The organism is Rhodopirellula bahusiensis (genome assembly GCF_002727185.1).
Classification (GTDB): Bacteria; Planctomycetota; Planctomycetia; order Pirellulales; family Pirellulaceae; genus Rhodopirellula; species Rhodopirellula bahusiensis.
In genome coordinates this window covers 346,028-444,749 of sequence record NZ_NIZW01000006.1, presented here as the reverse complement: position 1 = coordinate 444,749, position 98,722 = coordinate 346,028, and the positions used below count along the sequence as shown (strand labels likewise).

At 55.6% G+C, this 98,722-nt stretch carries 70 protein-coding genes and 1 tRNA gene (1 of these 71 only partly in view); 41 read left to right on the top strand and 30 right to left on the bottom strand.

The genetic code is table 11. From position 1 onward, the window contains the following. Nucleotides 1-179: 179 nt before the first annotated feature. From CEE69_RS09605 to xerC, 9 genes are all read left to right on the top strand, one after another. Nucleotides 180-2,510, top strand: coding sequence for a phage tail tape measure protein (locus CEE69_RS09605; protein WP_099260443.1), 2,331 nt, complete (start codon nucleotides 180-182; stop codon nucleotides 2,508-2,510). Next, nucleotides 2,510-2,746: a hypothetical protein gene (locus tag CEE69_RS09600; RefSeq protein WP_099260442.1), complete on the top strand. Its 237-nt coding sequence runs from the start codon at nucleotides 2,510-2,512 to the stop codon at nucleotides 2,744-2,746. The genes CEE69_RS09605 and CEE69_RS09600 overlap by 1 nt, the downstream gene beginning before the upstream one ends. Beyond that, nucleotides 2,743-3,021: a hypothetical protein gene (locus CEE69_RS09595; RefSeq protein WP_099260441.1), complete on the top strand. Its 279-nt coding sequence runs from the start codon at nucleotides 2,743-2,745 to the stop codon at nucleotides 3,019-3,021. Before CEE69_RS09600 ends, CEE69_RS09595 begins: the two co-directional genes overlap by 4 nt. Before the next feature lie 525 nt (nucleotides 3,022-3,546). Further along, complete coding sequence (locus CEE69_RS09590) at nucleotides 3,547-5,028, top strand: tyrosine-type recombinase/integrase (protein ID WP_143549188.1); 1,482 nt, start codon at nucleotides 3,547-3,549, stop codon at nucleotides 5,026-5,028. Next, nucleotides 5,025-5,942 carry a hypothetical protein gene (locus CEE69_RS09585; protein ID WP_099260439.1) on the top strand — a complete coding sequence of 306 codons (918 nt, stop codon included), beginning with the start codon at nucleotides 5,025-5,027 and terminating at the stop codon, nucleotides 5,940-5,942. Before CEE69_RS09590 ends, CEE69_RS09585 begins: the two co-directional genes overlap by 4 nt. Then, nucleotides 5,939-7,144: a helix-turn-helix domain-containing protein gene (locus CEE69_RS09580; RefSeq protein ID WP_099260438.1), complete on the top strand. Its 1,206-nt coding sequence runs from the start codon at nucleotides 5,939-5,941 to the stop codon at nucleotides 7,142-7,144. Before CEE69_RS09585 ends, CEE69_RS09580 begins: the two co-directional genes overlap by 4 nt. Nucleotides 7,145-7,575: 431 nt before the next feature. Then, nucleotides 7,576-8,877, top strand: coding sequence for a hypothetical protein (locus CEE69_RS09575; protein ID WP_099260437.1), 1,302 nt, complete (start codon nucleotides 7,576-7,578; stop codon nucleotides 8,875-8,877). A 71-nt stretch (nucleotides 8,878-8,948) separates the two neighbouring features. Next, on the top strand, nucleotides 8,949-9,194 hold the full coding sequence (locus CEE69_RS09570) for a hypothetical protein (RefSeq protein ID WP_233215081.1): 246 nt from the start codon (nucleotides 8,949-8,951) through the stop codon (nucleotides 9,192-9,194). 28 nt (nucleotides 9,195-9,222) lie between these two features. Next, a complete protein-coding gene (gene xerC / locus CEE69_RS09565) occupies nucleotides 9,223-10,125 on the top strand; it encodes a tyrosine recombinase XerC (RefSeq protein ID WP_099260435.1) in 903 nt (300 codons plus the stop codon). A 36-nt stretch (nucleotides 10,126-10,161) separates the two neighbouring features. Here the strand turns inward: xerC and rpiB are convergent, their stop codons facing one another. From rpiB to CEE69_RS09545, 4 genes are all read right to left on the bottom strand, one after another. Further along, complete coding sequence (gene rpiB / locus CEE69_RS09560; protein WP_099260434.1) at nucleotides 10,162-10,635, bottom strand: ribose 5-phosphate isomerase B; 474 nt, start codon at nucleotides 10,633-10,635, stop codon at nucleotides 10,162-10,164. Between the two features lie 361 nt (nucleotides 10,636-10,996). Continuing rightward, nucleotides 10,997-12,025: an AAA family ATPase gene (locus tag CEE69_RS09555; RefSeq protein ID WP_099260433.1), complete on the bottom strand. Its 1,029-nt coding sequence runs from the start codon at nucleotides 12,023-12,025 to the stop codon at nucleotides 10,997-10,999. A 10-nt stretch (nucleotides 12,026-12,035) separates the two neighbouring features. Continuing rightward, a complete protein-coding gene (locus CEE69_RS09550; protein ID WP_099260432.1) occupies nucleotides 12,036-12,968 on the bottom strand; it encodes a lipase family protein in 933 nt (310 codons plus the stop codon). 211 nt (nucleotides 12,969-13,179) lie between these two features. Continuing rightward, nucleotides 13,180-14,319, bottom strand: coding sequence for a glycosyltransferase (locus tag CEE69_RS09545; protein WP_099260431.1), 1,140 nt, complete (start codon nucleotides 14,317-14,319; stop codon nucleotides 13,180-13,182). 249 nt (nucleotides 14,320-14,568) lie between these two features. Between CEE69_RS09545 and CEE69_RS09535 the strand changes: the two genes are divergently transcribed. After that, nucleotides 14,569-15,135, top strand: a complete 567-nt coding sequence (locus CEE69_RS09535; protein WP_099260429.1) for a hypothetical protein — start codon at nucleotides 14,569-14,571, stop codon at nucleotides 15,133-15,135. 35 nt (nucleotides 15,136-15,170) lie between these two features. On the opposite strand, the gene argF is transcribed toward CEE69_RS09535, so the two are convergent. The 5 genes from argF to CEE69_RS09510 all read right to left on the bottom strand — a co-directional run bounded on the left by argF (nucleotide 15,171) and on the right by CEE69_RS09510 (nucleotide 20,658). Then, the gene (gene argF, locus CEE69_RS09530; protein WP_099260428.1) at nucleotides 15,171-16,109 is read right to left on the bottom strand and encodes an ornithine carbamoyltransferase; all 939 of its coding nucleotides are present in this window, start codon (nucleotides 16,107-16,109) and stop codon (nucleotides 15,171-15,173) included. Next, on the bottom strand, nucleotides 16,109-17,572 hold the full coding sequence (locus tag CEE69_RS09525; RefSeq protein ID WP_099260427.1) for an aminotransferase class III-fold pyridoxal phosphate-dependent enzyme: 1,464 nt from the start codon (nucleotides 17,570-17,572) through the stop codon (nucleotides 16,109-16,111). Before CEE69_RS09525 ends, argF begins: the two co-directional genes overlap by 1 nt. Beyond that, complete coding sequence (gene argB / locus CEE69_RS09520; protein ID WP_099260426.1) at nucleotides 17,569-18,432, bottom strand: acetylglutamate kinase; 864 nt, start codon at nucleotides 18,430-18,432, stop codon at nucleotides 17,569-17,571. The genes CEE69_RS09525 and argB overlap by 4 nt, the downstream gene beginning before the upstream one ends. A 169-nt stretch (nucleotides 18,433-18,601) precedes the next feature. Continuing rightward, nucleotides 18,602-19,975 (bottom strand): NTP/NDP exchange transporter, encoded by a 1,374-nt coding sequence (locus tag CEE69_RS09515; protein ID WP_099260425.1) that lies wholly within the window; start codon nucleotides 19,973-19,975, stop codon nucleotides 18,602-18,604. After that, the gene (locus CEE69_RS09510; protein ID WP_233215080.1) at nucleotides 19,972-20,658 is read right to left on the bottom strand and encodes a hypothetical protein; all 687 of its coding nucleotides are present in this window, start codon (nucleotides 20,656-20,658) and stop codon (nucleotides 19,972-19,974) included. The genes CEE69_RS09515 and CEE69_RS09510 overlap by 4 nt, the downstream gene beginning before the upstream one ends. Nucleotides 20,659-20,791: 133 nt before the next feature. On the opposite strand from CEE69_RS09510, the gene CEE69_RS09505 reads away from it, so the two are divergent. The 3 genes from CEE69_RS09505 to CEE69_RS09495 are packed head-to-tail and all read left to right on the top strand — an operon-like array spanning nucleotide 20,792 to nucleotide 24,311. After that, the gene (locus CEE69_RS09505; protein ID WP_233215079.1) at nucleotides 20,792-21,793 is read left to right on the top strand and encodes a sugar ABC transporter substrate-binding protein; all 1,002 of its coding nucleotides are present in this window, start codon (nucleotides 20,792-20,794) and stop codon (nucleotides 21,791-21,793) included. Next, the gene (locus CEE69_RS09500) at nucleotides 21,790-23,358 is read left to right on the top strand and encodes a sugar ABC transporter ATP-binding protein (RefSeq protein WP_099260423.1); all 1,569 of its coding nucleotides are present in this window, start codon (nucleotides 21,790-21,792) and stop codon (nucleotides 23,356-23,358) included. The genes CEE69_RS09505 and CEE69_RS09500 overlap by 4 nt, the downstream gene beginning before the upstream one ends. Next, complete coding sequence (locus CEE69_RS09495) at nucleotides 23,355-24,311, top strand: ABC transporter permease (RefSeq protein ID WP_099260422.1); 957 nt, start codon at nucleotides 23,355-23,357, stop codon at nucleotides 24,309-24,311. Before CEE69_RS09500 ends, CEE69_RS09495 begins: the two co-directional genes overlap by 4 nt. Before the next feature lie 23 nt (nucleotides 24,312-24,334). On the opposite strand, the gene recQ is transcribed toward CEE69_RS09495, so the two are convergent. Beyond that, nucleotides 24,335-26,575 (bottom strand): DNA helicase RecQ, encoded by a 2,241-nt coding sequence (gene recQ, locus CEE69_RS09490; protein WP_099260421.1) that lies wholly within the window; start codon nucleotides 26,573-26,575, stop codon nucleotides 24,335-24,337. An 87-nt stretch (nucleotides 26,576-26,662) separates the two neighbouring features. Next, nucleotides 26,663-27,271 carry an RNA polymerase sigma factor gene (locus tag CEE69_RS09485; protein ID WP_099260420.1) on the bottom strand — a complete coding sequence of 203 codons (609 nt, stop codon included), beginning with the start codon at nucleotides 27,269-27,271 and terminating at the stop codon, nucleotides 26,663-26,665. A gap of 389 nt (nucleotides 27,272-27,660) precedes the next feature. On the opposite strand from CEE69_RS09485, the gene CEE69_RS09475 reads away from it, so the two are divergent. Then, on the top strand, nucleotides 27,661-30,042 hold the full coding sequence (locus CEE69_RS09475) for a sensor domain-containing diguanylate cyclase/phosphohydrolase (protein WP_099260418.1): 2,382 nt from the start codon (nucleotides 27,661-27,663) through the stop codon (nucleotides 30,040-30,042). On the opposite strand, the gene CEE69_RS09470 is transcribed toward CEE69_RS09475, so the two are convergent. Together CEE69_RS09470 and yidD are read right to left on the bottom strand one after the other, a co-directional pair. Beyond that, a complete protein-coding gene (locus CEE69_RS09470; protein ID WP_099260417.1) occupies nucleotides 30,024-30,545 on the bottom strand; it encodes a putative molybdenum carrier protein in 522 nt (173 codons plus the stop codon). The two genes, CEE69_RS09475 and CEE69_RS09470, sit on opposite strands and share 19 nt — an antisense overlap. 105 nt (nucleotides 30,546-30,650) lie before the next feature. Further along, the gene (gene yidD / locus CEE69_RS33120; protein ID WP_233215085.1) at nucleotides 30,651-30,800 is read right to left on the bottom strand and encodes a membrane protein insertion efficiency factor YidD; all 150 of its coding nucleotides are present in this window, start codon (nucleotides 30,798-30,800) and stop codon (nucleotides 30,651-30,653) included. 229 nt (nucleotides 30,801-31,029) lie between these two features. On the opposite strand from yidD, the gene CEE69_RS09460 reads away from it, so the two are divergent. Next, nucleotides 31,030-31,650, top strand: a complete 621-nt coding sequence (locus tag CEE69_RS09460; protein WP_099260415.1) for a gamma carbonic anhydrase family protein — start codon at nucleotides 31,030-31,032, stop codon at nucleotides 31,648-31,650. Nucleotides 31,651-31,770: 120 nt separating this feature from the next. Beyond that, nucleotides 31,771-33,246 carry a GumC domain-containing protein gene (locus tag CEE69_RS09455; protein ID WP_099260414.1) on the top strand — a complete coding sequence of 492 codons (1,476 nt, stop codon included), beginning with the start codon at nucleotides 31,771-31,773 and terminating at the stop codon, nucleotides 33,244-33,246. 655 nt (nucleotides 33,247-33,901) lie between these two features. On the opposite strand, the gene CEE69_RS09440 is transcribed toward CEE69_RS09455, so the two are convergent. Both CEE69_RS09440 and CEE69_RS09435 read right to left on the bottom strand, forming a co-directional pair. After that, a complete protein-coding gene (locus CEE69_RS09440) occupies nucleotides 33,902-34,381 on the bottom strand; it encodes a hypothetical protein (protein ID WP_099260412.1) in 480 nt (159 codons plus the stop codon). Nucleotides 34,382-34,683: 302 nt separating this feature from the next. After that, nucleotides 34,684-36,171 (bottom strand): metallopeptidase, encoded by a 1,488-nt coding sequence (locus CEE69_RS09435; RefSeq protein ID WP_199169834.1) that lies wholly within the window; start codon nucleotides 36,169-36,171, stop codon nucleotides 34,684-34,686. A 301-nt stretch (nucleotides 36,172-36,472) separates the two neighbouring features. On the opposite strand from CEE69_RS09435, the gene CEE69_RS09425 reads away from it, so the two are divergent. From CEE69_RS09425 to CEE69_RS09415, 3 genes are all read left to right on the top strand, one after another. Continuing rightward, complete coding sequence (locus CEE69_RS09425; RefSeq protein WP_099260410.1) at nucleotides 36,473-37,513, top strand: galactitol-1-phosphate 5-dehydrogenase; 1,041 nt, start codon at nucleotides 36,473-36,475, stop codon at nucleotides 37,511-37,513. 107 nt (nucleotides 37,514-37,620) lie between these two features. After that, nucleotides 37,621-38,406, top strand: coding sequence for an alpha/beta hydrolase (locus CEE69_RS09420; RefSeq protein WP_233215078.1), 786 nt, complete (start codon nucleotides 37,621-37,623; stop codon nucleotides 38,404-38,406). A 10-nt stretch (nucleotides 38,407-38,416) separates the two neighbouring features. Then, nucleotides 38,417-38,812: a response regulator transcription factor gene (locus tag CEE69_RS09415; protein ID WP_099260408.1), complete on the top strand. Its 396-nt coding sequence runs from the start codon at nucleotides 38,417-38,419 to the stop codon at nucleotides 38,810-38,812. Between the two features lie 47 nt (nucleotides 38,813-38,859). On the opposite strand, the gene CEE69_RS09410 is transcribed toward CEE69_RS09415, so the two are convergent. The 3 genes from CEE69_RS09410 to CEE69_RS09400 all read right to left on the bottom strand — a co-directional run bounded on the left by CEE69_RS09410 (nucleotide 38,860) and on the right by CEE69_RS09400 (nucleotide 42,314). Further along, nucleotides 38,860-39,846, bottom strand: a complete 987-nt coding sequence (locus CEE69_RS09410) for a type II secretion system F family protein (RefSeq protein ID WP_099260407.1) — start codon at nucleotides 39,844-39,846, stop codon at nucleotides 38,860-38,862. Nucleotides 39,847-39,912: 66 nt separating this feature from the next. Beyond that, nucleotides 39,913-40,878 carry a type II secretion system F family protein gene (locus CEE69_RS09405; RefSeq protein ID WP_099260406.1) on the bottom strand — a complete coding sequence of 322 codons (966 nt, stop codon included), beginning with the start codon at nucleotides 40,876-40,878 and terminating at the stop codon, nucleotides 39,913-39,915. Nucleotides 40,879-40,994: 116 nt separating this feature from the next. Further along, entirely contained in the window at nucleotides 40,995-42,314 is a 1,320-nt protein-coding gene (locus CEE69_RS09400) for a CpaF family protein (protein WP_099260405.1), read from the bottom strand. Between the two features lie 265 nt (nucleotides 42,315-42,579). Between CEE69_RS09400 and CEE69_RS09395 the strand changes: the two genes are divergently transcribed. The 14 genes from CEE69_RS09395 to CEE69_RS09330 all read left to right on the top strand — a co-directional run bounded on the left by CEE69_RS09395 (nucleotide 42,580) and on the right by CEE69_RS09330 (nucleotide 60,645). Beyond that, the gene (locus CEE69_RS09395) at nucleotides 42,580-43,581 is read left to right on the top strand and encodes a tetratricopeptide repeat protein (RefSeq protein WP_233215077.1); all 1,002 of its coding nucleotides are present in this window, start codon (nucleotides 42,580-42,582) and stop codon (nucleotides 43,579-43,581) included. Between the two features lie 5 nt (nucleotides 43,582-43,586). Then, complete coding sequence (locus CEE69_RS09390) at nucleotides 43,587-45,572, top strand: prenyltransferase/squalene oxidase repeat-containing protein (RefSeq protein WP_390179968.1); 1,986 nt, start codon at nucleotides 43,587-43,589, stop codon at nucleotides 45,570-45,572. Beyond that, nucleotides 45,569-47,548, top strand: coding sequence for a polyprenyl synthetase family protein (locus CEE69_RS09385; protein ID WP_099260404.1), 1,980 nt, complete (start codon nucleotides 45,569-45,571; stop codon nucleotides 47,546-47,548). Before CEE69_RS09390 ends, CEE69_RS09385 begins: the two co-directional genes overlap by 4 nt. Before the next feature lie 88 nt (nucleotides 47,549-47,636). Continuing rightward, complete coding sequence (locus CEE69_RS09380; RefSeq protein WP_099260403.1) at nucleotides 47,637-48,281, top strand: hypothetical protein; 645 nt, start codon at nucleotides 47,637-47,639, stop codon at nucleotides 48,279-48,281. A 333-nt stretch (nucleotides 48,282-48,614) separates the two neighbouring features. Then, complete coding sequence (locus tag CEE69_RS09375) at nucleotides 48,615-49,934, top strand: DUF1501 domain-containing protein (RefSeq protein WP_099260402.1); 1,320 nt, start codon at nucleotides 48,615-48,617, stop codon at nucleotides 49,932-49,934. A gap of 195 nt (nucleotides 49,935-50,129) precedes the next feature. Next, the gene (locus CEE69_RS09370; RefSeq protein WP_099260401.1) at nucleotides 50,130-52,553 is read left to right on the top strand and encodes a PPC domain-containing protein; all 2,424 of its coding nucleotides are present in this window, start codon (nucleotides 50,130-50,132) and stop codon (nucleotides 52,551-52,553) included. Next, the gene (locus tag CEE69_RS09365) at nucleotides 52,550-55,045 is read left to right on the top strand and encodes a DUF1549 domain-containing protein (RefSeq protein WP_099260400.1); all 2,496 of its coding nucleotides are present in this window, start codon (nucleotides 52,550-52,552) and stop codon (nucleotides 55,043-55,045) included. The genes CEE69_RS09370 and CEE69_RS09365 overlap by 4 nt, the downstream gene beginning before the upstream one ends. A gap of 47 nt (nucleotides 55,046-55,092) precedes the next feature. Further along, entirely contained in the window at nucleotides 55,093-57,126 is a 2,034-nt protein-coding gene (locus CEE69_RS09360) for a c-type cytochrome domain-containing protein (RefSeq protein WP_390179966.1), read from the top strand. 17 nt (nucleotides 57,127-57,143) lie between these two features. Beyond that, nucleotides 57,144-57,884, top strand: a complete 741-nt coding sequence (locus CEE69_RS09355; RefSeq protein ID WP_233215075.1) for a biotin--[acetyl-CoA-carboxylase] ligase — start codon at nucleotides 57,144-57,146, stop codon at nucleotides 57,882-57,884. A 177-nt stretch (nucleotides 57,885-58,061) separates the two neighbouring features. Continuing rightward, nucleotides 58,062-58,394 carry a prepilin-type N-terminal cleavage/methylation domain-containing protein gene (locus CEE69_RS09350; RefSeq protein ID WP_099260397.1) on the top strand — a complete coding sequence of 111 codons (333 nt, stop codon included), beginning with the start codon at nucleotides 58,062-58,064 and terminating at the stop codon, nucleotides 58,392-58,394. 145 nt (nucleotides 58,395-58,539) lie between these two features. Beyond that, complete coding sequence (locus tag CEE69_RS09345) at nucleotides 58,540-59,094, top strand: GspH/FimT family pseudopilin (protein WP_233215074.1); 555 nt, start codon at nucleotides 58,540-58,542, stop codon at nucleotides 59,092-59,094. After that, on the top strand, nucleotides 59,094-59,540 hold the full coding sequence (locus tag CEE69_RS09340) for a type IV pilus modification PilV family protein (RefSeq protein WP_099260396.1): 447 nt from the start codon (nucleotides 59,094-59,096) through the stop codon (nucleotides 59,538-59,540). The genes CEE69_RS09345 and CEE69_RS09340 overlap by 1 nt, the downstream gene beginning before the upstream one ends. Next, nucleotides 59,537-60,082: a hypothetical protein gene (locus CEE69_RS09335; protein ID WP_099260395.1), complete on the top strand. Its 546-nt coding sequence runs from the start codon at nucleotides 59,537-59,539 to the stop codon at nucleotides 60,080-60,082. The genes CEE69_RS09340 and CEE69_RS09335 overlap by 4 nt, the downstream gene beginning before the upstream one ends. A gap of 8 nt (nucleotides 60,083-60,090) precedes the next feature. Beyond that, on the top strand, nucleotides 60,091-60,645 hold the full coding sequence (locus CEE69_RS09330; RefSeq protein ID WP_199169833.1) for a hypothetical protein: 555 nt from the start codon (nucleotides 60,091-60,093) through the stop codon (nucleotides 60,643-60,645). 25 nt (nucleotides 60,646-60,670) lie between these two features. On the opposite strand, the gene CEE69_RS09325 is transcribed toward CEE69_RS09330, so the two are convergent. Then, nucleotides 60,671-61,348: a metallophosphoesterase family protein gene (locus tag CEE69_RS09325; protein WP_099260394.1), complete on the bottom strand. Its 678-nt coding sequence runs from the start codon at nucleotides 61,346-61,348 to the stop codon at nucleotides 60,671-60,673. A 216-nt stretch (nucleotides 61,349-61,564) separates the two neighbouring features. On the opposite strand from CEE69_RS09325, the gene CEE69_RS09315 reads away from it, so the two are divergent. The 4 genes from CEE69_RS09315 to CEE69_RS09300 all read left to right on the top strand — a co-directional run bounded on the left by CEE69_RS09315 (nucleotide 61,565) and on the right by CEE69_RS09300 (nucleotide 67,647). Continuing rightward, nucleotides 61,565-63,670: a vWA domain-containing protein gene (locus CEE69_RS09315; RefSeq protein ID WP_099260392.1), complete on the top strand. Its 2,106-nt coding sequence runs from the start codon at nucleotides 61,565-61,567 to the stop codon at nucleotides 63,668-63,670. A gap of 224 nt (nucleotides 63,671-63,894) precedes the next feature. Continuing rightward, a complete protein-coding gene (locus CEE69_RS09310) occupies nucleotides 63,895-65,025 on the top strand; it encodes a DUF255 domain-containing protein (protein WP_099260391.1) in 1,131 nt (376 codons plus the stop codon). Nucleotides 65,026-65,292: 267 nt separating this feature from the next. After that, entirely contained in the window at nucleotides 65,293-67,419 is a 2,127-nt protein-coding gene (locus tag CEE69_RS09305; protein ID WP_099260390.1) for a fused MFS/spermidine synthase, read from the top strand. A 155-nt stretch (nucleotides 67,420-67,574) separates the two neighbouring features. After that, nucleotides 67,575-67,647 (top strand) — tRNA-Ala (locus CEE69_RS09300). 158 nt (nucleotides 67,648-67,805) lie between these two features. Here the strand turns inward: CEE69_RS09300 and CEE69_RS09295 are convergent. From CEE69_RS09295 to CEE69_RS09285, 3 genes are all read right to left on the bottom strand, one after another. After that, nucleotides 67,806-71,804 carry a protein kinase domain-containing protein gene (locus tag CEE69_RS09295; RefSeq protein ID WP_099260389.1) on the bottom strand — a complete coding sequence of 1,333 codons (3,999 nt, stop codon included), beginning with the start codon at nucleotides 71,802-71,804 and terminating at the stop codon, nucleotides 67,806-67,808. Then, the gene (locus tag CEE69_RS09290) at nucleotides 71,788-72,375 is read right to left on the bottom strand and encodes an ECF-type sigma factor (RefSeq protein ID WP_099260485.1); all 588 of its coding nucleotides are present in this window, start codon (nucleotides 72,373-72,375) and stop codon (nucleotides 71,788-71,790) included. Before CEE69_RS09290 ends, CEE69_RS09295 begins: the two co-directional genes overlap by 17 nt. 152 nt (nucleotides 72,376-72,527) lie before the next feature. Next, nucleotides 72,528-86,180, bottom strand: coding sequence for a dockerin type I domain-containing protein (locus tag CEE69_RS09285; RefSeq protein ID WP_099260388.1), 13,653 nt, complete (start codon nucleotides 86,178-86,180; stop codon nucleotides 72,528-72,530). A gap of 299 nt (nucleotides 86,181-86,479) precedes the next feature. On the opposite strand from CEE69_RS09285, the gene CEE69_RS09280 reads away from it, so the two are divergent. Continuing rightward, nucleotides 86,480-87,211: a CatB-related O-acetyltransferase gene (locus CEE69_RS09280; RefSeq protein WP_099260387.1), complete on the top strand. Its 732-nt coding sequence runs from the start codon at nucleotides 86,480-86,482 to the stop codon at nucleotides 87,209-87,211. Nucleotides 87,212-87,360: 149 nt separating this feature from the next. After that, on the top strand, nucleotides 87,361-88,860 hold the full coding sequence (locus tag CEE69_RS09275) for an aryl-sulfate sulfotransferase (protein ID WP_233215073.1): 1,500 nt from the start codon (nucleotides 87,361-87,363) through the stop codon (nucleotides 88,858-88,860). Nucleotides 88,861-89,243: 383 nt separating this feature from the next. Here CEE69_RS09275 and pdxR read toward each other — a convergent pair whose 3' ends face one another. Further along, a complete protein-coding gene (gene pdxR, locus CEE69_RS09270) occupies nucleotides 89,244-90,722 on the bottom strand; it encodes a MocR-like pyridoxine biosynthesis transcription factor PdxR (protein WP_099260484.1) in 1,479 nt (492 codons plus the stop codon). A gap of 160 nt (nucleotides 90,723-90,882) precedes the next feature. Here pdxR and CEE69_RS09265 point away from each other — a divergent pair, with 160 nt between their 5' ends. Next, the gene (locus CEE69_RS09265) at nucleotides 90,883-92,067 is read left to right on the top strand and encodes a cupin domain-containing protein (RefSeq protein ID WP_099260386.1); all 1,185 of its coding nucleotides are present in this window, start codon (nucleotides 90,883-90,885) and stop codon (nucleotides 92,065-92,067) included. A 57-nt stretch (nucleotides 92,068-92,124) separates the two neighbouring features. Here CEE69_RS09265 and CEE69_RS09260 read toward each other — a convergent pair whose 3' ends face one another. Beyond that, nucleotides 92,125-93,276, bottom strand: a complete 1,152-nt coding sequence (locus CEE69_RS09260; RefSeq protein WP_099260385.1) for an FAD-dependent oxidoreductase — start codon at nucleotides 93,274-93,276, stop codon at nucleotides 92,125-92,127. Nucleotides 93,277-93,398: 122 nt separating this feature from the next. On the opposite strand from CEE69_RS09260, the gene CEE69_RS09255 reads away from it, so the two are divergent. Then, nucleotides 93,399-93,986: a redoxin family protein gene (locus CEE69_RS09255; RefSeq protein ID WP_233215072.1), complete on the top strand. Its 588-nt coding sequence runs from the start codon at nucleotides 93,399-93,401 to the stop codon at nucleotides 93,984-93,986. A gap of 6 nt (nucleotides 93,987-93,992) precedes the next feature. Here CEE69_RS09255 and CEE69_RS09250 read toward each other — a convergent pair whose 3' ends face one another. From CEE69_RS09250 to CEE69_RS09225, 6 genes are all read right to left on the bottom strand, one after another. Beyond that, nucleotides 93,993-94,943: an endonuclease/exonuclease/phosphatase family protein gene (locus CEE69_RS09250; RefSeq protein WP_099260383.1), complete on the bottom strand. Its 951-nt coding sequence runs from the start codon at nucleotides 94,941-94,943 to the stop codon at nucleotides 93,993-93,995. A gap of 142 nt (nucleotides 94,944-95,085) precedes the next feature. Next, nucleotides 95,086-95,871, bottom strand: a complete 786-nt coding sequence (locus tag CEE69_RS09245) for a class I SAM-dependent methyltransferase (protein WP_099260483.1) — start codon at nucleotides 95,869-95,871, stop codon at nucleotides 95,086-95,088. 54 nt (nucleotides 95,872-95,925) lie between these two features. After that, on the bottom strand, nucleotides 95,926-96,819 hold the full coding sequence (locus tag CEE69_RS09240; protein ID WP_099260382.1) for a phosphate acyltransferase: 894 nt from the start codon (nucleotides 96,817-96,819) through the stop codon (nucleotides 95,926-95,928). Between the two features lie 4 nt (nucleotides 96,820-96,823). After that, nucleotides 96,824-97,606, bottom strand: coding sequence for an enoyl-CoA hydratase (locus CEE69_RS09235; protein WP_099260381.1), 783 nt, complete (start codon nucleotides 97,604-97,606; stop codon nucleotides 96,824-96,826). Nucleotides 97,607-97,669: 63 nt separating this feature from the next. Continuing rightward, a complete protein-coding gene (locus CEE69_RS09230) occupies nucleotides 97,670-98,362 on the bottom strand; it encodes a phosphonatase-like hydrolase (protein WP_099260380.1) in 693 nt (230 codons plus the stop codon). After that, on the bottom strand, nucleotides 98,355-98,722 hold the final stretch of the coding sequence (locus CEE69_RS09225) for a TIGR03364 family FAD-dependent oxidoreductase (protein WP_099260379.1). The gene runs 805 nt beyond the window's last position; the window shows 368 of its 1,173 coding nt (coding positions 806-1,173); its start codon lies beyond the right edge, outside the window — the gene reads right to left on this strand; the stop codon is at nucleotides 98,355-98,357. Before CEE69_RS09225 ends, CEE69_RS09230 begins: the two co-directional genes overlap by 8 nt.

Here is a 98,722-nt window from a genome sequence, read left to right as displayed (position 1 = left end):
ACAACTCACAAACGCTTAATCGTCGCCATCGCCCCCGCTATCCGGCATCGGGGCAACAGATGGGCGTTGTCGATGGGGATCGGTCTGACCTCGGTCGGTCCCCTGAAAACGGCGTGGCCCGCCGGGTGAAACTGGCCCGGCGGGCTTTTCAAATCCTTCTATAAGAATGATCAACCGACATGGCACGTGACATCAACATCAAGATCGGCGCGACCGACACGGCTTCGGCGGTGTTCGCAAAGGTCGCGAAGAACCTCAACAAAATGAACACCGGCTTGGATAAAGTCGGGACGTCGTTTCAAAGCATGGGGTCATTCTCAGGCGCGGCAGGCAGACGACTTGCCGCGGCGGGCGGTGCGATCACCGGTGCGTTTGCGATTGCCACCCGAACGTTTGCACGGTTCGATGATTCGATGGCCGCAGTCAGTGCCAAGAGCGGCGCGACCGGTGAAAGCCTGATGGGGCTGCGTGACCTGGCGAAAGAGCTTGGCAGCACAACCAAGTTTTCGGCCAGCGAAGCAGCGTCGGGGATGGAGTTTCTCGCCCAAGCCGGTTTCAAGACCGAGCAAATCATGTCAGCGATCGGTCCCGCGCTGTCGCTCGCCACGGCTGGTGGGGTGGAACTGAATGAAGCCGCCGACATCGCATCGAATGTTGCCGCCGGTTTCGGCTTGTCCGCTGACGAGTTCGGGCGGGTTGCAGACGTGATGGCCCGCGCGGCAACGTCAGCAAACACTGACATTCTGATGATGGGTGAAACGTTCAACCAATCGGCATCGATCGCAAAGACGGCAGGCCAGTCGATCGAGGAAACCGCCGCGGCTTTGGGCTTGCTGGCGAACAGTGGCGTGCAAGCGTCATCGGCGGGTACCGACATCAAGAACGTCTTGTCACGTCTCGCAGAAGGTGACGTTCAAAAGCAGATGGAAGCCTTGGGCGTGACGGTGAAGGACACCAGCGGAGAGTTCCGCCCAATGCTCGACATCATGCGGGACTTCGGCAAGCAAACCCAGAACATGGCGGGCCCCGACAAGCTCGCCCTGTCCATGGAGTTGTTCGGCAAGATCAGCGGCAAGTCCGCTTTGATCCTTTCGGATGCAGGCAACGAAGTGGACTCGATGCGGCTCAAGATGGTGGACGCCACAGTCACCGCCGACACCATGGCCGCGACCATGCAATCCGGGCTTGGTGGACTTGGCACGACGATCATGTCGTCGCTCGAGGGCGCAGCCATTGCGATTGGTGAATCCATCAAAGAACCGTTGATGGTGGCGGGCAAGGCCTTCGTGGGATTCACACGCGCCTCAACGGACTGGATCCAGAACAACCCGTCACTGGTTGCCGGGTTGGGTGCAGCGGCGTTCGCCATCACTGGCGTCGGGATCGCGGCGATTGGTGCATCCGGTGCCCTGATGTTTGCCGGAGCGACGATTGCCGGATTGCAAACGATTGTTGGCATCGCATCGGCTGGGATCACGGCCGCCCTTTCACCTATCATCGCGCCCATCGTCGGCATCGCCGTTGCGGGCGTCGGCTTGGGCGTGGTGTTTGGCGTGATGGCTTACAAGAGCGGTTTGTTGTCCGATGCGTTGGAAGAGACCACAGGAATCTTGCGTAGCCTGATGAGCGTTGCGAAACAAACGTTCGAAGGGATCACGAACGCGATCAGCGCGGGTAACTGGGGATTGGCTGCAAGCGTCGGGATGGCTGGCGTCAAGGTTGCTGTCGCAACTGGTTTAGAGGGCATCTATCACGCATTCGTGAAGCTGTCGCCGAAGCTTGCCGCAACGGTCAAAAAGTTCTTCGTGTGGTGGGTGGGTGCAGCATTTGAGGCAGCCAAAACGGTGGTGAAGATCATCACCAATCCAGCCGCCGCCGCTGCCGAAGCATTCAAGTTCCTAGCGGGTGACTCGCTAACGTTCGACATCAAGGTCCCCGAGTTCGGGAAAATGCTTCGCGAACAAAGGATTGCAGCCCAAAAGGAATTGAACGCACTCACCAAAGAGGCCAGCGAAGCCGCTTTGTTGAAACAGTCGGAGAACCCCGAAGGTAAGTCGATCGGTGAGAACTGGCTCAAAGGGGTGACCGACAAAGTTGGTGAACTGCCAGCGTTGATCGGTTCCACTCTTGGCGGTGGAGGTGGCATCGAAAAAGACGTTGCCGCGATGGCCAGCAAACTGGGTGCTGGATTCAACGAAACCTTCACTGACCAAATGAAAGGCATCGGAGGCAACTTCCCCAGCTTCAAACTCGGCGATCGAGACCAACCAATCTCGCAGCTCGGACGCTCCAAGAGCATCGAGATTCAAGCGACACAAGGCCGCTTGCTGACCGGCGGTGTCGCGAATAGCGAAAGCGAACTTCGGGCATCGGAAGCGAACCAGCGGAAACAGCAGCTCGCCAAAAACAATTCGTTGTTGGAACGTTCCAATGCTGCGTTGGACATCATCGCCAAACACATCACGAAACCTGATCCAAATAAACCGTTTGAATTGAAGGTGATCACATAATGGGAGTCTGGGAAAAATCAGCAGAAGCGTACGAGGATAACGCCAACACGTGCCGGAGCATCGCCGACGGCATGGTAGCCGGGATTGAATTCATCGCCGACATGTCGCCGCACAACCAAGAGCGAATCGTCAGACTTCATGAGGAGGGAGAGCAGTACGCGCGGGCGTTGGCTCGGATCTTCACATCGATGGCCGCGATCCACTTGTCTGAATCCGAAGTAGAGGATGACTGTTGAACGATTCAGACGAGACCGCCATCTACAACCCAAGCCCCGAGGAAATCGCCGCGGCGTGTGCGTGGATCCAATCGACTTGGTCCGACGATGATCACATCAAACGCCGACGATGCCGGCCGAAAGTATTCGATTGCGATCCCGAACAGATTCGCCGCGATGCACTGGCAAAGCTCGAAACCCGACTGACCAAGAACGAAGGGACCGTGGTGGTTGAAGACACATCACGCCGTGGCGAGGCGGTCCCGTTCGAGATGGAACCGTTGGCGTTGGGATGAATTTTGGAATTCGCTTGACACGGCAAACCAGATTCGGCAAAGTGTTGTCGTCGTTTGAGGGTAACAGCGAAAACGACTTGACCGCGGTGGTTCTCTAAAAAGCCGCGGTGACCAGTTGCAAGTATCACGTCTCAATTCAAGAGAATGACCAAGGCCAGTATTTCGGGAACAATCGAAGCGTTGATCTGCGCAGGCAGGGAGTGACGAGAAGTTCGGCGCGGTGTGATACCCGTGCTTGTTAACCGGGATGCTGGCCTTGGTCATTTAGCAAACGTCGAGTTTGCGAAAGGCTTTTCCAATGGCCAAGAAGTACCCCACCCCAGAACCCAACCCGCAGATGGTTCGCATGGGGTTTGTCCACGAGAACGTTGTTTGTGATTCGTTCGGCTATTCGTGGTCTACATGGGAGCGAGAGTTCCGGACCAAGTTCCCAGGGCGGATAACGCCAACAGGGCGATGGTTCCACGAGGATCAAGTCGTTGAGTGGTTCAAGTCCACAGCCAAGACAAGCAGCGAGGTGACGGAATGAACATCGACCCGAAAACAATAGAACCGACGCTTCGGAATCTCGACTCGTTCAGCATGGATGAGCAAGGCCAGTTGAGCTACCGCAAGAAGCGAGGCGGTGGGAACAAACGCCTTGGCTTAAGGATTGAGGAGATGTTCTTGGAAATCGTTCAGAGGCCCATGACGCTGTCCGACATCTCCCCCGAGGTGGCCGTGATGATCATCATGCGGTTGAAACGTCAAAACGCTCGAGGTCATACCGTTGGGCTTTGGTTTGAATGGTTCAAAGACAGGAACCAAGTCGCGTTTGTGCTCGGATGGGCCGAGCAGCACGACTTTTCGCAAGTTCGCGCCGGTACAAAAACTGATTGGACTCAGAACCGGCAGAACGTAGCGATGCCCGATGCGTTGCCGGTCAAGAAGTGCGACCGTTCCACAGAACAGAGCCTCACACTGAACGCGTTTCTTGATGATGAGTACATCCCGGCGAGACTGGTTGGCAAAAGCCCCAACACCATCCGCCTGTACCGCAACACTATCCGATCTTTCACCAAGTGGCTCGGAAGGGAACCAGTTGTCGGCGACCTGAACACCAAGACGGTTTCCGGCTACCTGCAATGGTTGATTGAAAACACCCAGTTGAGCCCGCACACCATCGAGAAAGAACGCACCGAGCTGACTGCGTTTTGGAACTTTGCAGCCCGCCGCGGTTGGTTGCCTGACTTCCCCGACATCTCACCAATCAACTGCCCGAAGCGTGTTCCCGATGCGTGGAGCGACGAGCAGCTTGTCGCGTTGATGAAGGCTTGCGAGGCCGACCGCGGCAACATTGGCAAAGTGCCTGCATCAAGTTTCTGGCCTGCCCTGGTGAGCATTATCTACGACACCGGGGAACGAATCGGGGCCGTGTTGGAACTGACGTTCGATGACATCGGCGAAGGCGGTTGGTTGATCGTCCGCGGCGAACACCGGAAAGGGGGAAAATCGGACAAGGGGTTCAAGCTTCGCCCGGAGACCGTGAAGCGAATCGAGGCCATCCGCCAGTACCAGAAGACCGGGCGAATCTTTGAATGGCCATACGCGAGAACATTCATCTGGAAGAAGTTCGGGGAGTGCATCGAAGATGCCGGTTTGCCGTCGAATCGTCGGACCAAGTTCCACAAGATCCGCCGATCCGCCGCAAGCGACTTTGAAGCCGCCGGAGGAAACGCCACAGCGTTGCTCGGGCATTCGGATCGGCGAACCACCGAGGCGTATTTGGATCCCCGAGTCATCAAAGAGATCCACCCGGCCGACATCGTGCCAGGGATTGGCCAGAAGGGGACAAAATTAAGTTGCCAAGATGGCAACTTAACTGAACGAACAGCGGACGAAGTCGCCGGCGAATCACCCCGCACTTCTGGGCAGATTGACCAGAAGTCCAACCAGATCGACACCGATTCGATGGTTGATCAATTCCGAGCGTTCTTGGAACAGCAAGGCAAAGGGGGTGCATCATGATCCCAGTCAGCCCGCACCTAAACGACTGGTTGAGCCGGCAGAAGGTTTGGCCGATTCGCACTCTGTTGGATTGCGTTCACAACATCCCGCACGAGTCAGTTGACGCATTCGCCAGGTCACTTTTCACGCAAACGTTTGTGTTCGTGAGGGATTCCACCTCGGGGGCTCACTTCCAACTTTGCGGGCCGATTCTTGACGAGGCGTTCGTTGCGTCATCGGAATCGGACTACCTTTCGTTCGCCACGATCGAAGTGGAGCTCGGCACCCGAGAGCAGTACGCCATCGAGGAAATCGCCAGGCGCGTTTGGTCCGAGGTCTACACACCGCTTTCGCACTTCGGTTGCGTTGCCGATGGAATTGACCACGGCAACATCAACCAAAACGACGCGGCAACGTTGAACGCCATCGAGTCATTGTCAGAGCTCGAGGAATGCGATTCACGGTTGACCGTGGTGGTGGCCGCGGCTCGCATCGACAAAGCATTGATGGAGATGGTGGAACTGTACTGCCGCGACTTGAAGCGAATGCCGTCTAAGTTCATGACGCGAACCAAGGCGGCACAGCGGGAAGGCCTGATTGATGACCGATTGCTTTCGTTTGCGTCCAAGCTGCGAACGCTTCGGAATCAGATCGTGCATGCAGACACCCGGCAAGGTTGCATGGTGTCGGGCCGATTGGCTCGCCAGACGGAACAGCTTTGCCAATTGTCCGCAGTGGTTCCCGTGTGGGGGCCGTGTTCGACAATGGACCCACAAAGGACGTTCCACCGTCGAATCTATGCCGCGATGCTTTCGGGCGTGCTGGCGTTTGAGCTGACGTTCTTCGATGACGCAGAAAACGTCCGCACGAAGTCTTTCGAATTGGTCCGCGACTACGTGTTCGACCGCCCCGTGATTGCGAGGGTGGAAGAATGATTGAACAGCAAACCAGAGGCGAACAGCTCGCAGCGTTGCGGAAGATCAAGCTGGACACGTTCAAGCACAAAGGCCGCAAGGTGTCGGGAGCGATCCAGAAAGCGACCCTGCGTGCAATCGATGATCACCAAGGCCGGGGCGATTGCTTCGCGTCTCAGTCCACGTTGGCCGATGAGGTCGGATGCGGAACCACCGCGATCGGCTTGGCCATCGCCGCGCTGATTGCCCAAGACTTGATCACGGCTGACCGTCCGCATCGGATGGCACCGAACCGGCATAGGGTGGTTTGGGGTTCCGTGTTTCGGTTGGTTGGATCAAGTCATCAAGTTGAGGACTTGATTGAGACCGCCAACCACCGAGACCCGCCCAGCGTGTCACGTTCCCCGCACAGCGTGGATCAGTCACCCGCCCTGCGTGTTTCCAGTGAGCCGCCCAGCGTGTCTCAGAGGCCCGCACAGCGGCTGCAAAACGCCCCATCAATCGCAACTTCAAACGCCCCCACCAATCGCCCTGACAACGAAGCGGAGGTGGTGTTGGTGGGCGAGCTTTATCGATGGGGCTTAAAGTCAGCCGCGGTTGCCGTTGCGGTCGCAACCCATCGAGGTTGGTCGATCGAGTTCATTCGTGAATTGTTCATCGAGGCCGGAGGCAATCGGGATCCCCAGCGATGGGAACCGGGGCAGCTTGCCAATTGGCTAACCGGCAAGACGCCGCCGCCGTTCGATGAGCACGAAGCCGCCCAGCGGGCCGCCGCTCGAATCGATGGACCCGCCAAGCGTGAAGCCAACGAGATCCGCGATTCCGTCCGGCGCGATGGGCAGTCCCGTGGCGTTGCCGAGTTCATCATCGAGGGGCTGACGTTCCGCAAATTGACCGCGGTTGACCTGGATCGTTTCGCCACCGATGCGGAGCGAGCCGCCGCGGTGCGTTTGGATGAGCTTGATCGAGAGCGGAGCGAAAAACCGTCTCACAGCGTCAACGCTCGCAGCGGTTCAGCACCGAGCGTGATTGATGAGCCACAGAACCGAGAACGTGCGTCAGTGGGTCGCACAGGACGCCAAACGAAAGACGCGGGAAATCAGACCCATGCCCGCACGCAAAATCGCGGATTGTTCCAGCGGATCCCATCGGGCAACCGTGGGACCAGAGCGTTTGATCGGAAGCGTGCGGAGCTGGTGGAGGCGTTGGGTGGTGGCTCGTGAGCGACCAGTCCCAAAAAGGGTATACCCTTTTTTTGAGGGATTAACGCGACCAAACGGGGTTTCACGCAAAAGCGAAAGTGGTGTTTCTTTTATAGGGAAACGTGCGTTTTGCGGGGTAGCGTGGGAGGCTGCTTTCAGTTTTCAAGACTAGAGCCTTCGTCCACTCGGCCACCCATCCGGAACGGGGATTTTAGCAGGCCGCCGCGACTTCGCCCAGACGAGAAGCGACTCGGGAGCGTGAGCAGTGCGGCCTTTTTTGAGGTGTCGATGTTGGCCTCGCCGGATGCCGCCGCTTCCTGGTTCGGAGCTGGCGTGGCGGAGCGACGTGCCCGACAATTCGTTTCAGGAGAAAGAGCGAAATTCTTCGGATTGGGGTGAAGAATCCGGGGGCGGTGGGCCGATGAGGGTTGTGGGGGTGGAGACATTGCGCGATGACCGAGGGGTCGATCGTGAAACACATGGCTCGCCAAATGACATTCTTGCTCGCGTCCGCTTGGACTCGCACCACGATGGTGTGGGTGTGTCTGAGCGTTTCGCTGTTGAGTGGCTGCACGCTGGTTCCGGAAACGCGTCAGCGAGACACGCTGCACAATCCCTTCCCGCAGATGAAGCGGGTTGCGGTGCTGCCTTTCTACAACCAAAGCCACCAGCCCAACGTGGATGGCGAGGCGGTCGCCCGGTCGTATTACGCCGCACTGCAGGCGATTCCCGGGTTTGAAGTGTTGCCGGTGGGCGTCACCTCGACTCAGTATCGGGCTTACTCGATGCAGTACGGTGAACCTCGTGTTGGGGCGGACTTTCAGCGTCTCGCCCAAATGATGGATGTCGAAGCGATCGTGGTCGGCTCGGTCACTGATTTCGAAGCTTACTACCCACCGCGAATGGGGATGACCGTTCACTGGTACGCTGCCAACGAAGGGTTTCACGCGATTCCTCCCGGCTATGGTTTGCCCTGGGGAACGGAGGCGGAGGAAAAGATCCCGGCCCGGATCGTTCGCGAAGCGGAATTCGAATTGGCTCGCAGCCAGCTAAAAACACAAACGCCGCAACGTTCGCCTGAAGCTTCACCGGTCGAGCAGGCGACGGAAGAAGTCACCACGCCCGATCCCGAGTTCGCTGGTGCCAATCCACTGCGAGAAGAAACAGACCCTTTCGATGAAGAGAAGCCAGCGAGTGAGAAGGTCGCCGCGGGAGTCGTTCGTTTGGTTGACCATCATTCGTATCAAGCCGAAGTGGCTCAGCATCAGGTGGTCAGTCCCATCATGGCTCCATCGATCCATGATGGAGACGTCGTTTGGGAAGAGGGCTCAGGTTGGGAAGGCGACGTGATCGTTGATGGAAACGTCGTGGATGCCAACGGCATGATGTTCGAAGAAGTGTGCGGATCCGAGCCCTTTGCCAGCGTCGCTCCTCTGCCCCCGGCATGGCCTGATCCGACGGATTTGATTCCTGATCCACCAGCGATGGCACCTCCGGCCATGATCGTTCAGCACGATCCCGTGATTTCGCACACGCGGTTGTATCGCGGTGACGACCCATACTTCACCCAGCGTTTGGCAGACTACGTTGAGACGGGGGATGATGCACGTGGGATGGCTTGGCAGGGTTATATCAAACGTAGCGATGATTTCATTCGTTTCTGTTGTCACTTGCACATCGTCGAAATGTTGGAGTCGCGTGGTGGTCGTGACCAAAGCGACCTCATACTTCGATGGCCTGTGAGCCGATACTGAGCAGCATCGCGGGAAACTCCCAGCGGAAGTTTCTCCGGTCCCGCGACATTCGCACTCAGGACGATCAAACGATGGAAAAGGAAGTCAACGTGTTAGCCTTGGTCAAAGGCGAAGAACGTTTCATCTTCTTGTTCGACGACGAGAACCGCGACGAGACCCTGCGTCAGTTGGCTCGTTTTGCTGCCAACCCTGAGTTGGACTTCTCGTGGTATGACGCCGCGATGCTGTCTCGCAAGATTCGCGACACGGTTGTGGTGGACGACGAAGTGTCGGCCAGCTCCGAATTTGATTCGCTTTCCATTGATGACTTTGTTTGATTCTTTCCGCCAGCAGTGAGCATCGGTTTTGCGAACGGCCATCACCCAATTTCTGCAGCACATGGCGACCGAACGCAATGCGTCTGAACTGACGATCAAAGCGTATCGGGAAGACTTGTTCGCTTTCGCGGAATGGATTGGGCAGACGGAAGCGGGACGAATTCAACTGGATTCGCTGACGCCGCAGCAGTTACGTCAGTTCCAAGCGGCACTTCAGCAAGCCGGCTACGCTCGCAGCACGATCTCGCGAAAATTGGCTTCGCTTCGGAGCTTTTTTAAGTTCGCGATGCGAGAAGGAATGGCGAGCAGCAATCCGGCCAAGCCACTGCGGAATCCACGAAGCAACCGCAAGTTGCCTCATGTTCTGACCAGCGATGAAGTCGGGCGGCTGTTGGTGGCTCCGCCCGCGATCAGCGAATCGGGACTTCGTGACCGAGCGATCTTGGAAACGATGTACTCGTCAGGGCTGCGTGTCAGCGAGTTGGTCGGTTTGCGAGATGGTGACCTGGATTTCTCGCAAGGCATCACACGGGTTCGCGGGAAGGGACGCAAGGAACGGATCAGCCCGCTGGGTTCCTATGCGATCAAAGCTATCCAAGCTTACGCCGGTCGTCGCAGTCGATCGCCCGAGTCAGAAAAGCTTGGCCGCGCAGCACCCATTTTTGTCAATCGATTTGGCAACATCCTGACGACTCGCAGCGTTGGTCGGATGCTGGAGAAGTACATCGCGAAAGCAGAGTTGGACGCTCGGACGAGCCCGCACACTTTGCGGCATTCGTTCGCAACTCACTTGCTGGACCGTGGCGCGGACATTCGTAGCGTGCAAGAACTGCTGGGGCACAAGTCACTGACAACGACCCAGATCTACACGCACGTCAGTGCAGCGAATCTGCGTCAAGTCTACGAGAAGGCTCACCCTCGATCGGCGTGACCTGCAGGGATGCAGGTCAGTTTCGGCGTGCCCGTCTCAGTCGCACTCAAGAGCCAGGATTTTGTCGAGCCGACGTTGGTGGCGTTCTTCGGGAGTGTAGTTGGCTCCCAAGAACGACGAGATGATCTCGAACGCCAGTTCACTTCCGATGATACGGCCGCCAATGCACAGCACGTTCATATCGTCGTGCTCGACGCCTTGGCGTGCGGAATAGGTGTCGTGACAAATCGCGGCGCGGATGCCGGTGATCTTGTTCGCCGCGACACTGACACCGACGCCACTGCCGCAAATCAAAAGACCGCGGTCTGCTTCGCCGTTGTTGATTCGCTCGGCGACTTCGACTGCAAAATCGGGGTAGTCGCAGGAGGTTTCGTCATCGGTTCCGCAATCGATCAGGCTGCTGACCTGAGATCCAAAACGCTCGACAACGAGCTGTTTCAGAGCGAAACCGGCATGGTCGCCACCAACAGCCAGGCGAATGGGCGAGACGGAATCCGCATTTTGCGACATAGGACCAAATACCGACGAAAGAACGAGCCAAAAAGGAGATGCCAAGAAGACACCACAAGATAGTCGTTTGGCGTCGATTCGTAACCGGGGCTTGGGTCCAGGTGGGAAATGGCGGACGGGGTGATTGCAAATTGCGAAATGGACATTGCAAATTGGCAATTGTGGATCGGTGGAAATCTCGCGGCTTGGTAGACCTGAATCACTTTGCAATTTGCATTGAGAAATTTGCACTTTGCAATTCCCCACCGCACCTGCACGACGGCCCCTCCGGGGCGACCGTTTGTGTTTGGGCATGGTTCTCGGGGCTTCCGCGCCGAGCTAATGACGACGGCCCCGTCCGGGGCAATGTTTAGCAAGCCGTCTAAATGAGATCGTCGTCGTCCTCATCTTCTCGGTCGGGATGCAACGGATCGTCGGCATCAAAGAACAGATCCGCCAGACCCAGTGGAACGGCATCGCCACCGAGCGTGCGTTTGCGGCGTTCTGCGAGTGATTCCAGATCGACTGCTTCGTCGCCGAGGCACTTTTCGAGAGCTTCTTGCCAAGCGACATCGTGAGCGACCGGGTGCGAAGGATTTTGCTTCATCCGTTTGATCGCAAACCGCAGCAGGTTGATACCGTCACGAGGTGAAAAATCGAGTTTCAGTTCGTGCGATCGTTGCAAGAAGTCGACCGTCAGAGCGAGCATTTCTGGTTCGGCGAACGGCAGGTGGTACTGCAGGATCGCCATCTCGTCTTGTTTGTTGGGAAAACCAACCTGCAGGGTTGGTTGCAGACGACTGAGGATGTAGTCGGGAATTTCAAACGTCGACTCGTCTTGGTTCATCGTCACGGCTGATCGGAATTCGGCCGAGGCTGGGATCGTGATGCCGGCAACAATGGATTCGACATAGCGGCGACTGTCGAAGAGCGGAGCAAGCGATGCCCACGACTTTTCGTTCATCCGGTTGCCTTCATCCAAGATGCAAACGCCGCCGGTGATCATGGCACTGACCAACGGCGAGGCGTGGTAAGCGATCTCGCCACCGCGGCTGAGCACGGGAGTGATCAGCAGGTCTTCGGGACGGGTGTCGGCGGTGCACTGGTAGATGTAGAGCGGCAAGCCCTGGCGTTTGGTCGCCGCGATGGCGAGTTGAGTCTTGCCAACTCCCGGCGAACCGATCAAACGAGGAGTGAGCGGGAGATCCGATTCATCGACGGTCAACCAGCAAGCCAACAATTGCATCAGCAATTCGTTTTGGCCAATCCAGTCACTCGCGGCGTCGTAGGGATGGGCGAGTTTGAGTTCGACGCCGCCAATTTGGACGACTTCCGGTTCACGTGCGAAGCGGTCGGAAGCGGATGCTTGCGAGGGGCGATCTTCGGATGGATTCGGCGAAGGCGAATTCATGGAGTGTCCGTCAGGGGGCTTCGGTTTTGGGAGCTTGTTTCGTCAAGTCTGAAGCATCGACGGCGCTTTCGCCACGCCCCATTGCATCGTGTTCTTTTCGAACGGCTTCCAAGATGGGATCGATGTAATTGTGCAGCGGGTGGTCGCTGAAATGATCCACCCTGAAACGCCTCAGCCCACGCAAGAAGCCGTGCCAGCGGTCGCGACGTTTTCGGATCAGTCCGAGATGGCCAATTCGTCCATTGCGGTTGATATAGACTTCGGTGCCGCAGTGCCGATAACCCATCCAGGCGGGTGGGACTCGAGTGACAACGTCGTTGTTGTTGACGTAACGGTAATGCGGCAGTTCGACGTAATTGATATAGCGTTTGTCGCCGACTCGCGGGCTGCCATAAGAAAATAGTCCTCGCGGCACCGACTTGATATGAGACAGATAGCACCGACCGGCACAGATGGTGGCCATCGCACCACCGAGTGAATGACCGCAAAACCAAACGGGTTGCTCGTTTCCGACCAACGCGGTTTCCAACATCGGCCAAAGGTCGTCGACCTCGGTCTTGAAGCCTCGGTGAACCTTCCCGGCTGTTTCAGCCAAGACCGATGCAGCGTTGGCATCCGCTCGGATATCGTTCCATTCGTTGGGTTCGGTTCCGCGACAGGCGATCACACAATCGTGATCGTTGCGAAAGCGATAGGCTTGTGAACCATCGTGGTCAAAAAACGTGACGTCGGGGAAACCAACCATGGCGGCCGCGACGGTGGCTTCTCGCTCATCGTTGTAAGCGATCATTGCCAATTCTGCGAAAAGCAATGACTTCTGCAGAAACGTCATGTCCTCGATTGAGCCTTTGACGTCGCTGTGCACGACGACGGGGACTTCGTTGGGATCCTGGACAACGCCCGCGATGGGTTTCAGTTCCAACGCATCAGATGGTTCGCTCATCTGAATAACTCCATTTCGAATGAGAAGATCAGCGTCCACATTGTGCCATACCCGTCGGCAAAGAGGGATAGGCGAGTGCGATGCAGGCGGGCCAGACGCGCACTTTTCGCGGTGAATTCACAAACCCGAACAAGCGAACCGGTGCAAAACGCGAGTCGAATCGACGGCGCTGTCGCGAGCCTGATTCCTGTGGTCAAGTCACGTCCGCCATTCAGCCTCGTGGTTGACGCTCGCAAGCGTTTTGCAAGCACGCTTCATAGGCATCGACCATCGCGGACCACCCGAATCGTTCCGTGACCTCTGCTGCATGAGTCTCGAGACGCCGACGAAGATCGGGCGACGTCAGGCAATGATGAAGGCCGTCACGAAGTGCTGCGTTTTCGTTGGCGACCAACCAACCGTTGCGTCCGTGATCGATCACATCTCGGACCGCTCCACCCGCGTCGACGGTCAAGACAGCGGTGGAGCAAGCCATCGCCTCAAGCAACGCGGAAGGGAACCCTTCATAGCGACTGGGCAGCACAAACCAATCCGCGGATTGATAGGCGGGCCAGATCGGACGAGTCCAGCCAGGGAAGTGGACTCGTGATTCGATCTTGAGTTCGCGAGCGAGTGACTCGAGCGAATTTCGCTGGCTGCCTTCGCCGTGAATCGTGAGTTCCCATTCCGGTGCAGCGTCTGGTAAGTCGGCAAGGCAGCGAATCAGTCGGTCAAATCCCTTTTCATGTTCGAGCCTGCCGACGGCCACGAGTTGCTGCGTCCGTTGTTCGGCATCAAGTTCGGCTTTCGTGTCTGCTATGTCGGTCGTTCCCGTTCGCACGAGTTCATCCTGCGATGGGGCTTCAACAGCCGACGGAATGACGAGCGTGTGACAACGAGTGCGAGCCTGCAGTGTGCCCGCAACGTCTCCGCTCAGGCATACGACTTGGTAAGCCTTCGGGTACAGGTGTCGCCGGAGGAGTTCTCGAGTGCGGCCGAGTGATTGATGCTTGGGGTCGCTTCGTTCGCTGACGACGACTGGAACACCGAGTCCACGGGTGGCGAGCAACGTCAGCCAGTTGGTGGCATCGCAAAACGAAAGGACAATGTCGAAGTTGCCAGAGCTGATCGCTGACCTCAGGTGTCGAATTCGGGTCCAAAGGGAGACTGTCCGATGAGGCGTCGACAGGACGTCGATGGCTTGCCGCGAAACGCTTGAGTCGACCTCGTGACGATCGTGGCTTCCGTCGTCCAGGGTGATCAGCGTGACGGAGTGGGCGCGGTTTGCCAGACGCGAGGCGAGGCCGGCCATCACTCGTTCGGCACCACCCCCATCGAGCGAATGGATCACGCAGGCGATTTTCATTTTCATGGGCGAGCTCGGCGTGATTTGGAATCGGATGAAGACAACTTAGTGAACGTTTATCTCACAAAGTGATGAAACGACGTCGTGCGGGAAAATTCCTCTTTGGATTCAAGGAATTATTCGGCTGCGGGTTGGTTGTTTGGATTGCAACGGTTGGCCGGGTGACTACGGTGGAACATGCACGGGGGTGTTCACGATCGACATTTGCCAAATGATCCAATCACACCTCATTCAATGAGAGAAAGCGAGCCAGCTATGTTGTCTCAAAAATCTGCCTTTTCGCGAGGTTCGAGTCGCTTGAAGCGATCGATCCAACGCCTTTTCTTGGGTTTGGCCGTTCTCGCTGGATGCGTGGCCTGCTGCGAAGAAGCCTCTGCGCAATCGCCTTACGCGTTTGGGTTCCAACCTTACGGTTTCTACCAGCCCTATGGATCGGTGTATCGATCCAGCATTCCGAACCCGCCGTATTTCGCGACCAATCCACCGGTTTACTACGGCACGCGTCACTACCGACCGTATGGTGTCAGCCCGTTTGCTTCGCCACCGGTTGTCAGTCCCGGAGCGGGTTATCGCAGCCAAGCGGCGCCGATGAACCAGCGACGCGGGTATGTCGGTCCTGTCTCGAATCCGTACATCTGCAAGGCAGGTGAGTCTTCGCCACACTTGGTGACGAAGGCCAAAACGGTCGCAACCCAGTCGAGCGAAGCGGAAACCGATTCGAACGTCGCCGCCACGTTGGTTTCCGGTTCGGCCGATTTCACTCCCGGTCAGGTTCAAACCAACCCGTTCGTGTCGACCGATTTGCAATTCGCAAAACGCTGAATCATGGGATGCTTGTTGAGCAGCATCCTGGTTGATCAGACGCTGATGTTTTCTGTGATCCATTCGGGGCGCAGAAGCTGAATCATCAGAGCTTTTTGGGCGTGCATTCGATTGCCTGCCTGCTCGATCACGTCGCTCTGTGGACCATCCATGACAGCGTCGGTGATCTCCTCGCCTCGCACGGCGGGCAAGCAATGCAGTACGCGAGCGGTCTTCGGGGCCGCTTCGAGCAACTGTTCATTGACTTGGAAATCTTTGAAAGCGGCGCGTCGAGCGATCGACTCCGCTTCCTGTCCCATGCTGGTCCACACGTCGGTGTAGATCGCATCAGCAGTTTGGACCGCGGCGATCGGATCGGCCGTTTGATTCATTTTCGCGTTGGGAAATTTCTCGGTGATACGATCGAGCCATGGTTGGTCGAGTTCGTAGCCGTCCGGGCGAGCAAGCGTGAACTGGATATCCAGCATCGCACAAGCGAGTGCGAGTGAACGTGAAACGTTGTTGCCATCACCGACGAAGACCATATGGCGACCTTTGACTTCGCCAAAGTTTTCCAGCAGCGTCAGCACATCCGCGATCGCTTGGCAGGGGTGGCAAAGATCGGTGAGGCTGTTGATGATCGGAACGGCATTGTATTCCGCGAGTTGTTCAACACGCTGATGCGATTTCGCACGACACGCTACCGCATCGACGAATTGACCGAGCACACGTGTGAAGTCCGACGGTGATTCGCGTTTTCCCCAGCCGACATCGTCACCCAAGAAAAGGCTGCTGCCACCGAGGTGGTTCATGCCTGTTTCAAAGCTGACTCGGGTTCGCAAACTTGGTTTTTCAAACAACAACGCCAGCGTGTAGCGTTCCAAGATTGCGGGCCGTTCGCCCTGTTTCAATTTGGCTTTGAGTGTTTGTGCGGTTGCCAGAATCTGATGCAACTCGTGCGGGGTCAGATCAAAGAGCGTGAGCAAGTGTCGCATCAAAGTTTCTCCGTTTCCTCGTTGGATTCGAACTCGTCCAGTTCGTTGATTTCCAGTTCAGTTTCATCTTGTTCGGTTTGGTCTTCGTCGTCCTCGCCGCCGCCTTCATCCTCGTCGTCAATCTCGTCTTCATCTTCTAAGTCGTCATCGGCTGATTCGTCGAGTTCGTCCTCTTCGAATGCATCTTCCGCTTCTGGTTCGTCGACGTCGGATTCTTCGTCTGTTTCATCGGGGGCATGTTCGTCATCGGGGTCATATGCGTCATCGGCATCGTTCTCGGACGCGATGTCGCTGGGAACTTCTGCCTCATCCGCGTTGGTTGCCGAGTCGGACGCAGGCTGCGCTAATTCCTGATTACCTTCCAACCCCGCCAGGACCGCATCGATTCGGTCAATCAAGATCGATCGTTGTTCGTCTGTTATCAGCAAAGGAGGCTGAAAGAGCACGGAATGTTCGCTGCACTGATGTGCAACGAGTTGTTCCGTTTTGGCTTGTTGGCTCCAAGCCTGTGACTCGACGTCCAACTCCAGGATCACAGTGTGGCCGCAAGCATGCAGGTCGCGAACGCATCCTCGGGTGGCAATACGTTCCGCCAGGGCGATCGCGAACGCGTCTGCTTCTATTGCTAGAGCGTCAGTTTCGATCAGCGTCGACAGGGCGGAGGAAATCAGGTGTCCGACCAAGTCACTGGACTGAGTTGTATCATCCAAATGAGAGGCCAGTGATTCCGATAGCACCAATAGACCGCCCGGGAGATCGCCGCTCAGTCCAGCGGATAGGATGACAGCGTCGGCCGAGATTCCAGCGACCATTTCATGTGCGAAAAAGTAGCCATTGCCTGCCGCGGGAAAGTCACTGTGATCGACGATCAACCGTGTGCCAGTTTCGTCACAACGTTCTCGGCAGGCGGCCCACCATTCCGCGGTCAACGGTTGGCCTACACCACTGAAGTCGACCGGCGACACCAAAGCAATCGCGGTGGATGAATCAATTCGCTCGACGAAGCGATCGGCAGGAGCGTGAACAAAGCCGGGCAGCAGCGGCCACTCATTGCCTCGCAACGATGGTTTGCCGCTCGCCATTCTCGCGACGATTCCGCGTCCGTGATCGCTGCCAACGAGGCAAAGACACTTCGGCGGCAAAGCAGCGTCACCCGCCGATTCGTCCGCTGCATTTTGTGATTGATAATGCCGACGTGCCGCGACAAGTGCATGTTCCAGTGCTTGGTCACGCGTCGATGTGGGAACGCAGTCCGCTATCGTCGACGCGTCCGCGTTGGTCAGCGTTCGCAGTTGCGCAACGACCGTTGTCCGCAACGCAGCGTCGCCGTGCCATTTCGGTTGATCGGCGAATTGGTGCAATGCGTCTCGGAACGAATTCGCACCGGTTGGCGAAAGACGTCCCGCGATCGCATTGATCCAGTTGTCACCGAGCGGGCCGTCGCCGCTGCCGGACGCGTTCACGGATGGATCTCCGTGCCCACACCGTCGGTCGTGAAAATCTCGAGCAGCAACGAATGTCGCAAACGTCCGTCGATGATGTGAACTTTCTGGACGCCGCGACCCAGCGTTTCCAAGCAAGCTTCGACCTTCGGAATCATGCCGGACTTGATCACGCCATCGGCGATCAACTGGCGAGCTTCGTCGGCGGACAAAGCCGGAATGATTGTTTGGGGATCTTCCGGATCGCGACGCACGCCGTTGACATCCGACAGAAACACGAGTTTATCAGCTCCCAACGACTGAGCGACCGCCATCGCGGCGGTGTCCGCATTGACGTTGTAGAGTTGACCTTTGTCGTCGGTGCACAACGAAGGGATCACGGCGACTTGGTCGGTGTAAGCCAAACTTTCGATCACGTCGCGGTCGACTTCGGTCACTTCACCGACGAAGCCGAGGTCATCGCCTTCGGGATCGATCAGCTTCTTGCCCTTCAGCACGCAAGTCGTTCGGGGCGACAAATTGACAGCACGGCCGCCAAAGCGTTCCATCATCTCGGTCAATTCGACGTTCAGTTCTCCTGCGAGAACTTGCTCGACAACTTCTAGCGACTTCTCATCTGTGACACGGCGGCCACGAATGAAGTGAGCTTCGATGCCCGCTTTGGCCATCGCCTCGGTGATCGCTTTGCCTCCGCCGTGCACCACGACCGGACGCAGGCCGACTGTTTCCATGAAGATCACATCCAGCAGCAAGTGCTGGAGTGCTTCCCGGTCTTCGAGCAAACTGCCGCCGAGTTTGATGACGGTCGTTTTGCCTCGAAATCGGCGGATCCAACCCATCGCTTCGATGAGTGCGTCGGCTTTCGCAATCGCTTGGTCCATGAGCGGCGTGTGTCCCTGTTGGACGGTTAATGGGTGACGAGAGAATTGATTGACGAGAATGATCGACGAAAAAAAGATGCCGGCGAGCGATTGCTGGCCGGCGTGGGCGAATTTCGTCGAAGATTGCTGGGCGGAAACCCGTCAAGTCTACGAATGGCCACGGAGCGGGTCAATCATGGCCGGCCGGTCGCCCGCGTTGCTGCATTTGTGCCTGTTTTCGGCCGATTCGCATCCCCAGCAGCCCAGTCAGGACCGCGAGGGGCAGAAAACCTGCGGCGATCGCGGTCAAACTCAATCCGCTGAATCGGAGCAAACCGAACAGTTGAGCCGACATCACGTCGCCACCTCGGACCACCGCCGTGTCCAGAAAGCCCTTGGCTTGATACAGCGTTCGGCGATCCACGACCGTGTACAAAACCTGAATCCCGGGTGCGAACACCGAGTAACTTGCTGCGCGGTGGACGACCACCAACCCCACGATCCAGTTCAGGCTGGGCCAAAACGCCAGCCCGGCGAATCCGACGACGTAGATCAACGGAAACACGCCCAGGACGATTGCCATCCCAAGACGACGCAGCAATGCAGCGGTCCCGAGCAGTTGAACGGCCAGCGTGAGGCTCAGTACCCAAAGGTTGATCTTGGACATCAAAGCGAATCGATCGGCCTTGTTCAAATTAGCTTCGCGAATGAAGTCGGCTTGTTCGCAGTAGACGGTTGTCGCGCAAGCTTGCAGTGCCAGCATGAACAAGCAGAGTCCTAGGAGGTACGGCGAATTCCAAACCGCACGGATCCCAACCCACATCGAGTGCTTTTCCTTCGGCGGGTCAGCATCATCGGTCGAGGCTAAGTCGTCGGTTGGAGGCAGATCTGCGGTCGTGCCCAGTGCGGGTGTTTCTTCGATCGGATTATCCGATTCATCGTTCGCCTGATTTTGTTTCCTCAGTGCACTCGCGAAAATTCGGCCGCATTGCTGGCACAATTCCAAAGCGACAATGCCCGCGATCAAGACGTAGGAAACATCGGCTTGTTGCGACAGCCAGGATGCAAAGGCGGATCCCGCGATGCCACCGATCGTCCCGCCAGCTGAGATGAAACCGAACAATCGTTTGGCTTGGTCGCTGCGGTAGGCGTCTGTGAAAACGCTCCACATCAACGACACGACAAACAGATTGAAGACGCTCAGCCACACGAAGTAGACGCGTCCGACCCAAGCGGCGATGTTGGGATCGCTGGCTTGCATCGCGATGAAGAACACCAGCAGGTTCAGTTCAAAGAACCGATACACGCGGCTGACCAGTCGCATGCCGCGACCAAGATTGGCGACGGAGGCGTAGATCGGCGACGCGACCAACATTGCAATGAAACTGGCGAGGAACAGCCACGGGATCTCATCACTCCCGCGAGAGAACGCTTCCGCTTCGCGAAGTGGACGGAGTTGGTAGTAGCCGCCCAGCAGGCAAAAGAACCATGCGGTGGACCAAACGAGAAGCTGGATCTCGCCCGGCCGAAAAAATTCGTCTCGCCACTCACGCAGGCGATTCACTCGGCGGTCGCCGGTTGTGGTTCCGGCGTGTCAGAAGAATCGATCGGTGCGACTGCATTCGCGTCGACCGTGTTGATCGATGGCCCGCGAACTTTCACAAAACCGGAGATTCCAACGATGATGGCGGCGAACAAGACAATGACTTTCAGCCATTTTGCTCGGTTCTGACGGATTCCCTCGAAGGCCGCACTGCGACCGACCAAAGCCGAGGCGAGGAAGAAAATGGTGAAGGCGAGCAGCATTTTGACGCCCAGCAAGCCGTGGTACAGACCGTCGCCTTTGTGGTTCGGGATCGCTCGCATGTAGTTGTAGAAACCACTGAGCAAGAACAGCAGGATGCCGCCGTGAATGAAACGCTTCCAGCGACCGGTCACGGCTTGGGCCAGGGTTTGATGGGCCTCGTCGGAAATCAATTTGGCAGACGGCAACAACACGATCAGCATGAACGCTGATCCACCGACCAAGGTGATCGCTGTGCCGACGTGGATGATTCGTGACAGGACATCCAGAGTAAACATGATCGGGCCGATCGGGTGCGAGGTGCGAAGAAACGAATCCGAGCTGAGATTTTTCAGCCAGGGATTCGCAAAGCGATTCGATGAGCCATCAATTTCGTAGTCCGTCGCCAACTGAGCAACCCCACTGCTCGACATGTATCGCTGAGCACCCACTGCCGAATCCACGCCCTCGAAACGGTTTGGTGCCTCATGCCACCTCAATCGATAGACTGGTTATGCTGTCGTCGCTGTGTGGTGCTGCTGCATCACGCCGCTCACCTTCCTGATGCTTCCTTCCCCACCTCCCCGCATCAAACGAATGTTCACTGCAACTAATTTTGCAACCGCCAAACGCGTTGGCTGTTTCACTGCACTCTTGTCACTTTTGGTATCCGGCTGCACGTCATCCAGTTCGACGTCGCAATCAAAGGACGATGGGAACACCAAACCTCGCGTTGCTTTGATCATGAAGTCGTTGGCCAACGAGTTCTTCTCAACAATGGCCAAGGGAGCTGAATCGCATCAGGCCGAGAACGCCGATCAGTACGACTTGGTCGTCAACGGCATCAAGGACGAACGCGATGTCAGCCGGCAAGTCGCATTGGTCGAAGAAATGGTCGCCAGTGGAGTCGACGCGATCGTGATCGCGCCGGCTGATTCAAAGGTCTTGGTGCCTGCGCTACGGCGAGCGATCGAAGCGGGAGTCACAGTCGTTAACATCGACAATCGTTTGGACGCGGAAGTTCTCCAGCAAGAGAACATCTCGGTTCCATTTGTCGGGCCGGACAACATGGCGGGAGCAAAAACGGTGGGAAATTATCTGGCCGCCAATCGTAAAGGAGAGAAGGTTGCGATTTTGGAAGGTATCCGTACGTCGTTCAACGCTCAACAGCGTTTGAAGGGGTTCGAGGCCGCGATGAAAGATGCCGGCATGGAAATTGTGAGCAGCCAATCTGCGGACTGGGAAATGTCTCGAGCCAACACCGTCGCATCGTCGATGCTGAGTGAGCACCCTGAAATTTCAGCGATCTTGGCTGCCAATGATTCGATGGCCCTTGGTGCGATCGCCGCGGTCAAAAGCGCGGGACGTGCCGGCGAAGTTCAGATCGTCGGATTCGACAACATTAGCGCGATCCAACAGGCTATCCAAGACGGCAAGGTCCTGGCCACCGCCGATCAACATGGCGATCAGTTGGCTGTGTTCGGAATCGAAGCGGCGCTGAAGCAACTTGGCAGCGAAAACTCAGAATCGGATTCATCGATCGAAGATGTTGAAACGCCCGTGGATCTGATCACATCCGAGACCCTGGTCAAAGAATGACGGTCGCTCTTTCTGTTCACGGGCTGACGAAACGCTACGGCAAGGTCACGGTGCTCGATGACGTCTCGATCGACTTTCATGCCGGGCATCTGCACGCGTTGCTCGGCGCCAATGGTGCTGGGAAGAGCACGTTGTGCAAGATCATCAGCGGTTTGGTCTCGGCATCAGCAGGGCAAATGTCTCTGGGCGGCGGCGACTATCAGCCTGTCAGCAAACAGGATGCGGAGGCCTGTGGAGTTCAAATTGTTCAACAAGAATTAAATTTGATCGAAACGCTGTCGGTCGCCGAGAACCTTCGGCTGGCGTCTCTTCCCAATCGGTGGGGCGTTTTGCGAATGAGCGAGCTGCATCGTTCCGCACGCGAAATATTGGATCGGTTTGGTTTGCCCGATGTCGACACGCACACGATCGTTGGCAGTTTGGGTGTTGGCAAACAACAGATGGTCGAAATTGCGGCGGCGCTGGCCCGTGACGCTCGCGTGTTGATTTTAGATGAGCCAACTGCGGCCCTTTCCGGAAGTGAATCCGAAGAGTTGTTTTCGCATCTCACCCGCATGCGTGAACAAGGCGTCGCGATTATCTACATCTCGCACCGACTCGAAGAAGTTCAGCAGTTGTCCGATGAAGTCAGCGTGCTGCGCGACGGTCGGCTCGTTACCACAGAACCCATCGCAAACATCAATCGTGAAAAGATGGTTGCTTGGATGAGTTCCGAGGAAGAAGCGGACGACGATTCCAGACAGCCAGCGGCCAGCTTTGTCAGTCATCGTCGAGAAGAGGTGGGATTGTCGGTTCAGGGAATCTCATGTGGGATGGTCAACAACGTTTCGTTCGATGTTCGTCGAGGAGAACGTTTGGGAATCGCTGGATTGGTGGGTTCCGGAAGAACGGAAATGCTGCGAGCAATTTTTGGTGCCGACGTGGCTGATTCGGGGCACGTGTCGCTGTCCGGTGGCGAGGCAGTTCGCTTCACCCATCCCAGTCAGGCCGTCGAAGCTGGTTTCGCGATGGTGACCGAAGATCGGAAGCAGAACGGGTTGCTGCTGACTCAGCCGATCCGAGCCAACACCTCGCTGGCCGCGCTTGCCACCAAATTTTCCGCCAAGGGATGGATTCGGCAAACAGCGGAGGCTGAATCAGCCAGTGCGATCCACGCGTCGTTGGAAACTCGATGCCAATCGTTGGAACAACTTGTCAGCACACTCAGCGGCGGCAACCAACAAAAGGTCGCGGTGGCCAAATGGCTGACTCGCGGTGCCGAGGTCTACCTCTTCGATGAACCGTCACGCGGGATCGATGTGGCCGCTCGCGGAAAACTGTACGAACTGTTTGAGGAATTGGCCAAACAAGGCAAGACGATCGTGATTGTGAGCAGTGATTTGGAAGAGTTGTTTGAAACGTGCGATGCGATCGCTGTCATGTCCGCCGGCAAAATGGTGACGACGTTCGAGCGAGAGAACTTCAGCGAGGATTCGATCTTGGAAGCGTCGTTTGCGGGACAGGAGTCGAAGTCGCCCGCTGGAGCATCAGACGATCAATGGAAGAATCAGGAGGTGGCACCATGAGTCGCCTGAAAGACTTCCTCAAGCAGATTGCACCGCATGTGGGATTGGTGGCAGTGTTGTTGGTGCTGGTCGCGGTTTTTTCGATGCTCAGCAACAACTTCTTTCAAATGTCGACCCTGGTTTCGATCGCGAATCAGGTGCCCGACCTGACGTTCTTGGTCGTCGGGATGACTTTGGTGCTGATTATCGGTGGAATTGACTTGTCGGTCGGGTCGCTGTTGGCGGTTTCATCGGCGGTGCTGGGTGTCTTGATGGCCAATTACGATTGGTCGATCTGGGCGGCTCTTCCGGTTGCAGTGTTGGTTGCATCGATCGGCGGAGGATTGAACGGAGCGATTTCGATTGGCTTTGGCATTCCATCGTTCATCGTCACGCTTGGAATGCTCGAGATTGCTCGCGGAGCAACCAAGGTGGTGACGGACTCGCAATCGATTTACATAGGCAGTCGGATTGAATGGTTTGGCCAACCATTGCCCGGAGCGTTTGTTTCGCCGGCGTTCATGACCGCGATCGGAACTGTCATTCTGGGGCAGCTTTTTTTGACTCGCACGGTTTGGGGGCGGTACTGCATCGCGATCGGTACCAATTCTGAAGCGGTTCGGATGTCAGGGATTCGATCGGCACCGTTGTGCATCGCGATTTTCGCGATCAGCGGCATGATGTGCGGCTTGGCGGGGTTGGCTCAAACTTCCCGGTTGTCGACCGCGGACCCGAATGCGGCGATCGGGATTGAATTGGCGGCGATTGCGGCCTGCGTGATCGGAGGGACCAGTTTGATGGGCGGCCGCGGGAACGTGGTGCGATCCTTCATCGGTGTGTTGATCATTCAGGTCTTGCAGACCGGTTTGGCTCAGGTTGGTGTGTCCGACGCCAGCAAACAAATCATCACCGGTGTGGTGATCGTGGTTGCTGTGTTGATCGACGCGCTGAGGACGCGGTGGGGCAAGACATAGATGGTTGGTGATTCATCTCGCCTTCAGTCGTCCGTGTCTTCGATCGCCATCTCGTTTTTCATGCAAGTGGCCACGATGCGGATCTTTTCGTAGGACACTTTTTCGTCGAGGGCTTCGAACACCGGACGCAGGCGTTCGTCTTCGGCGGCCATCAATGCCGCCCGAATTGCTTCGACTTCGTCGGCGGGCACCCACTGGGTTGGATCGGTGATCTTCTCTGATTGAATGTAGTCGCTGAGGTATTTGCTCACGGTCGATTCAGCGCGGTCCATCTTCTTCGCCACTTCGGCAACATCGTGCCCCTCGCGAAAAAGTTGGGAGGCTTGGACCATGGCGGCGTTGGGAGTCGTGCTTGCCCGCGGTTTGCTGGCCGTCGGTAGGGACGCGTTGGCGGATTGATCTCTGGCAAGCGGATTGTTTTCGCAGTACTGATCGATCGAATCCAAGAACAGTTGTCCGAACTCTTCGCGTTTGCGGTCGCCAATCCCTCGAATGTTGGTGAGTTTGTCTATCGAAGTTGGACGAACACGAGCCAATTCGCGAAGGACGGCGTCGCCGAAGATCACGTAGGCTGGAACACCTCGTTCCGACGCCATCTCACTGCGAAGGGATCGCAAGTGATCAAACAATTCGCGATCGACGCCTTCCCATGATTCGTTTGCGGCGGGACGACGGGATGAGCTTTTGGCGGCGACCTTCGTCAACGTCACAGTGCCTTCTCGTTTGAGCAACGCACGACCGGATGCGGTCAGACGGAGTGATTGATACTCACCGGTTCGGATCAAATGGTTCTGAGAAATCAGTTGCTCGATCCAAGTGCGAACTGCCGTGGCACCTTCGTTCGAAAGCAGGTTGTAGGTGCTGAGCTGATCATGGCCGGCCTGGATCACTTTTTGGTCTCGTGAGCCGGTGAGAACTTTGACCGTGTGTCCGGCGCCGTACCGCTCTTTCAGACGAACCACGCACGACAGGATCTTTTGTGCCAGCGTGATCGGATCTTCCACGACATCGAGTTCGCCGAGACAAACATCGCATGCGTTGCAGTTGTCCGAGTCGTATTCCTGACCAAAGTATTCGACCAGTGACGCGTGTCTGCACTGCACGCCGTTGCACAACGCCGCCATCGACTCAACCGAACTCATCGCGGATTGGAAGTTGTTGCGGTCGCCGTTTTCCAGGATCCGTTTCCACGACATCAAGTCGCCGCCGCTGTGGATCAGGACGCATTCGGCCGCGAGCCCATCACGCCCGGCACGGCCGCTTTCTTGTTGGTAGTGTTCGATCGACTTGGGCATCCCGGCGTGGATCACAAACCGCACGTTGGATTTGTCGATCCCCATTCCGAACGCGACTGTGGCCACGATGACGTCGACCTTCTCTTGGATGAAGGCTTCCTGGTTCGCTTGGCGCACTTCATCAGGGAGTCCCGCATGATATGGGAGTGTTCGAACGCCCACGGCCTCCAGCGCGCCCGCGGTTTGTTCAACTTCTTTGCGAGTGATGCAGTACACAACGCCTGATTCGCCCGGGTGTTGCTGGATGCACTGCTGAATCTGATTCAGTTTGCCGTCGCTACGCATCATTCGATACGTCAGGTTGGGGCGGTCGAAGTCACCAACCAATACACGCGGATCATGCAGTTGCAGTTGTTCCGCAATGTCATCGCGAACTTGTTCGGAGGCGGTCGCGGTGAAGGCGTGCACGGATGCGGATGGGAATTGTTCCTTGAGAATTCGCAAGCCGCGGTACTCGGGACGAAAGTCGTGTCCCCAGTTGCTGACGCAGTGTGCTTCGTCGATCGCGAAAAAGGAGATCGGCAGGCTGCGAAGAAAGTCGAGTGTCTTGGGCGTGAGCAAGCGTTCCGGAGCCAGGTAAAGAATCTTGATCTCACCGCGACGAATCCGTTCCGCCGTTTCTCGTTTCTGTTCCATCGATTGGGTGCTGTTGACCAGAGCCGCCGAGACACCGTTGCTGGTCAACGCGTCGACCTGATCCTTCATCAACGAGATCAAAGGTGAAACGACCACGGACATTCCATCGCGAACGAGCGCGGGAACTTGGTAGCACAGCGATTTGCCGCCGCCGGTCGGGAGCACGACCAAGCTGTCGCGGCCGCGGATCACATCCTGAACCGCATCGGCCTGCAAGGGTCGGAACGAGTCATAACCCCAGACCGATTCGAGGACCGAATGAGCTTGGTCCATTTCGGCATTGGGAGACGTGGAATGGGCGGTGGTCGAGAGCGATTCAGAAGGCGACGACATCCGGGGACTCACTGCGATCGTTCGAAGAAAGAGATCGAACAGGTTAGCAGTTTCGCTCGAGAATGTCGTTCACTCGATCGAGGGTGCTCAGCCGCGACCCATCTTGGCTCGTGCGCGATGCAGCAGCGGACCGATCGTGTTTTCGCTCAATCCGACCGCTTGGCTGATCTCTTGGTACGACTTGCCTTCCAAGTGGTACATCCGCACGACGCTGGCTTCTTTGGGGTCCAAACGCATCAGCAGGTGCTCGACTTCTTCCGCGTTTTCGATTCGCTGGAGTTCACCATTGATTTGCGTTGGTGCTGCGTGACCATTGGCGATCCCGTTGACGGTATTTCCATTGGCCAAAGAGCTTCCGTTGGATGACGCCGGATGGTGATTTCCAGAAGCCGCCGATGTGGCAGTCAAACGGCGAACCACAACGCGTCGCGCAACAATGGTCAGGTAAGTCGCCAGCGAGCATTGCCGTCGGAAGCGTCGAAGCACGGCAAAATCATGCCGAACGATGACCAGGAACACTTCCGCGACCATGTCATCTCGGGTTGGTTCGTCCATCGAAAGGCTGCGGCCAATCGCGGTCCGATTGACGACATGGACAACCAGGCCAACAAATCGATCGACGAAGTCTTGCCACGCCCGGGGTTCCCGGTCGAGACAACGTTGCAGTAGCTGACGATCGACGTCGGATAGGCTCACAGTGATGGTCCGGAAGATGAGAAGATTTGAGCCTGTGGGCTCTGGACTGAAGGCTGAGGGTCCGTCACAAGCCGCGTAACCATGTTAGATGGACGGGGGTTCGGTGGCAAGTTTTTCGCGGAAGATTGGGTTTGCAACGCTTGGCATCCCAAATCGTCGACCGCGAACCATTGGAGCCGATATTTGCGGCAGAAAGTTCCCTTTCCGGGCGAATCAGACGGCCATCTTCGGACTCGGTGGGCGGGCAGTTCCGATTGCGAGGACTTTGCCGATTCCTGTGAGCTCGAAATTCAAGGGATTGACCCCGCATTGGGGACCCCAGGCAGCCTGTTGCAAAATGGAACGTAGGGTTCCACGTCTCGACAACGATGTCTCGCAGAATACCGGCTATGAACGACCAAATGGTTCCCAGCAATCTCGCCAACCACAGCATGCCAGCCATGGTGCCCGTAACCGTACGCTCTCCCGCCAAGGACGTGGCGGACAACGATCTCGCACAAGCAAATCCACCACAAACTGGTGATTCCAAACCCGATGCAACGCCGGCGGACGCCGCCCACTCGGCGTCACGATTGAGCGAGTTGCTGATGGGATTGGGTGAAGCCGCGACGGGACAGCTTCCCGGTGTGGTCGAGCCCGTGTTGGACGCAAATTCCACTTCGGATTCGCATACGAACGCTACTGCCGAAGACACTCGCCCGTTTGAAAATCATTTGGCCATGGCTCGGTTGGGCATGGCGACGTCTTTGTTTTACGCCTTGCGAACCAAGCACGCACCCACGGCTGCGCACAGCTTGCGAGTGGCTCTCGCGTGTTCGGCGTGGTGCGAGCGTTTGGGATTGGCCGACGAAGTTCGAGATCGGATTGAAGTCGCCGCGTTGCTACACGACATTGGCAAAATTGGAATCCCCGATCGTATCCTTCGAAAGCCTGGCAAGCTCAGTATCGAAGAACAATTGACGATGGATTGCTGCTCCGAACTCGGTTGCGAGATTCTGCGTGGTTGCACCGCTGACCAATCATTGCTGAACATCGTGAAGTATTGCGGCGTTTGGTACGACTCACGCCGACAAGAAGACCATGTTCGCGGCGACGCGTTGCCGATGGGCGCACGCATGATGTCGATCGCCGGTGCGTTTGATGCGATGACAACGGATCAAGTCTATCGTTCGGCACTCAGTCGTGAACGAGCGTTGCAGGAGTTGTTCCGTGGCAGCGGAACACAATTCGACCCAGAGCTGACTCGAGATTTCGCGACGATGTTGGAACGTCGTCCCGAGTTGTTGCACAGCAGTGTTGTGAACCGGTGGTTGCAAAAGCTAGACGCGAATTCGCCAGATTTCCTGGGAGCGATGCGAACGGGCCACCCGACTGAGCTGCATGATAATGCTTTGGTTCAATCTGCGGCGGCTTGGCAAGGCGAGACGCCGGCAATCATGCCGTACTATCAAGCTCTTGGTGACCAACTTCGAGACGGAGTCGCATTCACTGACAGTGAAGGGCAAGTCACCTTCTGGAATGAAACATTGGCTCGGATGACTGGTGTGGCCGCCGAAGCGATGGTCGGACGTCATTGGGATGTCGATACGCTCGGAATGGTGGAGGAATCTGGCAACGAAACGGCTGTTTGTCCTGTCGCGGATAGTTTGCGATTGCAGACCACGGTGACTCGTACGATGAAAGTGATCCATGGAAGTGTATCGCGAGATGTTCTGCTGCAAGTCAGTCCCGTTCACGATCCGTACGGTGGCGGAGCGCTGGTTGTCGTTCGCGATATGTCAGACCGCAACAAACTTCAAAGTCAGATCCAAACGCTCCATAAAAAAGCCACCAGCGATCCGCTGACGGGCATCGCTAACCGAGCTGAATTTGACAGCCGACTGGTTCGTGCGACGGCCGATGCGAAGAAGAACAACGTGACGTTTAGTCTGATCATCTGTGACATCGATCACTTCAAGCAGGTCAACGATATTCACGGTCACCCGGCCGGCGATGAAGCGCTGGTTCAGTTCGCTCGCGTGTTGGAAAGCCACACACGGGACGAAGATTTGGTGGCTCGTTACGGTGGCGAAGAATTCGTCTTCTTGGCGATCAACAGCGACAACGCAACTGCGGCGCGACGCGCCGAACAGATCCGAAAAGCGATCGAAGTCACTCCGCTGGACGGGCTCAAGGGCGAATCGGTCACGGTTAGCTTTGGAGTCACCGAGTATCAAACCGGAGATGCGGCGGACACCATTTTGGCACGATCCGACCGTGCATTGCTGCAGGCGAAAGAGAACGGACGCAATCGGGTTGTGCAACTCGGATCAGGAATTCACCAAGACGACGAGGTGGACGCGCGACCAAGTTGGTTCCGCTGGTTGACTTCATCGAAGTCAGACGACAGCAACGAATTCCAATTGGTCACTCCCGTGCCAACTGATTTGGCAGTCGAGAAACTTCGCGGGTTCATCTCGGATCATCGGGCTGAGATCATTCAGGTCACCGGCAATGTCGTCTCGCTTCGTATCGTCGCGCAGGGCGCAGGCAAGGGGCGGCGAGCAAGCGATCATCAAATGACTCTGCATGTGCTGATTCACCTGAACGAAAAACAGGGGAAACGCAACCGAAACGACAACAGCGTGACGCAGACGTCCATGCGAGTCAGCATTCAACCGGTTCGAAATCGCGACCGTCGCAGTCGCGACCTGCAGCCTTGCGTTCGCGAAGTGCTCGGTAGTCTGAAAAGCTATTTGATGGCTGAGATGGTTCAGAACAGCGACGACTGAATGTCGCCGCCACCTCCCGTGAGGATGTGAACGAGCAAAACCTTCGTTTGTTCGCCGATCCCAGGCGAGTTGCTCTCACGAGGCCCGGCGACGTTGAGGTTGTCGGGGCGAATGTCCTGGAGCCAAGTCCGGATACGCTTCGCAGCAGTCTTCGGAGATGCCAAATCCACCGCCAGAAACGGTCGAGTTTCGCGTCGGCAGATCCGCTTTGTCAGTGCCGTGCCACCAGAGATGCGGTCGCGATAAAGAATCAGCGTCGCGTCGGTGTCGATCACGTTTTGCTCGGTCCGATCCGGGTAATGCCGCGACGCGTGTTCTTGCAGCATGTAGCGGTCTGGGATGCGACCGTCTTCCGCAATCCGGCCGGCCGGGCACCAACCCCCGTGCGGCAAGTCCAGCTCAATGGCCGCGTCCAATGCACCTCGGTCCACACCGGTTTGTCCGCCGGAAATGATCCAGAGGGGCTTGAAGGCATCGGTCGATTGCGGAGCAGGTTTCGGCATGTGGCGATGATAGCACGCCGCTTGGTTCTGGGAATTGCGAAGCTTTCACCGTGAGGTTGTGTTGGTGATCGCGACAGGCCGAAGGGGCGTCACGCTAAGGAAAAGTCAGGGTGGGTCGTACCCGCCGGGATTCCAGGGATGGCATCGGCCGATGCGTCGGATGGCTCGCCATATGCCGCGTATCGGACCGTGTTTTTGGATGGATTCGATTGCGTAAGCACTGCACGTGGGAGTGAACCGGCAACTGGGACCCATCATCGGACTGATCACGACTTGGTACCATCGGATGCACAGCACAAACGTCGAGATCGCCAGTCGAGACAAGAAGCCTCGTGAGACTGTTGGCGCAGACTCAGGTGGTGTGACGTCCGATGTGCAGTCCGTGCCTGCAGTGTCGGCTGCGTGACCGTCATCCGTCCTCGTGTGTTCAGAGTCGAGGCTATCTCGCTCGAAGTTTCTTTGTTCTTCCCGCAACCGATTTGCCATGTCAACGAATGATACGGATTCTCAATCCACTGCCAAACCGTCCGCCTCAGATGCATCCGGTCGCACACGACGCGAGGCCATTGTCACTGTCGAACCCGATCGCAGTTTGATCGATCCTTCTGCTTTTGTCGCACCCAACGCAACGGTGTTGGGGGAAGTTTACATCGCCGCCGACGTCAGCATCTGGTTCGGAGCGGTGATGCGTGGTGATACAGAAAAGATCGTGATCGGTCGGCAAAGCAACGTTCAAGACCAATGCGTGCTGCATTGTGACCCAGGGATGCCTTGCGTGATAGGCGAGCGAGTGACGGTGGGGCACTCCGCGATCGTTCACGGTGCCACCGTTGAAGACGATGCGTTGATCGGGATTGGGGCGATCGTCTTGAACGGAGCCACGATTGGCAAAGGTGCAATCGTCGCCGCTGGAGCTCTCGTGACCGAAGGCACCGTGATCCCGCCGGGCATGTTGGCTGTTGGAACACCAGCGAAACCGATCAAGGAAGTCAGCGACTCACTGCGTGAACGATCGCTCGAAGGGGCTCAGCACTATGTGAGATTGGGCCGTCGCTATCGAACGGAGTTTGTCGATACAAACGGCACATCCAGCAAGGTCGATTGATGGCCCCTGTTTGGTGGCCTGGTTTATTGAACACGCGAAGATTCTTCGGCTCGTGCGTTGGGGGCGTCCTAGTGTTGGGGGAATATTCTCTGAATCCTCTTTTTGAGCCCGTGTTCCAACATGTCAGCTGCTCCAATTCCGTGGAAACACATTCGCAATATCTTGGTTCTGTTCGCACCGGTTTGGGGCGGAGCAGCCGTTTTGTTTGGAGTGCTGGGCCTTGGAACGGCGCTGCTCTCGAGTGACCGCTGGGCCGCGCGTCAGCCGCTTGTGCTTCGTGACGAAGCGACCGGAGCAGTTGATCGTTTGGGGCGATTCTCCAGTCAAACGGATCTGAAAGCGGCCCAAGAAACGTTGCTTGAAATGGCACGCAATCCCGAAGTGGTCGCCGCCGCTCTGCGCGACGTCGGACCCGTCGGCGGAGGAGAAGATGAGTCCTACCCATCGACGACGTTGGTCGACACCGTCGCGAATCGACGCGTCAACGTTGTTGCACCTCAAGGCAGCGAGTTCGGCAACAGCGAATTGGTTTATTTGAAGGTCGAAGCTGAGTCGCCCGAGCGTGCCTCTGACTTCTGCCGTGCGTTGCTGGACAATTTGAGCAGCCATCTTCGAACCGTTCGCCGGATTCGAGCCGACAGTGTGATTGTCGAACTCACGAATTCTCGTGATCTGACGCGGCAAAAACTGGATACTGTCCTAACGAAAATGAATGAAGTGGAAGTCCGGTTCGGATCGGACTTGAGCGAACTGCGAAACCTAAACGATGCCATTTCGGGCGATGGTGCCAACCGCCGCACCATGGAAGAGAACGCGAAAGAACTTCAATTGGCGGAATTGGAACTCGAACGACTCAACGCTCTGCAGCAACTGTTGATCGCGGGTTCGCAAGACCCACGTCAGTTGTTGGTCAGCGGAGATGAATTGCTGTCCAGCCAGCCTTCGCTACAACGATTGAAAGATGGTTTGATTGACGCACAGATCGAATCCAGTCGATTGGCCAGTGTTTACACCGAATTGCATCCGCGTCGTCGTTCAGCAATCACCACCGAACGCGAGATCACGTCTCGGATGTTGGAAGAAGCGAAGGCGGCCGTTCGTGCGATGAAGCCGACTTTGGTGCTCGCTCGCGATCGTGTTCAACGTCTCAGAAACAAACAAGATCAGCTGCATGAAAAGCTGAGCCGATTGGCTGGCGTACGAACAAGCTATTCAAAACTCGACAGCGACGCCGAGGCTTTGACGCAGCAACTCGCTGAAGCCGAAGCAGCGTTGGGCGAAGCTCAAGCGAGCCGATCCGCTGCCCTTTCGACAAACCTGTTGGCAGAATTGGGGCCACCCCAAATCGGTGATTCACCCGAAGGTATGTCAGGCGTCTCGGTCACCTTCGGATCACTGTTCGCCGGATTGGTATTCGGTTTGGGAACCGTGTTCTTGATCGCTCCGGGACCACAAGGCCCGAGTGCTGGACGTCGTTGGAGTGACCGTTTGACGGGACGTCGTGCGACGGATCACATGCCTCCTGAAATGGCTGCACAAGTCACCTCGGTACCTCCGGACGGAAACGATCGCCGTCGTGGTTCGTCGCGTGATTAAGCGACGAACTCGATCGATGTAAACGCAAAACACCTCGCCGAGTTGACTCGACGAGGTGTTTCTTTTGCTATCGCAATGCTCGGACGGTCGTTGCCGATCAAGCGTTTTTGCGAGTGCTAAATTCAGGCACCCGTTGCAGGTGCGTCAACGCAACCGTCGCACTGGCAGCTTTCGCAACTGCAGTTGTCGCAGTCGACGGCTTCGTCCAGGCAACAGTTGCAATCCGCGTCACACTGACCGCAAATGCAGGCTGCTGTGATCGCTGAAGTAAGGCTGTCGCTCGTTGCGACTGACTCACTCGCGGTGGCTTCGCAGGACGAACCGGCACAGCAACTCATTTTCGTTGCGGCGGTGTCGCTTGCTGCCGTTTCGCAGGCATCGCATTCACATGCCTCACACGAGCAGTTGTCGCATGCGACATCTTCGTTTAGGCAGCAATCGCAGCCTGCTTCGCACTGACCGCAGGGGCAAACCTCGCCGCGAAGGGTCGACGCATTGTCACTCGAGACGGCGCTTCGGGCGGCAAACAAAATCGCAACTCCCACCAACACGGTGGCAGCAAACATCATGGAACTACGTAACATCATGGGCTCCTATCGAACCAAAACTCAATTGAAAATTCAAACAAAACTGTCAGTCAGATCAGTCTTGAATTTCAATTCAGCCAGCGGCACAAAAGAGCGCAGCGGTCCTGAGACGTCGCGGCAATTTGCAGCGACGAACTCGGTCGCCAATCCATCGAGTGGGTTAGCGATGGAAGCAGCAAATCCTCGAACAAGCCAATCGGCACGTTCAGAGCAACGGGCTGGTCATCGACCGTGAGCACGCGTGAACTCACCCACGAGTCGGTCAAAGTTGACCGAACTTCGCAGTCGCATTGGGACGTCCATACACAGGAACAACTGGACTGAAACTCCGATGTCCCTGATTCAGTGCAACCCGATGCGGTCGATTGGCAGCACGAACTGGTGACAGGAGCAACCGTTGCACAGCAACCGGTCGCCACCGAGCCTTCCTCTGAAACCGACGCGGCACAGCAACATGGTGGCTGCAGCATTGGCCAAACGCACAGCGCGAGCACAGCCAGCAAAACTGGCGCTCGGAATGCGGTTCGGTTCAATGTGGTCGGTCTCATAGATTCCTTTATACGCGGCGAGACTGCTTTGGGTCGAGAGAAATTCCTCAACAGGCGTCCGTCGAGGTATCTCAATCAATCGCGGTTGCCACGTTTTAAATGGCGAAAACGGCCTCCGATCCGCCATTTTAAACGGCGAATCAAGTGGTCACCAATGGCTTCGCCAACTTGTTGGGGCAATTTATTAGCAACGCTTAAGCCTGGTTGGCCGAATTGCGTTAGCACCGGTTTCTACGAAGCAACTGGGCCATCGGCCAATTAGCTCAGACTGAAAAGGTCATTGGCCCTCGCAACTGTTGGTATCAAGACGCAGTCTGCGGAAGCGAAACGTTCCGAGACGCTCCGTTGCTGTCGACGACAACGATACGCCGAATGTCGGTGCCCGGCTTCATGTCCTGGATTTGATCGAAAGTGAGATCGATTGTTTTTGGATGGTCATCGGCTCCCGCGTCATGCGAACCGTACTCGCGAAAAGTCTCGATTCGATCTTTGGAATGGAAGCCAATCCATGGAATGCCGGAGTCGCTTTTGATTCGTACCAATTGTGCCTCTTCATCAACTTCGACACTTGGTCGTGACCTCGATCGACCAGATGACTCCGTCGTTGCGGCGTTGAGCTGAAACCATGGGCTCCAGCGTAGGAACGAGGCACTGACCGGAGAGAAGTAGGCTTCTTGTTCGGGTGAAAATTTGCGGGTCTGTTTGTTTTGGTTGCTGGGTGGATCAGCGAACGTGAACACGCGATGGAAGTGATCAAACCCTCGCGTCATGATGCCCATGTTGTCGGTGCAGTGCGGCAGTCCCATCGCGTGGCCGGTCTCGTGCAACGTGGCTCCGATCGTGGTCGAAGCCAACGCCCAAATCGTTCCTCGGAATGCACTGTCGTCGTGAACGTGAGTTGCATCGACCGCGGCGTTGTCTTGAAAGACATCCATCGCGGATTGAATGTCACGCGGCCAACAAAACACCGACGCACTGCCGAACAATCCCAGGTTGGCCCCACCAAGAGCGGTGTGTCCGAGCATCTTTCCGGTGCGAGGGTCTTTGCGTGTGTAGGCGGCCAGTACAACGTTCTTTGCGAGCCGGTCAGGGTGTTCATTGTTGATCCAACGACGGACTTGTTGCCACCAACGGTTGTTATCGGCTTGTGCGTAGTAGTCCTGCTTGTCTTCGTCGCCTTTCCAAGTGTGAACGACGACCTGCCCGCTTTCGTCGTGTTCCAAAGCAAAGGTTCGCGGACCGTAGCCCAAGTCCTTCATTCTTTCGGCGGTGAAAGTTTGCATCAGCAACGCCGCGGTGCGAAGTCGGTTCGCGTAGTCTTGTGTGACGGAATCATCCGGCGCCGCAAAGTCGGTTTCACCTGACTGGTCGGTCATCCAAATCAATCGCACGTAATGCGGATTGTTTTGTGGTTTGTAGGTCAGGACCAATTCGGTTGCCGGAGCCGAGCCGTGCTTCAATTGGATTGCGTTTTTTCCCTCCGATAGTTCCACCAACGCTTTGAAACGCTTGCCGTCGGTCAGCACTTTGACCTCATTTGCACCTGCCGGGGCATTTTTGTTGACGATCGTCATAGGAGCGTCATTTTCAGACGGCACCGTGCCTCGCAGAAGGACAACGCTGTACTGGACTTCGGATCCGGTTTCGTGGTTCTCGACCTGGATTGCAGAATCAGAATTGCTAGCAATCGCAGCGTTCGGGTTGGCGATCGATGAGGCGAACGTCAAAGCGATCAAAAACGCCGACGGAAGCGCGGCGGCCTGAGATGGGCGGAAGCGGGGAAGTTTCATTGGAAACGAACCGTTTTTCAGATTGTGTGGTGGACGTCAGTGAATTGGTTTCCGCAATTCAATTGGCACCAGAATCGAAGTTCCGCCAGGCTCGTGCCGCCAATCTCAGTTGCGTCGCGAAGTCCGTGCCGATGTGCAAAACGAAATTCGTGACCAGCAGTCTACTTCGCGGGTCCGCTTGAATTGAATCGGGCTTGCCCGTTGCGAGACTGTTTCTCGCTGGCCATCGTTTCCACGCCCTCGGATTTGGCATAGAATCCCGTGCGTCCACGTCTTACTCCACCCACTGAAGCGTTGCACCATGAAGGCATTGTTGCTGACCGAATACAAAAACATGCAAGTGACGGACGTGGATGAGCCTGAGGTCGGGCCCGATGACGTCTTGGTCCAAGTCGAAGCGTGTGGGATCTGCGGCAGTGACATTCACGGGTACGACGGCAGCACCGGCCGGCGCATTCCGCCCTTGGTGATGGGGCACGAAGCCGCTGGTGTGGTGGTGCAGGTCGGCGAGAACGTCAACGATTTGGAGCTCGGTGCTCGCGTGACGTTTGACTCCATGGTGTCTTGTGGAAACTGCGATTTCTGCCGCGAAGGACACGGAAACCTTTGCGACAACCGGATGGTTCTCGGCGTTTCGTGCGGTGACTATCGACGTCACGGTGCATTCGCGGAGCGAATCTCGGTGCCCCGCCGAATTGTCTATCGATTACCGGACACCCTGCCCTTCGAGCACGCTGCATTGGTGGAAGCGGTCAGCGTCGCGGTTCACGCGGCGGAAGTCACGCCAATCAAGCTGGGTGACACCGCCGTTGTGGTTGGCGCCGGTATGATCGGATTGTTGGCGGTTCAAGCGGTTCGTGCGGCCGGTGCAACTCAAGTCATCGCTGTCGATTTGAATGACAAACGCTTGGAAACAGCCGGTGCGTTGGGAGCCGATGTTTTGTTGCGGGCCGATCAAGTCGACGTTCCCGCAAAAGTCCGAGAACTGACCGGTGGCCGCGGTGCGGATGTGGCGTTGGAAGTGGTCGGTGCCACACCCACGGTCAAAACTGCAATTGAATCGGTTCGCAAAGGCGGATCGGTCACCTTGGTCGGCAACGTGTCACCAACCATCGAGCTGCCACTGCAATCGGTCGTCACTCGAGAAATTCGGTTGCAAGGCACCTGTGGATGCAATGGTGAGTACCCACAGTGCATCGATTTGATGAATCGTGGCGTCATCAACGTCGAACCCTTGATCACTGCCAAAATTTCTTTGGCGGATGGTCCGAAATGGTTTGACCGCTTGCACGCCGGTGATGCGGAGCAAATGAAGGTGTTGGTTTGCCCTCGATCGGAATGAGATCCGAAAACCAGATGGCATTTCGACGTTGACATTGATGGCGGCGTGAAACTAATTTCCCACCGTCACGTTTCGCTGACTACCCATTGACCGATTCAGGACAAAAGATGAGCGACCCGTTTGCAAGCCGAATGCGCTCGTATCCGACTCAGGAGCCTTCTTCGGTACGGCCCGAGCGGCTTCGTCGGCCTCTGTCGATTGTCACTCCGCTGCATTACACGCCGTCCTACGACTATCCCTTGGTGGTCTGGCTCCATCACGGCGGCCACAATGAATTGCAGGTCGAACAAGTCCTCCCGCACGTCAGCGTTCGCAACTACGTCGGTGTCGGTGTCCGCGGAAACCAAGCCACGGATGTTCGCGGTTGGGGATTCGATTGGTCGGAAGGAACGTCAGCGATTGCATCCGCTCGTGATGCTGTGATGGAAGCGATCGAACATGCCCAGTCGGAAATGTCGATTCACTGCGATCGCATTTTGATTGCCGGATACGGCAGCGGCGCCACAATGGCTTGCCGAATCGCGTTGATGGAACCCGATCGATTTGGCGGGGTCGCGATGATGGGTGGTCATTTCCCGTCCAGTCAAAGCGTGATGCGGGAGTATCATCGGCTTCGCGAACGCAGGTTGCCGATTTTGTGGCAGCAAGCCATCAATGGCGTCGACGATTGCCCCGAACAACTCAAGCGTGGCATCATTGCCGCGGAAACCATCCGGGCTCGTGTTGAAATTCGCCAGTACCGAGGTGATGATGTCATGAACGCGGTGGCGTTGCGTGACATTGACCAATGGTGTTTTGATACCATCGTGCAACCACGCACCGAGTCCACCGCGGAAAATTCGACGGTTCGTCCCAACGAGGGATTGTCACCGATCGATTTCTCCGCCAATTGATCGCTACTTGATGAACACCCCTGCCCAGTCGGATAGCTCCACCTCGACCGCGAAAATCCTAGTTGTGGATGATGACGCGGAAATCATCGAGTCGGTTTCGTACGCGTTGGAATCTAACGGCTACGAAGTGGTGGTCGCGCGAGATGGCAATCAAGCACTCGCGTTGGCCGAGTGTGAGAATCCGCAGTTGATGATCTTGGACATGATGATGCCCAAGCGAAGCGGATTCTTGGTTCTCGAAAAGATGCGACGCGAAAACGAGCTGCCCGTCCCCGTGATCATGATCACGGGCAACGAAGGCAGTCGCCATCAAGCGTACGCGGAATTGCTTGGTGTGAGTGAATACATCCGCAAACCATTCGCGATCGAAAAACTTCTGGAAGCGGTTCATCGATTGCTGAAGTAGGTCTCAGGTTGCTTTGAGCGACCTGGCATTCCAATGTGAGCGACAGCTCACTGAAGCATTTGGCGATACATGTTGATCGCCGCTGGTCCAACAAGGACCACGAAGATGCCAGGGAAAATGAACAGCACGAGCGGGAAGATCATCTTCACGGCCGTCTTGGCTGCTTTCTCTTCCGCGATTTGACGACGTTTGGTTCGCATCGAATCGCTCTGAACCCGAAGGGCTTGAGCCACGCTGGATCCGAACTTGTCGGCTTGGATCAGGATCGATGCGAGTTGCTTCAAGTCATCGACACCGCTGCGGTAACCCAAGCCAGATAGAACTTCTGCACGGGGCCGGCCAAGTTGCAACTGGTGATTCGAGATTGAAAATTCTTCACCAATTGATTTGTGGCTCTTCTGCATTTCTTCGGCCACTTTGCGGAGTGCTTGGTCGAGACCCAAGCCGGCTTCGACGCAGACGACCATCAAGTCCAACGCGTCAGGCAGACCCAAGAAAATCTTTTCGCGGCGTTTGCTGGCCATGAAGCCCAAGACCAAGGATGGCAGCATGAAGCCGCCGATCATGCCGAGCAAAAGCTTTATGATCATGTCCTGGGTCAAACCGTCCAAAACCGCTCCAGTAACGCCACCAAGCATCAGGCCGACGCCGGTGAAGACGAGTTGGATCAGCTTGAAGATGACGGGAGCACTTTCGCGACGAAAGCCAGCGTTGACCAGCTTTTCGCGAAGCTTGCCCATCTCTTCTTCGTTGCCGGAGACCGAGCTGGCGATCGGCGTTGCCGCTTTCTCCAGAGCTTCGGTCAACGCTTCGTTCTTTGTGCGTTGCTTTTCGTCAGCAGCGATGTCGCGGATGCCACGTTTGGCATCTTTCATTCGTTCCAAGCGTGATTCCGCGGGAGCCTGATCGTCGCCGCCCACTTTGCTGAGGACGAACCAAGCGAAGGATGTCACCGAAGCAAAAATCGCGATGGTGGTCAGAGTCAACGGGCTGAGGAAGCCGATGAGTTCAGGAGCGATTGAGAGTGTGAACATGGGACTGAGTTGTGCGAAGTGCAATGAGCGAAAGAGAGGAGAACGCGACGGGGATGGGCGGCGGATCTAGACTTTGATCGTGATGATCTTTTTGATCGCCAAAGCTCCGAGCAACTGAGTGACCAGAGCCATTCCCAGTGCCATGCGTCCGAGTTCGTCCGTGAAAAGCATCAACACGTATTCGGCATTGATTTTCAACATGACCAGGAACAAAACGGGCGGCAAAGCAAGCAGCACGGCACCGCTCATTCGGCCTTCCCCGGTGAGGGCTTGGATCGTTCCGAGAATCTGCAATCGTTCACGAACAAGGTGTCCGATCTTGTCGAGGATTTCACTCAAGTCACCCCCGGTTTGTCGCTGCAGAATCACGGCGGTCGCAAAGAACCGGATGTCCATGTTGGGGACGCGTTCCGCCATGTCTTCGATGGATTCTTCAAGTGGGATGCCGAACTTTTGCTCTTCGAAGCAACGGCGAAATTCGGTTGCCAAAGGGGCTTCCATTTCGTCACCGACCAATCCAAAGCCAGCGTTCAGCGAGTGGCCCGCTCGGAGCGAGCGACCAAGCAATTCGAGAGCTTCAGGAATTTGTTCGCCGAATCGTTTCAAGCGGCGTTTGCGTTTGAAAGTGACATAGAAAACTGGCCCGCCGACAAACACCGCACCAACAACGGGGCCCAGTAAAATCGGCACCGGTGTGACCGCGCACAGCGCGATTCCTGCGGCGAAGCAGGCACCACAGATCATCGCAAACTTGGTCACTGTGAGGTTGAGGTCCGCTTGTTCCAGGATCTTGTGAACCGCGGGCAGGCGGTCCATCACGGTTTTCAAGAGCCCGGTCGCATCATCCAGGTCGTTCAGTAAGAACGATGGCGTGCTGTTTTCGGACTCTGCTCCGCGTTTCCCATGAGCGAGTTGAGTCAGGCGATCTTCCGTCGCGGTCGTTTCTTCCGAGGGCATCAAAACAGATGCACCGAACGCGATGAGCGAGGCAACAAATACCCCGGCGGCGACGATGATGATGATGGATGACATGGGAGCGTTGATTGAAGAGGGGGGAGTCGAACTTTGGTTGATTAAGGGAGCTTCCGAGGCGTTTCAGACACCGTGCCACAACAGAATGTTGGGCACGGCGTATTGGTTGCCGCCGATTAGGCGTCCATCATGACTCGTTCACGGAAGGCACTGGCGGGCAAACGCACGCCGGCAGCTTCCAACTTGTCCATGAAGCTTGGGCGAACTCCGCTACAGACAAATTGCCCTTGGGCTTTGCCTTCGGAGTTGATTCCGGTTTGGTTGAATCGATAAATGTCCTGCAAGATGATCGTGTCTTGTTCCATTCCGACGACCTCAGTGATCGCGGTGACGCGACGTGGTCCACCTTGCAAACGGTTGGCTTGGATCAAAACGTCCACCGCACCGCTGACTTGTTGACGGATGGCTTTGACCGGTAATTCGAAACCGGACATCATCACCAACGTTTCCAAACGAGCGATGGCGTCACGGGGCGTGTTGGCGTGAATCGTTGTGAGCGATCCGTCGTGACCCGTGTTCATGGCCTGCAGCATGTCCAGCGTTTCACCACCACGGCATTCGCCGATGATGATTCGTTCAGGACGCATCCGCAGTGCGTTCTTGACCAAGTCCGTCGCAGTGACGGCACCCTTGCCTTCGATATTGGGCGGTCGCGTTTCCAATCGCACAACATGGTCTTGTTGCAATTGAAGCTCGGCCGCATCCTCGATCGTCACGATTCGGTCTTCGTGGCCGATGAAGGAGGAAAGCGTGTTCAACAGCGTCGTCTTACCAGAACCGGTACCACCGGCGATGATCATGTTCAGGCGAGCTTTGATGCAGCCTTCGAGCAACATCACCATTTCCGGTGTGAAGGCTCGGTAGTTGAGCAGGTCTTCCAGTCGCAGTGGGTTGCTACCGAAACGACGAATCGAAACCGCAGCCCCATCGAGTGCCAATGGCGGGATGATCGCATTGACCCGCGAGCCGTCGTCCAAGCGAGCGTCGACCATTGGGCAGGTTTCATCGACACGACGGCCGACTTTACTAACGATTCGGTCAATGATCTGCAGAAGGTGCTTGCCGTCGCGGAATTCCACGTCGGTCTTCTGCATCTGGCCGCCCTTCTCGACATAAATGTTCTTCGGGCCGTTGATCAGGATATCGCTGACCTTGGGGTCTTTCAGGATCAATTCCAATGGACCTAGTCCAAAGGTTTCGTCCAAGACTTCGTCAACGATTCGTTCACGTTCTTGTCGGTTCAGCAGCGTGTCTTCGGCGTCGCACAGGTGTTCGACCACCATGCGAATTTCACGTTTGAGCGTGTCGCCTTGGAGGTCACCGACACGCGATAGATCCAGCTTGTCGACCAATTTACCGTGGATACGGCTTTTGATTTGCTCGAATTGTTCTTGGCGATTCGCTTCGGGACGTTGTGGAGGCGCTGCTTGTCGCATAGTTCTGTAAATCCTTGACGGTGTGTCGGGCACCCTCACAGAGTGCCTGAAATGACTCACCCAACCCTACGACCTAAACAGTGCGCATGTCGTCAAAACGCAACACGATCCTGCAAAATTGAACGCTCTGAAGAGGCTTTGCCGGTTATGACGAGGCTGCGCGTTGGAAAAGATGAACCGTTGCAATTTGAATTAGGCTGCTTTGATACGATGACGCTTTGGTCTTCGCTCTGGACTTCATCACCACCCATGCACGGAAATCACCATGACTCGAAGGCGGACGGTACTGCAAAGCAATTTGGTTCCCAGTTGGGGCATCGTGATCGTGCTGTTTGGATCGGGGGGATTCGCCATCGCGCAGGAGAAGGCTGGTTCGACGACGGAGTCGGTTGCCACCAACGCAGTTTCGGGTGACGCCGATGACGAATACAGCAATTTTCGGCAGGCTTACTCGGCTGCTTTTCGATCTCGAGAGGCGGGTGATTTTGAAAAATCCAAGTCTGCTCTGAACGCTGCGATCGAACTGGCAACACGCGACCGAGAAAAGGCGGATGCCCATCGGACGTTGATCTCAGTGCATGCTGAGTTGGGCGACCAAGACAAAATGTTCGAATCGCTTGAGTATACGGTGGAGAACGCTCCCTACCCTGCCTTCGCTTCTTTGTCGATTGGATCAGTCAACGCGATCGCACGGCGCAAGGGTTGGGCCAATGAGATGAAGGCTCGCTACGAAAAGCAACTGGAGGAGGACCCAAAGGACCGAACGGCACTCGTCATCATGGAGGCTTACACGTACAACGTCGCGCGTGATCACGCGAAACGTGGTGAGTACATCGATCGGTTGTTGAAGCTGAACGAAGAAGAAGGCAAACCGCTTGATGTTGAGTGGAAGATCAATCGAGCGTTTTGCGACCGTCTCACGCGAAATTTCGAGGCCGCCGCGAAGAGGTATGAAGCGGTGTCGGAAGAAACCGATGAGGCGAAAGCGTTTTGCTTGATGGAAGCCGCTTACTGCTGGGAACAAGCAGGTGAGAAAGCGAAGGCCTTGAAAGCAGCTTTGGCAGCCGACGCGATTGGTCCTGGCAAACGAGCCAAGCGAAGTTTGTATCAGTGGCACCGTACGCTCGCGAATCTGTTTCTGGCTCACTTGAAGAAGGCCGAAGCAATCAAGCACTACGAAGCGGCACTTGAAGAAGCGAACATTGACGCTTACCGCGACCAATGCCGAGAAAAACTGCAAATCGCGAAGGCGTTGAAAGATTTCTGATGAAGATGATCTCGGAAGTGGAAGACGCGATGGAAAAATTGGTGGACCGGCACGAATTGCGTGCGTCGCTGGATCAATTGCGTGGCGAGTTGCTGGCTCAGCGAACGGAGGATGGACACTGGACGGGTGAACTATCCGCCTCGGCGTTGTCGACCGCGACGGCGATCAGTGCGATGAGTGCCGCGGTCCGGTCGGGCGAATTGGCTGATTCGGACAAGGCCGCGTTGTTGGAACAAATTCAGAGCGGACGTCGTTGGCTTTCGGATCAGCAGAACGACGACGGCGGTTTTGGCGACACCGATCGCAGTCACAGCAACATCGCAACCAGCTACCTGGTTTTGGCCGCGTGGACTCTGTCGGACCAAGTCGTTGGTGAAGCAACGAATGCCGATTCTGTCTCGCGATTGAAAAGTTGGATTGAATCGGCAGGTGAGCTCGATGGCCTTCGGCAACGCTATGGCAAGGACAAAACGTTTGTCGTTCCGATCCTGACCAACATGGCGATCGCGGGCTTGGTCCCTTGGAAAAAGGTTTCGGCGTTGCCGTTCGAGGCCGCTGTTGTTCCGCAGTCTTTGTACCGATTTGTGGGAATGCCCGTCGTCAGTTATGCAGTGCCGGCACTCGTCGCGATTGGACAGGTGAAGTTTCTCGAGGGTGGCGGGTGCTTGCCGCCTTGGTCGTTGGTGCGACGTGCGGCCATCGAACCATCCATGAATGTTTTGCGTTCGATGCAGCCTTCCAGTGGCGGGTACTTGGAAGCCACGCCGTTAACCGCGTTTGTTGTGATGTCTTTGTCGGCGAGCGGACGTGCCTCGCATGAAGTCACTCGCAATGGCCTGCGTTTCTTGCGTGAGTCGATGTTGCCCGATGGCAGTTGGCCGATCGATACGAATCTGGCGAACTGGGTGACATCACTTGCGACAACCGCGCTGGCGATGGATCCCGAGGACGATCGAACTTGGTCGACCGACGAACTGATCCAGTGGCAACGAGGTTGTCAGTACAAAGAGCGGCATCCGTTCACGGGGGCTGATCCAGGTGGTTGGGGCTGGACTGATTTGTCCGGTTCGGTGCCGGACGCGGATGACACTCCCGGTGCGATCATCTCGCTGCGAATGCAGGCGACGACCAAGCCGGATCTGCTGGGGAATGATTTTTCGCGAGAGTGGCCGACGTCAATGGCTTCGGGTGCGAGCACTCAGAACGCGGTGGACACGTGGCAGGCCTGTGATCGCGGTGTCGATTGGCTGCTGGGTTTGCAGAATCGCGATGGTGGGTGGCCGACTTTTTGCCGGGGCTGGGGAAAGCTGCCTTTTGACCGCAGCAGCAATGATTTGACGGCGCACACGCTTCGAGCGATCGCTTGCTTGCCGAATCGGTCCTCCGAGAAACGAGAAAGAGCGATTCGGAAGGGTCTCGGTTTCTTGCGAAAGAATCAGCAGCCCGATGGATCGTGGCTGCCGCTGTGGTTTGGAAATCAAGATCGGGCGGAGGAGGACAACCCCGTCTACGGGACGTCACGTGTGTTGGTCGACGCCAGTCCTGAGTTGGGGCACGACGCGATTATTCGTGGGCTGAGCTATTTGATTGAAAATCAGAATAGCGATGGGGGGTGGGGCGGAGGCGAATCTGTTCGCGAAACTTTTGCTTTGTCCGAGGGTTCCATCAGTTCTCTGGAAGAAACTGCGCTCGCGGTGGAGGCACTGGTGAGTTGGTGGGCTCGAATTCCGGGGAACGAGGGCGGGCAGTCTGGTCCAAACGACATTTCGGATGGAAGCCTCTGGGATGCGTCGATGCGTTCATCGCTGCGAGCGGCTATACTTTCCGGCACCCGCTGGCTGATCGATGCCGTGCAACGCGAGCGTCACCAGGTGGCTTGGCCGATCGGGTTTTATTTTGCCAAACTTTGGTATTACGAGCGGCTTTATCCGCTGGTCTTCACGACCGCGGCACTGGGCCGGGTTATGCAACGCGACGAACTACTTAGGTGATTGGCTTGTCGACCGGATCCCCCTCCCTTCCCGCATCTATCCCGCCGAACGAGAACGCATCGAGCGATGTGTCCGTTCCAGGAACCTCTTCAGGCCGACGTCGAAAGACGAGCCATTTGAAGGAGGTGCCAGAAACGTTGGCAATGCGTGAAAGCTTGCGAGGCCGTTGCGCCGAGGTCGCCGCCAAGCTGGATCGTTCTCATCCGATGACCAAGGATGAGATGGAACAGATCTCCCGCCGCATGCTCGAAGAGGCTGATTTGCCCGAGAGCTATCTTGGCTGGGTGATGGTGATGATCAGCAGCGAGTTTTGGGCGGACGCGCTCGCGTCGGTTCCACCGGAACGACGACTGTTCTTGCTGCCTCACTGTTTGAAGCATGCCGAAGGTTGTCCCGCCGAATACGACCAATTCGGCATGAATTGCAAAGAATGCGGCGCTTGCAGCATCGCCGATTTCCGCTCGATCGCCGAAGACATGGGCTACCGAGTTTTGGTGGCCGAAGGTTCACCGGTCGTGATGAAAATCATTGTCGGTGGATACGTTGATGCCGTTGTTGGCGTGGCTTGTTTGAACGTTTTGGAAAAAGCGATCGACAAAGTATTGCTGGCCGGGATACCCTGCATGGCGGTTCCATTGCTGTCGAGCGATTGCCGAAACACCAAGGTCGACGAACCTTGGGTGGAGCAAATGATTCGCACGCCGTACACGCCCGCGGCCGCAAAGACAAAGAGCTACGTTCACTTGATGCGAGCCGCTGGATTGCTGTTCGAAGACACGTTGTTCGAGCGTTTGGCACCCCGGCAACGTGAGAGTCACCTGGGCGGCGACAACACTGGCGTTTATTCGCCAGGCACTCGCATGCTGGATTCGACTCCATCGGAAAACGGGGCGCGTCCCGCGGTGACACCGGACCAACTGGAAGGTGTCGATCCGATCGCCGCAACCGAAACGATTGCTCTCGATTTCTTGGCTCGTGGTGGCAAGCACTCGCGTCCGTTCATCACATTGGCGGCCTACGACGCAATGATGGGCGGCGATGGCACGGGAGCGGATGGAGAGGATGTTCTCAATCGTGTGCCGGATGCGGTTCGTCGGGCGGCATTGAGCATCGAAACGTTTCACAAAGCCAGTTTGGTGCACGACGACATCGAAGACGGCGATGCATTCCGTTACGGTCAGCCCGCTGTGCATCAACGATTCGGTACCGCCACGGCGATCAACGTCGGCGATTACCTGATTGGGCTCGGCTATCGTCTGCTCAGCCGCAATATGATGGGCGATGAAGTCGATGCCGAAACGCGAGTCGATTTGCTGGACTCGTTGGCCGCCGCTCACGTTCGATTGTCCGAGGGACAAGGTGCGGAGCTGCTTTGGCGAGACGCGAAAGATCGCCGTTTGACGCCATTGGACGCACTCAAGATCTATGCTCTCAAGACCTCTCCCGCGTTTGAGGCCGCTCTTTACAGCGGCGTGCGAATGGCCGGCGATGCATCGTTGCTGGTCGATCCAATTCGCAAATTCAGCCGGAACCTCGGGGTTGCTTTCCAAATCATCAACGACCTGAACGACTGGGCTGGGGATGACTCGAACAAGCTGACGGCTGGTGCGGATGTGATTGGTGGACGCCCGACTTTGTTGTGGGCGTTGGCGCTTCAGCATCTGGAAGATGAAGACAAAGAAAGGTTGCTCGCATTGGCGGAGCCTGATTGCGAGTTGTCAGATCGCGAGCGATTGAGCACGGCACGCCGGCTGTATGAAAAAGCCAACGTGTTCGAGATGAGTTTGCAATTGATCGACAAACATCAGGCTCGTGCGGAACAAGTCGCCGACGAAATCGAAAACGAAAGCTTGCGACGGTTGCTGTATTTCTTGGTCGACACCGTCCTGGAGCGGCCTGATGCATCGGACTCGGGTGAAGAAGCCCAGCAGTCAAGCTCGCCCGCCGTCGTGAAGATTGGCGTGGTCGCTCGATAGGTCTGCTTCTTGCATCGACCGAACAGCCATGCGTTTTGTTGGAACCAACTGATCATCGCCCAACGCGGACTCCGTTTGAAAGTTGCTCATGCCTCCCGGTTCACCGTCCTCCGAGATCGAAACGTTGAGTGAGTCCGCCGAACAGGTCGATTTGAAGTCGTTGTTGAAAGAGTTCTACAGCGATTTTGGTGAGCTGGCGGAGTTCGAATTAGCGACCGACATTCCCGAGCCGTTCGACACGTTGCTGAATCATCAGTCTCATATGACGGTGACCGTCGAGCACTATCACGGCGAACCGGTGGACGTGGTCGTTCATCGCCGCCGAAACCGTTTTCGCGATGGCCGGGTGGCTCAAGCGGTCGATGTTGCCAATCCAGATGAACTCGACGCGACGGAGGCCTACACGAGAGAAATCACGTTGGTCACTCAGGACACCCAGCGAGTGGTGCAGCACGGAATCGTTCGCTTGGACCCATCTGCTCTCTCGCGATCGGTTTGGCATCAAATCGCGAGCGGGCAGATTCCGCTCGGGCGAGTTTTGATTGAAAACAACGTGCTTCGCCAAGTTCAATTGTGTCGACTTTGGAAGGTCACCGCGGGAAAACGCCTGGCAGAATTTCTGAATCTTCATGTCGGGGAAGTCGTCTACGGGCGAACCGCACTGATCCGCTGTGATCACCGCCCGGCGATCGAATTGCTTGAAATCGTGCGTGGAAACGGCCCGATTGGCTGATCTGGGCCTCTTGGGAAGAGGGGAAAGTCTATTGAATCCTTCCCCCCTGTAGGCGGTGAGTTAATTGACACAATGAGTGTTCTTGCTACGATGCGAATGTTTTAAGGGTACGAATCGTTCTCGCCAACGTTCATGTTGCGAGGTGTTTCAGACTCGAAAAAAGCAGACGAAGACCTCCGCCACTGTCCACGAATGTTGGATCCCACCTTTCACCGAACTTGATCACCACGATCGAGCCAGGTCCCACCCCTTTTTGGATTTGCTCGGAGCGCACCGTGAAGTCGGTCGTTGCGGCGAACCCATTTCCCGCTTCATTTGAGGAGCATCAGAGACATGCGTTGTCACGGAAACCCACTGACGCAGCCCGGCATGTTTGGTCGCCGAGGATTTTTGGTTGCGGGAGCAGCCAGCGGTCTTGGATTGAGTTTGCCTCAGTTGTTGATGCGAGAAGCATCGGCTGAGATCAAACAATACGACTTCGTCAAACCAAGGGCGAAGAGTGTCATCCACATCTACCTGCCCGGCGGGATGGCTCAACAGGAATCATGGGATCCAAAACCTTACAGCCCGATGGAATATCGTGGCGATCTGGGGACGATCAAAACCAACACGGGCGAAGTCATCGGCAGTGCGATGCCGCAGTTGGCCAAACGAGCCGACAAGTACTGTGTCATTCGATCGATGTCGCACGGCGAAGCGGCACACGAGCGTGGTACGCACAACATGTTCACGGGATACAAACCCAGCCCCGCGCTGAGTTACCCCAGCTTTGGTGCTGTGGTCAGTCACGAGTACGGGCCACGCAACAATTTGCCAGCCTACATTTGCGTGCCAAACGTTCCCAACGAGTTCGCAGGAACAGGGTATCTACCCAGCTCATACGGCGGGTTCGCACTTGGTGCCGACCCGGCTCGCGGTGACTTCCAAGTTCGTGATTTGAACTTGGCAGGCGGCGTCGACGAAGCTCGCTTCATGCGTCGCAAACGTGCGTTGGAAATGGTGAACCAGCGATTCGTCACCGGCACGTCAGCAGACAATGTTGGTGCGATGAACACGTTCTACGAGCGTGCTTATGACCTGTTGGACACACCGGAAGCCAAGGCGGCGTTTGATCTGTCCAAGGAAGACGACAAGACTCGCGATCGCTACGGACGCAATCAAGCCGGTTCGCGAATGTTGATGTGCCGTCGTTTGATCGAAGCTGGTTCACGCTTGGTCACCATGACCTACGGCTCTTGGGACATGCACACGTCGATCACGTCGGGCATTCGAGGCCAAATGCCATCGTTTGATCAAGGCTTGGCCGTCCTGATCGATGACTTGAGTGAGCGTGGTCTGCTGGACGAAACGTTGGTCATGGTCACCAGCGAATTTGGTCGCACACCGAAGATCAACGCGGACGCCGGACGCGATCACTGGCCAAAGGTCTTCAGCGTGATGCTGGCCGGCGGTGGTGTTCAAGGCGGCATGATTCACGGTGCGTCGGACTCGACCGCGTCGGAACCCGAGTTGGATCCTGTGTCGCCTGCTGATTTGGCAACGACCATGTATCGTTTGCTCGGCATTGTGGCTGATAAAGAGCTGATGGCACCCGGCGATCGGCCCATCGAAATTGTTGATGGCGGAAACGTCATTGAGAAAATCTTGACCTAGTCGCTGACGCAACGTCACCGACGGTCGATTCCCACCTATCCCGCCCCGCCTCTATCCCACCGAAGGTTTGTTGTGATGTCACACGACAATCTCCCTGCTTGCGCAGACCGATTTTCTCGTCGGTCACCGCGTTGGGCGAAGAAGCCCTGGGCTTCTGTGTTCTCTGCATTCAATTCACGTGCTGCCAAACGCTGCTTGCTCGGCGTCGCGGCGGTCGTGAGTGCGACGCTTGTGGTCGGAACCGCTTCGGCGGCATTCCCGAAAATCAGTTACATGCGTCCGCTTGGCGTGGTTCGCGGTGAAGAATCGACGATCACGCTTCACGGAAGTTCGCTCGGTGACGCCACTCAAGTTTTGACGGATTTGCCGGGGCTGGAAATTCTGGAGGTCAAACCTGTTGATGAAAAATCGGTGACGGTGAAGCTGAAGGCAGCCGAAAATCTCGCTCCTGGGTTGTATCCCATTCGTTTGGTTACGAAATCGGGAATCACCGACCTGCGATTGATCGGCGTGGGAGCGATGCCGATCGTCAACGAAGTGGAACCCAACAACTCGTTTGAAGAAACGCAGTCCATTGAGATGGATCGCACGATCGAAGGCAACGTCGATCGTGAGGATGTTGATTGCTTCAAAGTGCACTTGGAAGCCGGTCAGAAACTGACTGTCGAAATCGAAGGCATTCGATTGGTCCAGGAACTTCGCAACCGGAACATCTTTGATCCCGCGATCGCGATTTTGAATTCCGATCGATTTGAAGTGGCAGTCAGCGATGATTCGCCTCTGCTTCAACAAGACAGCTTGTGTTCGTTCACACCCGAAGAAGCCGGTGACTACACAATCGTCGTGCGTGAAAGTTCATTCTTGGGAGCATCCAACAAGTGCGGTTACCGATTGCACGTCGGTTCGTTCCCTCGTCCAGTGACTGTTATTCCGTCCGGCGGTGTCAACGGTGAAGTGCTGCAAGCGAAGTTGATTGACGTTGATGGGACCGTGACGGATTCCAGTGTTCAGCTTCCCAGTCAGCCTGTTGCCGAGTGGCCGGTGACTCATCAGGACGATCGAGGTGTCTCACCTTCTCCTAACTGGATTCGAGTCAGCGACGCACCGATCGTGACCGAGGCCGAACCCAACGAAGGGCAGTCACAAGCATCTCCTGGTCAATTTCCCGCTTTGTTATGTGGCGTGATTGAGGAGGGCGACGGCTATGACTGGTATTCGTTCGAATGCAAGAAAGGTGATCGCGTTCGAGTTCAATTGCATGCTCGCAAAACGCTGCGTTCGCCACTCGATGGTGTGATTCACGTCTTCGGTCCCGATGGAAAAACGCTCAAGGGCAGCGATGATATTGGATCGAATCCGGACGGCTTGGTTGACTTCGACGCCGCAGCGGATGGCAATCACTTTGTCCGTGTTTATGACCACCTGCGTCGCGGAAGTCCCAACCACAACTACGTCATCGAACTCAGCCGTCGTGAACCGTCGCTGGAATTGACCTTGAAAGAACTACGTCGTGACGAAGCGATGGTGGTTCCCGTGCCCGTCGGTGGGCATGGTGCGATGGTGTTGACCGCTCGGCGAAATCAATTCAACGAACAGTTTGATGCGTTGGTCGAAGGTTTGCCTGAAGGAGTGACTGCTCAAACTTTCCCAATGCCAGCAGGTCGCGTCGAAATCCCAGTTGTGCTCCATGCGACGAAGGACGCAGCCCTTGGTGGCGCATTCTTCGACGTCGGAGCAGTTGGCAAGATCGGTGATCGCGAAATTCGCGGCAAATTCAACCAACACCACAAAGTCGTGTTGGGTCAGAACCGTCGTGAAATGTTTGGCTACGAGACCGAGAAAGCTGCCTTGGCAGTCTGCGAAGCGATGCCATTCAGTGTCGAAGTGGTGCAACCCAAGACTCCCATCCTTCGCCGTGGCAGCAAGGACTTGTTGGTCCGTATCAAGCGTGATGAAGGCTTCGAAGGAAATGTGTCTTTCCGAACGCTTTACAACCCACCGGGTGTCGGCGTGAACAACAGCAAACGGATCGACAAAGGCAAAAACGAAGTGATCATTCCAATCACAGCAAACGGTAGTGCAGCGATTGGAAGTTGGCCGATGGTGTTGCAGGTTAGCTACGGAACCAATCGCGGAACGGCAACGATGTCCACTTCTCCAATTATGTTGGAAGTGGAAGAACCCGTTTTCGATTTTGCATTCCCGAAATCAGCTGCCGAGCAAGGTGCGGAAACGATGTTGGCGGTTGGGATGACCAAACGCAGAGATATCGAAGGCAACATCGAAGTTCGCTTGGTTGGAATTCCCAACGGAGTGACGTGTGATGAGCCAAAGAAGAAAGTGGAACTCGGATCCGAGGCGGTTCAGTTCGAGCTGAAAGTCGCGGCCGATGCAAAACCTGGCACGCACAAGACAATGGTCGTCCAAACGTTGATCACCCGAGACGGTGAAACAATGATCCAAACGGACGGCACCGGCGAGATCCGGATCGACAAACCGTTGCCGGTCAAAAAAGATCCACCCGCTGAGAAGAAAACTGAAGCGAAACCCAAACCGAAGCCCGCCGCCAAGCCACTGAGTCGCTTGGAGCAACTACGTCAGCAAAAGGAGTCGAAATGAACCGGTCCTTCCATCGATTGACTGTTCACGCGTTGGGACTCACTGCGATTGCAATCGCGGTGGTCTCGGCTGGGTCGGTCTCCGCGGCTTCCCCGGAAGCTATCAAAAGTAAACCGGGCGAGCTGCCCAAAGTGGATCTCTCGGTTTATCCGCCAGAAATCTCGCTGACGACTGCCGCCGACTTTCAATCTTTTGTCGCGGTCATGCGGCGAGAGGATGGAGTGACGGAAGATATCACCGACAAGGTCCGTTGGTCGTTGGGCGATGACAAACTGGCGAAACTGGACGGCTATATCCTGCGACCGCTTGCCGATGGCGAAACGACATTGAACGGGCGCTTCAGCGGTACAAGCGTCGAAGTCAAGGTTCGAGTCGCTCAGGCAGCGACTCATCCACCGGTCAGTTTCATCAAAGATGTGATGCCGACTCTAACTCGTTCAGGTTGCAACACCGGTTCATGTCACGGTGCGGCTCGCGGCAAGGACGGGTTCAACCTCAGCTTGTTCGGCTTTGATCCAAATGGCGACTATCAACGGATCACGCGAGAAATCGGTGTTCGTCGGATCAATCTTGCCGTTCCATCCGAAAGTCTGTTGTTGAAAAAGTCGGTTGGTTCTGTACCTCATACCGGCGGCAAGTTGTTTGGTGTGGATTCGGACTACTACGCAACCATGCACAATTGGTTGAAGGCCGGAGCTCCCAAAGACCCCGCCGATGCACAGCCACCCGCGGTGACTTCGGTAGCGATCTACCCTCAGCAAGCCGTTTTGGAAGGCGCTGACTCGACCCAACGTTTCGTGACCGTTGCGACTTATGCGGACGGGACGACTCGCGACTTAAGTCGCTTGGCAACCTTCTCGACCAACGATGCATCGGTCGCCGCGATGGATCAAAACGGTTTGGCGACCGCAGGTGCGCGTGGCGAAGCGTTTGTGATGGCTCGGTTTGACACCCACACGGTTGGGTCGCAGATTCTGACATTGCCCACCGACTTGCAATACAGTGCACCGGAGCCGCAGCCGAGCAGCTACGTCGACGAATTGGTCGACAAAAAGCTGCAGCAATTGCGTTTGGTTCCAAGTGGCCAGTGCACTGACGCGGAATTCATTCGCCGTGCAACCATCGACATCACCGGGTTGTTGCCAACCGAAGAAGAGTTGAATTTGTTCGTCAACGATGTGGCTCCCGATAAACGAGAGGCACTGATCGACCGATTGCTGGAACGGAAAGAGTTCAGCGAGATCTGGGCGATGAAGTTCGCTCAATTGTTGATGATCAAGAGCACGAACCAAGTCAGCAAGAAATCCGCGATGCTGTACGCGAGTTGGTTGACCGACCAGTTCGCTCGCAATGTTCCGGTCAACGAAATGGTTCATGATCTGCTGACCAGTACCGGTGGTACCTTCGGCGAACCAGCGACCAACTTCTATGAGATCGAACGGGACACACTGAAGACCGCAGAAAACGTCGCGCAGGTCTTCATGGGAATTCGCACGCAGTGCGCCCAATGTCACAATCATCCCTTTGATCGTTGGACGATGGACGATTACTACGGGTTCACCGCTTTCTTTAGCCAGGTTGGGCGAAAGCAAGCCGAGGATTACCGAGAAAAGATCGTCTACAACCGATTCAGCGGTGAAACCAAACACCCGGTGACCAACGCAAACGTGGCTCCTAAGTTCTTGGGCGGTGACGCTCCAGAAACGAAGGGAAAAGATCGCCGCGAAGTGTTGGCGGATTGGTTGGTGGCGGGCGACAACCCGTTCTTTTCAACGAGCATCGCCAACCGAGTTTGGGCCCACTTTATGGGATCGGGTTTGGTCGATCCGGTCGATGACATTCGCGTCAGCAATCCGCCGAGCAACCCTGAGTTGTTCGACGAAATGGGTGAGAAGTTGGTTGAGTACAACTATGACTTCCGTAAACTGGTTCGTGACATTTGCACCAGCCGAGCCTATGGACGCAGCACAGCGACCAACGAATCCAACGCCCACGATTCGCGAAATTATGCTCACGCGACGATTCGCCGGGTCCCTGCGGAAAGTCTGCTGGATTGCATCTGCCAGGTCACCGAGAGTCCTGAAAAATTCAGTGGCTTGCCTCTCGGTAGTCGTGCGGTGCAGATCGCTGATGGTGCAACGTCCAACTATTTCTTGACGACGTTTGGACGTTCAGCTCGAGCAACCGTGTGCGATTGCGAAGCGACTACGGATCCTTCGCTGTCTCAAGCATTGCACTTGCTCAACGGCAGTTCCGTTCACAGCAAAATCGTGCGAGGTGGTTTGATCAAGCGTTGGTTGAACGATGAAAATCTCGAACCTGAAGTGGTCCTCGATCGCATTTATCGCCGGGCACTGAGTCGTGATCCTTCAACGGAAGAACGCGAGTCGGTGAAGACGTTGCTCGCCGAAGAAGGTGCACAACCTCAAGCGGTCATGGAAGACGTTTTCTGGGCGGTGCTGAACGGCCGCGAATTCGTTTTCAACCACTGATTCCGTTTTATTCACTGATAGACAATTACATGTTGCTGCATCTTTCAATGAACTCCATGCGTTCGACGCGGTTCGGAAACGTCGCTTTATCGCTGGCAAGCATTCTGTGGGCAAGTTCATCCGCTGGCGTGTTTGCTGCGGATGCCAAGTCGACCGACGGGCCTGCGAAGGTGACGTTCGAAGACGACGTTAAACCGATTCTTCGTCAGCATTGCTTCAATTGCCACAGCCAAAGTGACAAGCGTGGCGGTTTGGCGTTGGATTCGTACGGTGCGATGATGGAAGGTGGCGGCAGCGGCGAAATTGTCTATGACGATGGCGATGCCGAAACCAGTCGGCTATGGCAATTGGTGAATCACGACGACACGCCCGTGATGCCTCCCAATCAACCCAAGATCGCTGCGGAGCAATTGCAGGTGATCCGGTCGTGGATCGAAGGCGGCATTCTGGAGAACTCTGGATCGAAAGCCAAAGCGAAGAAGAAGAACGCGTTGGCGTTTGTGGCTTCATCGAGCGGTCGCCCGGAAGGTCCGCCTCCCATGCCCGAAGCTTTGCCTCAGCGAGTCCCCGTGGTGACTCAGCGTGCTGCCGCGACGACCGCGATTGGTGCCAGCCCCTGGGCTCCCCTGGTTGCTCTTGCCGGTCAAAAGCAAATCTCGCTGTATCACACCGAAACTTCTGAGCTGCTTGGTGTGCTTCCATTTGAAGAAGGCATTCCGCAGTCGCTGCGTTTCAGTCGTGATGGACAGTTCTTGATCGCCGGTGGCGGCGAACACAGCGTCCAAGGCATTGCGGCGGTGTACGACATCAAGACCGGCGAACGAGTCGCTCAGGTGGGCGACGAATTGGACACCGTGTTTGATGCCGACGTGAATGACAATATGTCACGGATCGCATTGGGTGGTCCCCAGCGAATGCTGCGTATCTTCGATGCGACCGATGGCACCCAGTTGTTCGATATTAAGAAACACACCGATTGGATTTACTCGGTCGCTTACAGCCCGGACGGTGTCTTGGTTGCGTCGGGAGATCGCAGTGGTGGACTGTTTGTTTGGGAAGCGGACACCGGCCGACTCTACCTTGACCTTGCAGGGCACAAAGGTGCGATACGATCGATTTCCTGGCGCGATGATTCCAATGTTCTTGCGAGTGCCAGCGAAGACGGCACTGTGAAGCTATGGGATGTGAATTCCGGAAAAGCAATCCGTTCGATCAATGCCGGAAGCGGCGGCGTTACCTCGGTCCAGTTTGATCACAAAGGCCAAATCGTCACGGCAGGAAAAGACCGCAAGGTTCGGCTGTGGGATGCAAATGGAAAGCAATTGACCGAAACACCGGCGGCGTCAGAAGCTGTTTTGGAAGTCGCGATCACCCATGACAGTTCGCAGATGATCTATGGCGATTGGACCGGTTCGGTCAAGGTTTCAGCGATTTCGGATCCAAAGAAGATCCAAGAGCTGGCGGCCAATCCTCCGCCCGCCAAAGAACGCATCGGTGCCGTCGAGCAAACGTTGGCATCGATCAAGGTCAAGTTGACTCCTTTGCAAGAGAAACGTGACGCGACGACGGCGAATTGGAAGTCGGCTGAGAAAGCGTTGGCGGAGATGGATAGCAAACTCGCCCAACAAAACGAAGCGATCGCGAAAAATCAGTCCGCAATCGCTGCGAAGAAGACTCAGCGAGAACAAACGGTTGCTGGCTTGCCCGCGTTGGTGTCGAAGTCTCGTGATGCACATGATTCGGTAATCGCTTCACGCCTTGGGCTGGGCGAATCGCCCGATGATGCAGCTTTGGTCAAGGCAGCTGATTTGGAACTATCGCTCGCGGAGCAGCTTTCCAAAATTGCTCAACAACGTCGCCAGATCGTGCAGGCGAAGAAGGACGAAGCTGCGTTGGCAGCGACGGTGACGACTCAGCAGACCGAATTGGCCGCGTTGCAGACCAAGCGAGCTGAGATGGAGAAGGCCGTTGAGGTCGCTCGCGTCGCTACGGAGCAGGCTGAAAAGTCATATGCCGCCGTCGCTGGTGAACTCAGTGAAGTCGAGAAAAAACGACAACTGCTGGCTGAAGCGATTCAGTGATTGCATCGATTGTTCGCTTGCCATCAGTTGATTCCACGAGCACGTGGTCGCTGGATTGGCTGCGTTCTGCGAGCGACAAACAGCTCGACGAAGAACTTCCGAAGCTGGTTGTGGCCGACCAGCAAACCGCCGGTCGCGGTCGTCACGGCAAGTCGTGGTTCGCGGCCGACGATGGATTGGCATGCACGTTGATTGCGAAAGCGTCACCGAACCTCTTGTCGATTGCGGTCGGTGTGGCGGTAGCGGAAACAATCGAAATGTTGGCCGGCCCCACGACCGTCCAATTGAAATGGCCGAACGACGTTTGGATGAATGAATGTAAAGTTGCCGGCATTCTGATCGAGCGGCACGGGGATGCATCATCCGATGGTGACCCCATTTTCGCGATCGGCATCGGGTGCAACTTGCGAAGCCATCCGGGGTTGTCTCAGATCGCAGGTGGCTTTGTCCCGGCGACCTCCATCTCCGAAGCCACCGGACGATTGATCTCTAAAGAGCAGTTGCTGGACATGCTTGGGCCACATTTGTTGGATGTGATCGGTGAGGCTGCTGTGCATCCAAATGACGTGATGCATCGATTTGAGGATCGCAACGTTTTGCGAGGCCAGAACGTTCAGTGCGTGATCGGTGGTCAACCTGTCAGCGGAATCTGCGAAGGATTGGACGAGGGCGGCAGTTTGGTGCTCCGGACTGCCAGCGGGTTGCAGCAATGCAACAGTGGCGAAGTGCAGCGGGTTCGCGGCGGCCTTTCGAATTGAGCACGGCCCCGAGGGTGTGATGTCGAACCGGAAATCTTTTTAGTCGATTTCCGTCCACCACCCAATTTCTGACCTACGTTTCAGTAGAAGTGATTCACGACTCTCGGATTGTTTCTCGGGTTCTGTCCGTGAGGACATCCGTCCCTCATCCTCCTCATTCAGACCAAGTATCTCAAAATGAAACGTACTAAAAAGAACGGTTTCTCGCTTCTCGAAGTGATCGCCGCTGTTGTTATTCTCGCCGTTGTTGCTGCTGCCACCGTCGCCACCGTTGCGCCAATGCGAGCGAAGAGTGAAGACAAATTGGCCGAGCAAGACATCGCTTCGCTCAACGCGATGGCACAAACCTATTACCTCGAAATAGGCTCGTACCCGCGAAACATCGCTTACTTGGTACGCGAAAACTACATCAAAGCTGACGATACTGCGTCGCGAGCTCGCTACAACAAATTGCGTCAGTATCCCTATGACGCAGCAACTGGAACGTTCAGCAAACCAGTGACCAACTAGTCACCGGTTTTCTACCGGACAACTTGCAGATATGCGTCGACGAACCGTTCCAATCCATTCGGTGAGGAACGGTTTCACGTATGTGCCTGCGGGTTTCGTCTACCAATCAACGTCTCCGACGTTCTTGTTCTCATGAGTTCATGCTATGACCCCGCTCGCACCATGCCACCGCATTTCGGTAACGAAGCCTGACGCTCGTCGTCGCGCTGGCGTGACATTGGTCGAAGCGTTGTTGGTCATCATGATCTTAACCGCTTCCATGGTTGCTGCACCGAGCGTTGGAAATCTGTTTTCAAATCGCACGTCCATCCGGCAAGATTCGGATTTGATCGTCCGGTCATTGCGTCTCGCACGTGAAACGGCTGTGTCACGAAGTTGCGCAGTGACGGTGCGTTGGAAGAGTGTCAAAGATGACGACGGCGAGTACCGCATGGTCATTGACATGCTTGCGGCACCTGGGATTTACAGCGACGGAACCGATGCGTTCGGCGCTCAAGCAAATCCTGGTTCCTCCACGTGGATGGTGGATCCCATTGCTTTGCATCCAGATGTCAGCGTGAAGGCGAATGCATCCAGCATTCAGTTCACGCCGACCGGAACTGCTTCGCGAGACCTGCAAATGAAGGTTTCTCGCGATAGTGAGAGTGTCGAGGTTTTGGTTCAGGCATCGTCTGGAAATATCTACAAGGATGCCCCCTGATGAAATTCACCCAAGGAATTTGCTGCGATGACAAAGTCTGTCGTCGTTCGATCCAGCATGGGGCGACGTTGATTGATGTCGCCATAGGAGCCGCTCTGTTGTCATTGGTGTTGATTCCAGCGTTGGGATTGATGGGGCAGTCGAGTCAGCTGTTGCAGAAGCTTGATGTGCAGGACCAATTGCTCTTTGAAGCTGAACGAATCATTGAGCAAACCAAAATTGATCTTTGTGATCCAATTCAATTTGCGACTCGTCGTGGAACCTTCGATGCGGTCGTGGTTGGCAATGAAACGACATCCATGCGTTCGCGTTTGACGATCGAAGATTCATTGGCTCCAAGTTTGCTGACCATGGACGCTTTGGTATGGAAAGACAGCAACAACAATGGTGAGCCGGACGAAGGTGAGCTGAGTCAACAGTTGCGTACGCAGTGGAGCCAGCTATGAACCGGTCACGTACTTTGTCGTCAAAACGCAATGGTGTGAGCCTGATCGAAGCGATCGCCTGTGTTGCGATTGTGGGAACGTTGGCAACCAGCATGGTTGGCATGATGCGAGGTTCGGCTCGCGTGACTGCGATTTCGCAGGGCAACGAGGGTGCTGCGGCGGAAGGTCGACAGGCATTGAGATTTCTCTCCGAACAGATTCGGGAGATGACCAGCACTGGACTTTCCATTGTTTCGATTGGGAATCGTGATATTCAAGTCGACGATGGATTGAATCTGCGAAGGGTTCGGTTCGAAATTCGACGTGCGTCCGATGGTGTCGATCGATCTTTGGTGATGGTGGATCCTTTGCTGGGAGAGACGGTTTGCCTTGGGAATTCGGTTCGGAATTTCGACCTGAATGAGATTGTTGTCACGGGTCGTCGCGTCGGCATTGAGATGACGTTGCAATTGCAAACAACGAGCGATCGTTCAGGGGAGCTTCGCCCGGACCAAGACACAGCAGAAATGACCACCGTCGTTTGTTTATCGCCTCAACTATGAATGCTGCTATGAATGATGCAACGATTGCGAACCGATTCAACCATTCCAAAGCGGTTTGTTACCGGTGCGTGGCATCTTCGCGTTCGAGTCGACTCGGCAATGCTTCACCGCGTGTTGGGTCGGCGGTCGTCTTGAGCTTTTTGGCGATGGCGGTGATGTCATTGGCAGCGATCAGCATCGTTCGATCGCATCGACGTGCCAACGTCCGAGCTGCCAACGTGCGACACCAAGTGGAAGGGCGATTAATCGCGGAAGGGCTGATCCATCGGAACGTTGCCCTGGCGAAAACGAATGGCGTGTTGCCGGTTGCAAGTTTGGATGCAGAGCTGAGCAACTCATCCTTTCCGGATGCATGGGTGGCCCCTCCCGTCATCGACACGACCAACCTAACAGTGTCATTGCAAGTCTACATGTACCCGGGGGCAATCCAGCCCGCGGCGACTGTCACGACATCGATCGCGACTGCACCACCCACTCCATCTGCTCCGGTACCGGTGCCATCGCTTCCAGTTGTCGGTCCGTCGGTTTCTGCCCCGGCAGTGGTCAAACCACCGGCGTCGTAAGTCTCTCTGACGCCACCGACTTGGCTCACTGCAGCAAGACGCCGTCCTGGTTGGCCTGCCAAGTCTGTCGCGTGCGGACATCCATCGCGGTCAAGCAACCGCCGCCATAGCAGTGCGTGTCCAAGCACACCAAGTGACCGACATCGAGAATTTGGGCTTCGTGGTTGGCCGTGTGTCCGACGAACGCGGTTTTGCCACTGTGGTGCGGTTCGGGGACGCCTTGGCGTAGCGAGTGCCAACGAAGCATCTCGACCGTTTGTTCTTCCAATGGAACCGCCGGGTCGTATGCCGCGTGCGTGAAGAAGTAGTCTTCGTAGACGAAGTAGTCACCAAGCGATTCGAAAAAGACCCGGTGGGATTCCGGAAGAAAATCCAGCCCACCGTCGAAGCCGTAGCTATCCAGCGTTTCGACTCCGCCGTATCGCAACCAACTGTGATGCGATTCGCTGCCACGAAGCACATTCAGCATCATTTCTTCGTGATTTCCTTGAAGTGCCACCAGTTGGGTTTTCTGGCCGCACTGCAGGAGGGTTTCAACGGCCCCTTTGGAGTCGGGGCCACGGTCAACGACGTCACCGAGCGTCACCACAATATCGCTCGGTTGAGGATCAATTGCCGCAAGAATCGCTTGCAGAGCGATGTTACAACCGTGGATGTCCCCAATCGCGATCAGGCGTCCAGATGATTCGTTTGTTTGTTCCATCAAATCGGCCTGATCCTCAAGTCAACGAGGTTTTGAATCGAGCGGTGAAGATTGTGAATCGAACTTTCGACTACAATCAAAGGGTTCAAATCGTCGCAAAAAACGTTTGAAAGAGTATCCGGGATCAATCTTGGACCGCAAATCTTCGCCCATGATCGCTGGTTTGCAATCCCACCGCCCGGCTTTGTGAACGCAAACAGCTGAAAATCGGATTTCATGAGCGACTCATCGTTTCTTTCATCGATCAAGAACGCATTGACCTCTGGCTCGCGGTCTGATGACACCGGCGCGTCAAAGCCCAATTTGGTCCAACCTTACGAAAACGGGGATTCGGCCGAGTTGTGGGAAGACGAGTCATTTTGGGACGCCGATGAAACCGTTGCGATGGTCGGCAGCATGTTGGTGCACCTGATCGTCATCCTTTCACTGGCGTTGGTGCAACTACGGAATCCAATCGACGATGAAGCGGTGGTGATGATCGCTCCACCGCCTGAATACGAAGAGACCGTCGACTTGATCGAAGAGATCGTCGTCAGCGATCAACCTCAGGTCGAAATCGGTTCGGATGCCTTGGCCGAATTCGACATGGCGGAAGCCTCAGCAGCGAACTTCGCCGAAATCGCCAACATGGTCAGTCCAGTTGATTTGGAACCGACTGACCTGGGCGACATCATGGTCAACAAAATGTTCAGCCAGCCGGTGGCGCCTCAGGATCGATTGATCGATCAAAAAGGTCGCGTCGGACAAGGAACCGCCGGCGCGTCAGGTGCCGTGGATCAAATCACGTTTGAAGTGATGCAAGCGGCGGAAGAACGCCCGACTTTGATCGTGTGGTTGTTCGACCAAAGTGGTTCGCTCACGCGGCAACGCCAAGACATTCGCGAACGGTTCGATCGCATCTACGAAGAACTTGGTATGCTTCGCGAACAACTGGATTCGAAGACCGCGGGCGATGATCCTGACGATCCCGCCAAGTCACGTGTGCTGACATCGATCATCGGGTTTGGTGAAAAGGTTCAGTTGTTCACGGAAGAACCCACGGCCGACTTGGAATTGATCAAGCAAACCGTCGCCGACATTCCCGTCGACAATTCAGGCACCGAGCGAGTTTTCACGGCGATCGAATCTGCCGCCAAACAATACAAATCGCTGCGTCGCAATGCTGGAACCCGCGGCCCCAAACGCAACGTGATGTTTGTTGTCGTGACCGATGAACGAGGCGATGACGCTCACTTGTTGGAATCGTCGATTGGATCCTGTCGTAAATGGGGCATCCCGGTTTATGTCGTGGGCGTGCCCGCTCCGTTCGGTCGCGAACACACGTTGGTCAAGTACGTGGACCCTGATCCTGAGTACGACCAAACACCTCAATGGGCCCAGGTGGATCAGGGACCCGAAACATTTTTGCCCGAACGCGTTCAATTGAGCTTCACCGGAAACTTCGAGCAGGAGCCGGTGATCGACAGTGGATTTGGGCCGTATGGCTTGACTCGGTTGTGTTACGAAACGGGAGGGATTTACTTCACCGTTCACCCCAACCGCAACGTTTCACGAGAGGTTCGGCGACGAGAAATCGATGCGTTCACTGCGGATTTGCGTGCGTTCTTTGATCCGACCGCGATGGCTCGCTATCGGCCGGATTACTTGTCGCCGCAGGATTACGTCAAAGCCGTCAAGCGAAGCCCTCTTCGCCAAGCGTTGATCGCAGCCGCGCAAATTAAAAATGTGAATGGGATCCAACGCCCTCAAACTCGATTCGTGAAACGCAACGAAGCTGGGTTGGCTCAAGCGTTGACGACTGCTCAGCAAGATGCCGCGAAATTGGAACCGGTTTTGATTCAGCTGGCTGCGACCTTGGAGCAAGGTTTGAAAGATCGCGAGGAAGAAGAGAGTCTTCGCTGGTTGGCGGGATTCGATTTGGCGTACGGCCGTGTGTTGGCTCAAAAAGTTCGGACGGAGACCTACAACGCGATTCTCGCGAAAGCGAAGCGTGGGATGCCTTTCGAGAAAGAGAAAAACAACACGTGGGTTCTGAAACCGGCTGACGAAATCTCGGTCGGTAGCAAGTGGCAACGCGAGGCGGATACCGCTCGCGAATTCTTGCAACGTGTGGTCGCCGATCATGAAGGCACCCCTTGGGCAATGCTGGCGGAAAAAGAGTTGGAAGTTCCGATTGGTTGGGTTTGGACCGAGACGTTCACCGATTTGAGTCCGCCTCGAAACAACAACGGCGGTAACAACGGGAACAACAATCCGCCACCACGCGACGATCAAAAACGCATGATCAAGCGAGCGCCAAAACGCCCCGTGCCGAAGCTCTAGACGCACCACGCCGCAGGTCGTGGTTCGCCTGCTGACTCCGTGAAACTGCCTTTCAATCGATTGGTGGACTCAATCCGAAACACCCTCCATTGGTGTGGCGGCCACCGCCGGAAACTTCGTAGGTTCCGCTCAAGCGTCAAGGTCGACGCTTCCGATACCACCGATACCGGCACACCTGAGCCGACTTTGGCTCCCTTTGAGAAAGACAAAAAGGATTTTGTCCGATGCGTTTGACCTCCAAACCACCGCGAATTGATTCTTCCACTGCGTCCTCGCAATGGTCGCGAGTGATGCCGGCGACGGTCTTGCTCGGTCTGACAACGATCTTCACCGGTGTCGCCCAAGCAGAAATTACTTGGCGAAAAGATTTGACCGCTGCCCAAGCGGAAGCACAGCAAAACGGCAAAGGATTGTTGCTGCACTTCACCAGCGACAATTGCGTTTGGTGTGATCGCTTGGAAGCCGGTGCTTTCAAGAGCCCTGAAGTGGGCTCAGCCGTCGAGAAGAAGTTTGTGCCCGTCAAAGTCCACGCTGGCAAATCGCCTGAGTTGGCCAAAATGTTTGGCGTCACCAAGTTTCCGACCGACGTGATGATCACGCCAACTGGCAAGCCTTTGGGCACGTCGGTCAGTCCACAAGATCCGACTCGCTACATCGCGATGTTGGCACTCGCGGCTAGAAAAATGCCCGCGGCGGCACCCGCCACACAAGCACCAAACGCACCGCAAACGATGTTGGCGTCCAACGCTTCGCCGACCACTCCTGCGAAGGCTGCTGTCGCAACCACACCACCTCGAACTCAGCAGAACCCGCACGTTGCATCGAACAACCTGCCTTCGCCCGACAGTCAGTTCGCTGGCGGAGCGACCGGTCAACTGGCCGGAGCACGCACTGACGGAATGACGCTTGGCATGCCCGCTCAAGCAGCACCTCAACGGGAAGCCAAAACGCCAGCCTTTGGTACCGACCAGCCCAAGCTCGCGATGGAAGGTTTCTGTTCCGTTACCGTGATCAACGAAGATCAATGGATCGAAGGCAATCCGAAGTTCGGAGTTGTACACCTTGGAAAGCTGTATCTGTTCCAAAGCGAAGCCAAGATGAAAACCTTCTTGGCTGACCCGGCTCCTTACACACCCGTGTTGAATGAAATCGACGTGGTTCGCTTCTTCGAAGAACGAGTGATCGTTCCCGGAAAACGTCAGTTCGGAATGAAAGATCCTGTTCATCAACGAATGTTCTTCTTCGCGGATGAAGCGGCGATGGATCATTTCTGGAACGAGTACGAACGCTACACCGACGCCGCGATTGAAGTCATGGATCACGCCGTGCGGGATGCAAATCCCGGACTGAACTGATCCAAAGATCGCCGCTAGCACACTGCTTGAATCCGCTCATGCCTCGTTGGTCTTTACCAGCGAGGCATTTTGCGTTGCTGCAGTGATTCCCGAGTGCGGATTATTTCGGATGTAGCGGATGTTTGTTGTGAGCCGCTCACAGAAACCTGGAAGGGTGCACCGATTGCGGTCTGTTTGATGCGTTGTCACTGTCAGTGGGGTACCCTTTCGGGCGGAACCACGTCGCGGGGGCGAGGCCGCATTGCGCGTACTTGTTGAGATGAACGCATGCCGTCGTGCACCTCGGTTGTTTCAGGTTCCACTATCAATTCAACCAACGTTTCCAAGCAGACCACGTCGTGGTTTGTCTTCGCGGGAGCAACGTTGCTGGGGGCCTTTTTGGTGTTCCAGGTTCAACCTGTGATCAGCAAGTGTGTGTTGCCTTGGTTTGGTGGCACGCCCGCTGTTTGGACGACTTGCTTGCTGTTCTTTCAGGTCCTGCTGTTCGCTGGTTACCTGTACGCCCACTGTCTCAGACGTTTCTTGCCGCCGGCATTGCAAGGAGTCGTGCACCTGGCGTTGTTGTGTGCGGCCGCATGGTCTTTGCCGATCGCGCCCTCGGACGCTTGGAAGCCTGTCGGAACCGAAGACCCAACGTGGGCGTTGCTTTGGTTGCTGACCGCACACGTCGCTCTGCCGTATTTCGTGCTCTCCAGCACTGGGCCTTTGGTCCAAGCATGGTTGAGCTATGAAAACCAATCCGACTCCGTCTATCGGCTTTATGCCCTTTCCAATGTCGGTTCGTTGGTGGCTCTGCTGAGCTACCCGTTTGTCGTGGAACCATTGCTGTCAATCGAACAGCAATCCATTTTCTGGTCGCTGGCGTTTTACGGTTTTGTCGTCGTGGATGGCTGGTTGGCAATCAGTTTGCTGCGTCGACGAAAGCAAAGTGTCGCCACGTCAGGCGAAGCTTCTGCAACCGATCAACCGGTACTCGCCGGCTTGCGAGTTGCGGACTGGACCGTTTGGATTGGATTGCCGGCCTTGGCTTCCGTGATGTTGTTGGTGGTGACCAGCCATGTTTGCCAAGACATTGCCGTGATGCCGTTTCTTTGGGTGTTGCCATTGAGTCTGTATCTGCTGAGCTTCATCGTCAGTTTTGATTCGCCGACCTGGTATCGCCCCAAACTTATCGCGGCCTTCACCGGTTTCGCGTTTGTCGTTATTCAGCTGAAAGGCTGGTTCCCCGGAACATGGCAAATGCCCGTGGAAGCACTCTCCTACTTGGTCGTCTTGTTTGGCGTTTGCTTGTTGTGTCACGGCGAGACCGCGGCCCGCAAACCGGCCACTCAGCGATTGACTTTGTATTACGCACTGATTTCGTTTGGCGGTGCAATGGGCGGGATCCTGGTCGCGCTAGTTTGTCCGCTCGTGTTCCAGGACTACCGCGAACTTCCCATCGCCATGTCTTTGTCGATCGGTGTGGTTGCGATCACTTTCTTGGCATCGCGGTCTTGGTTGACGATGACCTGTGATTGGAGATTGTCCAAAGGCATCACCGGATTGATCGTAGCGATCATCGGATTCACTGCCGTCGTGACCACCTTGACGAATCGAACCGACACGATTGATCAGCGTCGCAACTTCTTTGGTGTGCTTCGAGTCGAGAACGATGCCGAACGGATCCAATTGGTGCATGGCAATACGATCCATGGAATCCAGTTGCACGGTCCGGAACGGATGACTCCGACGTCTTACTTTGGACACAGCAGCGGCGTCGGGCGATTGATTCACACAATGCAAGCCGAGTCACCTGAAATGCGAATCGGAGTCATTGGACTTGGGTGCGGTGTATTGGCCGCGTACGGTCGAGAGTCGGACACGATGGATATGTACGAGATCAATCCCGATGTGTTGGCGATCGCCAAAGAACACTTCACGTTCCTCAGCGATTGCCCCGCCACGATCGAGCATCACTTGGGCGATGGTCGTTTGTTGCTGGAGCGACACACCGACAAGAAGTTTGACTTGCTGATCTTGGATGCGTTCAGCAGCGACGCGATTCCTGCCCACCTACTAACGCTCGAAGCGATGCAACTGTACCGGAATCGGTTGGCGGAGGATGGCGTGTTGGCTGTCCACGTCTCGAACAATCATCTCGATTTGGTGCCGCTCACGCACCGGCTGACCCAAGCGATCGGAATGTCAAGCCGATTGATTCAAAACGATCATTGCGACCAGGTTTACACCCGTCCGTCACGCTGGGTCATCGCCACTGATCGCGACGATTCATTTTGGGAATCGGAGCATCTGAGCGTGGCCCACAAGCCGAATGCGGCCGTTGTTGAATCCGCCCCATTGTGGACGGACCAGCATCACAACTTGGCCAGCGTGCTGATTTGGCCGTCACTTTGAGGCTGGCGACGTTGAGCTGTTGGAAATAAGGCACACTGAGATCATCCGTATTTCAGATGCATTTCCCGAGCGAAGAAGTGCAAAGAATCGTCGAATCGAGGTACCGACGGGCTTGACGCAACGCGAATCAAGTCGATAATCTGCCTCTTCAACCCGGGGGATTAGCTCAGTTGGGAGAGCGACGCGCTGGCAGCGCGTAGGTCATCGGTTCAAGTCCGTTATCCTCCACTCCGAAAGCCGCTTGCAATTTCGCAAGCGGCTTTTTTCGTGCGCCGATCTTGAGATTGGATGCGACAGCATTTCCTGGCATTCCGCTGCATGTGTGCTTTGGGATTGGGGACTTGCTGATGTTGCATCCCCTGCCCTTTCGCATCGCATTCACGCCGTCACTCGGTGATTGAGTTGAAGGAATGAATTCGATGGAGGCTTCTTCTCGTTTTGGCCAGGAGTGCCGTTGCGCCCTGTCGTTCAGCCAACTCGATCGATTTGCGAAACCACAGCGCCGCTCCATGATTGTCCGCAGGGTCGTACAACAAAGCGACCTCTCCTCGAAGGCGTAAAATCTCGGCTTCGTAGAATCGTTCGTCGGTTTTGTCGGCGAACGCTTGAGCTTGGTTTAAAGCTTCCGACGCGGCACCGGAGTCATGGTTCTTGAGACAGCTTTCGGCCAGCAATGTGTAGAAGTAATGGCAACCCGCGGTGGTTCCGGATGCACGCCACTGCGTCACGCCATCTTGGATGGTTTGTATCGCACCTTCGTGGTCGCCGCGGGCGGACTGGACCCAGCCACGAATCGCCAGTGTCCACGCGTTCCAAAACGGAAAGCCGTACTCTCTGCCAAGTTGATCTGATCGATTACAAGTTGCCTCGGTCCGGTCAACGTCACCTCGCAGCTGATGTAGCCATTGCGAAAAACCTACCGGCAAAATGAGCGACACGGGATGCGTCAATGGTTCGCCCTGGGCAATCGCCTGATCACTTTGAACAAGCGCCTGCTTTGAGTCGCCTTGCAACCAAAGCGTCCAGGCAAGATATGCCCGAGCGGTGACCCAAACATCGACAACGTCGGTCTTCGAGATCTCGTTTCGCAGTTCAATCGTGGGCTGAACCTCCAAAATCGCCTCGAGATGTTGGCGTGCGGAGTCAAGCCTGCCTCGATAAGCGTCTGTGGTTCCGATCGCTCGATGAGCCATCAGCAGCATGGCGATGTCTTGCGTTTCTCGAGCGGTCCTCAATAAGGTCTCCGCCAAATTGCTTGCCTGACTGAGCTGCGATTGAAGTACGTGGTAGCGGAACAATCCATAAGCGACCGGAAAGGTGGCCAGTGCATCGTCAAGTTGCTCACACAGAATCAATGCCCGTTGATAATTCGTGAAAACTTCTGCAGCAGCGTAGCCATGAATCGCTTGCAAGTGGACGCCCAAAAGGCTGCGTAGCTCAATCTCTTTTCGATCTCGCTCGACTGACGCTTCGATGTGTCCAAGTGCCTGAAGTGCCATTCCAAGATGGCTCTCGGCTTCCAGATGGGCAGCGGCTTGTGTCGCATTCTGAGCCGCTTGCAGCCAATGTTCCACTGCTTGGGGCCAGTTGTGGGCTCGGTGGAAGTGATGAGCGATGACTTCGGCCGGATACGGTGACTGGCACGCGAGGAAATGATTCGCGATCCGCCCGTGAGTGAGCTGTTGTTGCGAAGCAATCATCGTTTCATAGGCTGCGTCTTGGATCAGAGCGTGCTTGAACGTAAAACGTGAGTCGTCACGACGCGAATCGCGGAAAAGCAATTCAGAACGGACCAGCGTATCCAATTCGAAATTCAGTTCGCTATCGGTGGCATCACAAATTGCCTGGATCGCATCCCAATCAAAACTGCGTCCGATGGCAGCGCCTCGCTGAATTGCTTCGGGAATCCTGCCGCCGTCTTGCATGCGTGAGAGCAGCAAGTCTTGCAAGCGATCTGGAATCGCATCGCTCCCTAAAACGGATCCAGACTCAAAAATCGTAGCAATTTGTTCGATGAACAAAGGAATGCCGTCTGTTCGTTGCAGCCAATCCGAAGCTTCATGCTCGTTAGCTTTCTCTTCTCCGACGCAAAACGCGAACATCTCCCGCATTTGCACACTGTCGAGCCGTTGAAGCTTCATGCGACTGACACCCGAATGATCACCCCAGTCTGTTTTGAACTCCGGGCGATGAGTCATTACCGCCATCATCGAAGGAGGAAATCCGTTTGCAATGACACGCCGTAGCAATTCTAAGGTCGACGGGTCGGCCCAGTGGAGGTCTTCCAACACCAAGAGAACCGGCGATCGCTTCGCGTAAGCGTTCAACCAGTCTCGAAGCAACTCGAATGTGGCTTCCTTTTTCGCCGCTGGTGAGAGATCGAGGGGCGGGTAGCATCCAGCCAGCGAGATGGAAAGCAACGATGCCATCAAGCCCACTTCTTGATCGCCTTCAATCCCCAGATCGTCTAGGTATCGAACCATCTTGCTGAGTTGTTTGATTGCGGGAACTGATTCGTCGATCCCTATGCTTCGTCGCAAGCACGCGACGACCCCATGCAGACTACTCTGTCGATAGTAGGGATCAGAGTGAATCAAGAGCTGGATGGGACGTTGCTCTCGTGGGCTATCATCGCTGGGCTTACCCGCCCGAGAATCCACCCACTGGCATAGCCAATGAATCAATCGTGACTTGCCAATTCCCGGCTCTCCAGAGACCAGTGTCACGGACCCTTCACCGGAGGATGTTTGACGCCAGCGTTCTTGCAAACAACTGGTTGCGTCGTCACGGCCAATCATAGGTGTCAGCCGGCCTCGCAGGCCCGCCCAATCGAGAGACCCAGTCTTTCCTTCACCGAGTACTTGATGCAATGCAAACTGCTCGGATTTGCCGAGCTGGATCGAATCCAGCGGCTTCGTTTCGTAGTACGTCTTGACTCCAATACGCGCCGCGTCGCTGACGACCACATGCCGCGGTAGCGCTCTTCGTGTCATTTCAGCGACGACATATCGCAAATGTCCGTTGAGTTCAAAAGCATTTTCTGTTTCGTATTCACCATCGCTCACGACGACGGCGCGGTCACAATGAACGACCGCTTTGCTAAGCACGGTCACGCCGCTCATTCGCTGCCATCGTTCGGCCAGTTCAGGAAACTTGTCTTGAAACTCGAGCGCGGTACGAACGCCTCGTCTCAGACAAACTTCGCCTGCGATGGGAAAACCAAAACTGAATAGCCCTCCCAGGTCAGTGCGACCCACCAAACGACCCTGCTGCTTCACAACAAGGTCCTGGCAGAACTGCATGAACTCCTCGTGCATCACGCTTTGTTCGTCGAGACTGAGGATCGCCTGTGTGTCCGAAGACGAGAATAAGTCCGACGCAAGATGCAAAAGCGTAATTTGACGTTGCATGCTCGCTCGCTTTATCCGTCGACCGCGTTTGCGTTGCATCCTTGATTGCGGTGGACCTGACGTCGCCTTCCATTCCGAATCTTCGGACGTATTCGAAGTGTCTCGATGTGTTTCGCGACCTCTACGATTCGATAATTCGCGGCGGACACACGCCAGTTCGGATGCTAGATCGTCAGCTGTTGCGTGGCGGTCAGGGAAATCCTTCGCCATGGCTTTCAAGCAGACCTGTTCCAGCATCGGCGGAATGGCGGGGGCCAACTGACGCGGAGGCTGGGGATCGTCCTGTCGAATCTGCTGGCGGAGTTCTTCGGCATCGCTGGAACGAAAAGGCAGATGCCCGGTTAACATCCGATATAAAATGACACCTAGCGAATAAATATCGGTGCGGCCGTCGATGCGATGGCCTTGCCCTATCACCTGTTCGGGCGACATAAAACTGGGCGTGCCCGCCACGACACCCCGGCGACGTTTGGCCGTTGAACCAATCAAGTCGTGAATCGCCAAATCAAAATCCACAATCACAGGATGACGGCCGTCACGCATGATGATGTTTTGTGGTTTTAAATCTCGGTGCACGATGCGGTGGGCATGAGCGTGGGCAAGCGCCGATGTCAGTTCGATCGCAATGTCAACAACGCGGGCGGTCGCTAATTGATTCTGTTTCAACCAAACTTCAAGCGTGTCCCCGGGGACAAACGTTGAAACCAAGTAGTGAAAGTCACCGCTGATTCCAGCATCGATGAATGGTACGATCCCGGGATGGTTGAGTTGTGCCAGCAGTTTCGCCTCATCTTTGAAGCGTTCATGACTGTCAGCGTTCGGGTCGAGCCTTACAAGTTTGATCGCTACCTGTTCATTGTTTCGTTGATTCCGCCCCAGGTAAACGACGCCGAACGCTCCCTCAGCCATACGGTTTTCAATTGCGTAGTGCGAAACTTGTTTCGGGATCGCTACCTTGTCAGACGGAAGGCTCATCCATCGCTCCTTCACTCATCCAAATTTGCCGGATCAAGTTAAGACGTCGTTCGACGGACCGTTTGGACATGTCGGCACGCTGGGCAATCTCGTCACATGAATAGCCCTCAATCCGCAACAACGCAATCATCTCCAAAACGTCATCTTCCAAGGAATCAAACAACCTTTGACAATCAGCCGAAAAGATTGCCAGGGCATCAGGACCGTCCGATGGCGAAGCGACATTCTCAATGCCAGATGTTTTGCCGAGCGTTTCAAACGCCGATTCGCCGCTGACATTACCGCCGCCTCGTTTGGCCGCGTTCTGTTGGCGTATGTAGGAACGAGCTTTTCGAGACGCGATGCAAAACAACAATTTCCATAGTGAGTCGCGTCCTTTCACGTCGCCAAGGGCTCCCATTTGAGCTCCACGGCAAAAACTTTTAAACGCGCTCAGGGCGACATCTTCTTCGTCTAGAACACGACGCAGTCGGCTTGGCAATTTTTGACGGGAATAGTTTAAAAGTCGCGGGTAGCAGAATTCCCACAGTTCGGTCGTCGCATCTTCGTCGCCTTCTTCTACAGCACGCAAGCAGCGAGAGATCGGATCATTGGGCACGAGAGACAAAACACGAACGCCTGGATGCGGAGGAGAGTCGGAGCAAAATCGACATCGCCTCAGTTTAGCACCTACCGAAAGTCGCTTCATCGGTTGAAGCCAACCGTGGTTTCGCGTTGCTGTTGTCAAAATAGTCGCACCAAAGCGACGTCCTCTGCCAGTCGATCGAGTTCGTCATCGATCAAGTCGCCACGTTGCGAAACGAAATTCGATCCTTCCGAAGGGTACATCGCCGCTGGCTGCTCACTGGTGTCTCCGGTTCTTAGCATGCGGTTTTGGTCAGATCGCGACGGTTCACTGTCCGCTAGAACTCGTGATCCAAAGGAGAGATAGTTGATGACTCTCAATGCATCCAGCGCTGTCACTCGGCCGTCGCGGTTGACATCATAAAAGGGCTCCATGCTGTCGAAGGCTCGGTACACGGGGAGCAAAGAATCATCCACTCGGTTCAAAAAGTTGATGACCATGAGCGCGTCCAACGCCGATGCATGGCCGCTGCGATTCACGTCTTCGACGAGATCAGCATTGGTCCATACGCTCGCGTTGGCCTGTGTCGTGATTGTCACGACCTGGTCCACTGATAGCGCGGTATCATCGGGATCGGTGAATGTTACCGTAACCGAAAGTTCGTCATCATCGGGATGTTGCAAGAACCCATCTGGCTTCAATCGTAAAACGCCATCGGAGAACTCAAAACGATCGTCATTGATCGTGACGACCGGAGGCTTGGCAAACTCCGACACGAAACGGCTGAGCGGTGTTTGAGAAAAATTCTCTTTCGTCGAGACTCTCTGGTGCGTTGTCGCGAAAGCGGAATACGGTGCCGCGACGACTTCGTGGATAAGGGAGACCCCGATGATCGTGTTGTCGCCATCGCCGCCGTCGATCGTCATCGGAAACTCGACGACATCGATTTGGTCGTCTCCATCGCCGGCTTCGATGCGAACCGGCCCGTCCAACGATTCGGGTTTAAAAACCAACGTATCGTCACCTGCGGTGCCTCGAACAATCGTTTGCAACGAATCAACGCTTCCTCGGATCTCAGCGTGCCGAGAGACGATGTCAAGCTGACCAGCAGACCGAGCCGAAACACCCGAAGGAAGTTCCAATCGGATATCGCCCTGAATTGAAAGCGACCCAAGCGACTGGAGGTCTTCCACGATCGTCAGAGTTTCGGTGGATTTGATTGACAGCCCCAGGCCAGATTGAAAACCGGATGAACCGAGGTCGCGGGTGGGGGTGAATTCGCCTGCTTGCTCGCCTTCTGCACCACTTGTTGGATCGACCACGCCGCCAACGGTCAGATCGCCGGTCGCGGCGAGATACACGCTGCCCGTTATAGCAATTCCTTCAACGGCACCGGTTGTGATGTCGATTGGATCGGTCGGCAAGCCAATGTCGTCGCGAGCAAAAAGCCAGAGCTTTGCTGCAATGACGGTCGATGGTTGATCACGCGGGGGAAGGATGCTGCCGCTGCCAGCGGAAAGAAATGCGGTTTGGTCGGTCTGAACGCGATTGAGGATCAAATCGCCTTCGGTTTCGTTGACGTAGGTGTTCAAGAAACTATCGACGCTCAACCAAGGATTCAGAAAAGGCCGAGCCGTCAAGGGATTTGATAAATCCTGTTCGGTTCCGATTTGATTGACGTCCAATTCGTTCGTGGCTTGGCCAATCGTCCCGCCCATGGCCACCAGTTCAATCCCTGAACCAACGATGTCCGTCTGCGGATTTCCGTCAACGATCGCGCCGTTTGCCGAATACGGATCCATTGGATCCACGACGTCAATCGCGTCAACGATGGATCCGGCGGCACGCAGTCGTACGCGATTCCCAACAGCTACGCCATCCTCGTCGATGGTTGAGAGCACTTGCCGAATCCGTAGATCGGAAGCGTTCTCTGAAATGGCGATCCCACCGGGGCCAACCGCCGTCAATGTGCCACCAATTTCGACATCCAAAAAATCCAAGAAGCCAAATGCTTCGGCAAATCCGATGTAGGAATCTGAACGCAGGTGTAGGTCACCGGCGGCCTTCAGGTTGGTGCGATCGGATTGCACCGATTCGGTGATACCCGAATCAGATGATATGTCGATAAAGGATGCCGCGGAAAAGACTTGGTCGATCCGCAAATCATTTGGGGCACTGGTCTCGTCGGCATTCTGCTGCAACACGATTTCGTTCTGTGCCCGAGCAACGATGGAGTTGTTGTGTTCTACTTCGATTCTCAGGGGTTGGTCGAGCGATCCGATACTACCACCAGAAGATTCCAAAACGATTGCAGCGCCCTGGACATGCGCCGATTCCGTTTGTGCTGCATCACCGCTCAGGTTTCCGTCGGTTTTGATGCGAATATCGGACGGACGCCCATTGAAAGTCGACTGCAATGAATGAAGCTCGCCGATCACCAGGTCCATCGCTGACCCGAGAAGAATGTCTGTATCCGCGATCGCAGTAACGGGGCCCGTTGTTTGAACGTCAACATCTTCTCGGCGTGCTACACGAACATGTGTGGCAAGATCATCGGGGACGATGGGCGAAAGGGTGCCGAGACCAACCAGCCTTTGCGAAGTCTCGAGTCCCTCTGCGTAGTTCTCGAAGATCAATGTGCGACCATCATCTACAACACGACGGACTGTGTAGATGCCTTCGTCGAAATGATCATATTGGTGCGGGTCCTCGGCATCGTTACTTAGGTCGACATAGACACTTCGCCCCGCTTGGATTCCAAGGTCGTGCCACGTCTCGGTCGCATCGAGCGGAAGCGTCAAGGAGACAAAATCAATAGACGAAGCGGAGTCTGGGTATTGCGTCCCCCTGGTGACGCCGGCCAGATCAATCGGAGCCGATCCTAGATACAACACGTCGTTTGGTCCCGCAGTTGAAAGGACGGCCTGTTGTTTTAGCGTGATGGTTTGGGAACTGCCGGCGACGGGTAATTCGATGAATTCGGGTTCACCTTGCGAACCGATGCTGCCGGGGAACTCTTGGTTATTCGACGTCGCATCCAGTCGAATTTCCGAGGCGATGATATTGGGCTGTTCGGTGACCAATTCAGTGTCGGTAACGACAACAAAGTTGAGCGTGTTTGACAATTCCTCGCGGGTCCACCGACGCATGGATGCGTCGATGGCGGCGATCTCATCGGAGGTCGCGGTGTACTGGAAACTTGGGTCAAATTGGTTGCCAAATTCACCGTAGGCTTGGTGTAGAGCGTGGTACTGCTGAGTTCGACTGCTTTCCAAAGTTGCGATCGTATCAGGATTGTCAGCGTAAAAGGATCGCTCGGCTTCACTCAAGATGATGAGGTGGTTCGCGTCGTACTCCGCAGGTTCCCTTTGAGTATTTCTCAATTGCCAATAAGTTTGATATTCTCCTGTCTTGATATTCTCCAGCGTTTCGATGCGACCGGTACGTTTGTCGTCAAATCCATCCTCCGTCGTCAGTTGCAGGGAATTCCAAACGGCGGCCGATTCGATTGCATTGAAGTCATCGACATCATCTTCGGTCCGTCGATCAACGATTCTTCGCCCGTTCAAACCACGAAGGGAAACGATGCCACCGGCCTCAATCTGGTCGATCCCAATGTCCGAAAATTCAGCCTCTACAAAAATATCACCGGGCGCCGTCGCGTTGATGCTGGTCAGCGGATCGATAAATAGCGGTGATTCAGCCGATCCAATGTTTCCGGTATCTGAAACAAGGCGTATATCGACGCCACTCACATAGGAGCCGAGTGCGTGGTCAAAGATCGACCCCGGTACGGAAAGCTGCATTGCACTCCCACCACTGAAGCGGCGCACGACCAAATCACCACTCAATTCACGGACGTTCGCTGAGCCAGCAGCACTGATGTCTAGCTTCGGTAGCAATCCATCCAGTGTGGTGCTCGACTGGTCAATCAGAAAGGGGCTGTTCTCAGACCCGATTGATGATTCGTTGGCTACGACTTCAATTTCACGACCACCCACGATGCCCAAATGACTGTTGCTTATCTCGATCGGGGAATTGCTCCGGATATTGGTGCGTCCAGTCGGATTGGAAACTCGTCCGGCAAAATAGATATCCCCGTTTGATTCGATATTCACTCCGCCCTCGTCGTATCCGACGAAATTGATCTTGATGTCACGGTCGGCTTCCAACGAATGCGTATCAATCCGCGTTTCCCTACTGTCTTCGACCGTCCTAGTGAAATAGTTCTTGTTCAAATCCAGGAACCCTGACCATGTCGTCCATTGGTCCACGACGATTTCGCCGCTGGTCGTGCTGCTGGTACTGACCGCGTGTGAATACTTCGGGAGCGAGAGGTCGTGGACGAAATAGCTGCCCGCGTCAATGAGATAGGTATCATTTGGCGATTCAACAGTATTAACCGTGTTGGCTCCATCCTCCGCAAATTCGTCGATCACGCCGAGCCAACTGGACGTGGTGTACGTGCGGGTAATGAAAGTCCCAGACTTTTCCGCTATCGAAAACTGGTACTGCAAACCAGTGACCGGCTCATAGACGATGTCGGATAAATCGTCATGAATCGTTTGGATGTTGCCGGCTGTTTCGACGACCCGGTCTCCTACTTGCTGAAAGAGAGTCGTCTGCGACAGTTCGGGACTGGACAGAGGACTTCCAGGCCCCTTCGCTCGGTCATTCAAGATGATCGTGCCGCTGCCTTGCTGGCTCACATCCAGGCGACGAATCTCAATTGGAACATTGGTTTCGTTGTTGATGTTGATGTTCGCGTAGCCACCGAGCACGCGTATTTCGCCGTGGCTGGTGTTGGCGATGTGGCCGTCAATCTCGACGTACCCGCCACCGGCTCGCAACTCTTCGATGATGATACGCCCGCTGGCTGGATCGTAAGAAACGTCAAAGTCTTCGCTGCCACCTAAATGCGTGTCCGCATTCAATCGCAACACCGAGTCGCCAGTGTGCGCGTTGATTGCATCGGCGACATCGTCTCCAAGCGTCAGGTTGTAGTCCGATTTCCCACTTTCGATCAAACTGTTGATGTTGACGTACTGGGCCGAAAGGAAAATCCGACCAGCCGATAACTTGCCGTCGCCGCGACCTTGGTCGATGAAATCCTCGTATGTGTCCGAGGTTAAAGACTGTGTTCTAATTTGATCAAGATAGGACACAACGCGAGCGTGCTCGGTGCTGCCTTCGTACGTTGATCCCTGTTGCCCCAAATCGATGTTTAAAGTTCCTTCTGCACCCGCAATGACGGACTGCGACAGCACTTCGATCGGAGCGTTGATCGTGATATCGCCCGCTCCGGCCGATGGATTACGAATTGTCAACGAGCCACCCAAGTTCGCGATCGGTCCGCTGACAGTGATACTGGGCCAAACCAGCGGCGCGTCACCGTTTTCAAGATCGACGCTTTGGGCTCGGTTTTCGACCACGATCGAAGGCGTCCCAGAATTGCTGAAATTGCTCATGCCATTGATAATCACCCCGCCATTGAATTGCGGGATGAACAGCCCCGTTGTTTCTATGAAGGCTCGCGTCTGATTGATGATCTCAATGGCCGGGTCACTCGGCGCGATGACTTGACCGGTTCCGCTATCACCAAACTTTTTGAACTGGCCGGCGACGATGTCGATGATTCCCGAAGAACTGGTGATCGGATCAACCACGACCGTGACAATGGATTGTTCGATTCGCTGGGGCTCGCTGGCACCTTCGGGAGTTTCGGCCAGGCCTTTGACCTCCAGTTGGGCCTGCATCCGGTCAATTTCGTCCTGGTATTGCTGCACCAATAATTCATTGCTGCGATGGTCGTTGATCAAGTTCTTCAGTCGGCGGATTTCCGTGATCAAAGGTGATGTCAGAGACGATGGCACCAATGTAAATTGAATCGAATCGTCGGAGTCGTCTGATCGTTGCACGCTGTAGCTGCTGGCGGAATCGACATCGCCGCCGTTGTAAGTGATCCCCGTGATATCCAGTTTTCTGTATCGGTTGAGTCCGGTTTCGGCTAAGCCTGTGACTTGAACGGTTGATGTGACGGCTTCGTTTCCTGAGCCCTCGGTCACTTCTTGGCCGCCTTCGCCGATCAAGTCACCGACCGCGTTGATGACCCCTTCGACCAAGTCCACGACAGCGGTGGTCCAGCTAACCGATTTCGCCAACGCGTTGACTTCGCTGACTTCGTCATTTTGAGCATGCAGACGCAAATCGCCGCCACTGCGTACCACGCCGTTCTCGGAGACTTCGATCGTGTTGGTCTGCATCAGATTGGCTGTGGCAGTGGACGACGTAATCGGAATCAAACTACCTGAAAAGACATCCAATCGGGCATCAATGTCGTAGTTGTCCCGATTGGGAGCGGAATCCGTGCCAGCGGAAATTTGGATATCGCCGTCGGCAACCAGAGTCCCGTGAATCAAGACTTGATTGTCGGGCCGGATATCGACCCGGGATGTCCCGATGCCAACGGTCAGCACGCCGTAGACCTCCGTGCTGGTCTGGATATCAGCCTGTGCGTTTCCGCGAGCGGTGATGTTCATCGTCCCTCCGCTGTGGACCGCGGCGGACGGGTCGACGGTGACGACTGCTTGGTTGTCCAGTGCGTCGAGCGTCGTGTTGACACCGGAACCCGCACCAACGCCCCCACTGGCGACGACCAACTCATCTATCGCGTTGATTTTGTTGGCGGAGTGCAGGTCGATTGAATCGCCCGCGAAGAGCAACGCCGAATCATCGATCAGTACGTCGGTATTCAAAGTCAATTGCGTCGCGCTACCCACGCCGACGCCTCCGACGATGCCGCCCACGGTCGCATTCGCATTTCTGTCAAAGCCATCGTCAGCGAACGGGCTGGATTTGTCGATCCGATTCGTCGCGGTTGCTCGGATGGTGGCAGCGTCCATGTTCGCTTGCTGACCAATTTCCGATTTGACCGTCGACGCGATAGTGTTGGAAAGATTCCCTCCCGATCCGGTTAGCACTCCGCCGCCGATGGCACTCAGTCCGGTATCGAAGTGAGACAGGTGGTTGGAGAGCACTTGAAATGATCCGGTCAAGTCAAAGTCCGCTTCGGCACCGATGGTCGCGGAAGTCGTGCTTGTGTTTCTAGTTTCTGCGGTGGCGGAAGAACCAGAAGCCACGCCACCGGCACCAGCCGTCGCGCCGGCGAAAGTGCGTTCGATGGAAGCAGCGTTGATTCTGAAACTGTTCCCCTCCAGCGTGACGCTCGAGCCAACGCGGGCGATGTCATTTCCCGAATCATTAGTACCGGCATAGGTCGACCCGAACGATCCTAAACCGATTGCCAAACTATTCGCGTCGGCGTGGTGCTCGGATACGCGACGTGCAAACAAATTCGTCGAGGCAATTTCCAGTGTCGATCCATCTGCAATTTCAGCCAGCACATTCGCCGTGTTGGTGATCGAAGCGACGGATGCTTCCACACCCAACAAGGACCCCGACGAACCGTCCGCCTTGGCGACGGAGGGAGTATCGCCGTTGAAATCAGCGGTTTGTGCCAGAGTTTGCGATTGAAAGATTTCTTGGTCGGAATTGCCCAGCCGAGCAGTCACCTCGCCACTGATGTTCACGGTGGATTTCGAGACGCCGACCAGTCCGCCAAGGCTGAGCGCGAAGCCGGCGGAATCAGATTTGCCAACAGGTGTCGCTCGAGCGAAAATCGTTGCATCACGAACGTGGATGGCACCGCCGGATGCTTCGGCAGTGGTCGTCGGCGTGATGGTGTTTTCGGTCACTGATCCACTGCCCACCAATCCGATCAATGCCGCCGCAGCGGTCCACGTATGGGTGTGTGCATCGGCAGTGATGGTGTTGGTCGAAGTGACATCAAGGTCCGCTTCGGGAGAGTCGATGTCACTGTCGGTCAAAGTTGAATTGGTCGTCGACGTGATCTGATTCTTGCCCTTGGCGCCGCCTCCCGCACCCGCGACAGAGAACGACGACAATGCCAGGGCAACTGCCATCGCGTAAGCGTCGGCATCAGCAACTACGTTTTCATTGGCTTCCAGCGTCAGGCCGTCGCCCGTCGTCGCGGAAACGGTTGTTCTTGAAACAGACGCGTCGATTGTGTTGTCGATCCTGTTAGACGCTTCTGAGACCGAGACTGTGACGGCCACAGCACCGCCCGATCCGCCGACACCGACCATGGTCATGGAACCGACCAATGCCGTGACGACGCCTGTTTCAGTGTTCTGGTCATCAGGATTATTTGTCGCCCGGACGATCACGGAACCCGCGTCAACGGTGCTGGCGACGGCGGCTGCGTCGCTCTCGTCGTTGATGATTGCGCTGATTTTTGTGGCCAGATTATTGGTCGCACTGCTGCCGACGACTGCCGCAGAACCGGCCACATTCCCGAGTGCACCAGCGACCGAATTAGCCTTAACCGTCGCGGTCACTGTGTCGATGTTCTCGGTCAGTACCGACAATGTACCGGCGGCCGTCATTTGACTGCCTTCGACCAATGATTTGACTTCGGAGACGAATAGCGTGTCGCCATCTGGACTGGTCTGTACGGTCTGCCCGATCGTGTTGGTCGCAATCGAGACTCCGATTGCTGGACCACCACCAACGTTGCCTCCGCCTACTGAAACGCCATCGCTTTCGATTGATGCGGACAACGTGGCTCTACGACTCGCGTTGACATGAATATTGTGCCCCGCGTTAATCGTGCTGTCGGAGACCCGCGCGAGTGTCGCCGAGTACAGTCCGTTTTCAGCTAACGCACCGGCTCCCGCGACTGCGACGGCAAGCCCCGAGCTGATACCGCCAACGTAAGATGCCGCCAAAGCCAAAGCTTCCATCGTGTTGTCGCTTGTTGCAACAACGGAAACATCCCCGTCGAAGATGCCACTTGCCGGTGACGATGTGCGGATCGTCGATCCATCCAAGACAGCAGCGTCGACCTGATTTCGATTTTCATTTTTGGCGACGGAAATTCCAATGGATAAGGCGGCCGTGCCGCCGCCGGATATTCCGGCCCCGACGGTCATCCCGTAGGTGCGTGAACTCAACGCAGTCGAGTCCGTGGCTGACACCATAAAATCGCCGGCGTCCACTGTACTACCGATGGTGGTCGCAGAGATCTGTTGTTGAATCAGGTTATGCGTTCCAGCACCTGCACCGGCAATCGCCGCGCCGAAACCACCGGTGACGGCCGCTCCCACGGACGATGATTCCGTGATCGCAGACAAGATCGTCTGGTTGATCGCTTCGACCTGAACTTGCTCCGATACTTTGACGACCGATTCGTTCAACGTGGCTCGCGTGGCACCGATGATTTCGTTCAAACCCAATCCGATTCCAATCGACGCGGCGCCCGATGCGCCGGCACCACCGCTGCCGCCAACACCAAATGCGAAGCCGCTCGCGTGAACCACGCCGCTGTGCAGAGCGACAATGTAAAGCGAATTCGTGTCAATCACGCTACCGTTTTCCTCGCTTTGTCCGACCTCCGCCATCACATCTTGGTCCAACCAGTTTCGGGAACCGGCACCGGAGCCTCCGAATGTGCCTCCTGCGATGGGAGTGAAGCGTGCCGCCACCGCTCCCGCGATCGAATCGGCTGTCAACGATGTGTTCGCGGTCGCCTTTACATCGACCTGGCCTGTCGTCCCGGTGTCGAGCTTCGTGCCTAACAACTTGGCCGAAACGTTGGACGTCACGTCATTGATCGCGACGCTTGCACCGAACGAGACGGCAGCTTTGACAGCAAGGCCAGCGACAAGGGATGCGCCACCGGCATCGGAATTGACCTGCGACATCTCCTGCGCTTCGACACGAACATCATTTGAGTCGTCGATGGTACTTTCGCTGATCCACGCCAACGAATTGAGTTGTGCTTCGTTGACGGCCAACGCGCCGACGCCAGCCAGATTCAATTTGCCAGCGCCGGTGCTACTGGCTTGGACTGCGACTGACGCACCAATCACGACCGCATCGATATTGCTGTCGGATTTTGCATCCACCGCAATATCGTTAATGGAACCGGTGACCGCATCAATGTAGGCAACGGATTCACTGGCGATTTGATTGATGGCGACAGGTACCGTCAGCGAAACCGGTCCCAAGCGTTTTGCATTGGGCTGGGCCGAGGAACTGCCCACTCCTTGAATTCCGCCGCTGATCACCCAAGAAAGAACATCACCACTCGCTGATGCATCCACCTCAACCGACGACAAAGCGACTCTTCCGTCTCCGATCGCTGCCGCTTCTCGATCCCTGCGGCCCAAGAAAGCAGCCACGTCTTGGTCAATGACATTGACACCGATCGAAGTGCCGACGCCGATCTGTTTGCCTTTCAAGAACGCACCCAAAATGTTGATGCGATCGAGTGTGTCGGTCGCGTTGATCGTCAAACTGCCACCTGACAACTCGACTCCATCGCCGACGCTGGCACGTGTGTCGGTTTTGATATTGGATGCGGCGATGGCGGCGGAGAACCCGAATTGGGACGATGCCGTTCCAGTTTGCACGAGTGCCAGATCGTAGAGATCGGAAATTGCCGTGACGTCGATGGCGTTGTTGAGCCAATCGTCGCGTCCTACGATTGCCGCATCGGCAATTTCAGCAACCGTCGTGTGATCGCCCAATGTCAACAACATCGTTCCACCGGCCGCGTTTTTGCCGGAGACACCGAGCGGATCGATTAGGTCTTTGATGAAATCTTGGACACCACCTCCCTCCCGCTTATGCCCTCGATTGATTGCTTCAGCCAACCCCGGAACACTCAGGTTGATAGCCGACATCTGCCCAGCCCCAACGCTGAACGTATCCAGGGTCGCGTTGACGCTGACTGATTGGTTGTCAACGGACAGTGCGTCACTCGTTTGCACGTGTGCGCCTTCGCCAATGCGAGCGATCACATGATTGGTGGTGTTGGTTACCATCAAACCAAGTGCCAGCGAAAGCGAGTCGTCGCCGCCGTCGGCAAGCGTTCGCGCGTACACGTTGACCAATCCGGCTAGCCCGTGAGTCCCGTCTAGCAGCGACTGAAAACTGCCAAGTCCAAATTGCTCCAGTGTCACGGCCGCGTTTACACCATCGTCGCTGGCACCCAAGAATGGATAAACGACTTGAGCGTTGACCGCAATCAGCCCTTGCGCATCCAAGACCGCTTGCTGCGTCACGTCGGCGTCATCGACAAAACGATCTTCAACGACTGCGTGAGCGTCGTTATGAAAGAATCCGTAACCCGCGCTGACGGCGAATTCTTTGGTGTTTTCGTTCTCTTCATTCAGCGCGTTACGCGTTGATTCACCGATCGCTCCCAAACGCGTTCGTTGCACGATGTCGGCGTCCAATGTGATGCTGCTGCTCGAAGCAAGGTCCGCAGTCGCTCCGATGATTGCGTTGACATCATGATGAAAGACTGAAACAACGAATGATCCGGCCGCGTCGATGCCGCCCTGTTTGTCGCTTTCAGGTTGCGTCGTGCCCCCAGGGTCCACGTTTGTTACATCGGTCGCATCAGAAACTCCGTTGCCTTGGATGCTATCGCGAAGTGAATCGAAGAATCCGAGTCCCGCTGATCCAATGTTCTCGATTCTTCCCGCCCCGACGCCGCTAAGAACTGAACTCCAAGGCTGTTCGCCTTGTGTCAAATTCACTCCGGCCTCTGCTTTGTTGATCGCTGATAGCTGAGCGACGACTGAAATCCCGCCCGATGTGCGTGTCAGCGTGTGGTCTGTACTGCCACCAAAACTGATGTCCACTGTCTCACTACCAAACGCGTCGGCCAACGACCCGGTCAAACGCAGTTGATTGGGATAGTGCGGATCAACAACGGCATAGTATCCATGATGATTGTCCAGCCCGTTGATCGGGGCATCGGGCAGCGACACGCTGCCAAGGCTGCTGACGACGCTCTCCGAGGCATCAAAGGCGAACATCTCGTGCTCTTCTGATCTCGACGGATCGGTGGCATAGAGCAAAAAGTCGCCGGTCTGAAAACGATGATCCGCTGGCAAGCTGATCCAATCGTCTTCGGCGTTGACGTCATCAAGCGGATTGAAACTCAATCTGTTTTCGTCGTATCGAAATCCGTGAGTTCCGCTGGTTCCAGCTGGCAACGAGAAATCAACAAAGTCTATTGTGCCAGGCAGACGTAGTTTAATTTGCGATCCAATTTGAACCGCTTCGTAACGTTGGTTTTGTTTCAGTCCAGTGATGCTTTGCGGCAGAATGTCATCGTCACCAGCTTCCGATCCCAAATAGACAAGACTGCTGACACCATCAGGCAGAGTCATTTCGATCCGCCCATCATTGCTCGCGTCTTCGGAACTGACTTCGCTCGCGTCGAATTTGATTACCGAAAGTCGAGTCAGCGAATGGATCGCCTCGGCATCGACATTTGCATTTTCCAAGTCAACGCTTTCTGCACGGGCGAGACGAACGGTTTGCTGGACCCCGTCCGCATGTTGCGAGCGAATGTTTGCCTCGCGGACAATGTACTCTTCCCCATCAATCAGGCCCGGCATGGGCGTCTCGCCACGGTACGTCAGCCGCTCGCCCGCGAGAATCGGATTGGCCGCAGGGATATTGTTCAGGAGCAGGTAGTCACTGCTGGAGAAGATGTCTGCGCCTGTAAAGTCGATCTGCGATCCAGAAACGCCATCTGACTGAATTGTGCCATTGACTTCCGATCGCACGATCGCATTGTCGACGCCCACTGCAGCAGAGAAACCCACCGTCCCGTCGTTGAACACCGCCGTTGTTGCGGTCACGTCGTTGATCACTTCGCTGACCGCCTTGACGTTGACCTCGCCACCGGAGTGGATGGTCGTCCCAGCGGCAACGTCGATGGTTGACGTTTCATTTGTCAACGCCAGCGACAAATTGACGGCGGTCTTGACCTTTTCAGCATCTTGCGATCTCGCTCGCGAATTCGCTTCGTTCCGAGCGACGTTGATCGCTGTGCTAGTCGCATCAGTAACAAGGTTGACTGACCCGGTTGCCTCCATTTGCGTGGTCCCCAAAACGTCGATCGTCGCCGAAGAAGTCGAATGGCTGAACCCAACCGAGACCGTCGCGGGCAAGCCGCTTCCATTGAGACCTGTGACCGCGATCGAATTCAAAGACGAGTCGGCTACCGCTGTCGCACTGACATCAATCGCCCCGACGCTCCTTAGCACCGAATCAGCCAGCGTGATCCCCGCCGACGCGTTGTGGATTTTCGCTTGACCACTCAGCGGGCTGACGGCGCCGCTGAGTCCGATCTGAGGTAGTGTTTGAAGTTGGGTGATCAGCTCATCAGCGATGACGTCTTGGTGTCCGCCCAGTTCACTCCAGCCTGTGGACGTGATTCCATTCGCGCTCAGTGTGATCTGATTCGCCGAGATGGTCGAGTTGCGGACCTCGATCGTTTGTGATTCGTTTGCGACCAACCCGTTGAGCACGGCGTCGCTGATCACATCGCCCAAGTCAGGCTGTTTGACGGCGGACAACACGACCTGACCTGCTCCGAGCAAACCACCGTTGACCACCAGAATCGACTCGGCTGAGACGAGCAGATCGTATCCGGATAGGTTCACATCAGTGTCAACCTGAAACGCGGCGGCTGAAATTTCGATCCGATTGTCATCGATTCCGTCGAAATTGATTTCATCGAGAACGTTGCTATTGTCTTCGGCCTGAACAATCTTCAGAAATTGTTCGCCTGGCTGCAATTCAACGTTTTGTCCCGGAAAACTAAGCGACGCGGCCAGCACCCTGCGGGTCTCCAGCGTTTCGACGCCCAAGCGACGACGAGATCGCGTTTGACCACAGTCAGCACGTCGTGGACGATTTCGCAAGAAACGGCGCGTCCACGGGGACCTCTCGGGTATCATCGCATCTCCAGTCGGGAAGGGGGCCCAAAAAGGTGATGAGTCTCAGATTTGGGGCGGCTACCTCCTATGTGGCAATGTCGTTTCACAGACCGCCAACGATTTTCAGAATCCCAATGACCAGGTACCGGATTTATTTCCGATGGCTGTTGGATTGCGTTTTGCTTGACGTCCAATGTCGTTGCGAAAGCTCACCTCTGACCATGTGTGGAACAGGAAGCTGGCTGTGGTGAACCTTTGGGATCGATCGAGTATCGGCCTGTTGCATGAGTTCTCATCGTGCGACACTGGCTGCCATTTTGATGGAACGAGACGGAGGAGTTCACTTGCTTGACTCGACGAAGAAATACCCGATGGTGATGCCGGATGGGACAGAAATCAAAACCGTTGTTTTGCTGAATCAAGTCATCGACCATCCCAAAATTGAGATTGGTGACTTCACCTACTTCGGTCATCTGGAGGTCCTGGGTGATTACGCCAGCTACCTTGCGCCGTTTCTGTTTCCGCTCAGTCCGGAACGTTTGGTGATCGGCAAGTTTGGGCAAATCGCCCATGGCGTGCGATTCATCACCAGCTCGGCCAACCATAACATGAGCGGCTTTTCGACCTACCCGTTCAACAACTTCTCGATGCATGAGAAGACGACGGCGGAGGACATACAGGTGATGTTTGATATTCCGGGCCGCAAGGGAGATACCGTCATCGGCAATGATGTTTGGATTGGGATGGAGGCCATCATCATGCCGGGAGTCACAATCGGAGACGGTGCGATCATTGGGGCTCGTTCGGTGGTTGCCAAAGACGTTGCCGCCTACACCGTTGTCGCGGGCAACCCCGCGCAGCCCGTCAAGCGACGCTTTGATGAAGACACCATCAATTCATTGCTTGAGATCAGCTGGTGGGATTGGCCGGTCGAGAAGATCGAAGCCAACATCGACGCGATTGTGGGTGGTGAAATCGAAATTCTGAAACGTGCCAACGAGGGCAACCCGCGCTAAAGCGGCTGATGCCCGGCTCCGTAAGGACCGTCGGAACAATTCGTGTCGTAGCCGAACTCGCAAGAGTTTGGATGATTCACAACTAACTCGCCAAAGTCTTGCGACTTCGGCTACCAGAAATCGCCGTCCCCCACACCGGAGAAAACTAAATGACATCCAATCGGTATCAACCCAAACTGATTTGCTCACTCGCAGTTGTTTCATTGCTGCTGGGGAGTAACTTACGAGCGCAACCGCCACAGCCGGAAAGAATTACAACCATCGCATCGGTCGGTGATGTGGTGACGACAAAGGTCGATTTGGCTTTGCCTGACGAGCTGTATCAAGGCTACCTGTTTTGGCACCAAGCGGATGAACTCGCCACCGATGTCGTTAATTACGCAATGCTTCTCGATGCTGAAGGAAGTGTGGCTCATCGCTGGGATACCGATTTAAACGGCGGCGGACATACTTCGTACCTGCTGAAATCGGGCGGCCTGCTGCGAACTGGAATCAGGGACAGAAGTTTTACTTCTGGGCAACCAGTCGCCGCCACCGACACGCTTCAGATTACCGACACCACTGGAAAAGCGATCTGGGAGTTGAGTGCCAGCGATATTGACTTCAACGGGAACAATATCACGTTCCACCACGACATGTTGCCCATGCCCAACGGCAACATTCTGGTTTTGATCTACGAAGAAATCAGCCCAAAAGACGCAGCGGCTGCCGGTTGGTCGGCCGGCAGAGGAAAAACGGTCTGGTCGGATGGAGTGTTGGAGATCAAGCCCAACCTTGAACAAAAATCGTTTAACGACAAGCCGGAGGACGACGGCGCTTCAAATTCCCATGAAGTCGTCTGGTATTGGCGTTTTATTGACCACATGATTCAGGACCAAAACACCAAAGCGGCCAACTACGGAGTCATCGCCGATCATCCCGAAAAGATCGACGGCCACTTCCCTAAAAGATATGCGCCAATGAATGCGGTGCGGCAGCATTTGAATGCGATCGACTATCACGCGGGGAAGGATCAGGTTCTTGTTAGCTCGTTCATCTACAACGAAATCTGGGTGATCGACCACAGTACGACCATCGAACAAGCCGCAGGTTCGACAGGTGGTCAAAGCGGCAAAGGGGGCGATCTACTGTTTCGATACGGCAATCCAGCTGCCTACGCGAGGGGCACGGAGAATGACCGACTATTCCAAAATCAACACGACGCCAACTGGGTTGACGAAGGACTTCCCGGAGCCGGCAACATCCTGGTGTTCAACAACAATACAGACACAAGCAGCATCGCCAGAGTCGGCGCTGGTGGAGCGTCAGCCGCTGCTGCTCAGGAAGCGTTAAAGGGAACCAGCAACGTCCATGAAATTGGCCCTACGGTCGACAATGGACGTTACGCCACAGGGAAAGCTGGAACGTTTGAAGCGAAGCAAATCTGGTTCTGGGAACACGCCGACTTTTTTGCTCCCTTTCAAGGCGGAGCACGCCGCTTGCCTAACGGGAACACACTTCTCACCGATACTGTCGGAAAAAGAGTCTGGGAAGTTGCGTCTGATGGAGATGTCGTCGTTCGCTACAATGGCTCTGCCCCTGCTTTCAAAACCTTCAAGTATTCGGCCGAGCAAGTCTCAGATTTGGTCTCAGGTGAGTTGAAGGAGTAGCAAAAGCAAAAACGTAGCCGAACTCGCAAGGGTTTGGATGACTGTCAATGAACTTTCCAAAGTCTTGCGACTTCGGCTACAGATATTCCTCAATGCTACGCTGAGCCATTGTTAGAAGAAATGAACGAGCCCCATGCAGCCGCATTCTTGAAGGGGTCGGCGTTGGTTTCCAAAGCTGATGTGCTGTCGCATCTCTTGATGACACATTCTGCCGCTCACTTGCTGCGGTTACCAAGCTGGCGACGTTTCACTGGGCGTGCCAATGTTGAGCGATGACGATGCGATTGCTCCGCATGATTTCCAGTCGCGTACAGGCATAGTCTTTTCGCAAATTGCACGCCGTTGGGTTGATAGTGGCTCGCGAGAAACTTGAACCGACGGGATCACTGATGTAATTCCTGTGCCCAACGACGGACCGTTCTCTGGATCGTGTTTTTGTCGAACGCGGCGAAACCCAGAATCATGCCCTGTGCGTCGCCGGACTGTGAATAGATGCTGACGGGATGAAACTCCACACCGGCTCGACCAGCGGCGGCGACGAGTCTTTTTTCTGCAGTCTTGGTGATGCCGCGCACTGTGAGGTGCATGCCAGATTCGGGTTGGTGGACGTCAATGAATTCGCCCAAGTGCTTTTCCAAAGATTCAAAGAGGGTTGTTTGGCGTTCAGCGTAAAGTGAACGCATGCGGCGAATGTGTTTGACAAAATTCCCAGACTCGATGAAACGGTGGAGCGTCATTTGAACAAGCTGCGGCGATGAGCGATCTTGCAGAAAGCGGGAGTAGGAAAATACCTTGGCCAGATCCGCTGGAACAATCAAAAAGCCCAGTCGGATGGCTGGAAACAGCATTTTGCTGAAGGTTCCCATGTAGATTGTGCGCCCCGATGAATCGAGACTGCTGAGCGAAGCATGCGGGCGTCCTGTGTAGCGAAACTCGCCGTTGTAATCATCCTCAATGATCCAGCTTTTGTGCCGCTGTGCCGTGGCGATCAGTTCCAGCCTCCGGTTCAGGCTCATGGTCATTCCCATTGGCCATTGCCCGCCCGGCGTCACGCAGATGAGTTTTGGCTTGGGGGTCTTTTTCGGGACTCGTGACAGGTCGATTCCTTCGGAGTCCAGCGGCACGGGAACCAGTTGTGCTCCGGCGATGTCGAGCAATCGATTTGCCGGAGCGTTGCCTGGTTCTTCTACCCACACCGCGTCGCCCGGATTCAACAACAACTGAGCAACCATGGTGAAGGCTTGCTGAGAACCCGATGTGATCACAACTTGTTCGGGAGTACACGACAGCCCTCGTGAAACCGCCATGTACTGGGCGATGGATTCTCGCAGTGGAAGATAACCTTGTGGATCGCCTAACATCAGATGCTTGGTAGACCAGCGAGCCTGCTCGTTGCAAAAGCGATTCCAAACGTCCAGAGGGAATTCTTCAATCGCCGGCAAGTGCGGCGTGAACGCTTTGGGCTTCGTCGCTACGGGCGGCACCCAAGCGGCTTCTTCGGAAAGTTGCTGCCCCAATGCCGAAAGACAGCCAGTCGAATCTAGTTGCGGTTTCGTAGCATTGGTAGCCGCAGCGAACTCAAAAGCTTGCGGAGGCATTTTGGCGACACGAGTTCCGCTTCCTCGAACGGACTCCAAATACCCTTCCGAGATCAATTGCTCGTAGGCGGCCAAAACTGTATTTCGTGACACGCCTATCGCTGTAGCGAGGTTGCGGCTCGACGGCACTCGGTCTTCCGGCTGCAAGGTTCGATCGGCAATGGCATGACGCAGGTGGTCCTCCAGTTGCTGATAAACCGGTCTCGAGTCGCTGTTGCTCAACTGAATCGACTCAAATTCAAATTGTTCTCTATGTCGCGGCATTGGCTCCTCAAAGTGGCCCTGTTCGGTTTCTGGAAAGTGGGTCTTGGTTGGTGCCACTGGATTCGTATGATTCTACTCAGAAACGTTGTTCAATGACTACCAGTACATCAAGTCTTTGCTGGAACAACCAACTCAATCGACTATTTAAGGCGGATGACCCATGAGAAACAAACCATCAATCACACTATTTGCTTGTGTGCTCTTGCTAGCCGTTGGACAAATTGCCCAAGGTCAGGACGGCCAGCCTGATTCGGTGAATGCATCGGCTCATACGGACTCGGCGTCTCCTTCGCATATGAAAATGCCGGTCGTCAAGGTGCTTCGCTCCGACCCACTTTCCAGCAAGGTCGACGGAGCGTCCATGTCGACGTCGCTGATCGAGCTGACCTTTTCTCCAGGTGCGTCTTCCCCGCCGCACCACCATCCCGGTGAAGTGGTTGGTTACGTGGTGGAGGGAACATTGGAGTTCAAAATCGAAGGGCGACCGCTCAAGGTGCTGCATGCAGGAGACACATTCTTTGAACCAACAATGGTGCTGCACGAAGTCGCACGGAATCCAGACGGCAAGAAAACCTGTCGCGTCCTTGTGACCATGGTCCACCCCAGCGATGCCAAGCGTCTAGTCATTCCAGCGGACGAGGTTGCGAACGCGAAGAAGGAAGCAGCGGCCAAGCAGATCAAAGCGTCACCGGAGACCTGCACGATCAGCTTGAAGGATAGTGTCACTCGTGCGGCATTTGATAAGTCGTTGCCGACAATTGGCGTGCTGTTGTTTGGCAACGTGTTGATGACTGAAGTCACCGCGCCAATCGACGTCTTTTCCAAACCCGGCGAGGATGGGAAGCGGATGTTCAATGTGGTCACTGTAGCGAGCTCACTTCAGCCGGTTCCAATGGAAAGCGGTCTTCGCGTTCTTCCGGACTTTTCGTTTGAAGACTGCCCCGAGTTGAACGTGCTCGTTGTGTCCAGTTCCTACGATATGGAAAAAGTCGTGGCGTCCGCGGACATTGTGGACTTTGTCAAATCAAAAGGCAAAGGCACTGATTTCACTATGAGCAATTGCGCCGGGGCCCACTTGATTGGCGCCTCCGGTCTTGCCGATGGGCGGAAAATTGTCACCTACATTGGCGGCGGCGAACTTCTCCAAAAGACGTATCCGAAACTGTCCGTCCAGGACGATGGTGATGTGAGTTTTGTCAAAGACGGCAAGATGATCTCGTCCAACGGCAACCTCGCCAGCTATATCTCGGCACTGGAGTTGCTTGAAGAAATGACCGATTCAGCACACCGCAAGTTCGTCGAATCCCATTTGTACCTTGAACGATTGCAAAACTACGAACGTTGACACCGGCATGCTTTTCGTGCGGCAATCGGCGATGAGGCAAGGTCAGCCGAAGCGGTGTTAGAACCAGCCGTTTTGTAGTCCGCTGAGGGTTTGCAGCATTCGGCGGCGAACCCATGGCACTCTTGGGAACCAGGGGAGGCCAACGTTGCGGCATGTTGCAGACATCGGGATATCGGACTGAAAGAACGGCGTCAGCATTCGGGTCAGGGATTGGTAGTAGCGAACCTTTCGCTGGCGAATTTTTTGATAACGAACGGCAGCTTGGTCGAAGTTATCGGTGTCGTTGATAGCATCAGCGAAGCATGCCGCGTCTTCCAAGGCCAGATTGACTCCCTGGCCCAAGTGGGGGCTCGACGGATGGGCTGCATCGCCGAGGAAGACAATCTTGTTGGCGTGCCAACGTTTCATCCCGACGTGCCGATAGCCGGCGAATGTCATTGCTTGGAAATTGTCGATTGAAGCAAGTAGTTCGGCTGCGGGGGCACACATCTCGATGACTTCCCGTTTCCAATTGGGCAAACCTCGCTGCACCAATCCGCTGTATTGGTCGGCACGCAGTCCCCAGAAGAAGCTGCATTGTCCATCGCCAATCGGCAGCAATCCAACCAACCTGTTCGTACGATCAATGACTTGATGCAAGCGATTGGTAACTAGCGAGCAAGGACCTGTCGCCCAAATCGCGGCGTACTCATAGTTGACGGTTCGTGAACTCAGTTTCGCGGCTGCTCTCAATCGAGACCGAGAGCCATCCGCGGCAACGAGGAAATCGAAAGGTCCATGCTGGGTTCCGTGTTGGTCGATCACATGGACCTCGTTCTCTCGCTCGCAGAAGTCGCAAATTTGGGTCGAAGTTTGGATGCGAACGTCGGAGGCCTTGCAGAGCTTCATCAAGTGCGTGAAGAGGAGACCGCGATGGACGCCGTAGGCGAAGTGTTGGTCTCCGAGTGCGGCGTAGTTCAGTTCGACCAATGGTCGGCCAGAAAGTAGAAACGCCTCGATGCCCTCCAGCTTTGCCGACTGACGGGCGATCGAATCGAGGATCCCCAAACGGTCGAGAACAATCTGACCACTCGGTTGCAGCATGATTCCCGCACCAATCGCTTGGCATTGTTCCGCTTGCTCAAAGATTGTGACCTCGTGACCAGCCAACGCGAGCAGATGGCCGACCGCCGTACCAGCGATTCCACAACCTGAAACCGCTATTCTCATCCCAATGCACTTTCGTTTGTGTGAGGTCTCAAAGATTGTCGTCTGGGGGAATGGCGGGGTTTTCCAGTCGACGACCATCCCCAGTGAGCAAGTATCATTTCGTAACCGATCAAGGACATCCAATGCTAACTCGACGTTCGATATTCTGTCTTATTCTGATGCTGTCGCTCGTTTCAATATCGGCGACGGCCCAGGCGCAAGGTCGTCGAAAAGCTGCTCCTGGGAAAGAGCCTCCCCATCCGCCCAAGGTTGGCGAAGTCGCTCCGGATTTTGAGTTGATGAATCAGGATGGTGAAGCGGTGTCGCTGAAGGCACTGACGGAAAAATCGCCCGTCGTGATGCTGGTTCTACGTGGGTGGCCAGGAAAACAATGCCCGATGTGCAGCCGACAGGTCGGTGAGTTCTTGAGCAAGAAATCGGCGTTCGATGATGTTCAAGTGATGATGATCTATCCGGGCCCCGCTGAACTGTTGGCTGTTCACGCGAAAGAATTTCAAGGGAACAAAACGTTTCCAGCGAACTATCACTTTGTCCTCGATCCGGACTACAAGTTCACTAATGCATGGGGGCTTCGCTGGGATGCTCCACGCGAAACCGCGTACCCTTCGACGTTTGTCGTGGACCAAGAGCAAAAGATTGTTTTTGGGAAAACGGTTGTTTCGCACGGCGACCGGGCTGACGTCGCCACTGTGCTTGCTGAACTGCCGTAACCGTCGTCATTCAGTTGGGCCCGTCACGCTTTCAATCTCCAGCACGCCGGAAACGGCGAGGTGATCGGATTGCTCGTAGCCCAGGGAACCGAAAACGCCTTGATTGACAACCTGGCTGGAAACCGGGGAACAGTGTCCGTTGTAAAAGACGTAGTCGATTCGGCCGTCGCCGCAAGTCAATCCTGGGTCGGATGTCTGGTCGGGATGAGTGGTGCGGTAGAGATCGTTGTAGCCGTGGCTTTCCAGGAACTTTGTTACCTTCCAACCTCCCTGAACATCGAGATGCGATCTTGTGTTGAAGTCGCCGATGATGAGCGTTGGTAACCCGCGGTAGGGTTCAAGTTTCTTTTGGATACCCTCGATTTCTTTGAGACGCATGGAAGTCATTCTTTCGTCGTCTCCGTCGCCCCATGGGTGCAAGTGCAAGACGAAAACCACCAGACGGTTGCCTTTTGCGGTTTCCAGCAAAGCGATGGTTCCGCCCCGATTGATTGGAAGCTCAGGGTCGAAACGCTCGTGTTCCTTCGCGGCCAAGGCATTGAAGACTTCGGAGTGGATGACTTTGTGCTTCGTTAGCAAAACTTGCGGCATGTAGAACCCATTGATGGTGTGGGCTTTCGCAGGGTGTTCCTCAGCTGGGGAGCGACCGCCGTAAACGGCGTTGTATCCAAGTTCTCGTGCGATCGCTTCGTTGTGCTTCTCGTTCCAGGCTTCATTCAGTCCGACAATGTCAGCCCCGGATTCGCGAATAATTGCGGCCAGGTCACCCACTTCAATTTGCCACATGTGAATGTTGTAGCTGAGCACATTCACCGTTTCGCTTGAGGGTTGCGTATGTGACTCCGCTGGTTCTTCGGCACACACGGCAATAGGCAGCAAGACCGAGACGCACGTCAGAAGCAGAGCGATTGGTATCTGCCGAATTGAGAGTAGTGTGCGGGTGAATCGAGATTTCATGGGGTTAAACCGGTTGTTGTGATTTGGATGGATGGCGGCCGTGTCGGTGGACTGGTCACCGAGGCGTTAGTGATGCGTGACCAAACGATGTCTGTTGCCGAACGCAGTTTGCCTGCTCGATCGTTTGAAGCGAGCTCGGCAATCAAGGCTTGATTGCTCGGGTGGCGATGAAAGTGTCCAGGAAGTTGGACAACGGGTCCTCATCGGCTGCGTGATAGCGATCTTCGTAGAATCCAGACAGTAAGAACCCGGCTTTCAACTGGCCGCCGATTTGGTCATTGAGAGTATGGCCGAACTCAAGGGCGAACCCATCTTCGATCGACTTCTTGATGTGTGTTTCCTCGAGATGATTCAAATCCGAATACGGCAGTTTGTAACAAACATTCATATTCCCATTCTCTTTGCGTTCGTCCTCGAAGATGAATCGCAAAGGATTGACGAAGCCGGTCAGCAACGTTCCCCCGCTTCGAAGAACTCGGTAACACTCTCGCCAGACCGGAAGGATTTTGGGAACGAAAACATTCGAGCACGGATGGAAGATGAAATCGAATGTTTCGTCGCCGATGATCGATAGGTCGGCCATGTCTCCTTCCATGAACTCCATCTCGAGCCCTTCTCGGTCGGCTACCAGTCGATCCTGCCCCAGCTGTCCGGGGGAATTGTCGAGTAGGGTGACTCTCGCGCCAGCGGCTGCCAGGATAGGAGCTTGTTGACCACCGGCTGAGGCGAGGCAAAGCGTTGGTGTTCCTGTCAGTGGCGGGAACCAGTCTTTGGGGACAGGCTTGGTTGGTGTGAGAACGATGGAAAAGTCACCGGTCCTTGCTCTCTGGATGGTTTCCCCGTCAACCGGCACGGTCCAGCGGTTGCTTTCTGCAACTTGTCTGTCCCACGAAACTTGATTGTGCTTGCGAACATCGGCGTCATTCATCGAATCTTCCTGCGTTTGTTCAGTAGTCGTTGCGTTCAAATTCCGAAGTTCGTTTCAGCCTTTGGTCTGGCTTATCGCGAGGGCGAGTGAGCGGATGCGGGTGATCGTGTCGTCGGCCCGAGACATGAACACGATCGGACACGCGGCGCCAGTGAGTAGGCCGCCGAACCGGCAGTCTGCGGTGTACATGATTGCTTTGACAGTCAAATTTGCGGAAAGCAAATTCGGGAACACCATCGCGTCGGCTGCACCAATGGCATTGCCATTCAATCGTTTCTTTTGACCAGCTTCGCTTGAGTATGCCAAGTCGAATGAGAGTGGGCCTTGGACTTGGAAGTCACAAACGTTGGTGAGGCATTCATTGATTGATTCCGCCAATTCTGTTTCGGGCATCGCATCACTAACCTTTTCGCTGGCAGCCATGATTGCGATCCGTGGGTGTTCGCTGCCCAATGATTTCGCAAGCGACGCGGTTGCTTCGACGATTTCGATGGCTTGTTCGATGTTTGGCTGAATCGTGATACCGGTGTCAGCGAGCAAGAAGCGACGGTCGTCTTTTGGAATCTCCATCATCACAATTTGGCAAATCGTACGTCCGGTTCGCAGTCCCGATTCGGACTTGAGAACGGCACGCATGAGGTCCGGCGTGGCGATTTGACCCTTCATCAGCAGGCGGGCAGTTCCGTTTCGAACGAGCTCGACCGCGGAGATCGCCGGATGCTCCGAATCGATGATTTCGAACGCTGCAGCAGAAATCTCTTCGGATGCAATCACTTGTTCGATGCGCGAAGCGGGACCGCAGAGAATTGGGCGGGTCCAGCCTCGACGTGTGGTTTCAGCGAGTGCTTGGATGACCGTCGGGTCGTCTCCGCCAGCGACCGCGACCGGGAGGCACGGCCGAGCCTCGTCCGCACGAGCAAACAACTGGTCGAATGAAAGCAAGCTCATTGGGTCACTGGTTCCAAACCGGAGTCCGCTTCTCCAGGAAAGCTTGAATCCCTTCCTGAGCGTCGCCGTGAAGCGAATTTTGGGTCATCACTTCCACCGCTTGGCCGTAGGCTTCGGATTCAGACAGGGAGGCCTGCTGATAGAACGCTTGCTTCCCAATCGCGATGGTCTCGCGGCTGGCGGAGGCAATCTTCCGTGCCATTTCGAGAGTTGCCGCCTCCAATTCTTCAATCGATACCACTCGGTTGATGAATCCAAGATCATAGGCTCGCTGGGCCGAGAGTGGATCGCCAGTCAGTAGCATCTCCATCGCGATTTTGGGTGGTAGCGATCGAACGAGCGGCACCATGGGGGTGGTGCAGAACAATCCGATCTTCACACCGGGCGTTGCGAACCAGGCATTCTCGCTGGCGATTGCCAAGTCGCAAGAGGCGACCAGTTGGCACCCGGCCGCGGTCGCGAGTCCTTGGACCTGTGCGATCACTGGTTGCGGGATGGTGCGAAGACGCTGCATCGTCGCGGCGCACTGCGTGAACAGCGCCGAATACTCATCGGCCGATCGATCGATCATCTGTTTCAGATCGTGCCCCGATGAAAACACCGGGCCAGCCGCCTGGAGGACCACGACCCGAACGTCAGGATTGTCCGCTATTGAATTCAGTTCACTCTCGAGTGATGCGAGCAACTCCAATGACAGTGCATTGCGTTTGGCGGCTCGATTCAAGGTCGCAGTTGCAATGCCCTCGTCAATTTTGACGAGTAGTTCGCTTTCCGTGGTCGGTTCCATTTCGACGCCTTTGAATTCGCTATTGGATGAAATCTGTTTTGAGGCGGCCTGGATGGAGAAGCTTCAAACGGTTGCTTGGCTGGTTTGATCGACCAAAGCGAGCAACTCACTGAGGTGATGAATCACCGCGGTTGGCTTGGATTGGAGCAGATCGATTTCAGGCTGGGCACCGGTGGTGATACCCAGCGTGATCCCACACTTGGCGTTCTGGCCCTCTTCAATATCGATCCTGGAGTCGCCAACTTTGACAACGCACGATGCATTGGCGATTTCGGTCAAAGCCATCGCCAAGTAGATCATGTCGGGTGCGGGACGTCCCGCTTCGACGTCGCTCGCGGTGACCAAGGCGTCGACGTCTTCACCGATCGTCCAGCCGATTTTGTGAACCAGTTTCTCGGCGGTTTGACGGTCGTATCCTGTGTTGAGGACGACCTTGATCCCGCGAGCGTGAAGCTCGGCAAAGGTTTTGGACGCGGCCGGTTGTTCGGTGACGTCGAGCGAATCGTATGCTTCGACCAACCGGCTTTTGAAGTCAGCAAAGATCGCTTGGACTTCAGCCTCTGAGTGATCGCCGCCGTCTAACGCCAAGACGTCACGAATGGCTTGGGACTTTTCTTTTCCGGCGCCCGCAGCCTGGACTTGTTCTTGGGTGAAACTATATCCGGCAGCATTGATAGATTGACGGACAGTTTTGTAGACGACGTTGTCTTCGTCGACGGTTGTTCCTGCCATGTCAAAGACGACAAGTTCAATCATTGTAAATCTCGGTGAGATGGTGTTGTGTGAAGCCTGCGCTACTGGTCATTCCTTTGCCGCCAATCCCCGTGGTGATATGCACGTTCGGGAAGATCGTTTCAAGGTGAATGCCAGAAGGTTGAGACGTTTGACTGTAAATGCCATACCAAGAAGCTTCGACATCCCAGGACGGAAGGTCCATGATACGCTTTGCTTCCATCAAGATGGCGTAGTTGACATCCGAACGAACGTCAAAATCGAGACCGCTGGGATGGTCGGCGGAGGTGTACTCATGTGAGTCGCCCAGGATGATGCCGCCATCGAGCTCTTGTTTGAACAAGATGTGCAGGCCCCATTGATGAGCGAACGTGTCCTTGGACT

Coding starts and splice junctions, on each gene's coding strand:
- CEE69_RS09605 (WP_099260443.1), top strand. CDS start 180: ATGGCACGTGACATCAACATCAAGATCGGCGCGACCGACACGGCTTCG.
- CEE69_RS09600 (WP_099260442.1), top strand. CDS start 2,510: ATGGGAGTCTGGGAAAAATCAGCAGAAGCGTACGAGGATAACGCCAAC.
- CEE69_RS09590 (WP_143549188.1), top strand. CDS start 3,547: ATGAACATCGACCCGAAAACAATAGAACCGACGCTTCGGAATCTCGAC.
- CEE69_RS09585 (WP_099260439.1), top strand. CDS start 5,025: ATGATCCCAGTCAGCCCGCACCTAAACGACTGGTTGAGCCGGCAGAAG.
- CEE69_RS09580 (WP_099260438.1), top strand. CDS start 5,939: ATGATTGAACAGCAAACCAGAGGCGAACAGCTCGCAGCGTTGCGGAAG.
- CEE69_RS09575 (WP_099260437.1), top strand. CDS start 7,576: ATGACCGAGGGGTCGATCGTGAAACACATGGCTCGCCAAATGACATTC.
- CEE69_RS09570 (WP_233215081.1), top strand. CDS start 8,949: ATGGAAAAGGAAGTCAACGTGTTAGCCTTGGTCAAAGGCGAAGAACGT.
- rpiB (WP_099260434.1), bottom strand. CDS start 10,635: ATGTCGCAAAATGCGGATTCCGTCTCGCCCATTCGCCTGGCTGTTGGT.
- CEE69_RS09555 (WP_099260433.1), bottom strand. CDS start 12,025: ATGAATTCGCCTTCGCCGAATCCATCCGAAGATCGCCCCTCGCAAGCA.
- CEE69_RS09550 (WP_099260432.1), bottom strand. CDS start 12,968: ATGAGCGAACCATCTGATGCGTTGGAACTGAAACCCATCGCGGGCGTT.
- CEE69_RS09545 (WP_099260431.1), bottom strand. CDS start 14,319: ATGAAAATGAAAATCGCCTGCGTGATCCATTCGCTCGATGGGGGTGGT.
- CEE69_RS09535 (WP_099260429.1), top strand. CDS start 14,569: ATGTTGTCTCAAAAATCTGCCTTTTCGCGAGGTTCGAGTCGCTTGAAG.
- argF (WP_099260428.1), bottom strand. CDS start 16,109: ATGCGACACTTGCTCACGCTCTTTGATCTGACCCCGCACGAGTTGCAT.
- argB (WP_099260426.1), bottom strand. CDS start 18,432: ATGGACCAAGCGATTGCGAAAGCCGACGCACTCATCGAAGCGATGGGT.
- CEE69_RS09505 (WP_233215079.1), top strand. CDS start 20,792: ATGTTCACTGCAACTAATTTTGCAACCGCCAAACGCGTTGGCTGTTTC.
- CEE69_RS09500 (WP_099260423.1), top strand. CDS start 21,790: ATGACGGTCGCTCTTTCTGTTCACGGGCTGACGAAACGCTACGGCAAG.
- CEE69_RS09495 (WP_099260422.1), top strand. CDS start 23,355: ATGAGTCGCCTGAAAGACTTCCTCAAGCAGATTGCACCGCATGTGGGA.
- recQ (WP_099260421.1), bottom strand. CDS start 26,575: ATGTCGTCGCCTTCTGAATCGCTCTCGACCACCGCCCATTCCACGTCT.
- CEE69_RS09475 (WP_099260418.1), top strand. CDS start 27,661: ATGAACGACCAAATGGTTCCCAGCAATCTCGCCAACCACAGCATGCCA.
- CEE69_RS09470 (WP_099260417.1), bottom strand. CDS start 30,545: ATGCCGAAACCTGCTCCGCAATCGACCGATGCCTTCAAGCCCCTCTGG.
- yidD (WP_233215085.1), bottom strand. CDS start 30,800: ATGGGTCCCAGTTGCCGGTTCACTCCCACGTGCAGTGCTTACGCAATC.
- CEE69_RS09460 (WP_099260415.1), top strand. CDS start 31,030: ATGTCAACGAATGATACGGATTCTCAATCCACTGCCAAACCGTCCGCC.
- CEE69_RS09455 (WP_099260414.1), top strand. CDS start 31,771: ATGTCAGCTGCTCCAATTCCGTGGAAACACATTCGCAATATCTTGGTT.
- CEE69_RS09440 (WP_099260412.1), bottom strand. CDS start 34,381: ATGAGACCGACCACATTGAACCGAACCGCATTCCGAGCGCCAGTTTTG.
- CEE69_RS09435 (WP_199169834.1), bottom strand. CDS start 36,171: ATGAAACTTCCCCGCTTCCGCCCATCTCAGGCCGCCGCGCTTCCGTCG.
- CEE69_RS09425 (WP_099260410.1), top strand. CDS start 36,473: ATGAAGGCATTGTTGCTGACCGAATACAAAAACATGCAAGTGACGGAC.
- CEE69_RS09420 (WP_233215078.1), top strand. CDS start 37,621: ATGAGCGACCCGTTTGCAAGCCGAATGCGCTCGTATCCGACTCAGGAG.
- CEE69_RS09415 (WP_099260408.1), top strand. CDS start 38,417: ATGAACACCCCTGCCCAGTCGGATAGCTCCACCTCGACCGCGAAAATC.
- CEE69_RS09410 (WP_099260407.1), bottom strand. CDS start 39,846: ATGTTCACACTCTCAATCGCTCCTGAACTCATCGGCTTCCTCAGCCCG.
- CEE69_RS09405 (WP_099260406.1), bottom strand. CDS start 40,878: ATGTCATCCATCATCATCATCGTCGCCGCCGGGGTATTTGTTGCCTCG.
- CEE69_RS09400 (WP_099260405.1), bottom strand. CDS start 42,314: ATGCGACAAGCAGCGCCTCCACAACGTCCCGAAGCGAATCGCCAAGAA.
- CEE69_RS09395 (WP_233215077.1), top strand. CDS start 42,580: ATGACTCGAAGGCGGACGGTACTGCAAAGCAATTTGGTTCCCAGTTGG.
- CEE69_RS09390 (WP_390179968.1), top strand. CDS start 43,587: ATGATCTCGGAAGTGGAAGACGCGATGGAAAAATTGGTGGACCGGCAC.
- CEE69_RS09380 (WP_099260403.1), top strand. CDS start 47,637: ATGCCTCCCGGTTCACCGTCCTCCGAGATCGAAACGTTGAGTGAGTCC.
- CEE69_RS09375 (WP_099260402.1), top strand. CDS start 48,615: ATGCGTTGTCACGGAAACCCACTGACGCAGCCCGGCATGTTTGGTCGC.
- CEE69_RS09365 (WP_099260400.1), top strand. CDS start 52,550: ATGAACCGGTCCTTCCATCGATTGACTGTTCACGCGTTGGGACTCACT.
- CEE69_RS09360 (WP_390179966.1), top strand. CDS start 55,093: ATGAACTCCATGCGTTCGACGCGGTTCGGAAACGTCGCTTTATCGCTG.
- CEE69_RS09350 (WP_099260397.1), top strand. CDS start 58,062: ATGAAACGTACTAAAAAGAACGGTTTCTCGCTTCTCGAAGTGATCGCC.
- CEE69_RS09345 (WP_233215074.1), top strand. CDS start 58,540: ATGACCCCGCTCGCACCATGCCACCGCATTTCGGTAACGAAGCCTGAC.
- CEE69_RS09340 (WP_099260396.1), top strand. CDS start 59,094: ATGAAATTCACCCAAGGAATTTGCTGCGATGACAAAGTCTGTCGTCGT.
- CEE69_RS09335 (WP_099260395.1), top strand. CDS start 59,537: ATGAACCGGTCACGTACTTTGTCGTCAAAACGCAATGGTGTGAGCCTG.
- CEE69_RS09330 (WP_199169833.1), top strand. CDS start 60,091: ATGAATGATGCAACGATTGCGAACCGATTCAACCATTCCAAAGCGGTT.
- CEE69_RS09325 (WP_099260394.1), bottom strand. CDS start 61,348: ATGGAACAAACAAACGAATCATCTGGACGCCTGATCGCGATTGGGGAC.
- CEE69_RS09315 (WP_099260392.1), top strand. CDS start 61,565: ATGAGCGACTCATCGTTTCTTTCATCGATCAAGAACGCATTGACCTCT.
- CEE69_RS09310 (WP_099260391.1), top strand. CDS start 63,895: ATGCGTTTGACCTCCAAACCACCGCGAATTGATTCTTCCACTGCGTCC.
- CEE69_RS09305 (WP_099260390.1), top strand. CDS start 65,293: ATGCCGTCGTGCACCTCGGTTGTTTCAGGTTCCACTATCAATTCAACC.
- CEE69_RS09295 (WP_099260389.1), bottom strand. CDS start 71,804: ATGAGCCTTCCGTCTGACAAGGTAGCGATCCCGAAACAAGTTTCGCAC.
- CEE69_RS09280 (WP_099260387.1), top strand. CDS start 86,480: ATGAGTTCTCATCGTGCGACACTGGCTGCCATTTTGATGGAACGAGAC.
- CEE69_RS09275 (WP_233215073.1), top strand. CDS start 87,361: ATGACATCCAATCGGTATCAACCCAAACTGATTTGCTCACTCGCAGTT.
- pdxR (WP_099260484.1), bottom strand. CDS start 90,722: ATGCCGCGACATAGAGAACAATTTGAATTTGAGTCGATTCAGTTGAGC.
- CEE69_RS09265 (WP_099260386.1), top strand. CDS start 90,883: ATGAGAAACAAACCATCAATCACACTATTTGCTTGTGTGCTCTTGCTA.
- CEE69_RS09260 (WP_099260385.1), bottom strand. CDS start 93,276: ATGAGAATAGCGGTTTCAGGTTGTGGAATCGCTGGTACGGCGGTCGGC.
- CEE69_RS09255 (WP_233215072.1), top strand. CDS start 93,399: ATGCTAACTCGACGTTCGATATTCTGTCTTATTCTGATGCTGTCGCTC.
- CEE69_RS09250 (WP_099260383.1), bottom strand. CDS start 94,943: ATGAAATCTCGATTCACCCGCACACTACTCTCAATTCGGCAGATACCA.
- CEE69_RS09245 (WP_099260483.1), bottom strand. CDS start 95,871: ATGAATGACGCCGATGTTCGCAAGCACAATCAAGTTTCGTGGGACAGA.
- CEE69_RS09240 (WP_099260382.1), bottom strand. CDS start 96,819: ATGAGCTTGCTTTCATTCGACCAGTTGTTTGCTCGTGCGGACGAGGCT.
- CEE69_RS09235 (WP_099260381.1), bottom strand. CDS start 97,606: ATGGAACCGACCACGGAAAGCGAACTACTCGTCAAAATTGACGAGGGC.
- CEE69_RS09230 (WP_099260380.1), bottom strand. CDS start 98,362: ATGATTGAACTTGTCGTCTTTGACATGGCAGGAACAACCGTCGACGAA.